This window comes from Shewanella indica (genome assembly GCF_033842865.1).
In the GTDB taxonomy this organism is placed as follows: Bacteria; Pseudomonadota; Gammaproteobacteria; order Enterobacterales; family Shewanellaceae; genus Shewanella; species Shewanella indica.
The window spans coordinates 3,181,257-3,296,599 of record NZ_JAWXXR010000001.1; the positions used below are offsets into that span (position 1 = coordinate 3,181,257).

98 protein-coding genes and 3 pseudogenes (2 of these 101 cut by a window edge) are annotated in these 115,343 nt (G+C 53.8%); 51 read left to right on the top strand and 50 right to left on the bottom strand.

Annotated features, from left to right (window positions below):
* Positions 1-847, bottom strand: the 5' portion of a protein-coding gene (gene cysK, locus SIL79_RS14225) for a cysteine synthase A (protein WP_039032811.1). Its footprint begins 122 nt before the window's first position; 847 of the gene's 969 nt are visible here — the first part of the coding sequence; it begins with the start codon at positions 845-847; its stop codon lies off the left edge, out of view.
* Positions 848-1,059: 212 nt separating this feature from the next.
* Here cysK and SIL79_RS14230 point away from each other — a divergent pair, with 212 nt between their 5' ends.
* Together SIL79_RS14230 and SIL79_RS14235 are read left to right on the top strand one after the other, a co-directional pair.
* Positions 1,060-2,232: an RDD family protein gene (locus SIL79_RS14230; RefSeq protein ID WP_319619395.1), complete on the top strand. Its 1,173-nt coding sequence runs from the start codon at positions 1,060-1,062 to the stop codon at positions 2,230-2,232.
* Positions 2,233-2,243: 11 nt separating this feature from the next.
* Entirely contained in the window at positions 2,244-3,368 is a 1,125-nt protein-coding gene (locus tag SIL79_RS14235; protein ID WP_039032812.1) for a beta-ketoacyl-ACP synthase III, read from the top strand.
* Between the two features lie 80 nt (positions 3,369-3,448).
* Here SIL79_RS14235 and cysZ read toward each other — a convergent pair whose 3' ends face one another.
* Positions 3,449-4,219, bottom strand: a complete 771-nt coding sequence (cysZ, locus tag SIL79_RS14240; protein ID WP_071475941.1) for a sulfate transporter CysZ — start codon at positions 4,217-4,219, stop codon at positions 3,449-3,451.
* Positions 4,220-4,461: 242 nt separating this feature from the next.
* On the opposite strand from cysZ, the gene SIL79_RS14245 reads away from it, so the two are divergent.
* From SIL79_RS14245 to SIL79_RS14295, 11 genes are all read left to right on the top strand, one after another.
* Positions 4,462-7,887: a chromosome segregation protein SMC gene (locus SIL79_RS14245; RefSeq protein WP_319619396.1), complete on the top strand. Its 3,426-nt coding sequence runs from the start codon at positions 4,462-4,464 to the stop codon at positions 7,885-7,887.
* Between the two features lie 21 nt (positions 7,888-7,908).
* Entirely contained in the window at positions 7,909-8,880 is a 972-nt protein-coding gene (gene zipA, locus SIL79_RS14250; RefSeq protein WP_071475939.1) for a cell division protein ZipA, read from the top strand.
* Between the two features lie 74 nt (positions 8,881-8,954).
* Complete coding sequence (gene ligA, locus SIL79_RS14255; RefSeq protein WP_319619398.1) at positions 8,955-10,961, top strand: NAD-dependent DNA ligase LigA; 2,007 nt, start codon at positions 8,955-8,957, stop codon at positions 10,959-10,961.
* A gap of 357 nt (positions 10,962-11,318) precedes the next feature.
* Positions 11,319-11,804: a DUF2919 domain-containing protein gene (locus SIL79_RS14260; RefSeq protein WP_101094802.1), complete on the top strand. Its 486-nt coding sequence runs from the start codon at positions 11,319-11,321 to the stop codon at positions 11,802-11,804.
* Between the two features lie 291 nt (positions 11,805-12,095).
* Positions 12,096-13,304 carry an HD-GYP domain-containing protein gene (locus tag SIL79_RS14265; RefSeq protein ID WP_071475937.1) on the top strand — a complete coding sequence of 403 codons (1,209 nt, stop codon included), beginning with the start codon at positions 12,096-12,098 and terminating at the stop codon, positions 13,302-13,304.
* Between the two features lie 117 nt (positions 13,305-13,421).
* Positions 13,422-14,243, top strand: coding sequence for an SDR family oxidoreductase (locus SIL79_RS14270; protein WP_319619399.1), 822 nt, complete (start codon positions 13,422-13,424; stop codon positions 14,241-14,243).
* 35 nt (positions 14,244-14,278) lie between these two features.
* Positions 14,279-14,899 (top strand): thiol:disulfide interchange protein DsbA/DsbL, encoded by a 621-nt coding sequence (locus tag SIL79_RS14275; RefSeq protein WP_039032819.1) that lies wholly within the window; start codon positions 14,279-14,281, stop codon positions 14,897-14,899.
* Positions 14,900-15,312: 413 nt separating this feature from the next.
* Complete coding sequence (locus SIL79_RS14280) at positions 15,313-15,579, top strand: DUF4212 domain-containing protein (RefSeq protein WP_071475935.1); 267 nt, start codon at positions 15,313-15,315, stop codon at positions 15,577-15,579.
* An 11-nt stretch (positions 15,580-15,590) separates the two neighbouring features.
* Positions 15,591-17,324 (top strand): sodium:solute symporter family protein, encoded by a 1,734-nt coding sequence (locus SIL79_RS14285; protein WP_039032821.1) that lies wholly within the window; start codon positions 15,591-15,593, stop codon positions 17,322-17,324.
* A 217-nt stretch (positions 17,325-17,541) separates the two neighbouring features.
* Positions 17,542-19,389 (top strand): DUF294 nucleotidyltransferase-like domain-containing protein, encoded by a 1,848-nt coding sequence (locus tag SIL79_RS14290; RefSeq protein WP_162206261.1) that lies wholly within the window; start codon positions 17,542-17,544, stop codon positions 19,387-19,389.
* A gap of 1 nt (position 19,390) precedes the next feature.
* Positions 19,391-20,062, top strand: a complete 672-nt coding sequence (locus SIL79_RS14295) for an exonuclease domain-containing protein (RefSeq protein WP_039032823.1) — start codon at positions 19,391-19,393, stop codon at positions 20,060-20,062.
* A 168-nt stretch (positions 20,063-20,230) separates the two neighbouring features.
* On the opposite strand, the gene SIL79_RS14300 is transcribed toward SIL79_RS14295, so the two are convergent.
* From SIL79_RS14300 to SIL79_RS14335, 8 genes are all read right to left on the bottom strand, one after another.
* Positions 20,231-20,935, bottom strand: a complete 705-nt coding sequence (locus tag SIL79_RS14300; RefSeq protein WP_039032824.1) for a DUF3379 domain-containing protein — start codon at positions 20,933-20,935, stop codon at positions 20,231-20,233.
* Complete coding sequence (locus tag SIL79_RS14305) at positions 20,928-21,491, bottom strand: sigma-70 family RNA polymerase sigma factor (protein ID WP_101094807.1); 564 nt, start codon at positions 21,489-21,491, stop codon at positions 20,928-20,930. The genes SIL79_RS14300 and SIL79_RS14305 overlap by 8 nt, the downstream gene beginning before the upstream one ends.
* 443 nt (positions 21,492-21,934) lie before the next feature.
* Complete coding sequence (locus SIL79_RS14310; protein ID WP_319619400.1) at positions 21,935-23,554, bottom strand: BatD family protein; 1,620 nt, start codon at positions 23,552-23,554, stop codon at positions 21,935-21,937.
* Positions 23,548-25,554 carry a vWA domain-containing protein gene (locus tag SIL79_RS14315; protein WP_319619401.1) on the bottom strand — a complete coding sequence of 669 codons (2,007 nt, stop codon included), beginning with the start codon at positions 25,552-25,554 and terminating at the stop codon, positions 23,548-23,550. The genes SIL79_RS14310 and SIL79_RS14315 overlap by 7 nt, the downstream gene beginning before the upstream one ends.
* Positions 25,551-26,540, bottom strand: coding sequence for a vWA domain-containing protein (locus tag SIL79_RS14320; RefSeq protein ID WP_039032828.1), 990 nt, complete (start codon positions 26,538-26,540; stop codon positions 25,551-25,553). The genes SIL79_RS14315 and SIL79_RS14320 overlap by 4 nt, the downstream gene beginning before the upstream one ends.
* The gene (locus tag SIL79_RS14325) at positions 26,534-27,037 is read right to left on the bottom strand and encodes a DUF4381 domain-containing protein (protein WP_052247899.1); all 504 of its coding nucleotides are present in this window, start codon (positions 27,035-27,037) and stop codon (positions 26,534-26,536) included. Before SIL79_RS14325 ends, SIL79_RS14320 begins: the two co-directional genes overlap by 7 nt.
* On the bottom strand, positions 27,034-27,978 hold the full coding sequence (locus tag SIL79_RS14330) for a DUF58 domain-containing protein (protein WP_144128719.1): 945 nt from the start codon (positions 27,976-27,978) through the stop codon (positions 27,034-27,036). Before SIL79_RS14330 ends, SIL79_RS14325 begins: the two co-directional genes overlap by 4 nt.
* Positions 27,978-28,934: an AAA family ATPase gene (locus SIL79_RS14335; RefSeq protein ID WP_028780795.1), complete on the bottom strand. Its 957-nt coding sequence runs from the start codon at positions 28,932-28,934 to the stop codon at positions 27,978-27,980. The genes SIL79_RS14330 and SIL79_RS14335 overlap by 1 nt, the downstream gene beginning before the upstream one ends.
* A gap of 243 nt (positions 28,935-29,177) precedes the next feature.
* Between SIL79_RS14335 and fadI the strand changes: the two genes are divergently transcribed.
* The 3 genes and pseudogenes from fadI to SIL79_RS14350 form a co-directional block, all read left to right on the top strand.
* Positions 29,178-30,488 (top strand): acetyl-CoA C-acyltransferase FadI, encoded by a 1,311-nt coding sequence (gene fadI / locus SIL79_RS14340; RefSeq protein WP_044734713.1) that lies wholly within the window; start codon positions 29,178-29,180, stop codon positions 30,486-30,488.
* A gap of 6 nt (positions 30,489-30,494) precedes the next feature.
* Positions 30,495-32,633: a fatty acid oxidation complex subunit alpha FadJ gene (gene fadJ, locus SIL79_RS14345; protein ID WP_319619402.1), complete on the top strand. Its 2,139-nt coding sequence runs from the start codon at positions 30,495-30,497 to the stop codon at positions 32,631-32,633.
* Between the two features lie 201 nt (positions 32,634-32,834).
* Positions 32,835-33,077, top strand: a pseudogene (locus SIL79_RS14350) (IS5/IS1182 family transposase); the annotation flags it as partial.
* A 60-nt stretch (positions 33,078-33,137) separates the two neighbouring features.
* Here the strand turns inward: SIL79_RS14350 and SIL79_RS14355 are convergent.
* The 11 genes from SIL79_RS14355 to SIL79_RS14405 all read right to left on the bottom strand — a co-directional run bounded on the left by SIL79_RS14355 (position 33,138) and on the right by SIL79_RS14405 (position 46,705).
* Positions 33,138-33,539: a hypothetical protein gene (locus SIL79_RS14355; RefSeq protein ID WP_234500824.1), complete on the bottom strand. Its 402-nt coding sequence runs from the start codon at positions 33,537-33,539 to the stop codon at positions 33,138-33,140.
* 532 nt (positions 33,540-34,071) lie between these two features.
* Positions 34,072-34,926 (bottom strand): siderophore-iron reductase FhuF, encoded by an 855-nt coding sequence (gene fhuF, locus SIL79_RS14360; protein ID WP_162206258.1) that lies wholly within the window; start codon positions 34,924-34,926, stop codon positions 34,072-34,074.
* Positions 34,917-35,792 (bottom strand): ABC transporter ATP-binding protein, encoded by an 876-nt coding sequence (locus SIL79_RS14365; RefSeq protein WP_162206257.1) that lies wholly within the window; start codon positions 35,790-35,792, stop codon positions 34,917-34,919. Before SIL79_RS14365 ends, fhuF begins: the two co-directional genes overlap by 10 nt.
* Positions 35,789-36,850, bottom strand: coding sequence for a FecCD family ABC transporter permease (locus SIL79_RS14370; RefSeq protein ID WP_071475922.1), 1,062 nt, complete (start codon positions 36,848-36,850; stop codon positions 35,789-35,791). Before SIL79_RS14370 ends, SIL79_RS14365 begins: the two co-directional genes overlap by 4 nt.
* Entirely contained in the window at positions 36,847-37,896 is a 1,050-nt protein-coding gene (locus SIL79_RS14375; RefSeq protein ID WP_162206256.1) for a FecCD family ABC transporter permease, read from the bottom strand. Before SIL79_RS14375 ends, SIL79_RS14370 begins: the two co-directional genes overlap by 4 nt.
* Positions 37,893-39,017, bottom strand: a complete 1,125-nt coding sequence (locus SIL79_RS14380) for an iron-siderophore ABC transporter substrate-binding protein (protein WP_319619403.1) — start codon at positions 39,015-39,017, stop codon at positions 37,893-37,895. The genes SIL79_RS14375 and SIL79_RS14380 overlap by 4 nt, the downstream gene beginning before the upstream one ends.
* Before the next feature lie 65 nt (positions 39,018-39,082).
* Positions 39,083-41,251, bottom strand: coding sequence for a TonB-dependent siderophore receptor (locus tag SIL79_RS14385; protein WP_319619404.1), 2,169 nt, complete (start codon positions 41,249-41,251; stop codon positions 39,083-39,085).
* 22 nt (positions 41,252-41,273) lie between these two features.
* Complete coding sequence (locus tag SIL79_RS14390) at positions 41,274-43,166, bottom strand: IucA/IucC family protein (protein ID WP_319619405.1); 1,893 nt, start codon at positions 43,164-43,166, stop codon at positions 41,274-41,276.
* Complete coding sequence (locus SIL79_RS14395; protein WP_144360773.1) at positions 43,163-43,780, bottom strand: GNAT family N-acetyltransferase; 618 nt, start codon at positions 43,778-43,780, stop codon at positions 43,163-43,165. The genes SIL79_RS14390 and SIL79_RS14395 overlap by 4 nt, the downstream gene beginning before the upstream one ends.
* The gene (locus tag SIL79_RS14400) at positions 43,780-45,126 is read right to left on the bottom strand and encodes a lysine N(6)-hydroxylase/L-ornithine N(5)-oxygenase family protein (RefSeq protein ID WP_319619406.1); all 1,347 of its coding nucleotides are present in this window, start codon (positions 45,124-45,126) and stop codon (positions 43,780-43,782) included. The genes SIL79_RS14395 and SIL79_RS14400 overlap by 1 nt, the downstream gene beginning before the upstream one ends.
* Positions 45,127-45,136: 10 nt before the next feature.
* Positions 45,137-46,705, bottom strand: a complete 1,569-nt coding sequence (locus SIL79_RS14405; RefSeq protein WP_319619407.1) for a pyridoxal phosphate-dependent decarboxylase family protein — start codon at positions 46,703-46,705, stop codon at positions 45,137-45,139.
* A gap of 596 nt (positions 46,706-47,301) precedes the next feature.
* Between SIL79_RS14405 and SIL79_RS14410 the strand changes: the two genes are divergently transcribed.
* The 4 genes from SIL79_RS14410 to SIL79_RS14425 are packed head-to-tail and all read left to right on the top strand — an operon-like array spanning position 47,302 to position 51,164.
* A complete protein-coding gene (locus SIL79_RS14410) occupies positions 47,302-48,111 on the top strand; it encodes a TetR/AcrR family transcriptional regulator (RefSeq protein WP_319619408.1) in 810 nt (269 codons plus the stop codon).
* Positions 48,108-49,052: an HlyD family secretion protein gene (locus SIL79_RS14415; protein ID WP_071475915.1), complete on the top strand. Its 945-nt coding sequence runs from the start codon at positions 48,108-48,110 to the stop codon at positions 49,050-49,052. The genes SIL79_RS14410 and SIL79_RS14415 overlap by 4 nt, the downstream gene beginning before the upstream one ends.
* The gene (locus tag SIL79_RS14420) at positions 49,049-50,044 is read left to right on the top strand and encodes an ABC transporter ATP-binding protein (protein ID WP_234500756.1); all 996 of its coding nucleotides are present in this window, start codon (positions 49,049-49,051) and stop codon (positions 50,042-50,044) included. Before SIL79_RS14415 ends, SIL79_RS14420 begins: the two co-directional genes overlap by 4 nt.
* Positions 50,034-51,164 carry an ABC transporter permease gene (locus SIL79_RS14425; protein ID WP_039032838.1) on the top strand — a complete coding sequence of 377 codons (1,131 nt, stop codon included), beginning with the start codon at positions 50,034-50,036 and terminating at the stop codon, positions 51,162-51,164. The genes SIL79_RS14420 and SIL79_RS14425 overlap by 11 nt, the downstream gene beginning before the upstream one ends.
* Before the next feature lie 10 nt (positions 51,165-51,174).
* On the opposite strand, the pseudogene SIL79_RS14430 reads toward SIL79_RS14425, so the two are convergent.
* From SIL79_RS14430 to SIL79_RS14480, 11 genes and pseudogenes are all read right to left on the bottom strand, one after another.
* A pseudogene (locus tag SIL79_RS14430) lies at positions 51,175-51,582 on the bottom strand (M24 family metallopeptidase); the annotation flags it as partial.
* 250 nt (positions 51,583-51,832) lie between these two features.
* Positions 51,833-52,684: a sulfurtransferase gene (locus SIL79_RS14435; RefSeq protein ID WP_319619409.1), complete on the bottom strand. Its 852-nt coding sequence runs from the start codon at positions 52,682-52,684 to the stop codon at positions 51,833-51,835.
* A gap of 149 nt (positions 52,685-52,833) precedes the next feature.
* Positions 52,834-53,292, bottom strand: coding sequence for a hypothetical protein (locus SIL79_RS14440; protein ID WP_039032841.1), 459 nt, complete (start codon positions 53,290-53,292; stop codon positions 52,834-52,836).
* A gap of 3 nt (positions 53,293-53,295) precedes the next feature.
* A complete protein-coding gene (locus tag SIL79_RS14445; RefSeq protein WP_039032842.1) occupies positions 53,296-54,087 on the bottom strand; it encodes a hypothetical protein in 792 nt (263 codons plus the stop codon).
* A 127-nt stretch (positions 54,088-54,214) separates the two neighbouring features.
* Positions 54,215-54,433 (bottom strand): DUF6500 family protein, encoded by a 219-nt coding sequence (locus SIL79_RS14450; RefSeq protein WP_039032896.1) that lies wholly within the window; start codon positions 54,431-54,433, stop codon positions 54,215-54,217.
* A gap of 32 nt (positions 54,434-54,465) precedes the next feature.
* On the bottom strand, positions 54,466-54,828 hold the full coding sequence (locus tag SIL79_RS14455) for an MmcQ/YjbR family DNA-binding protein (protein ID WP_039032897.1): 363 nt from the start codon (positions 54,826-54,828) through the stop codon (positions 54,466-54,468).
* A 91-nt stretch (positions 54,829-54,919) separates the two neighbouring features.
* Positions 54,920-55,336 (bottom strand): GNAT family N-acetyltransferase, encoded by a 417-nt coding sequence (locus SIL79_RS14460; protein WP_162206247.1) that lies wholly within the window; start codon positions 55,334-55,336, stop codon positions 54,920-54,922.
* A gap of 58 nt (positions 55,337-55,394) precedes the next feature.
* Complete coding sequence (locus SIL79_RS14465; RefSeq protein ID WP_319619410.1) at positions 55,395-55,934, bottom strand: hypothetical protein; 540 nt, start codon at positions 55,932-55,934, stop codon at positions 55,395-55,397.
* A gap of 320 nt (positions 55,935-56,254) precedes the next feature.
* The gene (locus tag SIL79_RS14470) at positions 56,255-56,764 is read right to left on the bottom strand and encodes a M48 metallopeptidase family protein (protein WP_162206245.1); all 510 of its coding nucleotides are present in this window, start codon (positions 56,762-56,764) and stop codon (positions 56,255-56,257) included.
* Between the two features lie 4 nt (positions 56,765-56,768).
* Positions 56,769-57,206 carry a DUF3010 family protein gene (locus tag SIL79_RS14475; RefSeq protein WP_039032846.1) on the bottom strand — a complete coding sequence of 146 codons (438 nt, stop codon included), beginning with the start codon at positions 57,204-57,206 and terminating at the stop codon, positions 56,769-56,771.
* A 47-nt stretch (positions 57,207-57,253) separates the two neighbouring features.
* Positions 57,254-58,609, bottom strand: a complete 1,356-nt coding sequence (locus SIL79_RS14480; protein ID WP_039032847.1) for a DEAD/DEAH box helicase — start codon at positions 58,607-58,609, stop codon at positions 57,254-57,256.
* A 231-nt stretch (positions 58,610-58,840) separates the two neighbouring features.
* Here SIL79_RS14480 and rssA point away from each other — a divergent pair, with 231 nt between their 5' ends.
* The 7 genes from rssA to SIL79_RS14515 all read left to right on the top strand — a co-directional run bounded on the left by rssA (position 58,841) and on the right by SIL79_RS14515 (position 65,769).
* The gene (gene rssA, locus SIL79_RS14485; protein ID WP_039032848.1) at positions 58,841-59,788 is read left to right on the top strand and encodes a patatin-like phospholipase RssA; all 948 of its coding nucleotides are present in this window, start codon (positions 58,841-58,843) and stop codon (positions 59,786-59,788) included.
* Positions 59,789-59,965: 177 nt separating this feature from the next.
* The gene (locus SIL79_RS14490; RefSeq protein ID WP_039032849.1) at positions 59,966-60,715 is read left to right on the top strand and encodes a hypothetical protein; all 750 of its coding nucleotides are present in this window, start codon (positions 59,966-59,968) and stop codon (positions 60,713-60,715) included.
* Between the two features lie 209 nt (positions 60,716-60,924).
* Positions 60,925-63,042, top strand: coding sequence for an anaerobic ribonucleoside-triphosphate reductase (nrdD, locus tag SIL79_RS14495; RefSeq protein WP_039032850.1), 2,118 nt, complete (start codon positions 60,925-60,927; stop codon positions 63,040-63,042).
* A 100-nt stretch (positions 63,043-63,142) separates the two neighbouring features.
* Positions 63,143-63,616 (top strand): anaerobic ribonucleoside-triphosphate reductase-activating protein, encoded by a 474-nt coding sequence (nrdG, locus tag SIL79_RS14500; protein WP_039032851.1) that lies wholly within the window; start codon positions 63,143-63,145, stop codon positions 63,614-63,616.
* Between the two features lie 151 nt (positions 63,617-63,767).
* A complete protein-coding gene (locus SIL79_RS14505) occupies positions 63,768-64,124 on the top strand; it encodes a YibL family ribosome-associated protein (RefSeq protein WP_039032852.1) in 357 nt (118 codons plus the stop codon).
* A gap of 168 nt (positions 64,125-64,292) precedes the next feature.
* Complete coding sequence (ribA, locus tag SIL79_RS14510) at positions 64,293-64,910, top strand: GTP cyclohydrolase II (protein ID WP_039032853.1); 618 nt, start codon at positions 64,293-64,295, stop codon at positions 64,908-64,910.
* A gap of 10 nt (positions 64,911-64,920) precedes the next feature.
* Positions 64,921-65,769 (top strand): hypothetical protein, encoded by an 849-nt coding sequence (locus SIL79_RS14515; RefSeq protein ID WP_039032854.1) that lies wholly within the window; start codon positions 64,921-64,923, stop codon positions 65,767-65,769.
* A 6-nt stretch (positions 65,770-65,775) separates the two neighbouring features.
* Here the strand turns inward: SIL79_RS14515 and SIL79_RS14520 are convergent, their stop codons facing one another.
* The 10 genes from SIL79_RS14520 to putP form a co-directional block, all read right to left on the bottom strand.
* Positions 65,776-66,237 carry a hypothetical protein gene (locus SIL79_RS14520; protein WP_143078358.1) on the bottom strand — a complete coding sequence of 154 codons (462 nt, stop codon included), beginning with the start codon at positions 66,235-66,237 and terminating at the stop codon, positions 65,776-65,778.
* Positions 66,238-66,369: 132 nt separating this feature from the next.
* Positions 66,370-66,720, bottom strand: a complete 351-nt coding sequence (locus tag SIL79_RS14525) for a VF530 family protein (protein ID WP_319619413.1) — start codon at positions 66,718-66,720, stop codon at positions 66,370-66,372.
* A 175-nt stretch (positions 66,721-66,895) separates the two neighbouring features.
* Positions 66,896-69,265, bottom strand: coding sequence for a S8 family serine peptidase (locus SIL79_RS14530; RefSeq protein WP_319619414.1), 2,370 nt, complete (start codon positions 69,263-69,265; stop codon positions 66,896-66,898).
* A 544-nt stretch (positions 69,266-69,809) separates the two neighbouring features.
* On the bottom strand, positions 69,810-70,199 hold the full coding sequence (locus tag SIL79_RS14535) for a rhodanese-like domain-containing protein (protein WP_039032858.1): 390 nt from the start codon (positions 70,197-70,199) through the stop codon (positions 69,810-69,812).
* A gap of 3 nt (positions 70,200-70,202) precedes the next feature.
* Complete coding sequence (locus tag SIL79_RS14540; RefSeq protein ID WP_039032859.1) at positions 70,203-70,418, bottom strand: YgaP family membrane protein; 216 nt, start codon at positions 70,416-70,418, stop codon at positions 70,203-70,205.
* A gap of 1 nt (position 70,419) precedes the next feature.
* On the bottom strand, positions 70,420-73,665 hold the full coding sequence (locus SIL79_RS14545) for an efflux RND transporter permease subunit (RefSeq protein ID WP_162206242.1): 3,246 nt from the start codon (positions 73,663-73,665) through the stop codon (positions 70,420-70,422).
* A gap of 9 nt (positions 73,666-73,674) precedes the next feature.
* Positions 73,675-74,700, bottom strand: coding sequence for an efflux RND transporter periplasmic adaptor subunit (locus SIL79_RS14550; protein WP_162206241.1), 1,026 nt, complete (start codon positions 74,698-74,700; stop codon positions 73,675-73,677).
* A 225-nt stretch (positions 74,701-74,925) separates the two neighbouring features.
* Positions 74,926-75,642 carry an SIMPL domain-containing protein gene (locus tag SIL79_RS14555; RefSeq protein WP_162206240.1) on the bottom strand — a complete coding sequence of 239 codons (717 nt, stop codon included), beginning with the start codon at positions 75,640-75,642 and terminating at the stop codon, positions 74,926-74,928.
* A gap of 220 nt (positions 75,643-75,862) precedes the next feature.
* Positions 75,863-77,149, bottom strand: coding sequence for an OmpP1/FadL family transporter (locus SIL79_RS14560; protein WP_039032863.1), 1,287 nt, complete (start codon positions 77,147-77,149; stop codon positions 75,863-75,865).
* A gap of 352 nt (positions 77,150-77,501) precedes the next feature.
* Complete coding sequence (gene putP / locus SIL79_RS14565; RefSeq protein ID WP_071475906.1) at positions 77,502-78,953, bottom strand: sodium/proline symporter PutP; 1,452 nt, start codon at positions 78,951-78,953, stop codon at positions 77,502-77,504.
* 166 nt (positions 78,954-79,119) lie between these two features.
* Here putP and SIL79_RS14570 point away from each other — a divergent pair, with 166 nt between their 5' ends.
* The 4 genes from SIL79_RS14570 to SIL79_RS14585 all read left to right on the top strand — a co-directional run bounded on the left by SIL79_RS14570 (position 79,120) and on the right by SIL79_RS14585 (position 81,759).
* Positions 79,120-79,317, top strand: coding sequence for a hypothetical protein (locus tag SIL79_RS14570; protein ID WP_226684043.1), 198 nt, complete (start codon positions 79,120-79,122; stop codon positions 79,315-79,317).
* 16 nt (positions 79,318-79,333) lie between these two features.
* Entirely contained in the window at positions 79,334-79,927 is a 594-nt protein-coding gene (locus tag SIL79_RS14575) for a C40 family peptidase (protein ID WP_101094845.1), read from the top strand.
* 65 nt (positions 79,928-79,992) lie between these two features.
* Complete coding sequence (locus SIL79_RS14580; RefSeq protein ID WP_071475903.1) at positions 79,993-80,622, top strand: class I SAM-dependent methyltransferase; 630 nt, start codon at positions 79,993-79,995, stop codon at positions 80,620-80,622.
* A gap of 198 nt (positions 80,623-80,820) precedes the next feature.
* Positions 80,821-81,759 carry a chemotaxis protein CheV gene (locus SIL79_RS14585; RefSeq protein ID WP_233962435.1) on the top strand — a complete coding sequence of 313 codons (939 nt, stop codon included), beginning with the start codon at positions 80,821-80,823 and terminating at the stop codon, positions 81,757-81,759.
* On the opposite strand, the gene SIL79_RS14590 is transcribed toward SIL79_RS14585, so the two are convergent.
* A complete protein-coding gene (locus tag SIL79_RS14590) occupies positions 81,760-82,398 on the bottom strand; it encodes a hypothetical protein (protein ID WP_233962434.1) in 639 nt (212 codons plus the stop codon).
* 71 nt (positions 82,399-82,469) lie between these two features.
* On the bottom strand, positions 82,470-82,829 hold the full coding sequence (locus SIL79_RS14595) for a DUF2750 domain-containing protein (protein WP_071475900.1): 360 nt from the start codon (positions 82,827-82,829) through the stop codon (positions 82,470-82,472).
* Positions 82,830-83,038: 209 nt separating this feature from the next.
* On the opposite strand from SIL79_RS14595, the gene SIL79_RS14600 reads away from it, so the two are divergent.
* From SIL79_RS14600 to SIL79_RS14615, 4 genes are all read left to right on the top strand, one after another.
* Positions 83,039-84,250 carry a lytic murein transglycosylase gene (locus SIL79_RS14600; RefSeq protein ID WP_405130418.1) on the top strand — a complete coding sequence of 404 codons (1,212 nt, stop codon included), beginning with the start codon at positions 83,039-83,041 and terminating at the stop codon, positions 84,248-84,250.
* Between the two features lie 136 nt (positions 84,251-84,386).
* Positions 84,387-85,271, top strand: coding sequence for a WYL domain-containing protein (locus SIL79_RS14605; protein ID WP_233962433.1), 885 nt, complete (start codon positions 84,387-84,389; stop codon positions 85,269-85,271).
* A gap of 70 nt (positions 85,272-85,341) precedes the next feature.
* The gene (locus tag SIL79_RS14610) at positions 85,342-85,824 is read left to right on the top strand and encodes an FKBP-type peptidyl-prolyl cis-trans isomerase (protein ID WP_039032870.1); all 483 of its coding nucleotides are present in this window, start codon (positions 85,342-85,344) and stop codon (positions 85,822-85,824) included.
* Between the two features lie 70 nt (positions 85,825-85,894).
* Positions 85,895-86,122 (top strand): DUF3389 family protein, encoded by a 228-nt coding sequence (locus SIL79_RS14615; protein WP_039036157.1) that lies wholly within the window; start codon positions 85,895-85,897, stop codon positions 86,120-86,122.
* Between the two features lie 4 nt (positions 86,123-86,126).
* Here SIL79_RS14615 and SIL79_RS14620 read toward each other — a convergent pair whose 3' ends face one another.
* Complete coding sequence (locus tag SIL79_RS14620; RefSeq protein ID WP_039036158.1) at positions 86,127-87,134, bottom strand: glutathione S-transferase family protein; 1,008 nt, start codon at positions 87,132-87,134, stop codon at positions 86,127-86,129.
* Between the two features lie 178 nt (positions 87,135-87,312).
* Between SIL79_RS14620 and SIL79_RS14625 the strand changes: the two are divergent.
* The 3 genes and pseudogenes from SIL79_RS14625 (at position 87,313) to SIL79_RS14635 (ending at position 90,934) form a co-directional block, all read left to right on the top strand.
* Positions 87,313-87,983 (top strand): annotated as a pseudogene (locus SIL79_RS14625) (alpha/beta hydrolase).
* Between the two features lie 538 nt (positions 87,984-88,521).
* The gene (gene ushA / locus SIL79_RS14630) at positions 88,522-90,216 is read left to right on the top strand and encodes a bifunctional UDP-sugar hydrolase/5'-nucleotidase UshA (protein ID WP_233962430.1); all 1,695 of its coding nucleotides are present in this window, start codon (positions 88,522-88,524) and stop codon (positions 90,214-90,216) included.
* 268 nt (positions 90,217-90,484) lie between these two features.
* Positions 90,485-90,934, top strand: coding sequence for an Hsp20 family protein (locus SIL79_RS14635; RefSeq protein ID WP_028779347.1), 450 nt, complete (start codon positions 90,485-90,487; stop codon positions 90,932-90,934).
* 113 nt (positions 90,935-91,047) lie between these two features.
* Here the strand turns inward: SIL79_RS14635 and SIL79_RS14640 are convergent, their stop codons facing one another.
* The gene (locus SIL79_RS14640) at positions 91,048-92,367 is read right to left on the bottom strand and encodes a Na+/H+ antiporter family protein (RefSeq protein WP_039033447.1); all 1,320 of its coding nucleotides are present in this window, start codon (positions 92,365-92,367) and stop codon (positions 91,048-91,050) included.
* A gap of 313 nt (positions 92,368-92,680) precedes the next feature.
* On the opposite strand from SIL79_RS14640, the gene SIL79_RS14645 reads away from it, so the two are divergent.
* Positions 92,681-93,286, top strand: coding sequence for a peroxiredoxin (locus tag SIL79_RS14645; RefSeq protein ID WP_025009505.1), 606 nt, complete (start codon positions 92,681-92,683; stop codon positions 93,284-93,286).
* 301 nt (positions 93,287-93,587) lie between these two features.
* On the opposite strand, the gene mnmC is transcribed toward SIL79_RS14645, so the two are convergent.
* Positions 93,588-95,573 carry an FAD-dependent 5-carboxymethylaminomethyl-2-thiouridine(34) oxidoreductase MnmC gene (mnmC, locus tag SIL79_RS14650; RefSeq protein ID WP_319619416.1) on the bottom strand — a complete coding sequence of 662 codons (1,986 nt, stop codon included), beginning with the start codon at positions 95,571-95,573 and terminating at the stop codon, positions 93,588-93,590.
* Between the two features lie 209 nt (positions 95,574-95,782).
* On the opposite strand from mnmC, the gene fabB reads away from it, so the two are divergent.
* From fabB to SIL79_RS14700, 10 genes are all read left to right on the top strand, one after another.
* Positions 95,783-96,994 (top strand): beta-ketoacyl-ACP synthase I, encoded by a 1,212-nt coding sequence (gene fabB / locus SIL79_RS14655; protein ID WP_071475898.1) that lies wholly within the window; start codon positions 95,783-95,785, stop codon positions 96,992-96,994.
* Positions 96,995-97,159: 165 nt separating this feature from the next.
* Positions 97,160-98,290 carry a 4-phosphoerythronate dehydrogenase gene (locus SIL79_RS14660; protein WP_215773026.1) on the top strand — a complete coding sequence of 377 codons (1,131 nt, stop codon included), beginning with the start codon at positions 97,160-97,162 and terminating at the stop codon, positions 98,288-98,290.
* Positions 98,291-99,307, top strand: coding sequence for an aspartate-semialdehyde dehydrogenase (locus tag SIL79_RS14665; protein ID WP_039033444.1), 1,017 nt, complete (start codon positions 98,291-98,293; stop codon positions 99,305-99,307).
* Between the two features lie 243 nt (positions 99,308-99,550).
* On the top strand, positions 99,551-102,703 hold the full coding sequence (locus SIL79_RS14670; RefSeq protein ID WP_319619417.1) for a FimV/HubP family polar landmark protein: 3,153 nt from the start codon (positions 99,551-99,553) through the stop codon (positions 102,701-102,703).
* A 132-nt stretch (positions 102,704-102,835) separates the two neighbouring features.
* The gene (gene truA / locus SIL79_RS14675; RefSeq protein ID WP_319619418.1) at positions 102,836-103,621 is read left to right on the top strand and encodes a tRNA pseudouridine(38-40) synthase TruA; all 786 of its coding nucleotides are present in this window, start codon (positions 102,836-102,838) and stop codon (positions 103,619-103,621) included.
* Between the two features lie 68 nt (positions 103,622-103,689).
* On the top strand, positions 103,690-104,961 hold the full coding sequence (folC, locus tag SIL79_RS14680; protein ID WP_319619419.1) for a bifunctional tetrahydrofolate synthase/dihydrofolate synthase: 1,272 nt from the start codon (positions 103,690-103,692) through the stop codon (positions 104,959-104,961).
* Between the two features lie 18 nt (positions 104,962-104,979).
* Positions 104,980-105,570 carry an SPOR domain-containing protein gene (locus tag SIL79_RS14685; protein WP_071475894.1) on the top strand — a complete coding sequence of 197 codons (591 nt, stop codon included), beginning with the start codon at positions 104,980-104,982 and terminating at the stop codon, positions 105,568-105,570.
* A gap of 108 nt (positions 105,571-105,678) precedes the next feature.
* Complete coding sequence (locus SIL79_RS14690; RefSeq protein ID WP_025010464.1) at positions 105,679-106,167, top strand: CvpA family protein; 489 nt, start codon at positions 105,679-105,681, stop codon at positions 106,165-106,167.
* A 43-nt stretch (positions 106,168-106,210) separates the two neighbouring features.
* Positions 106,211-107,725, top strand: a complete 1,515-nt coding sequence (gene purF / locus SIL79_RS14695; protein ID WP_039033440.1) for an amidophosphoribosyltransferase — start codon at positions 106,211-106,213, stop codon at positions 107,723-107,725.
* Between the two features lie 115 nt (positions 107,726-107,840).
* A complete protein-coding gene (locus SIL79_RS14700) occupies positions 107,841-108,623 on the top strand; it encodes a class I SAM-dependent methyltransferase (protein WP_071475893.1) in 783 nt (260 codons plus the stop codon).
* A gap of 79 nt (positions 108,624-108,702) precedes the next feature.
* Here SIL79_RS14700 and SIL79_RS14705 read toward each other — a convergent pair whose 3' ends face one another.
* Together SIL79_RS14705 and SIL79_RS14710 are read right to left on the bottom strand one after the other, a co-directional pair.
* Positions 108,703-109,323, bottom strand: a complete 621-nt coding sequence (locus SIL79_RS14705) for a DUF938 domain-containing protein (RefSeq protein ID WP_071475892.1) — start codon at positions 109,321-109,323, stop codon at positions 108,703-108,705.
* Between the two features lie 170 nt (positions 109,324-109,493).
* Entirely contained in the window at positions 109,494-111,545 is a 2,052-nt protein-coding gene (locus tag SIL79_RS14710; RefSeq protein WP_039033437.1) for a bifunctional 2',3'-cyclic-nucleotide 2'-phosphodiesterase/3'-nucleotidase, read from the bottom strand.
* A gap of 494 nt (positions 111,546-112,039) precedes the next feature.
* On the opposite strand from SIL79_RS14710, the gene SIL79_RS14715 reads away from it, so the two are divergent.
* Both SIL79_RS14715 and SIL79_RS14720 read left to right on the top strand, forming a co-directional pair.
* A complete protein-coding gene (locus SIL79_RS14715) occupies positions 112,040-114,205 on the top strand; it encodes a M3 family metallopeptidase (protein WP_039033436.1) in 2,166 nt (721 codons plus the stop codon).
* A gap of 59 nt (positions 114,206-114,264) precedes the next feature.
* Positions 114,265-114,681: a GFA family protein gene (locus tag SIL79_RS14720; RefSeq protein ID WP_039033435.1), complete on the top strand. Its 417-nt coding sequence runs from the start codon at positions 114,265-114,267 to the stop codon at positions 114,679-114,681.
* A 109-nt stretch (positions 114,682-114,790) separates the two neighbouring features.
* On the opposite strand, the gene SIL79_RS14725 is transcribed toward SIL79_RS14720, so the two are convergent.
* Positions 114,791-115,343, bottom strand: partial view of a M3 family metallopeptidase gene (locus SIL79_RS14725; protein ID WP_319619420.1) — the 3' portion only. Its footprint extends 1,658 nt past the window's final position; the window shows 553 of its 2,211 coding nt (coding positions 1,659-2,211); its start codon lies beyond the right edge, outside the window; the stop codon is at positions 114,791-114,793.

The window sequence follows — 115,343 nt, forward strand, 5'->3', positions numbered from 1 at the left end:
TGCGGTTGGCGGCAACGACGGCAGCACCGGAGGAGATACCCACTAAAATGCCTTCCTCTTTCATCAGCCTGTGAGCCATCTCTATCGCTTCGTCATTGGTGACCAGTTCTACCTTGTCAATCAGTTCCAGATCCAGGTTACCCGGAATAAAGCCAGCGCCTATGCCCTGGATCTTGTGCGGACCCGGCTGCACGGGTTGGCCCGCCAGAGTTTGGCTGATCACCGGCGAGTCGGTTGGTTCAACGGCCACAGCTGTGATTGCCTTGCCTTGGGTGTTTTTGATATAGCGGCTCACACCTGTGATGGTGCCGCCGGTACCGACACCGGCAACAAATACATCGATTTGACCATCGGTATCGTTCCAGATCTCTGGACCTGTGGTTTTTTCGTGGATTTCAGGGTTGGCCGGGTTGTCAAACTGCTGCAGCAGCAGATATTTATCCGGCGCCGATTGGCGGATTTCCTCGGCCTTTTCGATGGCCCCTTTCATGCCCTTGGCACCATCAGTCAGTACCAGGTTGGCGCCCAGAGCCTTGAGCAGCTTACGGCGCTCGAGACTCATGGTGTTGGGCATGGTTAAAGTCAATTTGTAACCTCTGGCCGCGGCAACATAGGCCAGCGCAATACCCGTATTTCCTGAGGTGGGTTCAATCAGCTCTATGTCTTTGGTCAACAGGCCTTTTTTCTCGGCGTCCCAAATCATATTGGCACCAATACGGCATTTGACACTGAAGCTTGGGTTACGGGCTTCTACCTTGGCCAGCACCTTGCCGTTGCTGACGCGGTTAAGACGAACCAGTGGGGTGTTACCAATGGTATAGGAATTGTCTTCGAAAATTTTGCTCATGGCTTGCTGGCCTCCTTTGATTGCATCCCTAAAGCATAATCCTCATGAGATCAAAGAGAAGTGAATCTTTGTTCTTCTTTATTCTTTTTAGTTATTACATGAATCTCTGTTATTCGTAACTTCGGAGTAAGCCAGTTTCGCTTTATGTTAATCTCAACGCCGAATTGATGTTAACCAAAAAACAACATTCTATTTCAAATAGGAGAATAGCCTTGGATTACAAGGGTAATGCCCAGGAGGCAAATCCGAATCGCACCGGGGAACAGGGCGGTCGTAAACGGTATCCGGGTAAAGATCCCCGCAGCATAGTGACGCCGGCCGCATTCAGCGTGGCGCCGGAGCTGCTCTACACCCCCTTGGCAAAACCTTGGAAACGGGCGCTGGCTATCATGATAGATGGTTTATTGGTGGCTATACTGGCAGAACAGGCCGGCCCCTTGTTTGTGCTTTTGGTGTGCCTGCTGGCTTACTATATACACAATCATGCCAACAGGATCTCCACTTGGGCCAAGGGGCTTTTGTATCTGTTTATGGCGGCGGTTTTGCTTTGGTCTGCGGTGCCACAGATGATTAAGGTCAACGGCCTGCAACAGAGTCGCGATAATGAGATTCAGGGGCAGACACTGCTGACCTTGACGCCGCAGCTGCTGCGTTTGAGTCTGTGTGAGAACAAGGCCTGCGCCCAACATGAAGCGGGTTTGCTGGTCAATGCCGCGGCTGAGGCAGGGCTGTCACGCACCCAGGCCGAGACTATGCTGCAAGGTGCATTGGATGAGTTGCCGCTTGCTTCAGCCGATATTGCGGCGATAAATGCAGACTTGATGCCGCAATTGGCTTCAATGAAGCACGAGTCTGTAGCGGCACTCAATGCACAGACTAACGCACAAACCGATGCAAAAAACGATGTAAAAACTGATGTAAAAAACAATGCAAAAATCGACACACAAACCAAGCCAGTATCTGCCGAAGACGACTCAAGACCGGAAGCTGAAGAGGACGAGCAGGAGGAAGAAACACAATACAGTCTGCTTGCTTGGGCCAAGGGGATGCTCAATGACCTCGGGTTTGGATTTGGCTGGGCGGCATTCTATTTTACCTTGTTCACTGCCTGGTTTGATGGTCAGACTTTAGGCAAAAAAATCATGCGGGTGCGGGTGATTGCCCTCGGAGGTGGTAAGCTTTCCCTATGGGACGCCTTTGGCCGTTACGGGGGATACGGCGCAGGCTTTGCCACTGGACTGCTGGGTTTCTTGCAGATTTTTTGGGATGCCAACAGGCAAGCCATCCAGGATAAGATCTCAGCAACAGTTGTCATTGATCTGAGTAAGCCACGCGTGAGTCCAACAGAGACGATGCTGCAGGCAGAACAGGTCACAAAACAATAAGAAGGTAGTTTATGAAGGATGCGATTGTCATTTCCGGTACCGGGCTGTTTACCCCACCGGAAGGAATAACCAATCAAGAATTGGTGGACAGCTTCAATCAGTATGTTGACCTATTCAATACCGAGAACCGCGCCCAGATAGATCTTGGCCATGTGGCGGCGCTGAATTACTCATCGAGTGAGTTTATCGAGAAGGCTTCAGGCATCAAACACAGATTTGTGATGGTCAAAGAGGGGATCTTGGATCCTGAAGTCATGATGCCGTTGATCCCTGAGCGTGCCAGCGACAACCTGTCACTGCAGGCTGAAATGGGCGTGCATGCGGCCAAGCAAGCGCTTGATAACGCCGGCCTCAAGGCGGATGACATTGACTTGGTGATAGTTGCCTGTGCCTACACCCAGCGGGCCTATCCGGCGATGGCGATTGAAATTCAGCAGGCTCTTGGTACCCGGGGTTATGGCTTTGATATGCAGGTCGCCTGTTCCTCGGCGACTTTTGCTCTGGTGACAGCGGCCAATGCCATTCGCAGTGGTAGTGCCAGGCGTGTGTTGGTCATCAATCCTGAGATATGTTCGGCTCAGGTCAATTATCGTGACCGCGACAGCCACTTTATTTTCGGTGATGTGGCTACGGCTTTGGTATTGGAGCCGGCTGCGACTTGCCGCGCCCAGCAAGCCTTTGAAATTCTGTCGAGCCGCTGTTTTACCCATTACTCAAACAATATCCGCAGCAACTTTGGTTTCCTTAACCGTTGTGATCCGGCCACGTCCGGCGAGGCCGATAAGCTGTTTCATCAACAGGGACGCAAGGTCTTTAAAGAGCTGCTGCCCATGATATACAAGCATTTGGATGTACAGCTCGAAGAAGCTGGTATCACGCCGGAACAGTTTAAGCGTCTGTGGCTGCATCAGGCCAATATCAATATGAATCAGTTTGTGGTGAAAAAGCTCCTGGGTGAAACGCCTGAGCCTTTGAAGGCGCCTGTGGTGCTGGATCAATACGCCAATACGGCATCGGCCGGTTCTGTAATCGCTTTCCATAAATATCACCAGGACTTCAAACCGGGGGACTTGGGCCTGTTGAGCTCCTTCGGCGCAGGTTACTCCATCGGCAGTTTAATTCTGCGAGCTTGTTAAGACCTGGCTTTCCTCTACCATGAAGCATAAAAAATGCCTGCAACAGCAGGCATTTTTGTGTCTCAATCGACCTACGGCGCTTAATCTGGCGCTATGGCCGGGTTGCGATAAGCTTCGCGATACTTGTCGACCCACATGGAAGTGGCACCGCAAATGGCAACCGGCATCACGATAAAGTTGACTATAGGGATCATGGAAAACAGGGTGACGGCGGCGCCGAAGCTCATACTGCTGCCCTTGGTATTTTTCAGGGCAAACTTCATCTCTTTGAACGCCACCTTGTGGTTATCGAAAGGATAGTCACAGTATTGGATACTCATCATCCAGGCACTGAAAATAAACCAGACCACAGGGAAAACGGTTTGGCCAATCACAGGGATAAAAAACAGCAGTAAGATCAATATGGCCCGCGGCAGGTAATACACCAGCTTTTGCCATTCGCGGCCGAGGATCCGCGGCAGATCCTTGATTAAATCCAAGGTGCCGCCGGTATTGAGCGGCTTGCCGGTCAGCAGTTGCTCTACCTTTTCGGCCAACAGACCGTTAAATGGCGCTGCCAGCCAGTTCATCACGGAACTGAAGATAAACGACAGCAGCACCAGCAAGGTGATAATCGCCAGTGGCCAGAGGATCACATTAAGCCAACTGAGATAGTCCGGCAGTTGGCCTTCGAGCCAGGCAAACACATTTCCCAGTTGGCCTATGGCAAAATAGATGACGCCGGCAAACAACAGCAGGTTGATCATCAGCGGAATAAACACAAAGCTGCGCAAGCCCGGTTGCTTGATCAGGCTAAAGCCTTGGAGAAAATAGTTGACGCCGCTCTTGGCGGGTCTTGAAGATGCGGACATGTACCACTTACTCTCAATAAAAGAATACTTAGGCCGATTTTGAGCAACCAAGGCCACGAAAACAAGGGAAAAACGCAGCCAAGGGAATAAAAAGCGTTACAAAATGCGGCCCGCTTTGCTAAAGTGACAGCGCTTATACAGCTTCTTGGGCCAGGACGGCGGCGTTTCAATCAGGCTATTGAATTTCCTTCAGGATTGGCCCGCAAAACAAAAACAATCGGCACTGACATCCAACGGCAAATATGAGACTCAAACAGATAAAACTCGCTGGCTTCAAGTCATTTGTCGATGCTACCAAAATCCCTTTTCTCAATCCGCTGACGGCCATTATCGGCCCCAATGGCTGCGGTAAATCCAATGTGATTGATGCCGTGCGCTGGGTGCTGGGTGAAAGCTCGGCCAAACATCTGCGCGGTGACTCCATGGCCGATGTTATCTTTAACGGCTCCAGTGCCCGTAAGCCTGTTTCTGTCGCCGGCGTTGAGCTGGTATTCGACAACGCCCTTGGGCGTATCGGCGGCCAGTATGCCAACTACGGTGAGATTTCCGTCAAGCGCCAGGTCTCCCGCGATGGCGAAGCCCTTTATTTTCTCAACGGTCAAAAATGCCGCCGCAAGGATATTACGGATATCTTTATGGGTACCGGCCTTGGGCCGCGCAGCTATGCCATCATAGGTCAAGGCACCATCTCCCGCTTGATAGAATGCAAACCCCAGGAACTCAGGGTCTTTATCGAAGAGGCCGCGGGTATCTCCCGTTATAAAGAGCGACGCAAGGACACGGAAAACCGGATTCGCCATACCCGTGAAAACCTTGAGCGCCTGGGGGATATTCGCTCCGAGCTGGGTAAGCAACTGGATAAGTTGACGATTCAGGCTCAGGCCGCCAAACGCTATCGGGAATACAAGCAAAGTGAGCGGCGCTTGCATGCCGAACTCTTGGTGATGCGTTTCCTGGAGCTCAATGAGCAGGCCGAGGCGCAAAACAGCGAGATAGAAAGGCTGGAGACTGAGCTGGCCCAGCAGCAGGCGCTGAAACAAGAGTTGGAGTTGAGTTTGACTCAGCAAAAGCTGGCTCTGGATGAACTCAGTGAAAAGGAGCAGCGCCAGGTTGCCGATTTTTATCATAACAACACTGAAATCGCCCGTATCGAGCAGCAACTCAAGTATCTCAAAGAGCGGGATAAACAGCAGGCATCTGAATTGGGTGCGCTGCAACAGCAAATCGCCACATTGAATGAACAGCTGGCTCAGGCCAAGCAGCAGGAGCAAACTCTGGATGACAGTTTGCAGCAACATTTGCCGCGCCAGGAGGTGCTGGAAGAGCAGCAGTTTGAACTGAGCCAACAGTATGAAGCGGCGCTCTGGCAAAGTGAAAGTCTTGCCGGTGAGTTGCAACAGGCGGTGACTGCAGTCAGAGATATCAAGCATCAGCAGGAGCTCGCCGCCACCCGGGAGCAGCATCTTAAACAGCAACATGCCCAGCGCAGCGAGCAGCTCGATAAGCTTAGTGCAAGATTGCAGCAACCTGAGGCCGATAACGGGGCAAACCCGGCTGAGCTTCAGCAGCAGGTCAGCTTGTGTGAGTCACAATTGGCGGCAGCTAAGGCCGATGTCGAACGCCATGGTGCAGAGTTGATTGAGGCCCAGGAAACGTGGGAGCGGGCAAGACAAGCGGAGCAACAGCTGGTGCAGCGCCGCTCGGGGCTAACTGGTCGCCTGGAGCTGATAAGTCAGTGGCTCGAAGGCGCCGCTCAAGCAACGCAAGAGACACAAACTGCCTTGATTCAGCTTTGGCAGGACATTCAGGTCGAGGCCGGTTGGGAGCAAGTGGTTGAGGCTTGGCTTGGCCCCTTGATGCGCGCCGCTGTCTATCCTGACTGCAAACCATTTGATGGCCAAGGTTTTGCTCAGACTCGTCGCCAAAGTTGGGGGCCGGTCAGCGCCGGCGTCAACTTAAGCCCCTGGCTTAACAGGGTGCGCTGGGCCGAGTCGGCGCAGCAGGCATCCAACTTGCTCGAGCAGGGGCTGGCAGAGGGGGAGCTGATCCTCTGCCGTGATGGCAACCTTTTTGCGCATGATGTAAAGCTGACGCTTGCCGAGGATGGTCAGTCACTGGTGAAGTTGACCGCCGAGCAGGGCGCCATTCAGGCTGAGCTCGATAAGCTTGCGAGCGAGAGCCGGCAGGCGCAGCAGCAAACTACAGCGGCCCAGGATAGGTTCAACGAATTAAGGCTGGCTCAGCAGCTCAAGTCCGAGGCGCTACAGCAACAGCAACTGGCATTGACCCGCGCAGTGATGGCTTGTGAGGCGGCCACCGAGCAGGCGGCACGCGAACTTAGACAAAAGCAACAGATAGAAGCGGAAATTACCGAGCTGAAAGAGCGCCTCGAGCAGGAGCAGTTTGAGCTGGAGACGCTGATTGAGAGTCAGTTCGCTGCCGATGATACTCTTTATGAGCGTCAGCGGCAGGAGCGATTGCTGAGTGAGCGTCACAACGAGGCCAATCAGCAAAAAAACAGCCTTAAAGTCAGCCTGAGTGAACTTGAGCGCCAGTTAAAAACCTTGAACGGAACTCTGGCGGAGCAGAAAACCGCCTTGGCGTTGGCCGTGCAGCGGCGCAAACAGTTGACCGAGCAATTGCAGCAGGCCGAGCACAAACGCAGTGAGTTGCTGGATAAACCGCAGCAGGGTGCAGATAGTGCCGAGCTGCAACCGCTTGAGCAACGCCTGGAGGGATTGCTTACGCAGCAACACAGGATGCAGACGGAGCTTGAGCGCACCCGGGCCAAACTTGCCGAGCAGCAACAGCAGTTGGATAGTACAGCTTTAAAGCAAAAACAACAGCTTGGACAACTGGAGCACTTGACTCAGACAATCAGCACGTTAAAGTTACGTCGCGAGGGATTGAAAGGTCAGGCCGACAGCCAATTGGCGCAGCTCAGTGAGCAGCAGATCAAGCTGCATGAAGTGGCGGCAAACCTGCCTGATGAAGCAAAAATCGCGCCCTGGCAGGACCAACTGGAATCGGTTCGGCGCAAGATAAGTCGCCTCGGCGCCATTAACCTGGCGGCCATTGAAGAGTATGAGCAGCAAAAAGAGCGTAAGGCTTATCTCGATGCCCAGGATGAAGACCTCAACAAGGCGCTGGCCAGTCTCGAAGAGGCGATCCGCAAGATAGACAGAGAGACCCGCAGTCGCTTCAAGGCGACTTTTGAGCAGGTCAATGCCGGACTGGGAGAGTTGTTTCCCAAGGTATTTGGTGGCGGCAGTGCCTATCTGGCGCTGACAGATGATGATTTACTCGATACCGGAGTGACCATCATGGCCCGGCCACCGGGCAAGAAGAACAGCACGATTCATCTACTTTCGGGTGGAGAAAAGGCGCTGACGGCTTTATCATTGGTGTTTGCGATTTTCAGACTCAACCCGGCGCCTTTTTGTATGCTGGATGAGGTCGATGCACCTTTGGATGACGCCAACGTCGACAGATTCTGCCGTCTTTTGCAGGAGATGTCGGACAGCGTACAGTTTATCTATATCAGCCACAATAAACTCACTATGGAGATGGCTGATCAACTGATAGGTGTCACTATGCATGAGCCGGGTGTCTCTCGCATAGTCGCAGTCGATATTGAAGAAGCGGTGGCTATGGCCGACGCCGGATAACCATAGGAAAACAGGTAACCAATGGAAGATTTGCAACTGGTATTGTCTGTGTTGGGCGCGATTGCCATTATTGCCGTGCTGGTTCACGGTTTCTGGTCTATCCGCAAACAACAGCCCAAGTCGCTGAAAGAAAATCCGCTGACAGGTTTCTACAAGGACCAGGCCCGGCGTGACAGTGAAGGTTTCGATGCCGATGGAATTGGAGAGGTGAGGGTGCGTAAAGTCTCACCGGATGAAAAGCCACCCAAGCTCAAGAGCAGCAAGTTGCGTAAACCTGGCTTTCAGTCGCCTCAAGCAGATGAGAGCGAAAGTGAACAGGCGTTTTCCCTCTCAGGGGCCAAACCCGAGCCCAGAGTGAACAGCAAGTCACAACGGCAGGAGCCTGTGTTGCATCTCGATGATGACCAAGATACCGCCGAAATGCAGATGGAGTTGGGGCTCGGTGCCGATGCACAGACAGACAATGCCCATTCCACAGTTGAAGCTGAACATCAGGAAAACAGCCAGCCAGAGCCACAACTTGCCACTGAGCAACAGACCCGCGAGCAGGCCAAGGAAGAGTCGCGCCACGATGAGTTGCCCGATCCCACAGATGTTTTGGTTCTGCATGTGGTTGCCAAAGAGGGCGAGAGCCTCAGCGGTGCTGAGCTGCTGCCTTGCCTGTTGGCACTGAACTTCAAGTTCGGTGATATGAATATTTTCCATCGCCATGAAGACAACGCCGGTACGGGGCGGGTGCTGTTTTCCCTGGCCAACATGGTTAAGCCCGGGGTGTTTGACCCGGACAATATGGAGCAGTTCAGCACTCAGGGGGTAGTCCTGTTTATGACCTTGCCTTGTCATGGCGAGCCGCTGATGAACTTTTCCATCATGCTCAACTCCGCCCATCAATTGGCGGATGACCTCGGTGCCGAACTGCTGGACGGCCAGCGTCAGCCATGGCATCAGGATACCAAACAAGCCTACCTGGGCCGTATTCGGGCTCAGGGCTGATATTCATCAGGGAGCCAGTGTGAGTCTCTCTATTCAAGGCCGCCTCTGCGGCCTTTGTTTTGTGCGGAATTTTTATGCAAGCCATTGAAAACGAAATTGATCAGCTGATAAGCGCCATTAATGAGCACAACATTCGCTACTATGTGGATGACAACCCCAGCATTCCCGATGCCGAATATGACCGCCTGATGCAGCGGCTCAAGGCGCTGGAGACCGAGCACCCTGAGTTGCAACGTAGCGACTCGCCAAGCCTCAGAGTCGGTGGGCTGGCGTTGGCCAAGTTTGAACAGGTAACTCACCTCAAACCTATGCTCAGTCTGGACAACGCCTTCAGCGAAGAAGATTTTGCCGCCTTCCATAAGCGGGTGACTGACAGAGTCGGCGAGTTCAGCTATTGCTGCGAGCCCAAGCTCGATGGGCTGGCTGTCAGTATCCTCTATCGCGATGGCGTGCTGGAGCGCGCCGCCACCCGTGGCGATGGCGCGGTCGGCGAAGATATTACCGAAAACGTTCGCACCATTCGGGCGGTGCCGCTGAAACTCAGGGGGGATGACTATCCGCCTCTGTTGGAAGTGCGTGGTGAAGTATTCATGCCCAAGGCGGCCTTCGAGGCACTCAATGAGCGCAACCGGGTCAAGGGAGACAAGCTGTTTGTCAATCCGCGTAATGCCGCCGCCGGCAGTTTGCGGCAGCTGGATTCCAGGATAACCGCCTCTCGGGCACTGGCGTTTTACGCTTATGCATTGGGCGTGGTTGAGCCGGAATCCTTCCCGCTGGCGGACACCCATCTTGGGCAACTGCAGCAGCTTAAAACCTGGGGATTGCCGATCAGCAGTGTAATCCGCCTTGCTAAAGACCTCAGCGAAGTGGATGACTACTACCGGGATATTATGGCGCGCCGCAGTGCTTTGGCCTATGAAATCGATGGTGTGGTATTTAAGGTCAACAGCATAGAAGCGCAGCAGACACTGGGATTTGTCTCCCGTGCACCGCGCTGGGCCATCGCCTATAAGTTTCCGGCCCAGGAAGAGATGACTCTGCTCGAAGGGGTCGACTTTCAGGTAGGCCGCACCGGCGCCGTGACACCGGTTGCCAGGCTTAAGCCTGTGTTTGTCGGTGGGGTGACAGTTTCCAACGCCACTTTGCACAACGCCGACGAAATCGCCCGCCTTGGGGTGAAAGTTGGCGATACCGTGATCATTCGCCGCGCCGGTGATGTAATTCCGCAAGTGGTTGCCGTGGTGCCGGAAAAAAGACCTGAGGATGCCACAGAGATCCGTTTCCCGGAGCAATGCCCGGTTTGTGGCTCTCAGGTGGAACGTCTTGAGGGGGAAGCCGTGGCCCGCTGCACCGGTGGCTTGTTCTGCGAAGCGCAGCGTAAGGAAGCCATCAAACACTTTGCTTCCCGCAAGGCGTTGGATATAGACGGCATGGGCGACAAGATAGTCGAGCAGCTGATCGATAAGGAGCTGGTGGAGAGCCCGGCGGATCTGTTCTCACTTACGGCTTCGGCCCTGACCATGCTGGAGCGGATGGGGCTTAAGTCGGCCACCAATCTGGTGCAGGCCATAGAGGCGGCCAAGCAAACAACCCTGGCCAAGTTTCTCTACGCCTTGGGGATCCGTGAGGTGGGTGAATCCACCGCCGCCAACCTGGCACGGCACTTCAAAGAGCTGGATGCCCTCAAGCAGGCGAGTGTCGAGCAGCTTATCGAAGTGGAAGATGTTGGTGCCATAGTGGCTCAGCATGTGGCGCACTTCTTTGCTCAGCCCCACAACCTTGAAGTTATTGATAAACTGCTGGCCGCCGGGGTGACTTGGCCGGCCATCGAAGCGCCGTCTGAAGACAAGCAACCGCTCAAGGGCCAGACCTGGGTATTGACCGGCACTTTGAGCCAGATGAGCCGCACTGACGCCAAGGCGCAGCTTGAGGCGCTTGGCGCCAAAGTGTCCGGCAGTGTCTCCAAGAAGACAGACTGCGTGGTGGCCGGCGAGGCCGCTGGCTCTAAATTGACCAAGGCCAATGAGCTTGGGGTCAAGGTGTTGGATGAAGCCGGCCTGCTGGCGTTGCTGCAATCCTGAGCTTAATCTATCTGCTTGAGCCCCGGCAGGCAGCGGGGCTTTTTTCTCTTCACTCAGTGGCAACCAATCCGGGGGATATGGGGCTCTTGAGATTGTAGAGTCAAAATAGCCAAACAGCTTGTACCTGGCTTCTATTTATTGCGCCACATAACTTGAATTGTGTTGCCACAGGACCCACCTCATTATTTCGTAAGATGGCTGGCCGAGACTCGCTCTCAGATCGCCTCATTGAGGCTGCTTATGGAAGAGGCGTATCCCGCTGCTTAAAAAAAGAGTCAGTCATACGGGTGAACGCGGTCGGTTATTTTTATCATGGCTATGCCAGGCCTTGCCGGGTGGAGTCACAATGATGGGATTATGTCCTTGCTTAAATTTGAACATGTGCGGTGGCTTGACAATGACGGCCATATTAAGCCGCCATTACTGCTTTACATCATAGTGCTGTTTCTGGCCCGCGGCTGGTGTGTGTTTGTTGCATCCCTGACCCAAGCCAGCGACAGGGCCGCTCTGGTGCGGTTGTTTTATCCGGAAAAGAGTGACTTTCTATCATCTCTGGCCGCCGGCGCCGGCGCCTTGTTGATCTATGGTTTGATCCTGGCCGAGCGAAAACGGGTATTTGAGGCATTGATCCCACTGTTTCGGCAAATTCGCGGGTGGTTGGTGTTGTTGCTGGGGATAGACGGCGTGCTGCTTATTCAGCGTCTTGGTCACAACGATTGGTTGTTTAGCTGGAATCTGGCGTTGGATGCTTTATTGCTGTTCTGGTCCTTGCTCTACCTCGTCAAGTCGGTTCATTTGCGCCATTATCTCAACGACTGGCAAAAACAGGAGAAATTGGAGTGAGATAAGGAGCGATCCAATAAGGCAAGGTCGACAAATTTTTACTATATAAAACAGAGAGTGGCTGGCAGATTTCGGCTTGAAAAGTTATCACTAGCGACTTTTGGGATGAAATCTGAACAGAAAATTGTATGTATGGTGGATTAACGACTAAAACACTGTCAAACAAGCGATTTTTGTCATAAATTTGTCATTTCATTCTTACGTTTGGTTTCCAATGGTCTATAGTTAAGATTCTTGGATTTCATTTTTTAAAACCTTGTTTTATCAAGTTGTTCTCTGGAGAAACTTTGAGTGGCCAAAGCTGAAAGGATCCATCTCCCTCTGTCACGCCTGCAAACCGGCATCACAGTCAAACTGCCGCTGTCCTGGACAGATCATCCTTTTTTGTTCAATCGCATTGAAATCAAAGATGCCGGTCAGATAGAAATGATCCGTAATCTTGGGGTGCCCTATGTCATTTTAATCTCTGACGAAGACCTACTTAATGATGTGATTGAAGAGGAAAACGAGGCGCAGCAAGCAACAGAGCGAACAAAGGACAACCAACCGGATCCCAAAGCCTCTGCCCGCAAGGCGATACGCAAGAGTCAGGGACGCTTTTTGAATGCCATTAATGACTGTCGTACCGTAGTCAGTAAGTTAGTGTCTGATCCTGAAGGCGCCATTCGTGAAGCCTCTGCTTTAGTTGAGCAAATGCTGGACCATCTATTGGAGTCTGGTAATCCCAAGTTGGCCTTGGTGTCCAGTGGTGAAGGGGCTCCCAGCGTGACACAGCACGGGATATCAGTTGCGGTACTGGCCTTGATGATCGGCCATTCACTTGAGTTGTCCAAGGACAAGCTGAGGGATATAGCATTGGGTGCGTTGCTGCATGATATCGGCAAACTCAAGGTGCCAGATGCCATCAGGCGTAAGCGCAATCCCTTGAGTCAGCATGAAAGCAACTTTCTCTCCATGCATCCCAATTTTGGTTATGACATGCTCAAACGCAGTGGCTTGTTTGGTAATGAGGTGTTGCATATTGTGAAGCATCACCATGAGTTTATCGATGGCTCAGGTTATCCCGATAGGCTTAAGCTGGCCAAGCTGCCATTGACCACTCAGATAGTCGCGCTGGCCAATGATTATGACAGTCAATTGGCTCGTCAAGAGATAGTCTCGCCGCAAATTGCTTTGGGATATCTGTTTAAGAATCGGGTTGGCAAGCATCAGGAGCAGCTGATTTCGGCGCTGGTGAAGGTCTTGGGGATTTACCCGCCAGGCACCTTGGTGAGCTTGTCTGATAATAATGTTGGCAAGGTGATGATGACCACATCGGAGGTGCGCCAACCTCAGGTATGGGCTTGTAAAAACGATGGCAGCGAGCCTAAGTTACGTTTTTTGATGGACGAAGAGGTTAGCGTGGAAGCCGTACTCAAGTCTGAAGAGCTGACTGAAGGTGCTTCAAGAACCCTGCAGGCCGGTGCTGGCATCAGTTTCTATTTCAGCGCGTTGGAGTAGCTTGCAACCCACGCTCTCTTGCCGTGAGCGGCCAAACTTTGGCCACTCATATAACCACCTCTGGTTTTTATTCTCATTTGTCTTATGCTTGAGCTCGGTATACAGCGGAGTAGGTCGATGAAACATGTTGCGGTTTGGGGCTGCGGTTGGTTCGGTTTGCCATTGGCAAGGGAACTGGTCACCAGAGGAGTTAAGGTATGCGGCAGTAAGCGTACCGAGGAGGGGGCGGAGCTGTTAAGAAAAGAAGGGATGGATGCCGTGACCCTCAACCTTGCTGAGCCCGCACCTTTACCTTCGTTGCCGGATGACTGTGATGCTCTGGTACTCAATATTCCCCCCGGTCTCAGGCGCGGCGACAATGATTATCTAGCTTCTCTCGAGCGTTTATTGCCAGTGATTGCAGTAAGCGGTATCAAACGTCTGTTGTTTATCAGTAGTTCAGGGGTTTACCCTCAATCCCAAGGTGTAGTCACTGAGGCGACACCTGTTGATGCATCGCCGGACAGTTATTCCGGCACCTTGGCGATGGCTGAGCGGAAGATACTGGCGCTTGCCAGTGAAGGTCTCAAAGTCACTGTCATTCGCTTTGCCGGTTTAGTCGGCCCAGGGCGCCACCCCGGGCGCTTCCTCGCAGGGAAGACCGGGTTGCCCGGCGCAAACGCCGTGGTGAATCTGGTGCATCTCGATGACTGCATAAATGCTTGCCTGCAGTTATTGACCGTCGCTAACCCCGGGGCTATCTATAACCTTTGCACGCCCTGTCATCCAACCAGGAAAGAGTTTTATCCGGCAGCTGCCAAAGCGATCGGTTTGGCGGTGCCCGAATTTGCTACTGATAATGGAACGGGTAAGTGGGTGGATGGTTCTCTCATCTGCCGCGAGCTTGAGTTTGAATACTGTTATCCCGAGGCAGAGAGTCTTATTGCTGCTTGCCAATAAAAAGCGTGACTAAAAAAAGAACATGAGGAAAACCTATGTCTTTGTTATCCAAAATGGTTAGAGTCTTACCTTTGATACTCCTGGCCCTCAGTAGTGTCAGTGTCAGTGCGGCCGATTTTCAGGAAGGGCGAGACTATATCAAGGTGCCTGGGATCCCTGAAGCAAAGAGCGGTATAGTCAGAGAGTTTTTCTCCTATAACTGCCCCCATTGCTACTACAAAGATCCCTTGATGCAGCAGACTGCTGAACTGCTCAAGGGTAAGCTGGATTTTGAGCGCACTCCGGTCGGTGCGGGGCGCCCTTCCTGGATCCTCAGTCAGGAAGCCTATTATCTGGCGCAAAAATTCAGGATTACCAATCAGGTGCACGGCAATATTTTTAACCGGATCCATGAGAAGCATCAGGCCTTCGAACGACCTCAGCAGTTGAAGGACTTCTTTTTGGCGCAGGGGGTCAATGAGCAAGAACTCAACCAGACTTTGGGCTCGGCCGACAGCAAGCTGGCACTGGCCAATTATGATACTCAAACTCAGCTCTCCGGGATCCGGGGAGTGCCTTCTCTCTTGGTCAATGGCAAATATTTGATCACCTCGAAAAGTTCAGACCCCAAGGAACTGGCGGCGCTTATCCTCTACCTGAACCAGGAAGCGCCATAGATACAACACTGTTTTAAATACAATCAAGAGGCCAAAAGGCCTCTTTTTTTATCTCGTTTCTAATGCTTAGAGTTAATTCTGTACGGGTTAGTGGCTGGGTTTGGTTAGCCGTAACTCCATCTTGACCACTTTTCATTAAGGAGATTGGACTCTTGCTTTATTCACTAAATGGGGAATAGAGCAGCTTTTTTATCAAAATATCCTGAAAATCACTTCGACATTGGTCTAATAATTCGTAGCAAATAAACGAGCGTTTAATTGATGATTTTTATCTTAACTTTATGATTGTATTTGCTTTACTTTGATTGTTAATAGTGTGTGAATTTTAGCTTAGACTAAGGTCTTGATTGTAGCGCTCCCGGCGGTTGCTAGATTAACTGTGACTTAATAATTATTACCACAGGGGAGTCGCTATGGGTTTTGAAAACAATGACAAGGCAAAGGGGTACTGGCGCGAAAATTTGCGCTTGGTACTGGGACTGCTGGCCATCTGGTTTGCTGTTTCCTACGGTTGTGGGATTTTACTGGTGGACGTTCTCAATGAAATTCATTTTATGGGATTCAAGCTTGGCTTCTGGTTCGCCCAGCAAGGTTCCATGTATGTGTTCGTAGTGCTGATTTTCATTTATGCGGCCAAAGCGAATGCCTTAGATAAAAAATATAACGTACACGAAGACTAAGGAGCGGGCCGATGGATGTTCAAACACTAACATTTTTAATTGTGGGGCTCTCGTTTGCCCTTTATATCGGGATTGCCATCTGGTCAAGAGCCGGTTCTACCAAAGATTTTTATGTTGCAGGTGGTGGGGTGCACCCTGTGATGAATGGGATGGCGACGGCGGCAGACTGGATGTCGGCAGCTTCCTTTATCTCGCTGGCAGGTATCGTCTCCTTCGTGGGGTTTGACGGCAGCGTGTACCTGATGGGCTGGACCGGCGGCTATGTGTTGCTGGCTTTGTGTATGGCACCTTACCTTCGTAAGTTCGGCAAGTTTACTGTGCCTGACTTTATTGGTGAGCGTTATTACTCCCAGGCGGCTCGAGTAGTGGCTGTGATCTGTGCCATTTTCATCTGTTTTACCTATATTGCCGGACAAATGCGTGGTGTTGGTGTGGTGTTCTCTCGCTTCCTGGAAGTGGATGTCGATACCGGGGTGTATATAGGTATGGCAGTAGTGTTCTTCTACGCGGTACTCGGAGGCATGAAGGGGATCACCTACACTCAGGTGGCGCAATACTGTGTGCTGATCTTCGCTTTTATGGTTCCGGCCATCTTTATCTCTGTGATGATGACAGGTCATGTCATTCCGCAAATCGGTTTTGGCGCTGAGCTGATAGATGCCGCCGGGAATGATACCGGGGTGTATCTGTTGCAAAAGCTCGACGGCCTGCAAACCCAGCTGGGGTTCTCTGAATATACCGAAGGCGCTAAAAGCACCATAGATGTATTTGCTATCACGGCAGCGCTTATGGTGGGGACTGCCGGTTTGCCCCACGTGATTGTGCGCTTTTTTACCGTACCCAAGGTAAAAGATGCCCGTATTAGCGCCGGTTGGGCACTGGTATTTATTTCCATCATGTATACCACTGTGCCGGCCTTGTCAGCATTCTCCCGGGTAAACATGATAGAAACCATCAATGGCCCTGAATCTACCGGTGTCGCCTATGAGTCTGCGCCGCAGTGGATTAAAAACTGGGAAAGTACCGGGCTTATCAAGTGGAACGATAAGAACGGCGACGGCAAGATGTACTATGCCAAGGGTAACCTCACCGACGACAGCAATAATGAAATGGATATCGACCGCGATATCATGGTGCTGGCGACCCCTGAAATCGCCGATCTGCCGGCTTGGGTGATTGCCTTGGTGGCGGCCGGTGGTCTGGCGGCAGCGCTGTCTACTTCTGCGGGCTTGTTGCTGGTGATCTCAACTTCGGTATCCCATGACTTATTGAAGAAAAACTTAATGCCGGACATTTCAGACAAGAAGGAGCTGTTCTATGCGCGAACCGCGGCGGCTGTAGGCGTTGTTATCGCAGGCTACTTCGGGATCAACCCACCCGGTTTTGTGGCGGCAGTGGTGGCTTTGGCATTCGGGTTGGCGGCATCGTCACTGTTCCCGGCAATTGTGATGGGGATTTTCTCCAAGTCGATGAACAAGGAAGGGGCCATTGCCGGTATGGTGATGGGGCTTGGTTTTACTGCGGGCTATATCATCTACTTCAAGTTTATCAATCCGGCTGGCAATAATGCCGATAACTGGTTGTTTGGTATTTCGCCGGAAGGTATCGGCATGGTTGGCATGATAATCAACTTTGTTGTAGCGATTATCGTTGCCAAGATGACAGCCGCTGTTCCTGAACATGTGCAGGAAATGGTTGAGTCTATTCGCTTCCCTAAAGGGGCAGGCACGGCGCAGGATCATTGATCTGCAGTCGCATAAATAGAAGATCCCCCGCTTAGCCGGGGGATTTTTTATCAATCTCGCTTGGGTTGGATGCTCACCTTGCTATTTTTCTTTGGTTTGGGCTTTCTGTTTCGGGCCTCCTGTTTCAGAGCCGGCGATATTCGACTAAAGCCAGATAGTCAGTACTCTTCAGAGTGGGCAATACTGTGATGAGTCAATTCAACTTTAAAGGCCGCCCATGGATGAGAGTGAACTGCTGCCCATTCGCAACTTTCTGCAACAGACGGTTCCTTTCGATGAACTGCCGCAACCCATGCTGGAGCAATGTTGCCGCGCCATCAGCATAGGGTATTACAGCAAGTCGATGAAAGCCGTGCCGCTGGATTCAGCCAATCCCATGCTCTATATCGTTCGCAGTGGCGCCTTTGAAGTACGTGATGCCGAGGACGAACTACTTGACCGCCTGGGAGAGGGCGATTATTTCGGCTTTCCCTCTCTGCTGTCGGGTGAAGAGAGTTGTAACAAGGTACTGATCCTTGAAGATGGCTTGGTCTATCATGTGCCGCCGGCGCTGTTTGATACTCTGCGTCTGGAATGCCGCAGCTTCGATCGTTTTTTTAACCGAGCCTATGCCAAGAGGTTGCGTCATCAAGGGCGTTTTCGGGCCAGGGATCTGACCACTACCAGCCGGATCAGCACTCTGATGACCCATGAGCCCATTGGCGTCGATCACCGCTTTTCCATCACAGACGCGGCCAAGCTGATGCGGAAGCACAGGGTGTCGTCTGTACTGGTACTGGATAATCACAAACTGGTGGGGATACTCACCGACAGGGACCTGCGTAATCGGGTGCTGGCCGAGGGGCTTACCGGCAATGAAGCCGTGTTTCAGGCCATGACAGGTCAGCCTGTGCATATAGAGGCTCAGGCTTTGGTATTTGAAGCCATGCTGCTGATGAGCGAGCACAACATTCACCATCTGCCTGTCATGGAGCAAGGGCAGCCGGTGGGGATGATCACCAGTACAGACATATTGCGCAGTCAGGCATCCCAACCTTTGCTGCTGATTGGCGAGATAGAACGGCAAAAAGATTTACAAAGCCTCATCAGTGTCAGTCGGCAGATCCCACTTTTGCTGCAAAATCTTATCAGCGCCGATGCCCGCGCCGAGGAGATTGGCCGGGTACTGACCTCAGTTACCGATGCGCTTACCCGCAGGCTTATCCAGCTCAATCAGGCGCTGCTTGGGGAGGCGCCGATGGCGTTTTGTTGGTTGGCATTTGGCTCACAGGGACGGCAGGATCAGGCCGCCTGCTCGGATCAGGACAATGGTTTATTGCTGGCCGAAGAGCCGGATGAGCATGCCAGAGGTTACTTTCAGGCCTTGGCAAAGGGGGTGTGCGCCGGGCTCAATGAATGCGGTTATGTATACTGCCCCGGGGATATCATGGCGCAAAACCCCAACTGGTGTTTGTCGCTGGCAAGCTGGCAGCAGAAGTTCGCCTCCTGGGTTAACACCCCTGAGCCCAAGGCCTTGATGCATGCCAGCATCTTTTTTGATATGCGCTCCGTATATGGGCCGGACAGCCTGTTTGCTGCGCTGCAGGACAAGGTGCTGGCGCAGACCAAAGATAACGATATCTTTCTGGCGGCCTTGACCGGCAACGCCTTAAGTGAGTCGCCGCCATTGGGGTTCTTCCGTAAATTCGTGCTTGACAGGGATGGCAGTGAGATCAAGGGGATGGACCTTAAACACAGGGGCAGCGCCCTTATCAATGATATCGCCCGGGTATATGCCCTGGCCGCCGGCGTTAAAGAGGTTAATACCGCCAAACGGATCCGCGCCTTGATGGAGAGCAAGCTGTTGAGCCGCAAAGATGCCCTCAATCTTGCCGATGCCCATGAATTTATTGCCCATATGCGGCTGGCCAATCAGGGGCGTCAGTTTGACCAGGGCCAGAAGATAAGCAATTTTCTGATGCCGCAGGCACTCTCTTCGCTGATGCGCCACCAACTCAGGGATGCCTTCAAAGTGGTGCATGATGCCCAGGCGGCGCTGAAACTCAAATTTACCCGGAGTTTCTAGGATGCATTTGCTGCATAGAACCCGTCTGGCCTGGCATTGCTGGCAGGCAAGAGAGCCACTCAAGTCTTTTTATCAGGCCTTGAGCCTTGTGTTATCCAAGCCTGTGGCAGAGGCACCCCTGATGGCGCTGGACCTGGAAATGACCGGCCTTAAGCCGGGTTGCGATCAGATCCTCTCCATAGGTGTGGTGCCGATCAACAAAGGCAGACTGGAGCTCAGCGGCGCGCGCCACAAATTGGTGAGTATTGACGGCAGTGTCGGTCAGAGCGCCACGATTCACGGCATTATGGATCGCCATCTTGAACAGGGGGCGCTGGCGCCCGAACAGCTCTTGCCTTGGCTGCTACGGCAAAGTCAGGGGCGCATTTTACTGATGCATCATGCTCCGTTGGACTGCGCTTTTCTCAGCAGGCTTTGTCAGCAGGCGTATGGTACTAAGCTGCATCTTCCTGTGATAGATACGCTATTGTTGGAAAAGACGCGCCTGCAGCGACAGCAGGAGGTGTTGTCAAGCGGTAGTCTGCGCCTCGGTGCCTGTCGCAGCCGCTATCATTTGCCGCCGTACTCGGCCCACAACGCGCTGACCGATGCGCTGGCTTGTGGCGAGCTGTTTCTGGCTCAAAGTAGTGATGCCGCCAAAGAGCCCGTGGCCGATTTCCTATCCTGGATATGACAAGGTACTGAAAAATTATATTAAAAAACTGCATTTAAGACCGAGGATTAAGTCGGTTTAATCCGATAAACTTTTCAAGGCCAACCTTCCCCAAGGCTTTTCATGCTTACCTATGAGTCAACTACTAGGCAATACTGCCTCATATTTGGTACTGCAAAGCCTGATTCTTCAAATAAAGCTCTGTTTTATTTCTTCTTTAACAGCGTCCAGGTCTTGAGGATATTCGGCTACCAACACCAGGTAAGCTGAGTCGGTTTTTATCGCCTCTCCCCGGTATTCGCTATCGGCAAAGGCTTCGGCCAGCATCACCCTGTGTTCAGGGGGCACAATAAACACTGTTACCTTGCCTTGTTCACCGGCCAATACCAGGTGAATACTCTCAATTCCCTGAAAATCGCAGAAAGTGCTGTAAAACACCCTTCCTGGTTGGCTGTTGAATCTGGCATTGCCCAATCCCTTAAGTGATGCCAGTTCGGCATTGATCGCTTGATAAGAGATATCGGCATTACTGGTCATGGCCATGGTTTCATGGCGCACATGGGCAAGTGCGTGTTGTCCTAAGTCCACCGGTCCCTGACGCCAGAGACTGAAACTGACTCCGGCAACAAATGCGATGGATGCGGCCATTGCCAGCATCCAGCCTGTACGTTTGCGTTGATGATGGTGCACGGCCAACTGTTGTTTCAGCAGCAGTTTTTCGCTCAGGTCTTCGGCCACAGGAATTCTGAGCGCCTGACTTATCTTGCCATCGAGTGCCTTGAGTTCGGCGACAAACGCCTGATTGTCTTCGTTTTGGCTTAAGGCCTCGAGAAACTCGGGATCCTGATTATTGGGGTCGCCATAGGCCTGGCGGCGAAACTTCAGCTCATCCATTGGATTGACCTCTGACCTTGGAGTGTTCCAGTGCTTCTTTTAACTGATTTCTGGCCCGAAACAAGCGGGTCATGACAGTATTTCGGTTTAGATCCAGTAATTGGGCAATTTCATCGCCACTGAATCCGGCTATCAGCTGTAATAACAAAGGCTCCCGATACTCGGGCTCCAATTGGGCTATTTGACGCCTGAGCAGGTAGTGATCGGCATGTTCTTCCTGGCTCTGGGAACCGGGATCCTGCCAATGCTCTTCGCCGATATCGGCATAATCAAACTGCTTACGCTCAAAGCGGCGGGCATTTTCCCGCCGTAAAATAGTGATTAACCACGCCTTGGCCGCCTTGTCATCTTTCAATGAATCCAGCGAGCGCCAGGCCCGGAGAAACGTTTCCTGGGTAATATCTTCGGCTATATGGCGATCGCCGCAAAGCCAGAAGGCGTAGCGGTAGATATCGGCATGCAGCGCCCTGACCAGGCTATCGTAACGTCTTTGTTTATTCAGCATGTCAGAAATGACCGCATCATCAGACTTTTTCTTTCGCCAGCTATCGAACATTTTCATGCTTGTTTTATTTTTGTCATCATTAAGCTTAATGGCGTTGCAGGTGTTCTGGCAAATGGCGGTGGCATAAAGTGTGTCTAAACCATGAATTGGACTGGGTTTTGCAATATTAACGGATAAAACTCTAAGGCTATTAACGATATTTTTTGTTCATCTCGCAACTTTTTGATGACAATCGCGAGGCCGATAGCATGACTATGGTGCTAGTTTATGTTGCAACTCCATTGTTATCTTTAACGAATGCTCAATAGCGGACGAATGAGCTGATATTAATGGATAAGCATCTCCTCCAATGGGTATGCCGCCTAACCATAACATTAGCCATAACTTTAGCTATAACCATGGCGCGGATTCGCGGCGGTGGATCAGACACTGAAGTTCATTGGGATTACCCCGGGCTTAACAAGCTAGTAGCTTGATGAGCCCGGGGCCTGCTGTTAAGGGTTTAGCTGCGCCAGCGCCGAGGCCGAATCAGCCGCCTTGGAGTATTGGCTCTGGAAGCGTTCAAAGGCTTGCAGCAGCGCCGGGAAATACTGAGCGGGATCGCTGCCTTGTCTGCCATAGCGACTGGCCTGAATTTTGGCGACCACGACGGCCAACTCAGGTGCCAGTTTAGGCAGTTCATCGAGTGTGACGCTATGGCCCGTGATATCACTGAGTTCCTGTAGCAATGCCTTGAATACCCGGCTCAAGTCCCCTTGCTGACAAGCCTGAGCCAACCCCGGCCTGGTTTCGCTTGTTTGAGCTTGCGCCACTGTTGCCGGAGCGGCTATCGCTTGTTGTTTGCGCGCCTTTAGCCACAACACACAGGTGGCCAGCCACAGCAACGCAAACAGAGCGGTCAACCAAGGCCAGAAGCCGGCACTGAGGTTTGATTCTTCCTGCGGCGGGTTGATGACGGGCTGCGGCATATCGGCGGCGGGGGCCACCTGGATAGTGCGCGCCGGCAGCAGGGCAAACTCCTGCTGCTTTAAATGCGGATTCCACCAAGGCACCTTGATCTCCGGCAGGGTATAACTCCCCGGTTTGGAGGGCACTATGGCAATGGTTTGGGTCAGTTGAGACACAAGTTGATTGTCGCGAATAAAGGTCTTGCGCTGCGCCTTTTCCGGATAGCTCTTGAGATTGTCCGGCAAGCTCAGTTTAAGCTCCGGCAGGCTGGTTTCATCGGCATTGGATGCCAGCAGTGTCAGGTTGCGGGTAATAGGGCGACCCACTTCAAAAGTCTGCTTGTCGTCCCATTCCTCTTTGAGCATCACCAGATCCGATACCAGCCAGTCGCCGTGATATTCGGCCGGGATCGGCTTGATGCTGACCAGCATGCTGTCACTCTGGGCCTGCATGGGGCGACTTTCCTGAAAGGCGAACATGCCGCGTCTTGGGGTATCGACCAGCACATCGCCAGAGAAGTTGGCACCGGAAATCGCCAGCTCGCCGGGTTCATCGGCTATGATGCCGTAGCTGCGCTCTATCACCCGAAAACGGCGGCCGTTGACTATTTCACTGCTTTCTTTATCCTCGCCGAGCTGTTTTATCTGGGCGCCGCTGATAGAGGGGGCCGACAACACTCCACGCTGCAGCTCAACGGCCAGAAAGAGTTTTACCTTGTAGGTGAGCAACTGGCCGACATAGGCCTCCTTGGCCGAGATACTGGTACGCAGGAACAGGTTTTTTTGCGCCTCCGGGCGGCTACCGGCCGGCATCACCTTCAATTCGATGGCATCGCTGCTGACGCCATCGATACTCAGGGCCGGAATAGTGACCTGACCTGTGGTTTTGGGGGCCAGCATCACTTGCCAGCGGGTTTCCTTGCGGGCATCAAAATTGATGATCTGGGTACTGCGACTGACGCTGGTGCGGCCGACGATAAAGTCTTTCAACAGGGCCGAGGTGTCCAGTGCCTGGGCTTCGAGTTCATCATCTGCCACCACGGACAGCATAAAGTACTCGCTCTCGGTCACGGGATTGCGATCGACCGAGGCCTGAAGCTGTGTCAGTGCCAGTGCCTTGAGCGGCAGCAGGCACAGAAGCAATAGAGGAATAAGTCTAGTTACCACTGTTCATTGTCCTTGGGTGTCTCGCCGCGCTGGCGGCGTTTTTGATACTCGAGTTGCATCTTGTTGCGCAGCAAAGTGGCCGGGTCATCCACCAATGCCTTCAGCGCCCGCTCCATTTCGGGGGGCAGGGGCTCGGTGTCATCGAGTGACGAGGCGGCAACTTGTGCCTTAACCTGATCATCGCTTTGCTCATCGTTTGGCCCCTGTTGTTGTTCGGCAAGACTCGCCGAGTTGGCCTTGTCGGCATCAGACTCAGAGCCATCCTGCTTAGCTGCACCGTTTTGACCTGCAGCTGTGCTTGACTCATTTTGCGGCTCTTGCTCTTGTGGCAATGAAGCCTGCATCTCAGGCTCAGAGCCTGCGCCGGTGTTATCCTCGGCATTTTGCTGCGAGTCGGCAGTGGAAGGAGCGCTATTCTCTTTGTTAGCGTCTTTATCTGAGCCCTGGTCCGAGTCCTTGCTTGAGCCTTGGTCGGCTTGGCTGTCTTGACCTTGCTCTTTGCTTGGATTTTGGCCCTGGCTGTTGTCACCCTGGGCGCTGTCCTGACTGCCCTGACTCTGATCCTTGCCGGACTGAGAACTCTGTTGTTGATCCTGCTGGCTTTGATCCTCTTGCTTATCCTGGCTCTGTTGATCTTGTTGCTGCTCTCGCTGCTTTAGCAAGGATTCCGCCAACGCCTTATTGTCAATGGCATCCTGCATATCGGGCACTTGTGTCAGGGCGTCACTGTAGCGCTTGATGGCTTCTTCATATTGGCCAAGCTGCATCAGGGCATTGCCTTGGTTGTATAAGCCTGTGGCACTGCCATCTTGCTCGAAGGCTTGCAGCGCACCCTGATAATCGCCGCTGCGGTAGCGGGCGCTGCCTTGCCAGGCGGGGTCAACAAACTTGTCGGCGGCAGTGGCAAAATCCTCTTGCTTGAATGCCTGCATACCCTGTTGATCCCGGGTTTGCCAAAGGTCATCCCAGCCGCTTGCCTGGCTAGATGGGCTGACAAGCAGGCCAAGGCTCAAGGGCAGCAATAGCACCGGCAGGCCGCTGCGAAAGCTTAAAAGCAGCGGCAACAACAGCAAGAATGCCAGATAGGGGCCAAGGTCGACCCAGGTATCGCCGGCAAGATCTGTTTCTGTGGCATCCGAGCTGGTGGCGAGCCACTGCACCAGCGTTTGCAGATCCTTGCCGTCGTTGCTGTAGGGCACCAAAATGCCGTTCCCGGCACTCGCCAGCTCGCTGAGCATGCCAAAGTCGGTGGCCGGTACTACCACTTCATTTCGGCTGTCCTTGAGCAGTTGCCCATCCGGCAGCCTTATCGGTGCACCCTGGGATGAACCTATCGCCAGAATGCCCAAGCGGTAGTGACTGCCCTCAATCGCCTGTCTGGCGGCGTTGAGCTGACGGCTGCCGACGCCATCTGTTATCAAGATGATATCGCCCTGCAGGTGGCCGCCCTGGCTGAGCAGCTCCTTGGCTTTCTCCAGCGCCGCGGTTAAATTGGAGCCGCGCACTGGCATGATGGCCGGGCTCAGGGTTGGCAACAGATTGAGCAGGGTGTTGCGATCCCGGGTCAAGGGGCTGATGATAAAGGCATCACCCGCGTAGGCCAGCAGCGCGGTTTCCCCCTCATTGAGTTGCCCCAGCAGATCCGTGGCGCGGAACCTGGCCTGGGTCAAACGGTTGGGGGCGGCGTCTGTGGCATACATGGACAAAGACATATCCATCACCAGCACCCTTCCTGTGCTGCTGGCAAATACCGGCAGGGGTTTCTTGTAGAGCGCCGGGCCGCTTAAGGCCAGTACCGCCACCAACCAGGCCAGACCAAGCCAGGGCAGGCGGTTTTGGCGACTTTTGCTGCCTTGGGTCAACAGCAGTGGCGCCAGATGCGGCGCAATATAACGATCCCAGTCAGATTGGCCCGTTTGACGGCGACTTTGCAGCACTAACAGCAATGCCAGTGGCACTAAGGCCCACAGCCATTCGGGACGGATAAAGTGCAAACTCATGATTTCCTCCCCCAAGGCCTTGGCCAGACGCTGAGCAACAGGCTTTGCAGCTGCAGCAGTACGCTCAGTGCCAGCGCAAGTCCCAGCGGCCAGTAAAACAGCTCGGATTGCGGCCGGTAACTGAGGGCGTCACGGCTGACGGGCTCCAGCTTGTCGATTTCCTGATAGATCTGTTCCAGTTCTTCGGTATTCCGGGCACGGAAATAGCGCCCCTTGGTGGCATCGCTTATCCGTTGCAGCTGGGCTTCATCCAGATCCATCGAGGGGTTGACCCGCTCACGGCCAAACAGGGTGCGACGTTCCATCACATCGGCGCCCACACCTATGGTGTAGATGGTGATGCCGCGCTTGGCGGCAATGGCGGCGGCCTGATCCGGCACTATGCTACCGGCATTGTTGGAGCCATCGGTCAAGAGCACCAACACCCGGTTGCTGTCTTTGACCTTATCGAAGCGTTTTACCGCCAGGGCAATGGCATCGCCAATGGCGGTCTGTTTGCCCACCAGGCCGATTTGGGCTTCCTTGAGATACTGAGCCACAGAGCGTCTGTCCTGAGTCAGTGGCGCCTGCAGGTAGGCGGCATCGGCAAACAATATCAGGCCGATACGATCGCCGGCGCGGCGCTCGATAAAGTCGCTGACCACTTTCTGGATCAGGGTGAATCTGTCTACCGCTTTGCCATCGAGCACCATGTCTTCAATCTGCATACTGCCGGAGAGATCCACCGCCAGCATCAGATCCCGCCCTTCGGTAGGCAGCTCTATGGGATCGCCAAGCCACTGTGGCCGGGCGATGGCCAAAAGCAACAGGCACCACAGCAGCCAGAGACTCAAGGGCGCTCTGCGTTTGCTTTGTTGCTGCTCGCGGGCATGGGCATCGACGCCGGGCAGTTGCAGTTGACCACCGCTGTTGACGGCGGGGCGATAGGCAAGCAGCAGCGGCAATGGAATAAGCAGCAGTAACCAGGGCCAATGGAGGGTCAGCATCTTGGTTTACCTCCCTTGGCAAAGTGTTTCGGTGCGCACTTGAGCCAGCAAACACAAAGCGCCCGCAACTCGGCAGGGGCTGCGCTCGGTTGACCACTGTATTGATTTTCGAGCAAAGAGGCGAAGCGCCCACGCAGCTTGGCTGGCAGTGCGTTATCCAGATACTCGGCCCAGGGTTTACCGCTGAGTCCGGCCACCTGGGCACGCTCACCATAGCTGATGGCGGTGCGTTTCAATAATGCACTCATCTTGGATAGCAGCTCCGGGTCCTGGTCCTGCAACTGCATCAGTTCAGTCATGGCGGCTTGAGCCACCGCCTTGTGAGCCTTGGCTGTCTGCAGGCGCCGATAGCCAAAGAATGCCGCGGCGCCAAGCAGTAACAAGGCCAGCAGCATCAGCAGCCAAATACCGGGAGCCGGAGGCCAAAAGGGCACCTCGGCCGGTAGTTGAATATCCTTGAGCGCACTCAGCGCCGGATTGGCTTGATTGGGATTCATCTTAACAGTGTCAATTGTTGATTGAGGCGCCGGCCGGCATCCAGAGTGCGAACCGGGACCTTGAGTTGTTGCATCAGGGTATCAAACTGCGCCAGGTTGGCGCGCTGACGACCGAGCCAGGCATCATAACCGCTGCGATCCAGGATCAGGCTGCGGCCCGACTCCCGTACCGGCAGGGCAAACTGCCGCGGCAGCTCGAGTGTGCCTTGGCGCATGGGATCTGTTACCACAAAGGCCGCCAGCTCGCAGTGGCGTTTGAGTTCCGACAGCGCCTGCTGACATTCGCTGCCAAAACCGTTGCCGTCTGTGATTATCCAGATAAGGGAGCCGGGTTTGGCCAGTCGTGCCAGACGCTGACAGGCCTGGAGCATTAACGCCTGACCATCTTCATGGGGGCTGTCCAGCGCTTCGAGCTGCGACTTGTGTACCGCCACCAGCGCCGATATCAGTGCCAGGATCCCCTGGTTGCGTGCTCTTGGCTTAAGCTCTCTGTGGGCGCTATCGCCCACCACCAGCGCGCCGAGACGGTCGCCCTGCATGATGGCATTCCAGCCCAAGGTCGCCGCCAGATGCGCCGCCTGTACCGACTGTAATAATAGCTGGGAGCCGAAATAGAGGCTGTGCTTCATATCCACCAACAGCAGAATAGGGCGCTCACGCTCCTCGACAAACAGCTTGGTATGCGCCTTGCCGGTGCGGGCTGTGACCCGCCAATCTATGGTGCGGACATCATCACCCTGTTGATAGTGGCGCACTTCGGCAAATTCCATGCCGCGGCCCTTGACCAGGCTGGCCCTGTGACCGGCCATGGCCGCGCGGGCTTTTCCCTGCCTGTCACCCAGAGCGCGGGCGATATTCTGGCAGGCAAGCAGCTCGGCCTCACACAGGTGGAGGCCGTCGGCAAACAGTGGCAGTGAAGAGTCTGTTGTTGCGGCTTTCATCAGGGAACGGCCACCTGATTGAGCACATGGTCAATCACCTGATCGCGGCTGACCCCTTCGGCCTGCGCCTGATAACTCAGCAGCAAGCGGTGGCGCAGTACATTGGGCACCACGGCTTGAATATCTTCAGGGGAGACAAAGTCACGTTCATATAACCAGGCGCGGGCGCGGGCGCAGCGCTCGATGGATTGGGTCGCCCGCGGGCTGACGCCGTATTCCAGCCACTTGGCCAACTGGTCGCTGTAGCGCTGAGGCTGACGGGTCGCCATCACCAAGTCAACAATATAACGCTCCAGCGGCTCGGCCAGATACAGCTCCAGCGCCTGCTCCCGGGCGAGGAATACTTCCTGCTGGCCTATGGGAGTGACTTTCTCCATGCCGTGGGTCTTGGCTTCGCTGCGGGACAAACGCAGGATCTCAAGCTCAGTGTCTGCTTCCGGGTAATCCAGGTTCAGGTGCATCAGGAAGCGGTCAAGCTGGGCTTCCGGTAGCGGGTAGGTGCCCTCGTTTTCCAGCGGGTTTTGGGTCGCCATCACTAAAAACAGCGGCGGTAACTTGTAGGAGTGCTTGCCCACTGTCACCTGGCCTTCGGCCATGGCTTCCAAAAGGGCCGACTGCACCTTGGCCGGGGCACGGTTGATTTCATCCGCCAGAATAAGGTTGTGAAATATCGGCCCCGCCTCAAATTCAAAGGTCGCGGTTTGGGCGCGATAGATGTCGGTGCCGGTCAAATCGGCCGGCAGCAGGTCCGGGGTAAACTGAATGCGATGAAAGTCGCCTTCAATGCCATCACACAGCGCTTTAACGGCCCGGGTCTTGGCCAGCCCCGGTGGTCCTTCCACTAACAGGTGGCCATCGGCTATCAGAGCGATAAGCAGGTTTTCGGTCAAAATTGGCTGACCTATGATCACTTGATCCAGATAGGTCCGCAGTGCATGAAATCGACTCAAAGGCATGATGCTACTCGTTTTATTTTAAGGCCCAACTATAGACAGCGGTTATGGTAAAGAATTCCCTGCGCCCTTGGCTAGTGTTAAAAAAACAAACAAGTGTTTAAAACCGGCCAACAAGAAGTTAGAATCAGATCACACTTTTAATGGTCAGACCTGTTTAGGGCAGTACGGGTCTCTTATGGAAAAACAATAAAGCGCAGTGTCAAGGCCATTTTCGGCGTGCGCTGCTTAATAAGAGGGTGACAAATGAGTGACAGACAACAGGTAACCAATGCCAGGGGCGAGCGGATTGCCATAGTGGCCGGTCTGCGTACCCCGTTTGCCAAACAGGCGACGGCGTTTCACGGCGTGTCGGCGCTGGATATGGGCAAGATGGTGGTCAATGAGCTGCTCAGTCGCAGTGAATTGGACCCCAAGCTGATTGAGCAGCTTGTCTACGGCCAGGTTGTACAGATGCCGGCAGCGCCCAATATTGCCCGTGAAATTGTCCTGGGTACCGGCATGAATTTGCACACAGATGCCTATAGTGTTACCCGTGCCTGTGCCACCAGTTTTCAGTCCACTGTCAATATTGCCGAGTCGATCATGACGGGCAATATCGAAATAGGCATAGCCGGGGGCTCGGATTCCTCCTCTGTGCTGCCTATCGGGGTGTCCCGCAAGTTGGCCCATGCCTTGGTCGATCTCAATAAGGCCCGTACCCTGGGACAGAAGTGGAACATAGTTCGCCGTCTGGGGTTTAAAGATCTCTTGCCTGTGCCGCCTGCTGTGGCCGAATATTCCACCGGCCTGTCCATGGGGCAAACCGCCGAGCAGATGGCCAAGAGCCACGGCATCAGCCGCGCCGATCAGGACGCGCTGGCCCACCGCTCTCATACCCTGGCGAGCCAGAGCTGGAACGAAGGCAAGCTCAAGGATGAAGTCATGGTGGCTCATGTGCCGCCCTACAAAAGTTTTATCGAGCGTGACAACAATATCCGCGACAACTCGTCCCTTGAGTCTTACGCCAAACTCAGACCCGTATTCGACCGCAAGCACGGCAGTGTCACCGCCGCCAACAGTACCCCGTTGACCGATGGCGCCTCGGCGGTGATCCTGATGAGTGAAGGCCGAGCCAAGGCACTGGGTTACACCCCCATTGGCTATATCAAGAGCTATGCTTTCAGCGCCATAGATGTCTGGCAAGACATGCTGATGGGGCCATCCTACGCCACGCCACTGGCGCTGAAACGCGCCGGTATGCAGCTCGAAGATCTGACCCTGATAGAGATGCACGAAGCCTTTGCCGCCCAGACTTTGGCCAATATGAAGATGTTTGCCTCGAAGAAGTTTGCCGAGGAAAAACTCGGTCAGAGCCGCGCCATTGGTGAAATCGATATGAGCAAGTTCAACGTGCTCGGCGGCTCGCTGGCCTATGGCCATCCGTTTGCGGCCACGGGCACTCGCTTGATCACCCAAGTGTGTAATGAACTGAAGCGCCGCGGTGGCGGTACGGGTCTGACAACCGCCTGTGCGGCCGGTGGTCTGGGTGTGGCAATGATAGTGGAAGTGGAGTAATTGCAGATGGAAAACAGCAACAAGAGTTTTAGCCTCAGCCGCCGCGACGACGGCATTGCCATTCTTTCCATGGATGTACCCGGCGAAAGCATGAATACCCTCAAGGCCGAATTCGGCCCTGAGATCAGCGCCTTGCTGAGCGAAATCAAAGCGGACAGCAGTATCAAGGGCTTGGTGATCATTTCAGGCAAGCCAGACTCCTTCGTGGCCGGCGCCGATATCTCCATGCTCGATGCCTGTCAAAGCGCCGCCGATGCCCGCGAGCTGTCGAGCTCAGGGCATAAGGTGTTTGCCGAACTGGAAGGGCTGAAAATTCCTGTAGTCGCAGCCATTCACGGCGCTTGTCTCGGTGGCGGCCTCGAGCTGGCACTGGCTTGCCATCTGCGGGTGTGCAGTGACGACAAGAAAACCATGTTGGGGGTGCCGGAAGTTCAGCTCGGTCTGCTGCCGGGCGGTGGTGGAACCCAGCGTCTGCCACGCCTGGTGGGGATCACCACAGCGCTGGATATGATGCTTACCGGTAAACGGGTTCGCCCCAAGCAGGCGCTGAAGATGGGGCTGGTGGACGATGTGGTGCCCAAGTCGATTCTGCTGGAGGCGGCGGTTGAACTGGCATTGGCCGGCAAAGCCAAGCGCGGTAAAGGCAAAAATAATAAACCTATGATGAACAAGCTGCTCGAAAGCAACGGCTTTGGGCAGAAAATCATCTTTGATCAGGCCCGTAAACAGGTTGCCAGAAAAACCCAGGGTAACTATCCGGCGCCGGACAAGATCATCGACTGTGTGCGAGTGGGGATGAGCCAGGGGATAGAGGCAGGTTTGGCCACAGAGGCGCGCCATTTCGGCGAGCTGGTGATGACACCCGAGTCGGCGGCGCTGCGCTCCATCTTCTTTGCCACCACAGAAATGAAAAAGGAAACCGGCGCCGAAGGTGCTGAGCCGAGTCCGGTTCACAAGGCCGTAGTGCTCGGCGGAGGCCTGATGGGCGGCGGTATCGCCTCAGTGACCACTACCAAGGCCAAAATCCCGGTGCGGGTCAAGGATATCAGTGAGCAGGGACTCAGCAATGCGCTGGGCTATGCCTATAAGTTGCTGGATAAGGGCGTCAAGCGTCGGCATATGACCCCGGCGGTGCGCGATAAGCAGATGGCCTTGATGACGACGACTACAGACTATGTTGGGGTCAAGGATGCCGACATAGTGGTCGAGGCGGTATTTGAGGATCTCAATCTCAAGCATCAAATGGTGCGGGATATCGAGCGCGAATGCGGTGAACACACTATTTTTGCTTCCAACACCTCGTCGCTGCCCATAGGTCAGATTGCCGAAGCCGCCGCCAGACCGGAAAACGTCATCGGCCTGCATTACTTCTCGCCGGTAGAGAAGATGCCGTTGGTGGAAGTGATTGCCCACGATAAAACCTCGCCCCAGACGATAGCCACCACAGTGGCCTTTGCCCGCAAACAGGGCAAGACACCGATAGTGGTGAAAGATGGCGCCGGTTTCTATGTTAACCGTATTCTGGCGCTCTATATGAATGAAGCGGCGCAGCTGCTGCTCGAGGGCAACAGTGTCGAGAGCCTGGATAAGGCGCTGGTGAAGTTTGGTTTCCCGGTCGGCCCTATCACTCTGCTCGATGAAGTGGGTATCGATGTGGGCGCCAAGATTTCGCCGATACTCGAAAAAGAGTTGGGTGAGCGTTTCGCTGCCCCCTCTGCCTTCGATAAGCTGCTCGCCGATGACCGCAAGGGGCGCAAGAATGCCAAGGGCTTCTATCTCTACGGTCCTAAAGCCGGCAAGAAGAAGGAAGTGGACAAGAGCGTTTATCAAGTGCTGGGGATAGCGCCGGGTGTTGGTGCCGAAAATGCCAACCTGGCAGAGCGCTGTGTGGTGCAGATGCTCAATGAAGCGGTGCGGTGTCTGGAAGAGGGCATCATAGCCTCTGCCCGCGATGGTGATATTGGCGCCATCTTCGGCATTGGTTTCCCGCCTTTCCTCGGTGGGCCTTTCCACTATATAGACACCATGGGCGCCGATCAGTTGCTGGCCAAGCTGGAACGCTTCCAGAGCCGCTTTGGTGACAGATTCGCCCCGAGCGAATTGCTCAAGACCATGGCCGTAGAAGGGCGACGCTTCTTCGACTGACACTGATTGGAATGGCTGTTCTTCAAATAGCCTTTGAGTAACAGCCTTTGAATAACAGTGCAGCTTTAGTGTAAAAGCGGCCTCAGGCCGCAAACCTCCAACCAAACGCCCCGGTAAGGCTGTAAATCACCGGGGCGTTTTTTTATATTTTTCGCAGTCTGGAGTGAGCTAAAAATGAGATCGGCACAGAGTAGACAAGGGGAACCAAGACATCCTCGAAATAAGACTGTGGATGCACTCAAGGCAGAAGAGTTGAAGCAATGGAAGTTGATGAATAACTGCCATCTGCGCTCCTTGTCCGAGAGCGCCATGTATCGCGATAAACAACTTATCAGTGCCAAATTAAGCCTGCGTGATTATAACGGACAGGTGGGTGAAGCATTGGCTGGCGTTAAGGCATTAAACAAAGTCATAAGACTTGGTAGGCCTGTTCGCCCGACAATCTTTTTCAGGAAGGGGAAAACAAGTAAGAAACTGGGCCTAGAACGGCCCAGAACTTGTTACTTAACGTTGGGTTTCATGTTTACCATTGCCATTACCAATATAGCGTTGCGAAAACAAAGTAGTCTGCCATCCACTACTGGTATAGAGCTGTTCCCAGGTATATACCCACCCTCCACGAGTTTGCACTATTGTCCTTTTATCTCCTTCAATAGGAGTGTTTGGAACCGGAACTGAGAGGGTATCCACTTCTTTTGGCGATGATGTGCAAACCTTCCCTGAATAAGTAACCTGGACCTCAATACTTGGGTCAAAGTTTGGGTCGTCTATGCCATCCTGCACGGAGTAACCACTGGCTACAAACTCTGTATCGTTGGTAAGGCAAAGTCTATTGTCGCTCGCTAACGTGGTTTGAGAGAACACAACAGCCGAAATCAATGCCATTGCCACACTTATATTTTTCATATCAACTCCTTATGATTAACTAAAGTGCAACATCATGCTATCCGCTGTATGCTTTTTGTCCATATCACTAAAGTATTATCTCAGTAACACTTTGTATCATCCTACTGATATTTAAGCCCTTTAGCGGATAGCTTTAGTGGCCAAATTAAGGTGATATTCTGATCGGAATAGGTACAAAAAAGAGTGCAACCTCAGAAAATCAAGGCGCGTAATGCTATGAATTAAAATGGTTTTTTTGTTTGAGCGGGCTGGTTTAAATGGCTTTGGTCGTCAAATCCTGAGTCCTGTGGGATCTGAACGGGTAAATCCCTAGGCGCCGCCGCTTCCGTGCCCGACCCAGTAAATGGGGGAGGACTGGTTTGCTTGTCCTCCCGAAACATAACAGCAGCCAAAAGTAGAATTTTCTCGTGTATTAGCCGCTTGAGTCTCGGCATGAAAAAATCGCAATGTTTCTAACGATATTTCTAACGATGTTTCTAACATAGGATTCGCTATTTCCCAGTAGTGGCGCCTTGTATCCTAGTCTGTCAATCTATGCCGAGCATACACAAGACTTGCTGGTATCTTTCCCGCAACTGCCACCCTTGCGGCGCCTGTTCTTATCCAGCGGGCAATCGGCGCACATTGGGGTGCAGGGAAGCTTGTGCCGCAGGCAACAGGCGATACGCGGGCTTTGCTGCTGCTTGAGCCTTAGCTTTCGCCAAAACGGATGGACAATCGGCGTAACATGGGTACGTGGCTGTAGCTCAGCTTGCTCGAACATCTCTCTTATCAATTGCTTCCGCCAACTGACGGGTAGTGACAACTCACCCAGATACCAATGCACAATATAGGCTTGATGGCTGAAGTGCAGCTTTGATGGCACTGGCCCCAGCGCTGCCAGACGCTCGACAATCGGAATAAGCAACCGCTCTAGTAAGCTTTCCCAACTGGCAAGTTGCCCGGCGGGAGCCGGATGGCTGACATCCGCATCAAGCAGCAGATAAAAAGTTTCTGCCCGGCCGTTATCAAAAGGTTCAAGGTACCAGTTGTCACTGCAAGCTGCTGATGTTATGGCGCGGTTAAGTGCGCTGCCGGGCTGACTGGCAAATAACCACAGCAGTAGGGGTGGCAGTTGCAGGCCGAAAAACCACTGACTCCACATGGAGTGCAGTGCCCGGGCGTCGATCTCGGGCTTTGTGGCACAAGTCGTGGACACCTTGGCTTGATAACTCAGGGCAAATTGCTGCAGCAGCGCCGGGTAATATGCCTGGCTCAAGACCGAGTTCAAGCTGATGGCTTCTTGGGGTAACTGCTCCAGACTCTCTATGGCCTTGAAATGCTCGCCATAGAAGGCGGCTTTTTGCGCCAGTAGTTGGTTGAGCTCGCTGGCAATACTCATTCCCATGACGGCAGTCCTCCGGTGGCAGTGTTGGTCGAATCCTCGCCGTCATGGTGTCCGGCAGATCTGGGGTGTGCTCTGGGCCTGGGGATAATCATCGGGCAGTTGGCCTCGGGATCTGTGATTATGCTGGCATTGATATCGAACACCTGTTCCAGCAGGGCCTCGGTCAACAGTGACTCGGGCGCGCCGCAGGCAATCAGCTTGCCATCACGCATCAACAGCAAGTGATCGCCGTAGCGCAGAGCCTGATTGATGTCGTGCAGCACCAATACCAAGGTGCGCCCCTGATCCACCAACGCTCGGCAAAAGTCGAGTACTGCCAGCTGGGCGCGGATATCGAGAAACGAGGTGGGTTCATCGAGCAGCAGCAAGTCGGTTTGCTGCGCCAGCACCATCGCCAGCCAGACTCGCTGTTGCTGGCCGCCCGAGAGCTCGGCCACCGCCCTTTGTGCCAGTGTCGTTAACCCTGTGGCAGCCAGGGCTTGGGCAACCGCCAGCTCATCTTGCTCTGACCATTGGTGCCACAGGCTCTGATGAGGGTAGCGGCCGCGACTGACCAGCTCCTGCACATCTATTCCTTCCGGCAATTCCGGCTTTTGCACCAGCAATGCCAGCTCCCTGGCTCTGGCCTTGTTGCTCATCTGCGCCAAGGGGGTGTGACCCAAGATGACCTGGCCGCGTGTGGGCGGCAGTACCTGGCTCAAACACTTGAGCAGGGTCGACTTGCCACAACCATTGGGGCCAAGGATCACCGTCAGCTTACCCTTGGGGATGGCCAGGTTCATGGCGCTTATGATGGGCCGCTGGCCGTACTCGAGATAAAGCTCATGCCCACTGAGGGCAATGTCATAGTCAGGGTATTGGGTCATGATTTTTCTCCTTTCAGTCCCTTGGCCAGTTGCGGTTGTCCCCAGATTTCGCGGCTCAACAACAGCGCCAGATAGACGCCGCCGATGAGGGCGGTCAATACGCCCACCGGCAGCCTTTGGTTGCCCGGCAGCAATAAGGTGAGGGTGTCGGCCCCTAGCAGCAACAGCGCGCCTATCAGCGCCGAGCGCAGCAGTGCCAGTTGACGATTGCCAAAGCGGGCCAGATGTGGCGCCACCAAGGCGACGAAGGCTACAGGGCCGGCGCAGAGTACGGCGCCCAGCGCCAGCAAGGTGGCAAACAGCAGCGCCAGTGTTTGGCTTTGGCGCACCGGGTTGCCAAGCGCCTGAGCCAGTTCCTGGCCCAAGCTCAGCAGTGACAGACGGCGGGAGAGCAGCAACAGAGCGGGCAGCGCCAGCAGTAACACTGAGGTTATCAGCAGCACATCACCCCAGGTGCGGTGTGCCAGACTGCCGGACAGATACCCCAGCATCTGCTGCGCCTGCTCTCTTTGCACCAGTGTCAGTACAAACTGCACCAGGGCGATGGCAAAGGCGTTGATAGCGATGCCCATCAGCACCAGATTGCGGGAAAACTGCCATTGGCGTCCGAGTCCTGCGAAAAACAGCAGGAGCACAACCCCAGTGCCCAAGAGGGCGCCGGGCAGCAATGGCAGTTCCGGCAGCCATAATAACCAGAGGACGGCGCCGGCACTGGCGCCGGCATTGACCCCGAGAATATCCGGGCTCCCCAGCGGGTTACGGCTCAGACTTTGAAACACGGCGCCGGAGAGTCCCAGCGCCATGCCGGCGCCGAGGGCGCACAGGGCCCTTGGCAGGCGTGATTGCCACAAAAGCCAGTTTTCATAGTCGGAAGCTTCGGCAAACAGGGCCTTGGCAAGGCTCACCGGCGCCAGGCCCTGATGTCCCAGCATCAGGCTAAGTAGCAGTGCACCGACAAGCAAAAGTACAGCCAGCAAGGCAGCCCTTATGGCGCCGGTGGAGGGGGCTCTTAAGGTTATCGGGCCCCATTGCCAGATGGGAAAACGGGTGTGTTTCATGACGCCTCCTTGAGGTTTTGGCCTCGGGCCATCAGGTACAGAAACGGCGCTCCCAGTAGGGCGACCATGATGCCGGTCAGCAGTTCGGCCGGCGGCATCAATACCCGCGCCAACAGATCTGCCAGTAACACCATGGCGCCGCCTATTAAAGCGGCTCCCGGTAATAGCAGGCGGAAATTGAGTGTCAGATAACGCCTGGCCAGATGGGTACTGGCCAAGCCGACAAAGGCCAGCGGGCCGACAATGGCGGTGGCTGCGGCGCACAGCAAGGTGGCACCCAGCCAGGCGAGCAGCCCCTGCCAGCCCTGTGAGGCACCGAGCGCCTTGGCGGTATGATTATCCAGCAGCATCAGATTCAGCGCCGGTGCCAGCAGCCACAAGAGTGCCGCGGCGGGCAGCAGATAGGGCCAGAGCGCATGAAACTCCGGCCAGCCCAGTCCGGATAGGGAGCCCGCCATCCAATACCTGAAACCATCAAATAGCTGCGGGTTCAGCAGCACTCTGGCCTGGACATAGGCCCCGAGCACGGCGCTGATGGCGGCGCCAGCCAGGATCAGCCTGACCGCAGCGGATTGCCCCTGGGATTGCTGCGCCCTGGACATCAGATACACCAAGGCGCTGGCCAGCAGTGCCCCGGGCAAGGCCTGCCAGAAGAGACTCAAACCCGCTGTTGCGCTCCACAGCCCCAGAGTGACCAGAGAGGCGCTGGCGCCGGCATTGACGCCGAGCAGGCCGGGATCCGCCAAGGGGTTGCGGCATAGCGCCTGGATAACGCAACCGGCCATTGCCAATGCCATGCCGGCCAACATGCCGCACAGCAATCTTGGCAGCCTTGCCTGTAACACCAGCGACAGATGATCGTCTGCGGCCGGTTGCCAGAGCTTGCCCAGCATAGTCAGCGGTAGCGTGCGGGCGCCAAACAGCAGGTTGGCCAATACCAGCAGCGCCAGCATCGTCAGCAGCCCAAGCAGGGCTAAGGTGTTACGTCCAAGACGGCTCGGGGACTGGGTAGCTCCATGTTGCAGAAAAGTTTTTGGGTGTGTCATCCCGGCCTCCCGTTTTTATTCGATGGCGCGCCTGTATCTGCACCTGAATGGGCGCCTGTATCTGCACCAGCCTGTGTGTCTGACGGTCTGTTTGGGCGAGGGTTTTCTTGTTGCTTTGCCAGGGTTTGTTGCAGTTGCGGCACCAGCTTGGGAATAGCCCATTTAACGCTTAGCAGCGAGCCGTAGGAGCTGGCCATCACCAACGCCGGGTCGGTTATTGCCAGATACCGACCGCGGCGCATGGCGGGCAGACGACGGATAACCGCCATGGCTTCCACCTCGGCTCTGGCCTTGTCCGAGCTGTACCAGCTGAGCAGCAGCTCGGCATCGTCCAGCATATCGGCGTGCTCCAGTCCTATGTGGGCGGCGAAGTGGCCTCGGCTGGCATTGAGCCCGGACAGTTGTGGCGGCAATACAAACCCCAGCGCCAACAGCAGATCCACTCTGGGATCGCCTGTGACATAAACCGAGAGATTGCCAACTCGACTGGCGGCATTGATATAGGCCAGGCGCACGCCATTGAACTCAGGATTTTCGGCGGCGACTCGGGCGATATAGGCCTGTTGCTGTTTCAAAAGCGCTTCGGCCTGCGCTTCTTTGCCGAGCGCCTTGGCTATCAGTTCCACCTGCTGCTTAACCGGTGTCAGCCAGGGTTTGTCCGGATAGGCGATGACGGGGGCCAGAGCGCTCAGCTGCAAAAAGCTTTCGCGGGTGATACCGGACTGGGGCGCCAGAATAAGATCCGGTTTCAACGCCAATAATCGCTCCACATCCAGTTCGGGGTAACTGCTGATGATGGCGGGCAGCGGCAGCTCTTGCGCTTCCAATGCCTGGCGAAACCAGGGCAGATAACCCTCTGCATCGCCGCCCCAGTAATGGGGTTCAATGGCGATGGGGACAACCCCTAAGGATAGGGTCCAGTCTTCGGCCCCGGCTCCCAGGGTCACTACGCGCTTGGGCGGCGACTCGATACAGCTGGTCCCGTGGGCCGTGGTAATGCAAACAGGATAACCGTTTTGCGGCGGTGTTTGGGCTTTGGTTTGCTGAGGGTCATAACAGCCCGTCAGCCCCAGGCTCAGAAACACGACAAGCGCCAACAGGCGCCTTGCTTCACACAACATATTTGTTATTCGCCCCGCAGTGCGGGGCGCTCCTTATGATGGATAGTTTCACGGCATAACGCGGCTCAGAAACGGTAGTCCAGGGTGACGCTGAAATTACGCGGCGCGCCATACTGGAATTGGTTATAGAAGCCGAGCTGGCTGTAATAGCTTTTGTCGAGGGCGTTATCCAGATTGGCTCTCAGGCTCAACTGTTCATTGAACTTGTATCTCGCCATCAACTTCACCAGGGCGTAGCTGCCTTGCTCCACTTCAACCTTTTTTCCGTCCGGTTTTGAGACTTGGCTATAGATGCGGCTCTGCCAGTTGACCCCGGCGCCCAGCTGCAATCCGTGAAGCCAGCCATCGAACTCATAAGTGGTAAAGAGCTTGAGTTGCCGCTCCGGGTTGGTGGTGTTGATCTTTTGGCCTTCGGGATTTTCGGTATCAAACTGGGTGTAGCCCAGGTAAAGATCCCAGTTGTCATTGATGGAGCCGTTGACCTCAAACTCGAAACCCCGGGTCTTGGTGCCGTCGACACTGAGATAAATAGGATTAGTGCTGTTGGGCAGGTTTTCGCCGGTTCGCTCACCAACATTGTCCTGACGGATCTCAAAGGCGGCCAGTGACAAGTCCAGCGCCTCATCGAACAGGCTGGCCTTGATCCCGGCCTCATAGTTGCTGCCCTTGATGGGGTCCAGGTAACGGCCATCAGCCTGAACCTTATTTTGCGGAGTAAAAATGTCCGTGTAGTTGGCATACAGGGCATATTCGTCGCTCAGGGCATAGGTCAGTCCCAGGTAGCCGGTGAACTCACCATCGACCTTATAGTCGTGTTTGGCACCAAAGTTATCCTGATCAGTCTCCCAGTTATCCAGGCGGCCACCGAGCACCATGGACAGGGCATCGGTCAGCTCAAGTTGGGAAGCGACATAGACAGATTGTTGCTTGGTTTCACCCCAGGAGCCGTAGAGCACCTTATCGCTCCATTGCGGCTTTGGGTAATCAAAGCCGGGTTGGCGGAAGTCTCCCAGAGGTGGCCTGGCGCCGAGTGCGCCATAGTAGGGGTTGGCAAAATCCTGTTTTTGTTGATTGGCGCCGGCCACCAGTTGATGGTTGCGGCCAAAGGCGTTGAAGTTGCCGGACAGCTTGAGATCAAAGGTGTGCTGAGTGCGACTGCCGTCGATAAAGGCCAAAGAGCCGGGGACCATGCCTTCATTGGTGACGGGATCCGGATTTTTCATGGGCCAGAGCACATCAAACTCCAGGCTGTTGTCGCCATAGATATAGCTGCCTTTAAGGGTCCAGTCTGAACTGAAATGATGCTCCAGAGTCACAAAGCTGTTGAGCGCATCTGTCTTGGCGGAGGCCCAACTGGGGGCGGTGGATACATGGCGGTCGTAATTGGTGCGGTTGCCATCACTGTCAAACAGCGGCAAGCCGCCGGACATGGTGCCTTCCGGCCTGGTATGCTGGAAATCACTGCCCAGGGTCAGCAGAGTATTGGCTCCTAAATCAGCCTCCAGGATGCCATACAGGGTTTGCCGCTGCTGCTCATATCTGTGTTGCCAGTTCTCCCTGTCCTGATAGGCCAGCACCACCCGGCCACGGATGCTGGCATCCTGATTGAGGCCGCCGGAGAGATCGACCACACCGCGCAGCATATCCCAGGAGCCGCTGCTCAGGCTGACGCTGCCTTGAAACTCGGCAGTGGGCCGTTTTCGCACCAAATTGATGGCGGCGGAAGGGCTACCGGCACCCAGCATTAAGCCGGTGGCACCGCGTACCACTTCGATGCGCTCGTAAAGGGCGCTGTCCATCAGGTTATCGCCATAGTTGAAACGGGTGTCATAGGTGGTTGCCACGCCATCATAGAGAATGCTGCTGACCGAGATCCCGCGGGCGCTGATGGAGTATCTGTCGTTGTCCGAAGGGCGGGCGTTGATCCCGGCGACACTGGTCATAACATCTATGACTGAGTTGAGCTGCTGATCTTCAATGGCCTTGGCGGTGACGGCTGTGACAGACTGCGGCGTTTCGAGAAACGACAGCTTCATGCCGGTGGCCGTGCTCATGTCGCTCGCCTTGTAGCTTGCGGTTTTGTCTTTGGCACCGACGATTGTCAGTACCTCCATCTCTTTCTCATGGGCCTCACTCTTGTCGGCGGCGAACGCCGGGGCGCTCAATAGCACAGAGCAGAGAAGGGCTATGGGAGTCGGTTTGAAGCCATTAAGGGTTTGCATATTAATATCCATTTCCTGTTACTTCCTGGAAGGGTTATAAGGCCGGGTCTGCAAGACGCTCGGTCTGGGTTGATGTAATTCCAAAGCTGTGGCTGGCGGCAAAGGGGTGCAGCGGATTGTCGATATCGCCGGCAAAGCGCAGGTTCTTCTCCCTGTCTTCGAGATCTATCATCTGCTGGTTGTTATTGAGTTGGATCCGGTTCAGGCAGGTACGGACAAAGGTCGGCTGGAACAGATCGTAGCGGCGATACTTATCGGCAAACTGGGGGTGGGAGGCCTGATAATCACGTACCTTTCCAGCCACCAGAGCCCAGAATCCCTGTTCTCTCAGGCTGGTGTGGCTATCGAGCAGCGGCGCCATAAAGCGGAAGATACAGTCGAAAATATCCAGCAGTATGTAGTTGAGTTTCATCTCCTCTTCGAGGGAGACCGCCAGTTGCGCCACCCGTCCCGGCAGCGGCGCATTGCCGTTGAGAATTGCGACTTCTTCGCCTATGTCCTTCATCAATATGGTGACAGGCACCTTGTCATCCAGCACCAGAATAAGGTTCTCGCCATGGGGCATAAACACCAGATCGTAGGCAAAGAAGGCGTGCAGCAAGGGGGTAAGGTAAAGATCCAGCAGTCGGCTCATCCAGTCGTGGGCACTCAGGGGGGAAGCCTCGATAAGCGCCGCCAGCAGACTCTGCTGCTGATTGTCCTGGTGCAGCAGGGCCGCCAGGGTCATCAGTTGCTGGCCGGGTTTTACCAAAGGCTCGCCCTGGAAGCTCAGAGCATAAGGGCTTTCACGCCACAGTGCCGAGAGCATCTTCTTGTAGGGGGTGTCTTTCTCCAGCGCCTGCTCATAATACCTGTGGTGATAGCCTATGGCAGCGATTTCCCTGAGCAGCACAAATCTTTGCTTGGCAAAGAAAGGGTCGCTGTCGATAAGCTCGGCGACAAAGGCGTTGATCTCCGGGGTGCGGCTCATGTAGTAGGGCGATAAACCCCGCATAAAGCCCATATTGAGAATCGACAGCGCCGTCTTCACGTAACAGCGCTTGGGTTGGCTGAGGTTGAAGAAGGTGCGGATGGATTGCTGCACCTGATATTTATCATGGCCTTGTTCCAGGTAAATGAGGCGATCGCGGGCCAGATCGGCGGCAAATATGCGGCTGATCTTTTCGCGCCACTGCCATGGATGAACGGGCATCAGAAAATAATCGTCCGGGTTTTTGCCCTGTTGCCGTATTTTCTGCTCAAATCTGAGCAGCAAGGCATCGCCCAACTCCTCTTGCAGCAGTTGGCGATAGTCGAGCCCAGCTATCAACGCCAGGCTGGTATGTTCACTGCTGACCGCCAGCCACTCGAGTTGCAGCGGTTGGCCGCTCTCCGGCGTAAAGACACGCCAGTCATCGACATCAAAACCTATGCGGCCATTGTTGGCGACAAACACAGGGTGGCCTTCGGTCATGGCCGCTTCTATCTGTTGATAGTCGCAATCCACCAGCTCCTGCACCGGCTTTGCCTGCCACAGGAGTTTGAAGGCCTTGCTGTAGAGGGTGCTGGTGATCTCTTCAAGATAGGTGGGCAGCAGTGTATCGCTTATGCCGAGCCTCTCCTTGAGGGCGATGATAAGCAGCATGGCGTCCGGCTGTTGCAGCTCGCCATCTTTGAAACACTCGATGGAGTCCGGCGCTATCTGCAGTTGATCCAGCTGATAACGGCGGCCGCTGAAGCGGTAGCAGAGCTGACCATCCCGGCTATCCAGCTTGAGCTGCCAACAGGCCTCTTGCTCTGCTTCTGCTGGCAACAACAGCTCTGGTGCTATTAGCTTTTCATGACTGAATTCACTGAGAATTTTCGCCAGCAGATGGCGGCTTGCCTGGTTCCAGATGGCAGGCGTCAGATGGCTGAGACGGGGCTGTTCGATAATGGATGCTGTCATTGTGTGGCTCCTGTTGCCAGTGCGGCACTGAACCCAGGCAGGGTGCAAAAACCCAGCATGGCTTGTTTGTTTTCCAGTTGAATGGCGTGGCTGTAGCAGATGCCTACCGCACGGTTCAGCGGGTGTATCTTGTGGTTGTTGATATCCGGCTCTACCACCAGGCGGGCAAAGCCCAGATGCTGCAGTATCAGAGACGCCACAGCTGTGATGGCCTGGCGGCTGAAACCGCGCTGCGGCTTAGTGGGAGGAGCCAGCAGCAAATGCATGCCGCAATCGCCGTGTTGGCAGTCAAAGTGTTGGCCCACTTCATCAAAGCGGGGATCGTACAGCTCGGTATAGAGCACAGGCTCAGCGCCGCGATAGGCCATCAGGCCAAACTTATCTGCAGCGGGGGCGAGCTCAACGCGGCGCTCGGTGGGCGTCAAGGATTGCATGCCCCAGAAGGCGGCATAGTCGCGGCCGAGCCAGTCGCTCAGGGTGTCAAAGTGCTCGCTTTCCTGATAGGCGCAAAAATCAAAGTCGTTGATCTTGAGGCGCTTGCCCGGCGCAAAGCCGTATCTGGCGCTGAAGCCGGCTGTGTCGGCAGCCGGATTGATTGCTGTTTGAGAGGTCATCAGCTGGCCTCCCGCTGCAATGCGTGATTGCTGCTGTGCCGGTGTTTGGGTGCACTGGCGTCTTGCTTGGGAATACCAAAGCTCTGGAAGGCAATTTGCTGCTCTATCTCGTACGGTGCTTGGCCCAGGATCTGCCGCAATATGGTGGCGTTGCGATAGCAGCCCATTCCCAGATCCGGCGAACACAGCCCGTGGGTGTGCAGCCCCAGGTTCTGAACAAAAATTCGCCCGGCCTTGTCTATGTGATAATGACGCTGGACATCGGGATCGCCCTTTTGATCGAACAGCAGCTGCGAGTGGAGCGGCTCGAGAAAGTCCGGCAGTCGGTAGCAGTAGCCGGTGGCCAGCACCAGTGCCGAACTGGTCAGTTCGAACTCCTGTTCAAGCTCCGTATGTTTGCAACCCAGCAGCAGTTGCTGTCCGTCGCTGTGAACGCTTTGCAGTGCCGTGTTGGTCAGCAGCTGTACATCAAAGTCACAGTGCAGGCGTTTTTGGTAAAGCAGATCATAGATGCTGTTGATCAGATCGGCGTTGATCCCCTTATAGAGGCTCTTCTGTGAGCCGATAAGCTCTCGGCGCTGCACCTCGGGCAGGGCGTGGAAATAGTCGATATATTCCGGCGAGGTCATCTCCAGTGTCAGCTTGGTGTACTCAAGCGGGAAGAATCTTGGTGAGCGGGTGAGCCAGCGCAGGCGATAACCGTATTTGTCGATATCCAGCAGCAGATCTTCGAAGATCTCTGCCGCGCTCTGGCCGCTACCGACTATGGTGATGTCATTTTGGCTCTGCAGCGCCTGTTTACGGTGCAGATAGTTGGCCGAGTGCAGTACCCGCTTGTCGGCGCCGGGGCAGAAGTGGGGCATCCAGGGTTGGGTACCGGTTCCCAGCACCAGGTGGCGGGCGCGCAGGCTCAGCTCTTGGCCACTGACTCTGTCCTGCCCCTTGACCAGATAGGTGTCGGTTTCGGCATCGAAACTGACCCGGGTGACCTTGAAATTGAATTTAAGGTTACTCAGCTCGGCGCAGACCCATTGGCAGTAGCGATTATATTCCTGCCGCGGCAGGAAGAAGCTTTCGCGAATATAAAAGCTGTAGAGTCGGCCTGTCTGTTTGGCGAAGTTCAAATAGCTGTAGCGGCTGGTGGGATCGGCCATGGTCACCAGGTCCGACATAACAGGGGTCTGCAATCTGGAGGATTCCAGCAACATGCCGGGATGCCAGTCGAAACCGGCGCCGGCATCGACAAACAGACACTCAAGACCGTCAAGCGGCTCGGTCAGGGCCGCTAGGCTCAGGTTAAAGGGGCCGATGCCTATACCCAGGATATCGTAAATTTTGGTTTGCATCAGTTCCTCCTCAGGCGCTGCAAAGCGCGCTGGTCTTGTAGTGACGGGCCTGCTCGCGACCGATTTTGCAGATGTCGGTCAATACGGCTTCGATATCCTCGAGTCGGGTGTGAGGGTTGAGCAGGGTAAACTTGAGATATTGGCTGCCGGCCACCTTGGTCGCTGCAATCATGGCGCGGCCTTCGCGGGCCAGACGAGCGCGGATATGGCGATTACATTCATCCAGTTCGGCGCTGCCCAGTGCCGGGTCGTTGAAGCGAAACACCAGGGTGGTCAGCGACGGGCGCTGCGCCGTCTGCAATTCGGGGAAACGGCTAAAGCTTTTATAAAGCTCGGCTGTGGTGGCAATCAGGGTATCGAACATCTCGCCTATGGCATCCGGCCCGGCGGCTCTCAGGCTCAGCCATAGCTTGAGGGCATCAAACCTGCGGGTGGTCTGCAGGCTCTTGTTGACCAGATCCGGTACTCCGGCCTGGGCCTGGGATTCAGGGTTGAGGTAATCGGCATGGTAGGTGAGGTAACCGAGCACGCCTTTGTCCTTGACCAACAGCGCCGAGCAGCACACGGGCTGGAAGAAGGACTTATGGAAATCCAGGCTGACAGAGTCGGCCAACTCTATGCCTTCGAGGCGTTGGCGTTGGGTAGGTGACAGCAACAAGGCGCCGCCGTAGGCTGCATCCACATGCAAATAACAGCTGAACTCGCGGCAAAGGGCAGCGATGGGCGCTATGGGATCTATGGCGCCAAAGTCAGTGGTCCCTGCGGTAGCGACCACGGCGATGGGGATCAGTCCTGCCGCTTTGAGCTGCCTGAGTTTGCCCGCCAGCGCCTTGGGATCCATGCGCCGATTGGCATCACAACCGACACTCACTACCGCCTCGTGTCCCAACCCTAAAAGTGCGGCCGCTTTTTGGATGCTGAAATGGCTGAATTCAGAGCACAGAATGCGGTAGCGGTGAGCATTGGTAGCCAGACCGGCCAGAACATTGCCTCTGTGACCCGGCTCAAGGCTGCCGGCTAACTCCCTGGCAAGCAGCAGCGCCATCAGGTTGGACTGGGTGCCGCCGGTAGTGAAGACACCGTCAGCAAATCCCTGATATCCCACGCGCTCGCAGGCCCAGTCGATAACCTTCTGTTCAATCAGAGTCCCGCCGGCGCTCTGATCCCAGGTTTCCACCGCAGTATTGATGGCTGAACTCAACAGCTCGGCCAACAAGGATGTGAGCATCACAGGGCAGTTGAGGTGGGCCAGATAATCCGGGTGTTGGAAATAGATGGCGTGGCTGAGATAGAGCTTGTCCAGTTCGGCCAGAACTTGCTTCATGTCCCTGAGGGGACGGTTGAGATTGATATCGGAAAATGCGCTTTGCAGCTCTTCGGGGCGAATGCCACTGCTGGGGCCATCCAGCCGTTCAAGGCGGTGTTTCAGGGTATCCATGCCCAGTTGCATCAAGCGGGAGTAGTGGTGTTCGGGTGCGATACCAAAGAGTTCAGTGTGGGGAGCGAACGGCAGATGGCCGGCGGCATCATAGCTCGGGTCATTGCTCGCCTGTTCAGGCTCCATGCTGGGGTGGGTCACTTTTGCCTCCTTTGCGACTGACATGAGGTCAGTCATCAATGACAAGTCACCCAGGGATAAGGAACTACTTCGGCCTTTCCCTGGGCCATTCCTTTTTTGCTGTCATCCTTTTCTTAACGACAGCGGCGACAAATTAGCACGCACTCAAATACAAATGCAAATGATTCTCACTTGATTTGTGTAAAGATGTAACCGCCTTGATTGGACCCCTGTATCAATCACAACAAATTGCTCAGATAAAGACTGAATAGAGAGTGGCGGAACTGACTGTGGTGGGATTGCCGGCGATTGAGTCAAGAGTGACGGAGTTGGCGCAATCGGCGGCGAGGCAAAGGGTGGAGTCCAAGGAAGGTGCGCACAAGTCCTATGTGTGCTCTATGTCGGCTTACAGACCGGAATGCAAGGCGTGGTTCGCAGCAAATGGCCTTAGTCCTTTGCAAGAATTCCCTAATACAGCGGAGCAAGCTTGCGCAAATATCCTTTGAACCGGGCCGACTAAATTCCCCAACATAGGCACGAATGGAGAATTAACTCACTGCCATATAAGCACTAAACTGAGTATATTCATCACAAGAAGAATTTTTGAGGAGCAGGGGATGAAAGCCACAGCCGGTCGTCCTAAAGGCCAGTCAGGGGCCAGGGATGCTTTGATAGAAGCCGCGCGCAGTTGCTTTACCCTGAAGGGGTATGAGCGGGTTTCCACTCGAGAGCTGGCACGCAAGGCGGGAGTGGATGCGGCGATGATCCGTTATTACTTCGGCTCCAAGGCAGGCCTGTTTGAGGCCATGGTCAGAGACACTATCGCCCCTGTACTGGAAGCCTTCAAACACTACAATGCCGCGCAAAGTCATCAATCTGCCAGTGAGGGCTCTGCAAACAGCCCTGAGCTTGGCAATAACAGCCCTGAGCTTGGTAACAATAGCCCTGAGCCGAGCAACAAAGGTTCTGAGCGGAGCAAGATGAGTCTTGATCCGAGCAAGAAAAGGCCTGAGCCAGGTTTTGGCGGGCCATTTGAGTTGATGCAGGTCTATTACCGCGCCATGGCTGCCAACCCGGCCTTGCCCGGGCTTATCATCCAGGTATTGAATCACAGAGAAGGCTGTGAAGCCTTTGATGCCCTTGCCAGCGTGTTCAGTGACATGCTCAGCCGCTCGAGGCTGTGGATCCGCCAGCTTGGGCAAGATCAAGGCCTAAATCCCAACCTGGACCCTAGCTTGGCACGGCTGAGTTTTGTCAGCCTGATGGTGTTTCCGCTGATCGCCCCGGCCCATCTGATGCGGGATTTCGGCGTCGAATTGAATGAAACCTGGCTCAAACAGCTGGCAGAGCACAATGCCAAAGTCCTGCATCAAGGCTTATTGCGCCAGGATATTGCCGCCAACCCGGGCAGTGAGGAACCCCAATGAACAAGATATCCCTGATACTGACAGCGACACTATTGCTGTTGCAAGCTTGTGGCGACAGCGGCGAAAGCCGCGCCATGGGCACACTGGAGCGGGATCGTATCCAGCTTTCAGCCCCCGTTGCCGAGCAGATAGCCGATATCCATGTGGCCGAGGGTGACAAGGTCGAGGCGGGGCAGTTGTTGCTGCAATTGGACAGCCGCAGCGCGGCAGCCAGAGTGGCACAGCGCCGCGCCGAATTGGCTGAGGCCGGCGCCAGGCTTGATGAGCTGCAACAAGGTGCCAGGGTAGAAGAGCGGCGGGCGGCCAGAGCCGCCATAGAGGCGGCAACGGCAGCCGCGACCGAAGCCAGACTCAGATATCAGCGCACCCGCGAGCTGTTTATCGCCAAAGTGGTGGGGCAGGCGGAGCTGGATGCGGCCATCGCCGAGCGGGATCACACCAAAGCCTTGGTCGAGCAGGCCAATGAACACTGGCTGCAACTGGAAAACGGTACCCGCAGCGAACAACTGGCCCAGGCCGAAGCCAGAGTGGCAGCCGTAGCGGCGGCGCTCAAGGCCGAGGAGAAAGCCTTGGACGACCTCAGTCTCAGGGCGCCGCTGGCATCAGAGGTGGACATATTGCCCTGGAAGAGGGGCGATCGAGTGGCTCAGGGCACTCAACTTGTCGCGCTTTTGGCACTGGATAAACCCTATGCCAGAGTCTATCTGCCGCAAACGGCCATCAGTAAGCTTTCCCGCGGCGACAAGCTGGAGGTCTGGGTCGATGGGGTGGCGCAGCCGCTCAAAGGCACAGTCAGAAATATCCGTTCCCAACCAGCCTTTACCCCGTTTTATGCCCTCAATGAGCGCGATCGTGCCAGATTGATGTATCTGACAGATATCGATGTCGAGGGCGCCGAGTTTCTGCCCTCAGGGCTGGCGCTGGAGGTACGACTGCCATGACTCAGTCAGCTGATGCCGGTGCTTCTTCGGCCACTCAAGCCACCTTGTCCATTGATTCTTCCAAGGCCATTGAAGCTCCCCTAGCCATTGAAGCTCATGGGCTGACCCGGCGCTTTGGTGAGTTGACCGCGGTGGATAATCTCAGTCTTGCCATCCCCCGTGGCAGTATTTACGGCTTTCTCGGCCCCAACGGTTGCGGCAAGTCCACTGCGATCCGGCTGCTTACCGGCCTGTTGTTGCCGGATGCCGGTGAGGTGACCGTATTGGGAGAGCCGCTTGCCGGTAACGAAGAGGCGCTCAAGCAACGTATAGGTTATATGACCCAGAAGTTCTCTCTCTACGATAATCTGTCTGTGCTGGAGAACCTTAGATTTGTCGCCAGTATTTATGGCCTGTTCGGCCGCCGCGGCAAGGCGCGCATTGAAGAGCTGCTGCATCTGTATAGCCTGGAGGGCAGGGAGTCTCAGTTGGCCGGCTCCATGAGTGGTGGTCAGAAGCAGCGTCTGGCTCTGGCCTGCGCCACGCTGCACTCCCCCGAGCTGTTGTTTCTCGATGAACCCACCTCGGCGGTCGATCCGGAAAACCGCCGCGAGTTTTGGGAGCGGCTGTTCGATCTCTGCGCCGCCGGGACCACTATTTTGGTGTCAACCCACTACATGGACGAGGCGGAGCGCTGCCATGCATTGGCAATCCTTGAGCGTGGCGCCAAGCGGGCCGATGGCTCCCCGGCCGAATTGATGCAGCAGATGGACGCCAGCGTGGTGGAAGTGAGCGGTGAGCAGCTAAGGGCGCTCAAACAACAGTTGGTGGCCTTGCCTGAGGTTGTTTCTGCCGCTCAGGTAGGCACCCGGCTCAGGGTGTTGGTGCGGCGTGATGCCACAGATCCCATCGCCTTTCTCAGCCCCTATTGCGATGGGCGCAAGCTCGCCATGGCGCGCCCCAGTCTCGAAGATGTGTTTGTATCCTGCACCGGAGGTCGACATGTGGGCTAGGATATTGGCGATCATGCTCAAGGAGCTCAGGCAGCTGTCGCGGGATAGGATGACCTTCGGCATGATAGTGATGATCCCTCTGGTGCAGCTGCTGCTGTTCGGCTACGCCATCAATACCGATGCCAGGCATCTGCCCGCCGGCTTGGTGGATATGTCCGCCAGCAGCTACAGCCGGGCCTTGGTGCAGGCGGTAAAGGCCACCCAGGTGGTGGACTTCAAGGCAAAATACGCCTCTATCGAACAGGCCGAGGCGGCCATCACCTCGGGGGAAGTGCGCGCCGTGCTCTATTTGCCGGCGGATCTCAATGCCCGTCTGGTGAATCATCCAGCCTTCGACCGTCGTCAAAGCGACAGCCAGCTTACCCGGCCCGTGGCCCAGTGGCTGGTGGATGGCTCGGATACGGTTATCGCCGCCGCGATCCGTAGCCTGAGAAGCATGCCGCTCGATGAAGTGGCCGATTTCAGCAGCCAAAACCGGGTGCCAAGCTTTGAGGTGGTGCAGTATTTCAACCCGGAGCAGCGCACTGTGGTTAACATAGTGCCCGGCTTGCTGGCGGTGATTTTGACCATGACAATGATCATGTTCACCTCTGCCGCCATTGTCAGGGAAAGAGAGCAGGGCAATATGGAGTTTCTGATCACCACCCCGGTCAAACCCATGGAGCTGATGGTGGGGAAAATCATCCCCTATGTGCTGGTGGGGCTTATTCAGGTGAGTATTATCCTCAGCGTGGGCCACTTCCTGTTCGGTGTGCCGGTGCGCGGCGGTCTGGACAGCTTGTTGCTGGCCTCTTTGCTGTTTATCTTTGCCAGTCTGAGCTTGGGCCTGGTGATCAGCACCATTGCCAAGACCCAATTGCAGGCGATGCAGCTGACGGTATTTATCCTGCTGCCCTCTATTTTGTTGTCAGGCTTTATGTTTCCTTACGAAGCTATGCCAATTGCGGCGCAGTGGATTGCCGAAGCGCTGCCGGCGACGCACTTTATGCGTATGGTGCGCGCCATAGTCCTGCGTGAGGCCGATATCCTGATGTTGGCTAAAGATGCCTTTTGGCTGGGGGCGTTCACCCTGGGAGGCGTGTTGCTCGCTTCATTGAGGTTCCGTAAGCGTTTGGGATGAGCGCTGTGGTTCAGCGCTCTTCATCTCGGAGGGGCAGCACTTCATAGCCGGTATCTGTCACCAGTATGCTGTGCTCCCACTGGGCCGAGAGTTTTTTATCCCGGGTCACTACTGTCCAGCCATCTTTCTTGGTCTTTATTTTGGCGCCGCCCTGGTTGATCATCGGCTCTATGGTAAACCACATACCGGCTCGCAGTTCCAGGCGTTTGGCCAAAGACGATGCCTGTGGCATCAGGTACATCTTGCTGGAGTCGGCAATAAAACCATCTTTTTCGAGGGTAATATCCAGATTGACAATATCGCTGGCCTTCAGCAACTGCTGCTCCGACTGAACCCCGTGACACACGACTTCATTGACCGAGCTGTTGAGCACATAGGCATAGCCGTATTGGCCCTTGCTGGCCGGGCGCGCCTTAAGGAAAGGGCTTAAGGCTTTCTTTAGACAAGCATAAGCAGCCTTGGCTCTCTTTGGGAGGGGGAAGCTGATGGGCGGGACAATGTTAACAAGCCTGCTTGGGGAAGCAGGCTTGAGATTGAGGGGGAAGGTGAAGCTAGAGAAGTGTTTGCTGCTCGCCTTCAGTTGGGCTGAAAGCGAGAGATGGTTTTTAACAGCCCTGATTTTTAACCGCCCTGATATTTAACCGCTTTGGTTTATAACGGCTTGGGTCTTAACTTGTTGCCAGCGGCAGATGGGCCTTGCTGCCCCAGTCGGCCCAGGAGCCATCGTAGAGTATCAGGGCATCGAGGCGTACCTGATAGGCCGCCAGGATCAAAATACAGGCGGTGATCCCTGAGCCGCAACTGAAGATCAAAGGCTTGCCGCTGCGTCTGGCGTCCATGGCACCCAGATGCAGAAAAATCTGCTCCAGTGCCGGCTGAGGTTTCAGGCTGTCGCCCTCCAGCACTTCGGCAAACGGCAGATTCACGGCGCCGGGAATATGGCCGCTGCGCACGCCTTCTCTGGGTTCGGGACTCTGGCCGAGAAAGCGTAAACTGGCCCTGGCATCCAGTATCATGGCCTGCTTGCCTGCCAAGGTATCCAATACCTGGGGGGCGTTACAGACCTTTTCCGCTTGATATTGCCCACAGGCGTTACCGCGCGGAAACCTGGTCGCCGGCTTGTCGGCACAGGGGCGCTGCTCTTTGAGCCATTTGGGCAGACCGCCGTCGAGAACAAACACCTGCTCAAACCCCATGACCTTGAAACACCACCAGCCGCGGGGTGATGAGTAGATACCCTGGTTGTCATAGATGACGACAGTGCTGTCCTGGTCGATGCCGAGCCGCTGCACCAGCTCGGTAAACTGGGCCTGACTCGGCAGGGCGTGTAACTCGCTGGACTGCAGATCTGTGCACTCCCGCTCCAGATCCAGCCGCCGGGCACCGGCAATAAAGCAGGGCTCATCGTAGACTATCGGCTCGCGGCCTATCACCTTGTCCATGCTGGCATCCAAAATGACCAACTTGGGATCAGAAAGATGAGCGGCCAACCACTCGCTGCTTACCAGTGCAGATTGCATCTCGACTCCTTAAAGCTCGGTAATGGCACCAAGCAATGAAACTTGGCCCAAATTACTGGAGCGCTACGGATTTCTCAAGCGGTTACTTTATCAATGGCTAGGTATCTGATGGTTTTATCGCCGTTATGCCGGCATAGACGGTTATGGATTCAGTCTCTGAACTCTTCGTCATAGGCCAGGCCGCTGACATCGGCCAGTTCTTTACCCAGCTCCTGCATGGCGGCCTTGCCCTTACGTCTCAGCAACGTCACTCTCTGACCATCCTTGAGCATCAAGATCAAGTCCCAGTATCTGGGCTCGCCGAAGTGAGGGCAGAGGCAAAATCCGCTGATTTCGGCCAGTGGCACCTTGAGTTGCCCTATGGGGTAGATACTGCGAATGCTGTGCTCCAGCACACAGGTATTTTTGTCTATCAAGATTTTATGGCGACAGAACAGCGCGTGCCAGCCGAGTGTTGCCCCCATGGCCCAACCGAGCAGCAATTCAGGGTTAAGCCCGAAATACACCTGTGCCAGAGTCAGCGCCGCCAGCGGCAGACCGATTAACCAGGTCCAGCGGCCAAACACCAACTCGGCCCTTTGTGAGGAATATTTGTTCCAGTGCGCCATGGCTCAGCTCCCTAAGCGTGTCATCAGCAGTCCGAGCAGGGCAAAAAGCGGCAGCGGCAGTGCCAGTTTCCACATCAGGTGTTGCTCCCAAATGGGCCGGTACTGACTGCTGGATTGGCCAGTTTGAGTCGCGGCTTTCAGAGGCTTGGTTTCGGTATGGGGGGATTTTGCGGTCTGGCTCTCGGCCTCCGGCGCCGAGTTGCTTGGAGCTGTGTCAAAGGGCACGGCTTTCAACTCGGGCCAGGCAGTGACTTTTTCATAGACTTCAAGTTCATAGACTTCAAGTTCATTGACTGCAAGCGGGCCGGCGCAGCCGCGCAAAAAGCCTATCAATGCCAGTGCTTCAGCCATATCTGTCAGGGTGTGGCGCTGTCCGAGCAGCACCAGCTGTACCCCATTTGGCGTTTGCGCCAGTGGGGTAATATGAATAGAGAGTTGACTGTAGGGCAGGGTTTTGCGGGGCTTGGCTTTTATACGCCACCAGCCGGTGTATTCTTGAATCTCAGCGCTTTTAGGGTCAAACAGCCAACGCCTTCTTACCCCCAAACAGCCAATTGCCAGGGTTAACAACAGCAAGGCCGAGACGGCATGAAATACCTGTGATTTACCTGTCAGCACCACAGCCATTAAACTTGAGGCCGACAGGGGAACCAGCATGATAAAGCCCCAGATTGTAGCCAGGGTTTGCTGTCTGCCAATAAAGTAGGCTCGCCCATCGGCATCCAGCTTTAAGTGCCAACGAGCGCCGCGGGGCAGAGCGCGATATTTTTTGTTTAACTCATCTTCCTTGGACATCAATCAGTTACCCTTTTGAGGTATCAAGCGACAGATGCAAAATAGGGAAGGGCTTACCCATGGCATCGAGTGCCGAGCGGGAGATCTGTTTAAAGCCTCTATGCCGGTAGGATCCTGTCACCATAGGTTATTGCCCGGCTTGCACCATTTGCAGAATTTTGCGGGCCTTCTCAAAGTGATCCAGTTTGTGGGTCTGGATCCACCAGCTAGCGGCCTCCATGAGCAACTCGGGATCATCATTCTTGTTGGCAAAGAAGGCATAGAAGGAGACGCCAACATTCTCGCCCTTCTGGGCGATTTTTTGCTGGCAGACATGGATAACTTTTTGTCGCAGGCTGGCACGCATCTTGATTGTTCCCTCAATCTGAAAAGTCATTTTTAGGTGTTTTGCTGTTGCAACTGGGCTTGTTGCGCCTGGGTCAGTTTACTGACAACCAGAGCGTAGGATGCCTCAATCAGGTCACGGAGCATATCCTCGCTGACCTCACCATTCAAGGTTAGCGTGAACCAATGCTGCTTATTCATGTAATAGCCGGGCACTATCGCCTCAAAGCTATCGATCAGTGCCTGTACGTCGGCAGGTTTGGCCTTGAGTGTCACCCTAGGGGGCGTTTCCTGCTCGGCCAGCAGGGCAAACATCTTACCCATGACTTTATAGACTCTGGCTTCAGGACCAAAAGGATAGTCGGCAGTGGCGTTGGGGCATTGCTGTAACAGTTTCTTGAGTTGTGTCAGTGTCATGGCGTTCTCAGTCATTTGGGGGGAGGAGCATGATAATACCGGCTTCAGTCGACGTTTTGTTGAAGGGGAAGGGCATGTCGCAGCCTGGCCTTCAGCCATTGAAGCGTTTACACATAAAATACCTGTCCGGGCTGCCGGGAATTCCACTGACCGAGCCGACAACTTCAAACCCTTGTTTGGCATAAAATGCCGGCGCCTGAAACGACAAAGTGTCGAGCTGCGCAGCCAGACACCCCCGTTTGATTGCCTCTTGCTCGCACAGAGCCATTAAGCGGCTGCCAAGACCTGAACCTCTATGCTCCTTCGCGACCCAAACCACCTCAATCAGCAACTGGCGATAGATGCTGCGGCCACTCACGCCACCAATGAGTTGCCCCTCGGAATCGCGGGCGATGGCGGCCAGGGGTTGACTGCTTTCGTTTATATAGCTGTGATTATAGGTTCTGAGTTTGTCGATAAGCTCATTTTGCAGGTCGTCATCAACTTGCTGTAAAAGGTCAATCTGCATACCGATTTCCTTGAGTTGTTATTGGTTGTTTTGGATTCAGTCTTAATTAAATCCGGGGTCAAGGCTGTTGCTCAAGGTTGAGTGTCGCGTTATCTATCAAAGTCAGATATCCCTGATCTTCGGTCAGTTTGATCAAAACCGACAAGGTAATTTCCTTCACTGGCTTGCTCATCTCATCAAGACCTGCATCAATAGAAAAGCTATATTGGGTAGGTGTCTCGGTATTTATCAATGTTTGTACTTGCTGGAAGCTGTTTATTGCCGTATCAGTGAGTGCCAATTGATAATGATTTTGTGCGGGACTGCTGCTGAAAAGGCCCTCATTTTGGGGGATAACTTGAATAGACTCCAATTTGAGTGGGAAACTATACCGGGATACTCCCTGGCTGGTATCCAGTTCCAGGGTCAGTTCAGTGGCATCAATCTTGAGTTTACCCGGTTCATCGATGAGGATCTGCGATCTGATAACTCGCGGGTTTAATTCGGCAAAATCCTGCTTATCGAAAGAACTCAGGCTGAGCATGGTGCCGAGTGGTATATTGGCACAAGCGTTAATAAAAAATATTACCCCAAGGACTGTTAAACTCCTTCTTATCATAATTATTATTCCCTTTAATACGATATTTATAATGATTTTTTGATGTTGGCACCGCGTCCATCTTTTATTAGTGCGTCGCTCAGTTAGCCATAAAAATGATAGCTTGCCAAGCTTCTTTATCAGCAGATAAGCCGGTTTTATAGACATCAAAATAAATAGTTAAATTCGAAGGAATTCGAAGCAGAGTAACCCTTGCTTCGTCAATCAGTGTGACTTTCCGCTATAGGTATTTGCTTTGTCATAGCGTCACTATCACTACCATAAACAAGGAACGACAGCTCTGGGAATTAACTGCTATTGTTTGAGGAGCAGGAGGGGATTCAAGCCGGATAAGGGTCTTGATTGGCGTCCAGAAGACTGAGGTAAAGTCTCAATTCAAATTCCAACTGATGATAGTCCGGCTCCATATAGGTGCACAGCTTGTAGAAGGCTTTGTTGTGCTCTTTTTCCTTCAGATGCGCCAGTTCATGTACCACCAATATCCGCAAGAAGGCTTCAGGTGCCCGTTTCAGCCGGGAGGAGATACGGATTTCATTCTTGGTCTTGAGTTTGTGCCCTTGCTTTCGGGCGGCGTAGGTATGCAGCCCCAGCGCCTGATGGCTGAGGCTGATTTTGTCGTCAAAACACACTTTGGCAAGCGGGTTTGATTGACGCAGATAAGTTTGCTTCAGCGCTTGGGTATAGTCCCAAAGCGCTTTATCACTGCGGATCTGGTGTAACTCAGGATGACGTTTTCGCAGGTATTCAGCCAGTTTGCCCACTTGGCTGAGCTGCTGAACCTGTTGCTTTATCTCGTCGCTGTAGTGGGCCAGATAATCAAAACCGCTCAAGGGCTCAGACCTTCTTGTAGATCCGCATCTGCTGGAAGGCATAAGCGGCTTCAAAGGCATTCTCCTGGAACTTTTTCAGTTCCAGGCCGCTGAAGTCCACTTGTGGTGGATTGCGTTTCAGCTGCTCTTTAATGCTTTGAGGTGTCAGCATTGTTACCGGTAACTTACCCAGTTGAATGGCCGCCTCGAACTTGAAGCTGACAGAGCTGCCGGCCAGCTTACCCTTGTATTCGCGCTCAATAATCACGACGTGTTCGACCTGATAGTCTTCCATCAGCTTATTGAAGGCGAATTGGAATTCTCTAATTGCTTCCTGGCTGGCAGGGTTGCTCAAGGTAAATGAGTGACGGCGGCAATCAGGAACGTTGAATACGTCCCCCTGGGCGCTCAGTAAACAGATGACGGCTTCGCCGCCTTTTAATTCAACCGCACAAACTTTCATGGTATTCCTTGTAGTTCATCATGCCGCACCGGCGGCTAATGTTAATCTTATGATTCGGAGTCGCTTTCATTGCCGTTATTTACTGGAGCGGGTTTACGCCTCATTGGGGCATCGCCCACATCCACCCCGGTAATAAAGCGCTTGTCTCTGCCTGACTTGGCCTTGCCCGGTTTAGCCGCTGTTTTGCTGCGGCCCTTGGGTTTGCTGGCTTTGGTATTCTTTGGTTTGCTGCTCTGGCGTTTGGGATCGGCCAGGCCACTGAATTTGGGTTCGAGCCCCTCCAGGGAACTGAACTCGAAGCGGCGACCGAGAAAGCTCTGCACCTTCTTGAAGTTGAACCAGTCCTTGGGGCCCACCAGAGACAGGGCGTCGCCCTTGGCGCCGGCGCGGCCGGTACGGCCGATACGGTGGACATATTCTTCGGCAAACTTGGGCATGTCGAAGTTGACCACCAAGGAGACGTTCACCAGATCCAGACCGCGGGAGGCCACGTCGGTTGTCACCAGAATTTGCTGCTGGCCGCGGCTGAACTGATCCATTATCTGGTTACGGGCACTTTGGCGCAGTTCACCACTGAGCGCCACCGCGCTGTAGCCTTGTTGCTTGAGCTTTTCGGCTAATCTGTCGGTATCCTGGCGGGTAGCGGTGAATATGATCACCTGACGCTGTTGTTCGCGCTTTAGCAGTTCAATCAGCAGCGTCTCTTTATGATCCAGATGGTCACAGAGGAAAATCCGCTGGTGTATGTCCTGATGCTCGGCATTGGCGGCGCCAATGGCCACATGTTGCGGGTCATTGAGCAAGGTGGCGGCGATATCATTGACCTCTTCATGTTCCAAAGTGGCCGAAAACATCAGGGTTTGCCGCCGTCTATGGTTGGCGGCGTCGTTGATTGCCTTGAGTTGTGGTGCAAAGCCGAGATCCAGCATGCGGTCGGCTTCGTCAAGAATAAGCAGTTCCAGCCCTTCCAGATACAGATGGCGTTGTGACAGGTGATCGGCAATCCGCCCCGGGGTGGCGACGATAAAATGCGGATCCCGCGCCAGCGCCTTGGCCTGATCGTTGAAATTTTCCCCGCCAAGCACACTGATGGCCCGGTACTGGGTATTGGCAACCAGTAGACGCAACTGAGCGTAGACCTGGTTGGCCAGCTCACGGGTCGGCAGGAGTATCAGTACCCTGGGATCGCGCTTGCTGAGCGCCTTGGTGGAGATCACCCTTTGCATCGCCGGCAGCAAAAAGGCCAAGGTTTTCCCCGAGCCCGTCTTGGATGAGGCCATCAGGTCTTTCCCGGCCAGCGCCACGGGAATCGCTTCACGCTGAATCTCTGTGGGCTCATCGATACCCATATGTTTAAGGGTTTGCAGCAGACGCTGATCCAGCGAAAAATCGGAAAAATGCAAAGGTGAAACTCCTCAATAAAAACGACCGCATATTATAACGGCTTTTACGCTGTGGGGCATGTATTTAGTCAATAGAGTGTCGAAATGGTTGCTGACTGGTTTTAAAATGTCTTGAGTTAACCACAACAGGCTCCAGGGATAAAATCTGGAGCAGCTCCGGCTTCGGGTGTATGCTGCTTTGGCTGATTGAGCTTAGGCTGCGTGATTGGTAGAAAATATTAAGGAGAGAGGATGGCGCAGAGTCATGAACCCTGTATCGGAGTTGCTCTTGGAAGCGGCGCCGCCAAAGGATGGGCCCATATAGGTGTACTCAAAGGCTTGGCAGCAATGGGAGTAAAGCCAGATAAGGTGGCCGGTTCATCTATAGGTGCCCTGGTCGGTGCGGCTTATGCCAATGAGCGCCTCGAAGAGCTGGAAGACTGGGTGCGCAGTTTTTCCAGCTGGGATGTGTTGGGGTTGATGGATATTAGTTGGGGTAAGGGCGGACTCATCAGTGGTGATAAGGTATTCAGTGCCATTCAAGATCGCATCGGTGATCTCCTGATTGAAGAACTTAAATATCCTTTTACTGCCGTGTCAACCGACCTCTACTCAGGGCAGGAGATCTGGTTCCGTCAGGGGGATTTACGCCAAGCCGTCAGAGCTTCCTGTTCCATGCCGGGGATCATGTCGCCAGTGCGTCAGGGGCATCGCTGGCTGGTGGATGGCGCTGTGGTGAATCCCATTCCTGTGTCTGTGGCCAGAGCTATGGGCGCGAGTTTGGTGATAGGCGTCGATTTGCATGGTCATAGGCGCGAGCAACTGCAAGTGTTGCCGGTGGCGCTTAATAGCGAAGAACCTTCATTGCAGAGTAAAGTGGCGGAACACTCCTCTGAGAGTGGTTTTATGGATCTGTTGGCCAAGGGCAAGGATTATATTTCCGGCCTGACCGACAAGTTCTCTCTTGGCAATAAGGCTGAACCCGGTATGTTGGCTGTGATGTCACAGTCGATGGATATTCTGGAGCAGCGCCACAAGCGCGCGCGTTTAATGGGAGATCCACCGGATATCTGTATTGTACCTAAGGTGTCGGATATAGGCACTATGGAGTTCCACCGTGCCAGTGAAGCCATTGCCGCCGGTGAGAAGGCGGTGCAGCAGGCCTCGCATCTGATTGATGCGGCGTTGGGGCGTCTCTGAAGCAGGCGCTTTTTATTAATGCTTGGTGTGGGCACATTTTCTGCGGTGTGGGCACACTTTCTGCATAGTTCAGCACATCATTAGCATCAAGGCGCTCAAAGGGCGTTTTTCTGACATTTCTCAAGCAATCTTGTCTTAAAAACAACCAATAGAACGTCGATATGACGGAAAACTGACATGCAGCCAATCCATTCTTCTGTTGATCCCAGATTGTCCGGGGTCGATGCCTATGGCGTCAACAATCGTTTGACCAGCGGCAGCGGCCTCTCGGTTGTCGACACTGAAACTGTCAGTGACAACAAAAGCAAGGGCTCAACCTCGGCAAATATAGGGCAGGACAGCATATCTATCTCCAACGATGGCAAAAGAGCCGCACGGGTGCAGGAGTTGGCCAAGGAGTTTTTCGGCTCAGGCCAGTTCAGCAGTGCCGATTTGCCCAAGCTGTTGGCGCGCCTCGGCGAGGAAGGGCTGTTGTCTGAAAGTCAGATGGTCAAATTGCAGGGCAATGGCCTGATGGGAGTTGATACCAAGGATAACGTCAGCCTCAAGGAGTTTATTCAAGGCCAGATTGGTTTGCTCAGACAACAGGCCAGCCAAAGCCCTTTGCTCAATGCACTTGAGGGAGCGGACAGTCTTATGGGCAATATGGGGATGATGTATACCCCATCGAGCTCTTTGGCGGCCAACAAGGTGGCGGCTCAGTTGGATGCCGTGCTCAAGGGCGAAAACCAAACTGCCAAGAGCGCAGAGAGCGGCAATGGCAGCAGCAAGCTAGCGGCCAAGGTCGACTCCGCACTGCAAGAGCCGCAACTGTTATCCCGGCTCAGTGGTGTCAGCGCGCTGATGCGCACCGCTGCAGCCATGGGCAGCCAGCAGCAGGGCAGTGGGCAAATCAACAGTTATCTGGCCTTGGTAAAGAGGTACTGACTAGCGGCCGTTTGGAGCCCGGTCAAGGGAAAAATCTCCACAAGTTGTGCTCGTCGGCACTAATCCCATAGTGTTGTTCATCCTCTTCAATACCATGATCCAGATCATGGTATTGAAGAGCGATTTGTCGCTTAATCTCCACATATAGTGCTTGGTTAATAAAACACCACTATATATGGTGTTAAATAAACAACATGGAGATTAAAGAAATGCCGGTAGTGATTAAGCGGGACGGGTGCCGTACTCAGTTCGACGAAACAAGGATAAGGGATGCGGTGCTGGCGGCCTCTAGCCACTGCGGTATAGAAGATGCGGACTATGCGGCCACAGTTGCAGCTTTGGTCACCCAGGCGGTAACCGACAAGGCCGAGGTCAATATCCAGGAGTTGCAGGACAGGGTAGAAAATCTATTGATGGAAGGGCCGTACAAGCAAGTGGCCCGTAGCTACATAGAATATCGTCATGACAGAGATATCTGCCGTGAATCCAGCAGCCGCCTGAATCTGGAGATCCGCGGCCTGGTCGAGCAGAGTAACGCGACCTTGCTCAACGAAAATGCCAATAAAGATTCCAAGGTGATCCCCACCCAGAGGGATCTCTTGGCCGGTATTGTCGCCAAACATTATGCTAAACATCATATCCTGCCCAAGGATGTGGTTGCCGCCCATGAGGCCGGTGAGATCCACTATCACGATCTCGACTATTCACCTTTCTTCCCTATGTTCAACTGTATGCTGATCGATCTCGGTGGCATGTTGACCCAAGGGTTCAAGATGGGCAATGCCGAGATTGAAACGCCAAAATCCATCTCGACTGCCACTGCAGTTACCGCGCAGATCATCGCCCAGGTCGCCAGCCATATTTATGGCGGCACCACCATCAACCGCATAGATGAAGTGTTGGCCCCCTTTGTGGCCAAGAGCTACGACAAGCATTATCAAACGGCGCTCAAGTGGGGGATTACCGATGCCAAGGCGTTTGCCACAGAGCAGACCAAGAAAGAGTGTCACGACGCCTTCCAGTCGCTGGAATATGAGGTCAATACCCTGCATACCGCTAATGGTCAGACGCCTTTTGTTACCTTCGGTTTTGGTTTGGGTACCAGCTGGGAGTCACGGCTGATCCAAGAGTCTATTTTGCGGATCCGTATGGAAGGCCTTGGCAAGAACCGTAAAACAGCGGTTTTCCCCAAGTTGGTGTTTGCCATTCGTGATGGTATTAACCACAAGGCCGGCGACTGCAACTACGATATCAAGCAGTTGGCGCTCGAATGTGCCAGCATCCGCATGTATCCGGATATTCTTAACTATGAGCAGGTGGTCAAGGTTACTGGCTCATTCAAGACTCCTATGGGTTGCCGCAGTTTCCTTGGCACCTATGAGGAAAACGGCGAGCTGCTGCATGAAGGTCGCAACAACTTAGGCGTCGTCAGCCTGAACCTGCCGAGGGTGGCGTTGGAGGCCAAGGGCGATGAAGCCGAGTTTTATCGCATTTTGGATCAAAGGCTGGAGATGGCCCGCAAGGCATTGGATACCCGCATCGAACGCCTGGCCAACGTCAAGGCCAGAGTGGCGCCCATTCTCTATATGGAAGGGGCTTGCGGCGTGCGCCTGCGCGGTGATGACAACATTGCCGAAATCTTCAAAAATGGCCGAGCTTCCATCTCTCTGGGCTACATTGGCCTGCATGAGACAATCAATGCGCTTTATGGCACAGACACTCATGTGTTTGACGATGAAGCATTGAGGCAGAAAGCGGTTGCCATAGTGGCTCACCTCAAGGCGGCCACTGTGCGTTGGAAAGAGGAAACCGGTTATGGTTTCAGTCTCTACAGCACACCGAGTGAGAGCCTGTGCAGCCGATTTGCCAAGCTGGATGTCAAGCGTTTTGGCCTGGTTGATGGTGTCACCGATAAGGGCTATTACACCAATAGTTTCCACCTGGATGTAGAGAAGAAGGTGAACCCTTACGACAAACTCGATTTTGAACAGCCGTATCCTGAGCTCGCCAATGGGGGGTTCATCTGCTATGGCGAATACCCGAATATGCAGCACAACCTGGAAGCGCTTGAGAATGTCTGGGATTACAGCTATAGCCGGGTGCCTTACTATGGAACCAACACACCGATAGATGAGTGTTACGACTGTGGCTTTACTGGTGAGTTTATCTGTACCAGCAAGGGCTTTACCTGCCCCAAATGCGGTAATCATGAGCCCAGTCGGGTGTCTGTGACCCGCAGGGTTTGTGGGTATCTTGGCAGCCCGGATGCCAGACCCTTTAATCACGGTAAGCAGGAAGAGGTCAAGCGTCGGGTTAAGCACCTCTAACGAAAGGAAGATGTAAAACAGTACTCTGTGTACTTACGCTTGCATTTTTGCCCCTTTCCCTAAATAAAGGCGCCCCAAGGGGCGCCTTGTGGATATAGCTATGAACTATCATCAGTATTACCCCGTGGATGTCGTCAATGGACCGGGCACCCGGGTAACCCTGTTTGTCTCCGGTTGTGAACATCAGTGCCGGGGTTGTTATAACCAGTCAACCTGGGATCCCCGCTCCGGGCATCCTTTTGACCAGGCGATGTCTGACAGGATCATTACCGATCTCAATGACAGCCGGATCCCGAGAAGGGGCCTGTCACTCTCCGGCGGTGACCCACTGTATCCGGGCAATCTTGACGCCATCAAGGCCTTGCTGTTGCGGGTGCGCGACGAATGCCCGGGAAAGGATGTCTGGCTCTGGACTGGTTATCGTCTCGATGAGCTCAGTCCTGCGCAGCGGGAATTGCTCGGGCTTATTCATGTGTTGGTGGATGGTAAATTTGTGCAGGAGCAAGCGGACCCCTCATTGAAGTTTCGCGGTTCGGCCAATCAGGTGATACACCTGCTCAAAGCCCCTCAATAAGTACAAAAGTGAAAACTGGTTAACACAATTGCTTTTCCCTGCTAAAAAACCCCGTCACCTGAGCTTGAGTTGCTGTTATACTTCTGTCCGGCACATTTACGGCAACCAGGCCGTCCATTCTCAGGGTGCCGGGATTTTGTAAGGTAACAGAATGAATTTGAAGCAGGAGCTGCAACAGCTCAACGATAAGCTGGATCAGTATCGCCGTAAATTGGCCGCCGCAGAGCAACGTGGCGATGGTCCTATCATTGCCCAGTTTCAGCGGGAAATCGCCGCCGTCAGTAAGCGGATTGCAGCCATCAAGGGGCAGCAGAGTCGTCAGCTTGGCAAACAGGGGCAGTCTATTCGCGATCTGCCGTTTAGCCGTGCACTCACCAAGGCCGAACAGGCCGATATGGGCAAGCTCAAAAAGTCGGTTCGGGGGTTGGTCGTTGTGCATCCCATGACAGCGCTGGGCAGAGAAATGGGCATTACTGCCGTTACCGGGTTTGCACCCAAGGCATTTTAACTGCCGCCGTGACAGCAAATAATAACCAATGAATTCACTTGGGTATTTCGGTCGGTGGTAAAAACGCATAAAATGACCGGCCTGAGTACTGAGCGCGCTTCACTATTATCTTGATTTTGAAGGATGTTAACCGTCTCAGGGAATGAGAGCAGTCGTTAAGGTTAATTCATGTCTATTAAATTTATCGCCACCGCCAAATTGCCAACCCCTTGGGGGGTGTTTGCCATGCATGGTTTCGAGGATACCGAAACCGGTAAAGAGCATGTGGCGCTGACTTTTGGTGAGCTCCAAGCCGATAAACCCATGCTGGGACGGATCCATTCGGAATGTCTCACCGGAGATGCCCTGTTCAGCCTGCGCTGTGACTGCGGCTTTCAACTGCAGACCGCGATGCAAAATGTCGCTGAAGCCGGTCAGGGCTTTATTCTCTACCTACGTCAGGAAGGTCGTGGCATTGGGCTGTTGAACAAAATTCGAGCCTACGAGTTGCAGGACGATGGCGCCAATACAGTGGAAGCCAACGAGCGCCTGGGCTTTCCGGCCGATATGCGCAAGTACGATATGATTGCGCCCATGCTGGAAAAAATCGGTGTTCACAAGGTTAGGTTGATGACCAATAATCCGCGCAAGGTGCAGGCGATGAAAGATATCGGCATTGAAGTCGTCGAGCGGGTACCGCTGCAGGTTGGCAAAAACCGTTACAACGAAGCCTACCTCAAGACCAAGTCTACTGAGCTTGGCCATATGATGTCTGAGTATCATTTCACCGAAGGTCATCAGGACTGAGTCGGCAAAGATGAAGTCACCGGGGAAAGCATCAACCCAAGTTGGTTTATTGAGTGTGTCTTCCCTGGGGCTTTTGCTGCTTGCAGCGCCAATCTATGCTCAAGAGTCTCCCGGCCACGCTCGGCCACCGGACAACTCCCATTATGCCTTTGGCAGCTATCTTGGCAGTGGGGTCTATCGCGCATCCGAGCAGGATGCCACAGTCATCAGCTTACCGCTGGACTTTACGTTGGAGCAGAGTGAGGACTCGGAGTTCTTATTGCGCCTGCCTATCTCTGTAGGCTTTTTCAACTACAGCCTTGAAGATGCCGGTGAATTTGAACTGCCATCCAGTGTTGGTACCTTGACCGTGACCCCCGGCTTTGAAAAGCGTTGGCGTCTGGATGAAAACTGGCGCATGGAGGCCTATGGCGATCTCGGTTTTGGCAGTAATTTCGACCAAGGCGGTAATGTCGCCATCATGGCTGCCGGCATCAGTGGCTTACGTCATTTTGAACTGTGGCAGGCAGATTCTTTGTGGGTGACCCGGTTGAAATTTGCCGCCTACAGTGAACGGGCGTTCAGCATTAGCCAGAGCTTTTCCGTATTGCAAACCGGGGTAGATATCGGCTTGCCTTATCACTGGTCCTGGCAGGGGTTACAGATGCAGCCCAGGGTGTTCGCTTTGGGTTATTGGTATTTTGACCAGTTACAGTTTGCCGGCGACCTCAATCAGGACACCTTGGTGTCCGGCAGTATTGAGCTGGGCGCCACCCTGGCCCTTGCCAAGCCCGTACTTGGCATAGACAGATTGGGGCTCAGTTACCGCAGTGGTGATGGGCTGGAGATCTGGCGCCTGCTGTTCAGCATGCCTATCTGAGCGGCATCAGCCCTCAGTGGCAGCATTCTTGTCCTGGTGGGTTTTCTCTTTGATTAAGGCGACCAGTTGACCACTGACGGCGGCTATCTGATCCTGCAGCAGTTTACGCTTTATCTCGGCGGCCTCTGAGTCATCACCATTCAACTGCTGCAACTCCTGCTGCAACTCTTTGAGCTTGTTCTGCAGTTCCTTAATCTTCTTGTCAATTTCAGACATACCCGAGGTATCTTCCTCGGCGGCTTCCTGCGCTTCTGAGGTTTGCGCCGAATTATTTCTGTGCAACTGACCGCCCACATCATCCGCCAGTGCTTTGTGACCGGCAGAAGAGATATTCACTTTATCTTGGCTGTCGGGACTTGTGGCAGCGCTTTCCTTAGCTGTGTCCTTGGCGACCACAGTGACTTCACTCAGGCTTCGGGGACCTGTTCCTTGAGTGGCGAGTTGACCTAAGCCTGCAATGTTCATCATTAACCTCCCTGGCGGCATCTATTCGTGCTGATAGTCGATAACTGCTTATCGGCTGCATTGAGAGAGACTTTAGCAATTTTGAGGCAAAATTGTTTAAAAATATAGCGGGTTGCGTGCTGTATCTGGGCCTGGTTAGTCGGTTTTTTTGCCCCAGATATGGGCATTGGTCTGAGGTTTGTCGGCACAGATTTGTTTGGCCGGCTTTTCCCGTGTTGCCGGGGTTGAACTGTCCAGCAGGTGAGGCGGAATGGGCAAGCCCTTGCTGGTCAGATAGAGGCGTTCCAGTTTTTCCCTGGCCCATTGGGTCTTTCGCAAAAAAGTCAGGCTCGATTTAATGCTGGGATCATGGCTGAAGCAGCGCACTTTTATCCTTTGTGCCAGGCCATCAAAACCGTACTGCTCCACCATTTCTGTGAGTATCGCCTTGAGGGTCAAGCCGTGCAGGGGATCTTTGTTGGTTTGAGGGGAGTTGGGAGCTGTCATCAATGGGCCTTGGTAGCTGGTGTTATAAAAGCGGCGCCAGTATAACCGAGAAGCTTTTTAAATGCCTTGCAAAAAGGTTGAAAAAGTTGCGTCAAACTGTCCGGCAGCTCTTCAGCCAAGGGGAAACCATAGAGAGAGAGGAAAAAGGGGCCGTAGCGACCCCTTGAAAGAGAGATTACTTAAAGTGCAGTGACCAGCTGTCGATGTAGCCTAGGTCACGGCGACCCGAGTCGACGGCCTTGAGCAACCAGGTACCACTGGACTCGACACCTGTCATATCGACCGAATAGCTCTGGTTGATATTGTCGGTGTCTTTGCCTGTGTTGTCGTGCAGCACGGCAATCCGGCCATTGGGGCTGTGCAGTTCAATCTGCAGATCACCAATGTAAGGATGCACTATGCTGACATCCACAGTGACTACGCCCGAATCACCGCTGCGGCTGACACTGATGGGGCTGGTAATGCCAGTGCTGTTGTTGTCGGGAATATCGATATTGTCACCATTGGTGTAACTCGCTGCGCCACCTGGATTTGTGCTGCTTGAGCCTGTGTAGCTAGTCACCAGGCTGGCACCGCCGAAGCTGCTGTAACCGCGAACCATCACATAGTAAGTACCGGCTTGAGGACTGTTGACCGAACAGCTTTCAGTGTTGCCGCTTTTCCAGGGGCGACAATCGAAGCTGCTGGTGGTTGGAGCCGCGCCGTACTGCATGTAAAGGTCGGCATCACCAGTGCCGCCACTCAGGTTGAAGCTGAGATTGGAGGCGCCGGCAGGCACATCGAGGAAGAAGTGCAGTTCATCGTCTTTGGCACCGCTTAGGTTATTGACTGCCACACCGTTTTCCAACTGACCATCGCTTGGTGTGCCGGGATCGCTCGGGCCATTACAGGAGGCATCCAGGTATTCCTTGGCGGCCACGGCATTGACCAGACCATAGCCGGTGCGATCGTCACGGCCGGGCACATCCAGATCTTCGGCGGTAGCTTTCAGTGCCTGACGCACCTGGGCGGCGCTACACTCAGTGTGATAGCTCCATACCAGAGTCGCGACGCCGGATACGTGTGGCGTCGCCATGGAAGTACCGTTGTAGTACTCATAATCTTCGCCAATGGTGTTGGATACGCTGGCCTGCTGACCGATTTGGTTACGCAGCGCCAGACCGGTTTCACGGTCTACCGACACAGATGCCTTGGTCAATTCAGTGTTTGAGTCCACCAAGAAGGGGTTTTGCAGTCCGGGCAGAGTGCTGTTGGAGTAGACAATAGTCGCTGCCGCACCGGCGTTGTTACAGGCGCGAACCGCATTGATCTCGGGATAACCGGCACCTTGGTTTTCCAGACGCTGCACCAAACAGACTTTGCCCGTCATGTTGCCGCAGTTGTAGTTGCTGCCGCTGGTGTCACACTCGGCCAGTTCGCCGCCGGCACTGGCGCTGATGGGCGAGGGCACATAGTTGCTGCCCGATGGTACAAGGCGGTTGTGAGGCACCACGCCTTCGGCAAACAGCGACTGACCGGCAATGACAATATCAGCCAGGCGTCCTTCACCGCGAGTCACGGTTGAGAGGATAGCTTCACCCGGGCCGGAGATTTCGACCTGATTGGTATACTGTGAAAAGGCCGAGTGGTCTTTATTGCTGTCGACCGAGGCCACAGACATTACCGCATCATAGGAAGCCGGGTAGCTGTGGGTATTGTTGCCGGCATTACCGGCTGCAGCAATCAAGAGCACGCCGTTGTTAAAGTGGTTGGTCATGGCATTGCGCTCAGTGGTGCTGGATCCTGAGCCACCCAGGCTCATGGTGACCACATTGGCGCCATTGTTGACACAGGTATCCACGGCAGATACCAATGAAGAGGAGTAACCCCAACCTGACTCGTTGAATACCTTGATAACATGGATATTGGCGTTCTGATTCGGCATCACCCCAACCACGCCTTCATTATTGGCGATGGCGGCTATGGTGCCGGCAACGTGGGTTCCGTGGGCATTGTTATTGCCCGGCTCGAACCAGTTTCCGGTGCCCGAGTTGTTGGTACCTGTGACATTGTTGCCACTGAGATCCTGGTGGGCACGATCATAGCCGGAGTCTATGATACATATGGTGCGATTACCGCTGAGGTTATCGGCCAACTGAGTCGAGCCGACATAGGTTTGCCCCCAGGGCGTGGTTTCACTCAACAAGCGGCGGGGCATATCTTCTTCGACATACTCCACATCGGTGCGGGCACGTAGCGCCTTGAGTCCGGGGTTATCCAACTTGACGCTGTAGCTGTGGCTGCGACCAATGCGCTTCATTTCGCGCGCCTTAACGCCGTTAAGCGCTCTGTGCTGGCCGAATACCTGATTCAGTTCGCTTTGACCATTCAGGGTTTGCAGGCCGTTGTTGTCCTTGAACTTAACGATATAGCGTTTGGGCAGGGGCGACTGCTGTGACAGATCATTGGCTTGAGGCTGGAAAGGTGCACCATGAACACCGGCAGAAACTGCCAGGGCCAGCATGGACAGACTCAGGACCAGCTGTTTATTTGTTATTTTTTTCATACTTGTCTTCCGTGTAACAGATCTTGGTTTATTGTCCTCGGGCACTTCAGCGTTCACTTAAATGACCCTTTTGCAATCTACCGTCACGGAAAAATCATGTAAAACAAATGTTAGCGGTATGGTGTTCTGATTTCGTTTTGCTGTATTTCATTTTTTGTGAATAAAAATTCAATCAAGCGTTTAGTGTTACCAAATGTATCATTGTCGGGTGCATGAAATTTTGCCGGTTTTGAATAAGCCTGGATGCGAGGTTGGATAGGGTTGTGAGCTGTGAGGTATGTGTAGTTTATTGATTTGTATGTTTAATTGTGCCAGATATTCCAATTTATCATAAGAAATTACTTTTAAGAATAATGTTTGCGAAAAGGATACTTTAGTATGAGGCAAAGGCGGTTTTTTGACTGGAGGTGCATTTTTTGACGCTTGTCCGTCATCTTTGGTTTCTGGCTTTTGTTAATTTTTTGTGTTGACTGTTTTGTAAAAAGGCCCACTTGAGTGGGCCTGGTTGCATGAGTGGCGCAGTAGTTAATGGCTATCTGGTCAGCTAGTTGCCGGCGCTGGCCTTGAGGCTATCATAGCCGCCACCATTGTAGACTTCCTGATAACCGGCTTTTTCCAGTGATTCTTTGGCAATGCCTGAGCGGCGACCGCTACGGCAGTAGACAACCACAGGGGTGTCCTTGGCAATGCCCTGTTTGGCAAAAGCTTCGGCTATCTGCTCAAAGGGGATATTAACCGCCTCTGGCAGATGTCCCTCCGCATATTCCTCCGGGGTTCTGACATCCACCAGCATGGCGCCTTGGGCGACCTTGGTCAGCGCCACCTCGGGAACCATCTGCTCGGCGCGAACACTGAGGCTCAGCAGTACAGCAAACAGCAGAGTTGTCAGCCACAGGAAATGGCGTTGGGTACGGGTTATTATCTTCACTTGCATTCCTTAATCAGTGGCCTTGGCCTGTTCAGCCTCTGTTTTCATACCGAATTTACGCATCAGCATGCTGGCAGGACAAAAGCCGGTAAAAGCACTTTGGAATAGGTTAGCGCCAACAAACAGAGTTAGCCATACAAAATTGTGATGGACAGTGGCGGTTAACAGTAATGACAACATCACCATAAATCCGGCAAAGGCCATAGTGGCACGTTCTACAGACATTTTAAGCTCCTTTGGCCACCTGGGCCTGGTTGATCACTGAGTCGATGCGCTTGCGCATCAGGGCATAGTAAAGTACCGGGATCACCACCAATGTCAGCAGGGTGGAGATCAGGATCCCGAAGATAAGACTGATGGCCAGACCGTTGAAGATAGGGTCATCCAGAATAAACATGGCGCCTATCATGGCCGCCAGGGCGGTGAGCATAATAGGTTTGGCCCGCACGGCGCCGGAGTGAATGACCGCCTGTTCAAATGGCACTCCTGCAGCGGTTTCCTGGTTGATAAAGTCCACCAGGAGTATGGAGTTACGCACTATGATCCCCGCCAGCGCTATCATGCCTATCATGGAGGTGGCGGTGAACTGGGCGCCGAGCAAGGCGTGCCCCGGCATGACCCCGATAATGGTCAAGGGGATAGGAGCCATAATGATCAGCGGTACCAGATAGGAACGGAAGTGAGCCACTACCAGGAGATAGATGGCAATCATGCCGACCCCATAGGCCAGGCCCATATCACGGAAGGTTTCATAGGTGATCTTCCACTCGCCATCCCAGAGTACGCTGATGGCATCCAGACCATCGGGTTGGCTGAAATAATGCTGGTTGAAGCCAAGGCCACCTTCTGAGTCGATATCCGCCGCCATTTCAAACATGCCGTACAGTGGGCTGTCGAGCGGCCCGGCCATGTCGGCAATCACCATGATCATCGGGATCATGTTTTTGTGAATGATGGGCGCGTCTATCTGCCCCTTGCGGATTGTCACCAATTCGGCCACGGGCACAGTGCCGCCATGGAGGCTGTCGAGGCGCAGGTTGAGTACTGAAGTCAAATCCAGTTTGTTGGCCTCCGGCAGTTCCAGGCGAATGGGCACCGGGCGTTTCTGCATCGGCTTATGCAGCACATTGATATCCTTGCCGCCGACAGCGGTGGCCACCAGATCCACTATGTTGGCGTAGGGCACGCCCAGCAGACTGGCCTTGCTGCGATCGATAAGCACCTGCCATTTCTGTTGTGCCGCCGGCAGGAAGATATCGATATCCACCACATCTTCGGTCGCCTGGAACAGGGACTGCAGCTCTCTGGCCGCCTGCTGGCGAATATCCTGGCTGGGGCCATAGACCTCGGCCACAATCGGCGACCACACAGGTGGGCCGGGGGGCACTTCCACCACTTTGACATTGGCGTTGAAGCCTTGGGCGATTTGCTGCAGCGGGCCGCGCACCGCCAGGGCTATGCTGTGGCTGTCTCTGTCCCTGTGTTTCTTGTCACTGAGATTGACCTGAATATCGCCAAGCTCCTGACTGTTGCGGACAAAGTAATGCCTGACCAGGCCGTTGAAGTTGATCGGGGCATGGGTGCCGGCATAGAGCTGCAGATGCTGCACTTCGGGTACAGTCACCAGATAATCGGACAAGGCCTTGAGGACTTTTTCCGTCTGCTCCACCGGCGTGCCTTCCGGCATATCCACCATCACCTGGAATTCGCTCTTGTTGTCGAAGGGCAACATCTTGAGCACCACCAACTGGCCGGCAGGCAGGGCAACAGCCATGCCTATCAGCACAAACACGCCAGCCGCCATGCCAACTCGGGCCTTGCGGCTCTCGAGGAATGGCTTGATAAGCCGGGTAAACAGCCTGAGCATCACAGGGCTGGCATTGTCGCTGTGCCCCTCGCCACCCTTGTGTCTGAGCAGTTTGTGGCTGAGCCAGGGAGTGACCACAAAGGCCACCGCCAGGGAGATCAACATGCCCATGCTGGCGTTGATGGGAATAGGGCTCATATAGGGGCCCATCAGCCCAGAGACAAAGGCCATCGGCAGCAATGCCGCAATAACGGTAAAGGTCGCCAGAATGGTGGGGCCACCCACTTCATCCACGGCAGCGGGAATGAGTTCACTCAGGCTGCGTTTGCCCATGGCCATATGGCGGTGGATGTTTTCCACCACGACTATGGCATCGTCCACCAAAATACCTATGGAGAAGATCAGTGCAAACAGGGATACCCGGTTGAGGGTAAAGCCCCAGGCCCAGGAGGCGAAAAGGGTAATCGCCAGGGTAATGACAATCGCCACACCCACCACCAGTGCCTCGCGCATTCCCATGGTGAACACCACCAGGATAACCACAGCGGCGGTTGCAAAGATCAACTTGAAGATCAGAGTGTTGGACTTGTCAGCCGCCGTCACGCCATAGTTGCGCGACACGGTGACATTGACATTGTCCGGAATAAGCAGGTTACGGCTCTTTTCCACCTTGGCAAGGATTGCATCGGCGACATCCACGGCGTTTTCACCCGGTTGTTTGCCTATGGCTATGGTCACTGCCGGAAAGACGCCTTTAGCTTCTGCTTCGGCGCTGTGACCGTTCTGATGCCAGGCGCCATAGAGGGGGATATCGGCCTTGAGGCTGATATCGGCAATATCACTGAGGAAGACAGGGGCGGCCTTGCCTTGGCTGTCATTGTGCACCGCGACCACCAGTTGCTGCACATCCTCCAGCGAACGCAGGAACTGGCCGGTCTGCACCTTGATCTCCTGGTTATCCTGCACCAGAGACACGGGCATGGAGACCGCATTGTTGGCGCCGAGCGCCCGGTTGATGGCATCGAAGCTGACACCATAAAAACTCATTTTGGCCGGATTGATGCGCACATTGAGCACCAACTCATGGGACCCCATGGACTCGACATCTCGGGTGCCGGGAATGCGTTTGAGTTCGGTTTCGAGCCCATGGGCCACATGAGTCAGTTGCTGAGCCGAGACACCGGGATCCTCTGACCAGAGAGTCAGGCTGACAATGGGCACATCGTCTATGCCCATGGGTTTTATCAAGGGATCGCCCACACCCGCGGCTCTGGGCAGCTTGTCCAGGTTGGAATAGATTTGATTGTAGAGTTTGACTATCGCCTCGTTGCGGGGCACACCCACCTCAAAGATGACGATGATCATCGCGCCATCGGGCTGCGAGAAGGAGTAGAGGGTATCTATGCCTTTTATCTGCGAGATCACTTCTTCTGCCGGCAGGGTCACCAGCTGCTCGACTTCGGTCGGTGTGGCGCCGGGGAAGGGGATAAACACATCGGCAAAGGTCACATCTATCTGAGGCTCTTCCTCCTTGGGAGTGACCATAATGGCAAACATCCCCAGCAACAAGCCCAGCAGGGCCAGGAGCGGCGTAATGGCACTGAGCTGGAAACTGGCGGCAATGCGGCCGGAGATGCCGGTGTTATTTTCGCTGTGATTAGCCATGAGTTCCCCTTACTTGGCCTGGCGCTGCTCGAGCAGCAACTGATAGGCGTTGGCGGCGACTATGTCTCCGGCTTCGAGTCCTGCCAGTATGGTCACGCCATCGTCACGCACATCTCCCAGACGTACCTGTTGCAGGACAAAGTTATCGCCGCGCTTGAGGTAGACGGCCGACAGCTCATTGACGCTGTAAAGCGCTTCTTTGGGCAGCACTATCTCCTGGCGTTTGTCTATGGCAAAGCGCACCTTAACGAAACTGCCGGGCAGCAGATCGCCTGTGTTGGCCGGCAGTGGCAGTCTCACCTGAAAGGCGCGGCTCTGCTCATCACTGAAACCAAAGACCTTGGGGGTGGTAACGTCAAAACTGCGGCCATCGGCTAGGATAACCGTCATCTTGTCTGTGGCTTTAGCGGCCTGAAGAAAACGCTGTGGCAGTTGCATCACCACCCGCATCTCATCGTCGGCAAAACCGGACAGGAGCGGCTGACCGGGAGCGACTGTCTCTCCCTCTTCCACATGCCTGGCCGTGACTATGCCAGCATATGGTGCGCTGACGACTGTGTATTTCAGTGATTCTTTTGCCTGAATGATCCTCGCCTTGGCCGCGCTGGCCGCTTGGGAGGCTGACTTGGCATTGGCTATGGCCTGATCCATTTGGCCGCGGGAAATCGCGCCCTTGGGAAACAGTTCCTGATAGCGCTTTAGCGTCAGCTGCGCTTCGGTATCCAAGGCTCTGGCTTTGGCGTATTCCGCCTCGGCCGCCGCCAGGGACGCGCCTTGTTCTTCACTGGTGATCTCAAGCAGCGCCGCCCCGGCGGGGACTCGGTCGTTGACATCAAAGTAAAGCTTTAGGATCCGTCCCGAGGTTTGGGCCGACACGGTTGCGGCCTTGACCGCCTCGAGCCTGCCGTCCAGAGTCAGCAACTGGGTGTGCTCTGTCTGGCGGACAGTCACTGTGGCCGGCTCGGCTGCCTTAACGGGTTGAATGAGCAGCAGCGCGGGCAGTAACAGGGTCAATATTGGCGTTATTCTGGGCATGGAACTGTTCTCAAAAAAGCATCTATGAGAAAATTCTAATGAATAAGGTGGTCGCCTGCAACTATTATTAGAAAAATATGATTAAATAAGGCGTGGCTTGAGTAACTGACTAGACCTTGAATACCCAGGCCAGAATATACACAGCCAGAATACAGATACGAAAACAGGCGGCCTTGGCCACCTGTTTATATTGAAAAATCCGTTTCAGGTTTGCGCTTCAAAAGTTCAGTCGTTGAGATAGTAGGTGAGGGTAGAGACGATTCGCACCTTCTTGATGTAAGGCGTATTACTGTCGCGATCGGAAATGGTGAAGGTGCCCTGGCTGGCTTGTTTGATCTTCCCAAGTACCGAGTCTGAATCTTTGGCAAACTTCTCGGCCACTTCACGGGCATTTTGGGTAGCTTCCTGCACCATGGACGGCTTGATGCTGTTGAGTTCGGTAAACAGGAATTCGGTGCGACTGTCATAGTCCTGACTGGCGATTGCAATGCCTTCTTTGGCCAGGGCCAGCAGCTTGTTACGGCTCTCAAGCAGCAGATCCACCTGGTGAGTATAAAGCGACACTGTCACCCGGGCTGCGTAGCGATACTTAACATTGGGATCGACATAACCCTGGGCTTGCCTGTCTTCTATGGAAGGCAGAGAGACAGAGATTTCATCCTTGTTGAAACCTTGCTGTTCAAGAAAAGCTACCACTTTGTCTGTCTTTTGCTGCACTGTCTGATACAAGGTGTTGAGATCGTTATCCACCTCATTGAAGCGAATCGGCCAGATGGCTATGTTGGCCTTGACCTCACGCTCAGCCAGACCTTTGACCGCCACGGTTCGCTCCATACCTTTCATTGCCAGCAGGCTATTTCCAATACTGGTGCCAAGCAGCAGTAAACCGGCACACATAAATCCCCCAAGCAACAGGGCCGCCAGAGAATAATTCTTACTCATTTCGAAATCCTTTTGTGACATAGGAAAGGTACGAAGTACGCCTTATATCCGGCCTTGTAAGTCAGCCGATGCAGCGCAGTTTACACCTTCCATAAGATAACCAAGTCTTGGCGAGAATGCATCTGTGAGCTTGAATGCTGCCTGAACAACTTGTTGTTAATCAACAAAAAAGCCGCCCTGGAGGGCGGCCTTGTCAGCTTAAATTCATTGGAGCTTTGGCTCAGAATTGATAGCTGTACTGCACTGAGTAGTACATGGCTTCTGATTTGGTAATGGCGTTAACCGGGCCAACTACTGCACTGTTTTCTACCAACTCAACCTCTTCACCTTTAACAAAGGCCATGCCGAAGTCGATGGTTTGATGCTGGTTGATGTGGTAGCTCAGGCCTGCAGTGAACCATTGACGGTCAGAGTCTGGAATGGAGATAGAGCTGATTTCATCGACAACACCATTGTCGAACATGTAACCGGCACGCACGGTGAACTGCTCATTGATGTCGTAAGTTCCGCCTACACTCATCAGCCAGGAGTTTTTCCACTGATACTGCTTCAGAGGAGCATTGACATTATTGGCAATCACAGTACCTGTACCATAAATGCTGCTGACACCATCTTTGGCAGTAATTTGATCAAAGTTACCCCAGCGGGTGTATTGAGCCGTGTAATGAACCGCAAAGTTTTCGGTTAACTGGTGGAAACCGGCCAACTGGAATATGTCAGCCAAAGGCACTTCCAGCTCATCAAACAGGGTTGAAGCAAAACTGTTTGTTTGGCCTGGTAAAGGTGTCAGTGTCGCAATATGACCACTCACATCGACATTGGGGCTGTAACGGTAGCTCAGGCCAAAACGGTTGTTCTCATTTAGCTCAAGTGTGGCACCAACAATACCGCCAATGCCCCAACCATCGGCATCCACATCGACCAAAGGCATTTGATTGTAATAGCGATCAAGGTTGCCTTCGCCATAAACCAAATCCAGTCCGACGCCCAAACTCAACATATCATTGATGCGGTAGGAAACACTGGTGTTGAAGTTGATGGTGGTTACTTCGGTATTACCTATCAGATCATAAGGAGCCGCAACTGTTTTGCTATTGACCAATGATGCGCTGTCTGTGCCGGTACCGAAGTTGGAAAAGGCCGCAAAACCGACAGCCCATTTATCGTTCAAAGGCTGGATGTAATAGATGTTGGGGATCCATTTGACGCTGCCTGCATCATCAATACCACCCAGATCCACCTGGCCGCCCATGAAGTTAACGTCTTTGATATCTACCTGGACGTCAACAGTGGTGACACCAACCGAAATAGCGGCTTTGTCAAACAGTGCCATGGCGGCTGGGTTACGGGATAACACGGATGCGTTGTCTGCAATCACGGCGTCACCGGCAAAGGCACGGCCGATACCTGTGGCTGATTGGCTGTTGAGCTGGAAACCGGCTGCCAGGGTCTGGCCACTGATCAGCGCGACAGAAACTGCGATAAGAGTCTTGTTGAAATACTTCATTATTATCTTCTCTTTTATGTTTGCAGGTTGGCTGTCAGTCTTTAATACCCCACAGGCACCCGCTTATTAGTCCAGTGCATCTTATGGATGCTCCAGTGTGTCAACAACTCCGACCAGATGTGAAAAATTGTAATATTTTGGTTAATTTCTGCAAATGTGCTGCGAACGTGTCACGAACTGAAAAGTAGGTAGTTGACAGGAAAAGCAGTGATAACTGTGTTTTCAGCGATTGAAAACAACCATTGACAGTGTTGCCAAGCTGTAAAAGTTAGAGACACAATAAATTACAAACTGCGAACGCGTTTGGCGTACAAGTGTACGCCAAACTATGGCGGCGGCATAAGTATCGTGGTTAGAGGCTCTGTTTGAAGCGACTGAATTGTGTCTGTGTAGCCTCGGATGGCGGCGACAAACGGCTAACTACAATCCCGGCCAGAGTTGCCAGAATGAATCCAGGCAATATTTCATAGAGGGCGAAGATACCGCTTTCCAATTGTTTCCAGATGATTACTGTCAAGCCGCCAACTAGGATGGTGGCAATGGCGCCGTTGCGGCTGTAGCCACGCCAAAACAGTGCCAGGATGACCACAGGGCCAAAGGCGGCACCGAAACCGGCCCAGGCATAGCTCACCAGGCCCAGTACACTGGCTTCCCGATCCAGGGCAACAACCACTGAGATAATGGCAATGGCCAACACGCCGATACGACCGACCAACATCAGCTCCTTGCTTGAAGCCTCGGGCCTGAGCCACTTGCGGTAGAAATCTTCGGTGATCACGCTGGAACATACCAGCAGTTGCGAGTCTATGGTGCTCATGATGGCCGACAAGATAGCGGCGATAAGCAGGCCTCCAATCCAGGGGTTAAAGGCGACCTGAGTCAGATGGATAAATACAGTTTCCGGATTCTTGAGCGGCTCATCGGCAAAGTAGAGCGCGCCGGCAATGCCGGTCGCCAGGGCGCCGATCAGGGAGACAAACATCCAGCTCATGGCGATGCGGCGTGAAACCGGCAGATCCTTAACACTGTTAATCGCCATAAAGCGTGACAGAATATGGGGCTGACCAAAGTAACCCAGCCCCCAGGCCAGAGCCGACAGCAGACCTATCAGGGTCAGCTTATCGCTCCATAACGACAGCATGGCTGGGTCCAGGGTATCCAGGCTTTGGTGGCTCTCTGGTTGGGTAAACATGCTGACCGGGACTATCAACAGGGCGATTAACATCAAGCAGCCCTGGAAGAAGTCTGTCCAACTGACTGCAAAAAAACCGCCGACAAAGGTATAGGCCACTATCACAGCGGAACCTATCAGCAGCGCCGTCAGGTACTCGAAGCCAAAGACATTGCTGAACAGCACAGCGCCGCCCACCATGCCGGAGGAGGCGTAAAAGGTGAAAAACAGTAATATGGTGACGGCAGATACCAGTTTCAGGAGGCCGCCCTCGTCGTTGAAACGCTTCTCAAAAAAGTCTGGCAGCGTGAGAGCATTGTCGGCCATCTGGGTATAGATCCGCAGGCGTTTGGCCACCAAAAGCCAGTTAAGCCAGGCGCCCAGTAACAGGCCTATTCCCATCCAGGCTTCGCCCAGACCGCCGAGATAGACGGCGCCGGGCAAACCCAGCAGTAGCCAACCGGACATGTCGGAGGCGCCGACACTGAGAGCGGTCACCGCCGGGCCCATCTTGCGACCGCCGAGAATATAGTCATCGACCGAATCGGTCGCCTTGTAGGCCCAAAGACCTATCCCCATCATCAGAGCCAAATAGCCCAGAAAAGTTATCATTACCGGGGTTTCAATATGCATGCTGGTTTACACTTTTGTGTTGTTGTTTGGCGCGGATACTAGCAAAAGTTTGCCAAAGCGCCCATTGTTGACGGACTATGTGAAGCAGATCTGACCAGTCCAGGAAAAGATGTTCCGAAAAGTTTGCAGTAGTGAGTGTTAATTTACTCAAAAAAGGTGGGCTTAATTGGCTGAATCTTCACTAGAATTTAAACTTGCGGCTCATATTGACTTGTTTAAGGGCAAAGAGGGACTCTTGGAGCGTGGATACCGGCGTCAGGCTTTTTATATTGCAATTGTTGTATCTGCAATTAGTGCTTTGGGAACCATGCTCTGCCGCCCCGGTACGGATCTGACAGAGATGCAAACCTTCGGCGAAGGATAATATAAGGAGTATGCCTATGGCGCTGCCTCTCCTATGGCTCGGTTCTGCAGCCCTCGGCACCATTTGGCTTGCCGATGAAGGACTGAAGCGTAAGAAGATCGCCCAGAATCGATTACTCAAGGATCTGCCGGTACAGCGCGTCAAGGGGCAGGCGCGGTTGACACCCAGTGAATGGTTTCACAGCCAGAGTGTCAAACGAGTGCAGCCCGGGATGCTGGTGTGCTGCCACGTATTCGGATTCATTGAACACACAGGTATTTGGCTCGGCGACGGTATGTTGGCCGAGCTCCACGGCAGTGGCCTTGTACGGCCTGTGTCGGTGAAGCGTTTTCTGGCAGGTCGCAGCGGCAGCAAGGTGTTTGTCGCCTGCGATCATCAAAGAATGCCTTTGGTCAGTGAACAAGCACTGGCCCGCGCCGGCGAGAGCCTGTTTCAATATCGGGATTATGACCTGTTTGATAATAACTGCCACAGGTACGTGTGGCACTGTATCAGCGGCAAGCCGCAAAGGGTGAGTAGTTTTTCGCGACTCAATCAACTGTTGGAAGATTTCTTTGGTCAGGGCATCTATTGGGATCAACTGCCGCTGGAACCCTTTGGGGACGAGTGAAGATGATTGTCGCCGCAAGGGCACTTAAAAGTTAACCATGAATTATTCTGCGTGGATCGCCATTTATGCAACTCAATCGCTTTGAAAAATCGATAGTCAGGCATCCGCTGCGTTTGTGGCTGCAAAGGCGGCTGGAGCGGCGGATGTTGCTGAAGCTGTTTGCCAAGCCTTTACCGGCTTTTAGTCGCGCCTTGGAGATAGGTTGCGGCTTTGGTGAGGGAATCGCTCTTGTGCGTCAGGAACTGGGGGCGCAAGAAGTATGGGCGCTCGATTTTGATTCCGACATGGTCAGCCACTGCGCCGGGCGGTATTCGGATCAAAACTGGTTGCATCTGTGCCAGGGTGATGGCAGCGGCTTGCCCTTTGCCGATAGCCAGTTTGATCTTGTGGTCGATTTTGCCGCCTTTCATCATATTCCGGACTGGCAACAGGCGGTGGTCGAAGTGTACAGAGTGTTGCGCCCTGGCGGCTATTTCGTCATGGAAGAGCTTTATCGCGCCGCCATCTGTAATCCTTTGAGTCGACGTCTGTTTGAGCATCCCCAGGAAAACCGTTTCAATCACGCTGAACTCTTGGCTGTTGTTGAAGATAGCGGCAACTTTGAGATTATTCGTCAACACCAGTTGTCGGGGCTGGCGGGCATCATCCTGGCCCGTAAAACCTTCGGCAAGCATGAGCGGGATAATGACGTGTAGTCAGGGAGCGTGCGTGGGCTTTTGCTGTAGCCCAGCTTAACTCTATGAAGGCAGATGTTTGTAACGGATATAACAGTAGCCAAGTGCATATCATTTAAGACAATTTAGCCTAAATTTGCCCTGAAGCATGGTTTGTTCCGCCGCTTTACCACTATAATCGACGTAATATTCAGCAGTAGAATTGGACAAGTAGTTGTTATGGCAAATGTATTGGAATCAGTAGATCAACGAACCCAACTCGTCGGAGAGAATCGGCTGGAGTTACTGCTGTTCAGGATCAGTTCGACTCAGCTGTTTGCCATCAATGTTTTTAAAGTTAAAGAGGTAGTGAAACTGCCGGAACTCTCGACCATGCCAGGCAGCCACCCAGCCATCAGTGGTGTCGCCAATATCCGTGGCGTTTCGATTCCCGTTATCAATCTGCGCAGCGCTATAGGTTTCTCACCCATGCCTGTGGGCGAAGACGCCAACCTTATCATCACAGAATACAACCGTAGTGTGCAGGGGTTTCTGGTGGGCAAGGTTGAGCATATAGTCAACATGACCTGGGGCGATATCATGCCACCGCCGAAAACCGCCGGCCGCAATCATTACCTTACAGCCATCACTCGGATGGAAACCCAGGGTAAAACTGAGTTGGTGTCGATTATCGATGTGGAAAAGGTACTGGCGGAGATCATTCATTATGACGTGCGTCTCTCAGAAGGTGTGTTGGATGAATCCTTGGTGGCCAAGATGCCGGGACACAAGATTTTAATTGTTGACGATTCGCCCACCGCCAGACGCCAGGTTCGCGATACTTTGGGGCAGCTGGGGCTTGAAGTGATTGAACGCAGTGATGGCCGCGAGGCGCTGACGCTGCTTAAGTCCTGGTGCGATCAGGGGCTCAAGGTGACAGAGCAGATTTTGATGATGATCACCGACGCTGAAATGCCCGAAATGGACGGTTACCGTCTGACCTATGAGGTGCGCAATGACAAGCGGATGGCCGAACTTTTTATTACCCTCAATACCTCCCTCAGCGGCAGTTTCAATAAGGCGATGGTAGAAAAGGTGGGCTGCGATCGTTTTATTTCCAAGTTCCAGCCGGATCTGTTGGTGGAGGCCGTGCAGGACAGAATTCGCCAGCTGGGCTGATTAACGGCTGTTTTCCTGCTCCAGTTCGCGGATAAGTTGCTTTTTGGTGCGTTTGTCTGCGGCGATGTTGAGCCTGGCCAGGCGCACGGCGAAGGCAAATCTGTCGCGGCCGCAGATCGCAGTCAAGGCCTGCAGAAAGTCTTTATCCAGTGCAAAGTTTTTGGCGTAGTGCTCTATGGCGGCAAACACTGAGCTGTAGTGCAAACCGTCGAAGGCAAACCCGGTATTTGGGGTTTCGTCGCTCAGCGGAACTCCCTCGATGCACAGGGGCCAGCCCTTGGCATTGATCCTGTCTCTGGCCACTTCATACATAAACCAGGCGCTGCGTTTAAAACCGCCAAGAATTTTGCAGGAAAACTCAGATTCTTCCAGCTCTTCACGGGTCCAATTCAGCCCTATGGCCAGATGTTTAGCGTAGCGCTTCATCAATGCATCTTTAACTGCGATACGGCACTCGTATATCGAGGTGAGAGTATGTTGGCGGGCCAGCGTCAGGCACTCCTTACAGGCGGGCACGCTCAGCGAGGCATGCTCTGCATGGGGGGAGGCTTCAAAGGCGAAAATGTGCTCGCAGGGCTCGGCACAAAACCAGCAGCTGTGACGGCAATTAAAGGGGATGTCGACCATGGGACAGGGCATAGGGTTGTGCAGATGCTGCTCTGAGTCTTAAAAGAAGTCGGGAGTCTTGGTGACTCCCGACCTGATAAAGCTTATTCGGCTTCCACGTCCACCAGGAACTTGGCCAGCTCTACCGGCTCAACTTCGGGACATTCCTGCTCGGCGCGCCAATCGATACCAATCAATACGCCATCTTCGTTGAGATCTTCTATCCAGAATTCCAGTAACTCCTCCAATGGAATTGCCACGGGTGCGAAGTTGACCCACTCCTCGGTGCAATGGCTTTGGGCCACTGCCTGATCAGACCATAAAGGCATGACATCTGTGTCTTCATATTCGCTGGAATCACACACCACCCAGCCTTCGCCGGAGTCGTCCTGCAAGCCCCACACCTGCTGGTGCGCTTTGACGTTATCGATAAATTGGCTCAGTGCCGGCGCTAAATCAGTCATGATCTCTCTCTTGAGCAAGGGTTAGTGGCGCCATTATACGGCATAAGCACTGGAGTCCAAGTGAATCTTAACCTCAGATGAACAAACAGGAATAAATGCTTAAAAATCGACTCAACGACAGGGAATTATGCCTGCGGGGCTTAAAAAACGCTGAGCGACTGGTTAGGATGGAACTCGATGGGGTGTTTAATTTTTTAAGGAGTCGGAAGGTGTTCAGAGTATTATCCTGGTTTCCCCTGCTGTTGGCCACGCAAACGCTGGCAGCCCCCCAGAATGAGGATCCTGTAGAAGCCCTGATAAAGGCCGGAGAAGCGGCTTTTCCTCAGTGTATTGTGGCGATGCAGGACAAGGCCCTGAAAGAGGGGATCAGTCAACAGACCATCGACTCACATCTTAAGCAACTCAAGTTTGTCCCCAGAGTGATAGAGCTGGATCGCAGTCAGCCCGAGTTTACCCAGACATTTGCCAACTATTTCGATAAGCGGGTAACAGATTGGCGGGTTTCCAAGGGCAGGGAACTGCTGGTTGAACACAAAGCGCTGCTGGATAAGCTCAAGCGCGAGTACGGTGTGCCGCCGCAATATCTCTTGTCTTTTTGGGGCATGGAGACTAATTACGGGGGGTACAAGGGCAAGATGCCGGTGTTGGATTCGCTGGCAACCCTGGCCTGCGACTCCCGCCGTTCGGGCTTTTTTACCCAGGAGTTGATGACAGCGTTGAAGCTGAGCCAGAAATATGGTTTTGCTGCGGCTGATATGCAAGGCTCCTGGGCCGGGGCCATGGGACACACCCAGTTTATGCCCAGTGCTTATGCCAGTTATGCCGTCGATGGTGACGGTGACGGCAAGGCGGATCTCTGGAACAGCATAGACGATGCCCTGACTTCGGCGGCAAACTTTCTTGCTCACCTGGGGTGGCAGCGCAACGAACGCTGGGGCAGGGAGGTTCGCTTACCTGAATCATTTGATTATCAGCATCTGGGGCAGAAAAAGTCTCTCGCTGACTGGCAGGCGCTGGGGTTGACCCAGAGCAATGGCAGGGTGCTGCCACAGGCCCAGATGGAAGCCAGACTCTATCTGCCCGCCGGGCACGAGGGACCTGCGTTTCTAGGCTACGATAACTTCCAGGTGATCCAGCGTTGGAACCGTTCTGAGTTTTATGCCATCTCAGTAGGCCATTTGGCCGACAGAATAAGTGGCGCCGGTCGGCTTGCCAAAGCACCGCCGCAGCAAACCCGCTTGAGCCGCGCCCAGATAAAGGCACTGCAGCAAAAGCTCAATGAGCAGGGGTTTGATGCCGGAAAGCCGGACGGTATTCTCGGGCGTAACTCCCGCGCCAGTTTACAGGCGTTTCAGCTCAGCAAAGGCTTGGTGGCCGACGGTTTCCCTTCTGCCGAAACCTTTAAAGCCCTGGGACTCTAGTTCTGCTAATCAAAATGATTGCCGGTAGCCAAGGGATTGGCTAATGTTAGTTTATAAAGGCGCCAAGAAACTGCCCGGATAATGCCGGCAGCAGAGTTTGGCGTTTTCCTGCACCGATTTGAACTCAGGGAATGATATGCGCAGCGAGATGAGCAACATAGACAAGTTGAGTCACGGCCAGCGTCAGCGTCTGGCCTTTATCGATTTCAGTTTGCAATATTTTGGTCAGGTCAGTCGTCAGGATCTGATTGCCAAGTTTGCCACCGGATTGGCGGCCGCCACCCGCGACTTCAGCCTCTATCGCGAGCTGGCGCCACAGAATCTTAAGCTGATGCATCCCAGCCGTCATTATCAGCGCCAGCATGAATTCAAGCCCTTGTTTCATCACGAGCCTGAAGCCATTCTCTCGGGTCTGGCCCGTGGCTTTGGAGATGGTTTGTCACAGCCTCTGGTGCCCAGCCAGGTCTGTTTCGATGCGGTGCGGCTTATTCATCCGGATACCGAGATTATCGCGGCGCTGATGCGCTCGATTCAACAAGGGCTGGCGCTGGCGCTGCAATATGTCTCCACCTCAAGCGGCGAAACTTTTCGAGAAATAGTGCCCCATGCCCTGGTCAACAACGGTCAGCGTTGGCATGTGCGGGCATTTGACAGACTGCATGGCAAGTTCAACGACTTTGTGGTGACCCGTATCAAGCAGGCCAGAGAACTTGAAGGCTCTCCCTTGCCCAAGGAGCAACCGGCAGCCGACAACAACTGGTTGACGCCGGTGGAACTGGTGTTGGTTCCCCATCCGAGCCTGAAACACCCGGAGGCGATTATGCTCGACTATCGTATGGAGGATGGCGAACTCAAGGTGGCCAGCAATGCGGCCTTGGCCGGATATCTGCTGCGCAGCTGGAGTGTGGATTGCTCTGTTAAGCATCAAATTGATGGTGGTGTTTGTCAGTTGGCATTGAAAAACCACCAGGTGCTGGAGCGACTCGAGCATCTGGCGATAGTGCCGGGCGCGGGGCGTTAATCCAAAGCAGTGGAGTGCAGGCGACAGTTTTGTTAAGCTGCGCCGGAATCATGAATACTGAGGACTCAGAATGAGCGTTAAAGAAGATATGGTGGTGCAGTTCAATTACACACTGCGCGATGAAAAGGGTGAGGTGCTGGAAACCAACGAGGGGCACGATCCCATCGCCTATCTGCACGGCCATGACAACATGATGCCCGGAGTCGAGAAAGCCATCGAAGGCAAAGAGATAGGTGCCAAGTTCAGTGTGACCTTGCCTGCCTCTGAAACTTACGGTGAGCGGGTTGAAGGCGCTGAGCAGCGCGTATCGGTAAAACACCTGATGGGCGCCAAAGTATGGAAGCCTGGCATGCGCGCGGTCGTCAATACAGATCAAGGTCAGCGTCAAGTGACTGTGGTCAAGGTGGGCAAGTTTATGGCCACTGTGGACATCAATCACCCATTGGCCGGTCGCGAGCTGACCTTTGATATTGAAGTGGTCTCAGCCCGTGAAGCCAGCCATGAAGAGATAGCTCATGGTCATGCCCATGGCGTCGGTGGTCATCAGCACTGAGTTTGGCCTTAACTGAAAACGCCCGCTTTAGCGGGCGTTTTTGATTGAGAAACCATTGGGAGGAGAGGGGATGAAAATTAACTGCGAGCAGGGGCGATTGCTGCTGAGTCCCAATGAGCTGCAAGTTCGTTTGCCGGCCATGCAGACAGTGTTGATGGCGCTGAGCGACGATATCCGTTTGCTCAAAGGCCCTTGCATTCTGCTGGCCGATGCCGGCGCCGTGCGTTGGCAGCTGCGGCTCGACTCAGATGAACAGCTCGAGCAACTGGCAGACTTTTACGGCCTGACGCCCGAGTGATTTACTATTCCAGTCTGTGGCGTTGATGGCTGCGCTGATAGTCTAACTCGGGGCCCTGGGGCACGATGCGACTGGGGTTTATCTGTCCATGGCTGTAGTAGTAGTGCTGCTTGATATGTTCAAAGTTGACCGTGGCGGCAATACCGGGGTACTGATACAGATCGCGCAGGTATTGGCTCAGCGCCGGGTAGTCTTCAATACGGCGTTTATTGGTCTTGAAGTGACCCACATAGACAGCATCGAAACGGATTAAGGTGGTAAACAAGCGCCAGTCGGCCTCAGTGAGTTGTGAGCCGGTGAGAAAGCGGCGCTCACTCAATTGCAACTCCAATCTGTCAAGGGCACTGAACAGCTGCTCAAAGGCCTCTTGATAGGCTTGTTGTGAGGTGGCAAAACCGGCCCGGTAAACCCCGTTATTGATATTGGGATAGATGAACTCGTTGAGCGTATCTATCTCCTCTCTCAGATGGGGCGGGTAAAAGTCCAGGTTATTGCCGGTCAGATGATCGAAGGCAGAGTTGAACATACGGATGATTTCCGACGATTCATTACTGACTATGGTCTGATGATGTTTGTCCCACAAGACAGGTACTGTCACCCGACCGCTATAATCGGCCGCGGCGAGCTGGTAAATTTGGTAGAGGAATGCTTTGCCAAACAAAGGGTCTTGCTCGGCGCCCTGGATAGGGTGGCCGCCCTTGGGGCCCGCCTCTGTGGCAAATTCCCAACCATTTTCCAACATATGGGGCTCGACCACAGTCATTGAGATAAGCGCCTCCAATCCCTTCAAGGCTCGAAATATCAAGGTTCTGTGGGCCCAGGGGCAAGCGAGTGAAACATAGAGATGGTAGCGGCCCGGTTCGGCCTTGAATCCACCTTGACCACTGGGGCCCGGGCTACCATCCGGGGTGATCCAGTTTCGCAGCTTGGCATCTTCACGGACGAACTTGCCGCCGCTTTTGTCTGTCTGATACCACTGGTCGACCCATTTGCCCTGCTGCAATAATCCCATTTTTCGCTCCTTTAACCGCTTTGCCCTATGGCTCGCATTTCAGTCTAGGTGGTGGTTATTTATGGGTAAAGCGCGAAATACACGTGTTTTTATTCGAATTTTTAGAATGGTGCTGGCAAGGAATTATTAGCCTGATATGATGTCGGTCACATTTTTGCCTATCAAGAAGGATGTTGTTATGTCGTCAACTACCCTGGACGCCGTTGTTATTGAACCCCGGGAGCCGGCCACCGCCTGCGTTATCTGGTTGCATGGTTTGGGTGACTCGGGTGACGGCTTTGCCCCTGTGGTGCCGGCATTGGGACTGCCGGCCGATCACTCAATACGCTTTGTGTTTCCACATGCGCCGGAGCAGGCTGTCACTGTCAATGGTGGCTATGTGATGCGCGCCTGGTATGACATCAAGAGCCTCAATCTCCATGACAGAGCCGATATGGCTGGGGTGCTGCAATCTGAGCGTTTGGTTCGGCAACTGATAGCGCAGCAAATTGAACAAGGCATTGCTGCCAACCGTATTGTGCTTGCCGGTTTCAGCCAAGGCGGGGTGATGAGCCTCTTTACCGCACTGCGCTACCCCGAAGCCTTGGCCGGTATTATGGCGTTGTCCTGTTATTTGCCGGGGGGGAGCAGCTGCCGGAAGACTTGAGCAGCGCCAACCGTGATACACCAATCTTGCAGTGTCATGGCGAGCAGGATGATGTGGTTGCTCTCAGTGCCGGACGTATGGCCAAAGAAGCGCTCGAGCAGGGAGGATATCGGCTCGAATGGCATACATTCCCAATGGCGCACGGCGTGGTGCCGCAAGAGCTGAATCTCATCAGTCAGTGGCTGCAGGCGCGTTTGAATTAGGGAAGGTACGAATAAGTTCTAGCGACGTCCTCATTGAGAGAGTGGCTGACACAGAATTGGCATTCAAAGCTACTGCCTGAAGGCATACCTGGGGTTTGACTGGGCCGGATAACGCAGAGTACAGGTGGAACTTGTTCACACTTTCCTAATATCCAGTTTTAATTTATTGAAAAATAAGTCGTCCCATAATGGAAACGGCCTTTCAGGGGGTGTTTCCATTATCAAACAATAGCCTGCCGCTGCTAATACTTTAGTTATTTTCATATATATCAGTGCGATAGGTTTTATTGTGTGCCAAGTGCACTTTAATATCAGCAGCAGAATACGCTAAAGTATGAGAGCTCCCTGGAAGCCTATTCTAAATTGTGAACAGTTTGTGTTATTTCCCGCCTTAAAATCATGCGTTTAACTCCTGTTTGTTAATAAAAGTGACATGTTTTTGACTTAATCTTGCTAGTATGTCGGGCGCGGGAAGTTCGCTTCTCCGCTTATTAATGATGATGGTAAAAATAAATAAAAACATGGGGTTGATTTAACAATGTCTAATAAACTGATGAAAGGACTTTTGGCGACAGCCATTCTGGCTGCTCTCGCCGGTTGTAACAGTGATGACAAGGATCCGGCAGCGGAAGTCTGCGGCGCCGATAACTGCACCAAGTTCACCATTTTACACACCAATGACAACCATGGCCGCTTCTGGGAAAACAGTGACGGTGAGTATGGTATGGCAGCCCGTAAGACGCTGGTTGATCGCTTACGCAACGAAGTGGAAAGCAACGGCGGCCAGGCTCTGTTGCTCTCAGGTGGTGATATCAACACAGGTGTGCCTGAGTCGGATCTGCAAAATGCCGAGCCTGACTTTATCGGCATGAACCTGATTGGCTATGACGCCATGGCCGTGGGTAACCACGAGTTTGATAACCCACTGAGTGTGTTGGATATGCAGCGCGAGCTCGCCGAGTTTCCTATGCTGGCTGCCAACATCTACAAAAAAGATGGCAGCCGCTACTTCGAGCCTTACAAGGTTTTCGATATTAAAGGTCTTAAAGTGGCTGTCATAGGTTTGACCACAGAAGATACCGCCAAGATAGGTAACCCTGAGTTTATCGGCGAGCTTGAGTTTACTGATCCCAAAGAAGAGATCAAAAAGGTCATCAAAGAGCTCAATGATAACAAAGCCGCCGATATCATAGTGGCAACCACTCACATGGGGCACTATGCCGATGGCCAAAACGGCAGCAATGCCCCGGGTGACGTGGCCATGGCTCGCGCCCTGGAAGAGGGACAGCTGCAGGTCATCATAGGTGGCCACTCACAGAATCCGGTTTGTATGGAACCCGGTAGTCAGAGCTATGCCGACTTCAAACCAGGTGATGATTGCCTTCCTGATCAGCACAAAGGCACCTGGATCATGCAGGCCCATGAGTGGGGTAAATATGTTGGCCGCGCCGATTTTGAATATTATGGTGGCAAACTGCACCTGGTCAGCTACAAGCTGATCCCGGTCAACCTGAGAAAACTGGATGCAGAAGGCAAGAAGACAGAGGAACTGGCCGGTGAGCCGATCCCTGCCGATACCACAGTGAAGGCTGTACTGCAGCAATATCAGGACAAGGGTAGTGAAAAACTGGGCGAAATCATCGCCACTACCGATGGCAAACTGGAAGGCGATCGCGGCGTGGTTCGTGGTCAGCAGACCAACCTGGGCCGTTTGCTCGCCATGGCGCAGGCCACCAAGGTAAATGCCGATATCGGCGTGATGAACTCGGGTGGTGTACGTGACTCTATCGCCGCCGGTGATATCAGCTACCGTGATGTCCTGACAGTGCAGCCTTTCGGTAACATGATAACCCTGAGCACTATGACAGGTGCCGAGCTCAGCGATTATCTGGGTGTAGTGGCTACCATGCAGCGCGGTTCAGGGGCTTATGCCCAGATAACGGGCGTGAAAATGACAGTTGACTGTCAGGCCAAGTCGGTCGCTATCAGCGAAGTCAGCGGCAAGGATTACAGCGCAACAGATAGCTACACCTTCACTGTACCCAGCTTCAACGCAGCGGGCGGTGACGGCTATCCCAAGCTGGATCCGGTACAAACTGGCTATGTTGATGCCGAAGTCTTCTACAGCTTCCTGAAAGAGAAACAAAGCATCAAGGCCGTTGATTACGAGCCGGTAGGCGATATCGTTTATGAAAACTCCAACAGCCCACTGGGTTGTGAAGTGCCTCAGTAAATAGCACTTTAAGTCACTTTACAGGCAGCCCTTCGGGGCTGCTTTTTTGTGGCAAAAGAGCAGGGCAGTCATGTGGCTTTGAGTGATTTTTAATCAATTAATTCTACCGACACTTGAAATACTTTTGCCCGACCTTATCTATTGAGTGTCGGCAGGGAAAGTGCCTTGACCGATAAATTAAAGGCCGTGCCATTGGGCGGCCAGTGAAACCTAGGGTGCGATGATTCGGCCCGACACTACATATTGCTTAATCTATGAGGATATGACTATGCGTAACTATGATTTGACTCCCCTTTACCGCAGCGCTATCGGTTTTGATCGTTTGGCCCGTTTGGCCGAACATGCCGCCGCCAACAATGGCAATGCCGGTTACCCTCCATACAATATCGAACTCCTGGGTGAGAACCGTTACCGGATCACCATGGCGGTTGCAGGCTTTGCCATGGATGAGCTGGAGATCACCAGCGAGGGTGAAAAGCTGTTGGTGAAAGGCACCAAGGGCGAACAGGCCCCGGAGCGTAAATACCTGTATCAGGGCATTGCCGAGCGCGGTTTTGAACGTACCTTCCAGTTGGCCGATTATGTGACCGTCGAAGGCGCCCATCTGGAACACGGTCTGCTCAATATAGATTTGGTGCGCGAGATCCCTGAAGCCATGAAACCGCGCAAAATTGAGATAGGCTCAGGTAACCGCTTGATAGAAGAAACTCAGGCCTGAAACAGCGCCGATAAGCTAAGTCCCGGCTTGTAAAGCCGGCCGCTAAAGCAAAAAAGCCAGTCTGATACAGACTGGCTTTTTGTATTCAGGGTTATCACTCCCCAAGGCAGTGCTTAGAGTACCATGGCGGCAATCCAGCCGAAGATCAGCAGCGGGATATTGTAGTGAATAAAGGTTGGGATCACGCTATCGCGGATATGGTCGTGCTGACCATCGGCATTCAGGCCGGCGGTGGGGCCGAGGGTTGAGTCCGATGCCGGTGAGCCGGCATCCCCAAGCGCCGCGGCGGTGCCGACCAGGGCGATAACCGCAGGCACAGAGAAACCAAAGTTCAGCGCCAGTGGCACATAGATGGTGGCAATAATGGGGATGGTCGAGAAAGATGAGCCAATACCCATGGTGATCAACAGGCCCACCACCAGCATCAATAGTGCGCCCAGGCCCTTGTTGTCACCAATCAACTCACCTATGGCACTCACCAGAGTTAGTACTTCACCTGTTTGTTTGACCACGGCGGCGAAACCGGCGGCGGCTATCATGATAAAGCCTATGTTGGCCATCATGCGCACACCTTGGTTAAAGATATCTTCATCGGCCACATGTTTGAGCGCGCCGCTGAATGAGAAGATCATAAAGCCGACCAGCGCGCCGAAGATCATCGAATCTGTCTGCAGCTGCACCAGCAGAGTCGCTAGAATAGCCAGCACGGCAATGAAGATGTTGCGCTTGCTGAGGCCGGTTTCCGGTTCGGCGGCGAGGATCTGCTCTTCCCGGTATTCTCTTGGCTTGCGATAGCTGATAAACACGGCCGTCAGCAGCCCGGTCAACATACCGGCGGCCGGGATGAGCATGGCTTGGGGAATGTCCCCGGATTGAGCCTCTAAGCCGTTGGACTGTAGGTTTGCCAGTAGTATGTCGTTTAGAAATATGCCGCCAAAGCCAACCGGTAACACCATATAAGTGGTGACCAGACCGAAAGTGATAACACAGGCAACCAAACGCCTGTCCAGCTTGAGTTTGGACATCAGATGCAAGAGGGGCGGCACCAGAATGGGGATAAAGGCGATATGGATAGGCAGAATATTTTGTGAGCTGATAGCCATGGCCAGCAGCGACAGCAGCAACAGGCTGCGAACCCACTTGAGGTTTTGACTATTGGGATCCTTGCCAAGAGCCTTGATCACTGTAGTGGAAATCAAAGTGGTCAGCCCGGAATGTGACAGGGCCACGGCAAAGGCGCCGAGCAGGGCATAACTCAGGGCTATCTGGGCACCACCGCCCAGGCCGGTATTGAATGCCTCTATGGTCTGGTGGATGTCCAGTCCTCCCATCAAGCCGGCGACCAGGGCGCTGATCGTCAAGGCGATCACCACATTGACCCGGGCCAGGCTGAGAGCGAGCATCAGACAGACGGCAATCACAACTGCGTTCATAGTAAAGTCTTATTCGCTAAACAAAGGGGCTATTTTTGACTGGGGGGGCTTGGATGTCCAGCTGCAATCAGTGTTTGCGGCAAAAAAACTGCCTTTGTGAACTGGATCCTGAGGTTATTGAATCGCTTTGTGAGCCAGGTTGTTGCCGTGACCGCACACTTGCCGATTTCTTATCCAGACAAGCCTTAATTTGGGGCAAAAGCGTGATATTGATCCTAAATAGGTTGTCAGGTGCATGGCACCTCTTATAATGGCCTGTAGTTAAAACGGATTCTGTTTTATTCACAGCTCAATCCATAGATGGAGGTATAAAATGAGCGTATTAGTAGGCCGTCCGGCTCCGGACTTTACTGCAGCAGCTGTTCTGGGTTCTGGCGAAATTGTTGACAGCTTCAACCTGACTGCAGCAATCAAAGGCAAGCCTGCGGTAGTGTTCTTCTACCCACTGGATTTCACCTTCGTGTGCCCATCTGAGCTGATCGCTTTCGATCACCGCATGGAAGAGTTCAAGAAGCGTGGCGTTGAAGTGATCGGTGTTTCTATCGATTCTCAGTTTACTCACAATGCATGGCGTAACACCCCAGTGGAAAAAGGCGGTATCGGCCAGGTTCAATACACTCTGGTAGCCGACGTTCGCCACGACATCTGCAAGGCTTACGACGTTGAACACCCAGAAGCCGGTGTGGCTTTCCGCGGTTCTTTCCTGATCGACAAAGAAGGTATGGTGCGTCACCAGGTCGTTAACGATCTGCCTCTTGGTCGTAACGTCGATGAAATGCTGCGTATGATCGACGCGCTGCAATTCCATGAAGAGCACGGTGAAGTTTGCCCGGCAGGTTGGGAAAAAGGCAAGAAAGGCATGAAAGACAGCCCAGACGGTGTTGCTGCCTATCTGTCTGAGAATGCTGAAGAACTGTAATATAGTTTAAGTCTGCATCTGCAAAAGCAGTCTTAAAGTACAATGCCGTTCAGTTATGCTGAGCGGCATTTTTTATCTCGATTGATTACCTGTGTTGGTTCATTTGGAATGTTATTCGTGGACGGGCGTTCCATTCAACTTAAACGGTTTGACGAGCTGTGGCCGATGCCAGAATGGCAATACTGTCGGCTAATGGATATAGATTATCCATGGATACGATAGTTTCTGAGTGAGGCTTTGATAACAGCTTCCTCTATTAAGCTCGGTTTGCCCATGCATGTCTTGGTTAATTCATTCAATATTAAAGCGCTTTACCCTTGATAAGTTTGCGCATCCACATCCGGTTGGGATTAAGGCGCTGCAGCAGCGTACTGCCTACCGGCAAGGGTTGATGACAAAGCTCTGATGCCAGAATTTCCGCCGCCAATGGACCTGTGCTGAGGCCGCGTGAGCCCAAACCACCAAGAATATAAAGACCGGGATGCACAGGCGCCAGTGTCTGTTGCCAGTAGCGGGCACTCTCGGGGGTGTGCTGATGTTGCTGATAAGCCTGCATTAGTGCACTGACATCCGGTGCTTGCCCCAACATGGGAAAGTGATCCCGGGTGACCATACGCACCCCTACTCTGGCATCTTGTCCCATCACCAGCCCCCGGTGCCAGTCGGCATCCGGATAACTCATGGCGATTTTTTGCAGGTTTTCTCTCTGCTCGGCGTCGCTGTAGGCCAACTGCTCGGGATCTTTGATATAACTGGCTCCCAGGCAATGAATCCCCTCCCAGGCCGGAGTGAGGTATCCCTTGGCGCACAGCACTGCCTTAAGCGCTCCCAACCCGCCTTGGGTTGCAACTTCACTGACCTGGCCGCGAAAAGGTGAGGCGGGTAGGGCCGAAGTTTGTGGCAGCGCCGTCAGCGAAGCGCCGCTTGCCAACACCAGCTTCTTGAATGGCCCAAAGCGGCGACCATCGGCAGCACTTAACCACCAGAGGTGATCCTCTCTTGAAATCGCCTTGATATGGGTTCGGGGTTGAAAGTCACAGTAACTCGAGTCGACGGCGTATTGGATGGCGGCGCGGCACAGTGCTCTGGGGCAGACCCAGCCACCCAGAGGGTAAAAAAGGCCATCTTCTTCTATATCCAATCCCGCAAGCTCAGTAGCTTCAAAGCTGTCGACCCGGCGCAGAATATCCGGGTGCCAGTTTTGGCCCTCGGCAATCTTATCCAGGCGGGCGCGGCTTCGCTCATCATAGCCAGTGTGTAACACACCGCAAAAGTCATGGGCGATATCGAACCCGGCGGCAGTCAGGGCGGTTATCCGCCGTCGACTGAAGAGAAAACCTTGTTGGAACAGGGTGTTGAGCTCTGATGTTTCCGGCGTCAACAGCGGGTATAGTGCACCTTGTCGGTTGCCGCTGGCACTTTCACCCGCGTTATCCTCGCTGCAAAATACCTGGCTGGCTTGTTGGCGCTCTGCCAATGACAATGCCAGCTGACTGCCGGCCACACCGGCGCCAATAATGGCAATAGATTCATCATCTGCAAGCATGGGCTCCCGGTAGAGCGGCCAGGGCGCCAGTCTGGCATTGCTTTGGCGCCGCAAGGCAAGGCGTTCTGCCTTGGCGATGGGCTCGAGCTCAGTTTGTTGAGTCAAAAGCAGTGCTGCCGGCCCGTTAAAATCTACTATATTGAGCCCGCTATTGACCATAATAGAGGCAAGAGCGCTTCTCTTACTTGGCAGGCACAGCAAGGAGGCGTAGTCTTTAGCCAAGCGCGCCATCTGCCAGACCGCTGCCTGAGAGGGTAAGGACTCTGCAAGCCAGAGCCAGTTGTCTATCCAGCCGTTATGGTTTACCCCTGGCAACTCTTTGAGCAAGGTGGCGTCAAATTCAAGGTAGAGATCCAGTGTCAACCTGCCACCATCGAGCACAAAACGTTGGCAGCCGGGGATTGCCAGAGGTTTACCTGCCTGCAGCTCGGCAAGAAGCGCCATTACTGCGCTTGTTTGATGTTCGGCGAATGCCGTAGCTTCGGTGGTCTGCCATAATGGCAGTTTGCTTTGCAGGACCTTGAGCGATTCTGCCCGGGAATCTTTATCGGCGGCAAACAGCAAGAGTTGTAACACAAGCTTGGGATAATTCTGTCGTAGTTGGCTCCAGAGTTGCAGCAGCGGCAACAGGGCTTCACTGCCTACCGCCGCCAGACAAATTTGCCGCCCGAAGGGCTTGTCACCGAAACGGATTTGTTGGTAGGGCGCAAGAGTCGCCGTCGGGGCTTGTGTTGTTTCCACAGATGTGGGATTTTGACTGCAAGTTTGCGTATTTTCACTGCCGGATGGCCGAAGTTGTTCCTGTTTCACGGGCAATTTTTTACTCTGGAGGCCTTGTTCGGCATTATTTTACCCAAGTTTACGGAAAGCTGACCACTTAAATGCTGTAAAACGGCTAACATGGCGTCAGCAAAAGTAGGTACTGAATTGTACGGAATGGATAGTAAAACATGAAAAGAGTCGTGATCACCGGAATTGGCGTTGTATCAAGTATCGGTAATAACAAACAAGAAGTGACAGAATCTCTCAAGGCTGGCCGCAGTGGTATCACCCACTCAGATCAGTTTGAGGAGATGCAGCTGCGCAGTCATGTCTGGGGCGACATCAAACTCAATCCCGCCGAGCATATCGATCGCAAGGCGTTGCGTTTTATGGGGGATGCCGCAGCCTACGCCTATTTGGCTATGCAGCAAGCTATTGAAGACAGCAGTCTGACCGAAGAGCAGTATTCAGATCCTCGTGTAGGTCTCATTGTTGGTACCGGTGGCGCTTCGTCTTCCAACCAGGTTCAGGCGGCTGACACCCTGCGTGCTAAAGGCGTCAAGCGCGTGGGTCCTTATATTGTGCCGCGGATAATGTCTTCTACTGCCAGTGCCTGTCTGGCGACGCCCTTCAAAATCAAAGGGATGAATTACTCCATCAGCTCAGCCTGTGCCACGAGTGCGCATTGTATCGGCCATGCGGTGGAACTGATCCAGATGGGTAAACAGGATATGGTCTTTGCCGGCGGCGCTGAAGAGATCGATTGGACCCTGACCATGGGCTTTGACGCTATGGGCGCCTTGTCGACCAAGTATAACGACACACCGGAAAAGGCTTCCCGCACCTATGATGCCGACCGTGATGGCTTTGTTATCTCTGGCGGCGGCGGCATAGTGATTGTCGAGGAGCTGGAGCACGCGCTGGCCCGCGGCGCCAAGATTTATGCTGAAGTCATAGGTTATGGCGCTTCATCTGACGGTTATGACATGGTAGCCCCAAGCGGCGAAGGTGCGGTGCGTTGCATGAAGATGGCGCTGGAGTCAGTAGATACACCTATCGATTACGTTAACACTCACGGCACTTCTACCCCTGTCGGTGATGTGCGAGAGCTGGAAGCCCTGCGTGAAGTCTTCGACGGCCAGATGCCGGCGATTGCCTCAACCAAGTCACTGACAGGCCACGCCCTGGGCGCAGCCGGTGTTCATGAGGCTATATACAGCTTGTTGATGCTCGAACAAGGTTTTATCGCGCCATCAATCAATATCGACAACCTGGACGAGGCCGCAGAAGGTATGCCAATTGTGCGTGAATACCGCGACGCCGAGCTCAACACTGTTATGAGCAATAGCTTCGGTTTCGGTGGCACCAACGCTACCCTGGTGATGCGTAAATACAAGTAAACGCCTTGTGTCACTGAATCAAGAAGGAAGCCAAATGGCTTCCTTCTTTGCTTATGAGCTGACGCAGAACTTGTTAGTAGCTTCCGCAAATGTGCGCCGGACTCAGACAAGCATCTAGCTCGCTGATAGAATAGCGGTTTAATCCACAACAGAGCAGGAAAGTCGATGAAGTTGGTGGTTGATGAAAACATGCCCTATGTGCAGCCCTTGTTTGCCGAGCTGGGGGAGATAGTAGCCGTCGATGGCCGTCATCTGGATGCGGCCACAGTAGCCGACGCCGATGTTTTGCTGGTGCGTTCGGTCACCAAGGTCAATGAGGCACTGCTGGCAGGCGCACATAAACTTAAGTTTGTCGGCAGTGCCACCATAGGGACAGATCATGTGGACAAGGCTTATCTGGCGTCCCGCAACATCCCCTTTTTCAATGCACCCGGATGCAATGCCATCGCGGTTGGCGAGTATGCTTTTATCGCCATGTTGGAGCTGGCCAACAGATTTGACACTCAGCTTAAGGGCAAAACCGTTGGCATAGTCGGTGCCGGTAACACAGGCTCGGCGCTGGCGCGCTGTCTGGAGGCATACGGAGTTAATACCTTGCTCTGCGATCCCTTACTGGCCGAGGCCGGCGACAGCCGCCGCTTTGTTGGCCTGGATGAACTGATTGCCGGTGCCGATATCATTAGTCTGCACGTACCTCTGACCCGGGATGGCGAGCATCCTACTTGGTATCTGTTTGACGAGCAGCGACTGGAAACGCTGAAACCCGGCTGCTGGTTGCTTAACTGTTGCCGCGGTGAAGTGATAGATAATCGCGCGCTGATCCGGGTCAAGGGCAAGCGACCGGATCTCAAGTTAGTGCTGGATGTTTGGCAAGGGGAGCCTAATCCCATGCTGGAGCTGGTGCCTCTGGTGGAGTTTGCTACACCGCATATTGCCGGTTACAGCCTGGAGGGCAAGGCCCGGGGCACTTTCATGTTATATCAGTCCTTGATGGCGATACTCAACCGCCCGGCGGACAAGTCACTTGGGGCGCTATTGCCAGAGCGTTGGAGCTCCCGGCTCGATATCAGTAGTTCGCCCGATGAAAAGGCATTATTGTCCTTGTGCCGATTTATTTATGATCTGCGTGATGACGATGAAAAATTCCGGAAAATGCTGAAAAACCCCACAGGTTTTGATGACATGAGAAAAAATCACCGCCATAGGCGAGAATTCAGTGCTTTGACTCTTTCAAATGTCGGCGGTTCTGGGGTAGATTGGTTGTCTCATTTAGGTTTTTCAGGAGTCGGTCTGTAAATGTCGCAGGAATTTAACGTTGTCGTATTGGGTGCTTCAGGAGCCGTGGGTCAAACCATGATAGAAATCCTCGAGGAGCGTAACTTCCCGGTGGCGAATCTGTTTCCACTGGCCAGTAGTCGCAGCGCCGGTGAAACCGTGAGTTTTCACGGTAAACAGGTGGAGATCCTCGATGTAGAAAGCTTCGACTGGACTCAGGCGCAGATAGGCTTCTTCTCTGCCGGCGGTGACGTCTCGGCGAAATGGGCGCCAATTGCGGCCGATGCCGGTTGTGTGGTGATAGATAACACCTCTCACTTCCGTTACGACCTGGATATTCCATTGGTTATTCCAGAGGTCAATCCGCAGGCGATTGCCGACTTCCGTAACCGTAATATTATTGCCAACCCCAACTGCTCGACGATTCAGATGTTGGTGGCGCTCAAGCCTATCTATGATGCCTTTGGGATCAGCCGTATCAATGTGGCCACGTATCAGTCGGTTTCCGGTACAGGTAAAAAGGCGATTGAAGAGCTGGCGGGTCAATCTGCAAAGTTGTTGCAAGGCTTGCCTTCAGAGCCCAAGGTTTATGATAAGCAGATAGCTTTCAACGTGTTGCCGCACATAGACAGGTTTATGGAAAATGGCTACACCAAAGAAGAGATGAAGATGGTTTGGGAGACCCATAAGATCCTCGGCGACAGCGAAGTTCTGGTGAACCCTACTGCGGTGCGGGTCCCTGTGTTCTATGGACACTCGGAAGCGATTCACATCGAGACGCTGCAGCCGGTTGATGCTGCCGAAGTCAAGGCAGTGTTGCGGGATGCCGAAGGCGTGGTGCTGTTTGAAGATGATGACGATTATCCGACAGCTGTTACTGAAGGCGCCGGTAGTGATCCTGTGTATGTCGGCCGGGTGCGCAAGGATATCTCCCACGATCTGGGTATAGATCTTTGGGTGGTCTCTGACAATATCCGTAAGGGTGCGGCGCTCAACAGTGTACAGATAGGTGAGATCCTGATCCGCGACTATCTCTAAAGAAGGTGCGAGTCAGTCCCACGAGGGCTCTGCCTGTGCTTTCAGACTTACATGCAAGGCTGGAAGCACTTTTCCTAAACGCTTTGTTTCTGTTGAAAAAGCCTGCAGTTTGCAGGCTTTTTTTGTTTTGCAAATGTGAACAGTAGCAGGGCGGACATTTCTGGTTTATAGTAATCTCAATAAATACAAATGCCTAAAGCCAGTCGTCAGCCGGCGAAACCAGCGCTTGAAAGGGAAGAATGGATGAACTTTCGCACTTCATATCTTGTTGGCCTGATGGCCGCTTTTTTTGCCCTGAACCCAAGTAGTCTTATAGAACCCGCCCATGCAGAAGGCCTGAAAATTACCGGTCCCGACGGTCAAGTGCGCCAGCAGGTGCGCCAGTATGGCCCGACGACAACATCGGACACCTTTTGGAGTATTGCCCAGAAAGTCAGACCGGATCCCAGTGTCAGTATCTATCAGGTCATGGCCGCGATTTTTGAAGCCAACCCGCACGCTTTCTCATCCAATAACTACAACAGCCTCGAACGGGGCATGATACTGCTTATCCCTTCCAAGGAGGTGATGCAGGCTATTCCTTTGAGTATGGCCAGAGCTCGCGCCGAACAGGATGATAAGCGCTGGTCTTCCGGTAAGCCGCTAAAAGCAGATAATGGCAAAACTGAAACCGCTAAAGCCCCAGAGCGTTCAAGCCAAGCCGTGAAAGAGCCAACGACGGCCACCCAACCTCAACCTGCGACGCAGCCATCCAAGGTGAGTACAAGTGTCAAGGATAACAGTGAGCAGCCCAAAGTCAGTGAGTCATCCACTGAACCCACTCAAGTGGCTTCTACTAAATCCTCAAATACAGTAACAGAAGCAACCCAAGAAACGGCAGACGATAACAGCATTGAAGCATTGCAGAGCCGCAACCTGAGTCTGACCGATGAGCTGGGGCGTGCTCAGGATCAACTCTTGGTGGCCAATACGGATAACCAAGGGCTGCAGGCGCAAATTGATGAGCTGAATCAGCGTCTATCGGTATTGGAAGAGTCACTACAGGCCAGTAAAAAACAGGAACAGCAACTCAAGGCCGAAAATGCTGATCTCAAACAGCAGCTTCAAGTCGCCAATGCTACGGCGAATGAGCCGGACGACCTCTGGCGCAGTTTGATGGATAACCCATTATTGTTGGTGCTGGCTGCCGCAGTACCCGCGGTATTGTTGTTGTTGCTGCTGTGGAGCATGTTGCGCCGCAAGCGTAAGCAGGCTAATGGTCAAGCGCCACAGACAGATGCTGCCCCAATGGCAGCCGCAGCTGTTGCCGGCGCGGCCACGGCCGAGATGGCAAACGCCAACGATGAACTGGCCGTGCGTCTGGACGATGATCCGGACGATTCCATTGATTCATTGCTGGATGTCGACAGCTCAGCGCTGCAGCCTGAGCCGGAAGTTGAGAGTGACAACGAGCAGATGGATATGGCGCAGGAGATGTTCATCGACTCAGGCGAAGGGGATACCAGCCAAGAGGCTGAAGATGAAGGTCAGTCGCTCGATGATCTCTGGGCTGAAGCTATGGGTGAACAAGAGGCCGGTGAGCAGGAAGATGCTGGCGAGGAAGACTTGGACTCATTGCTGGCTGGCTTGGACGATACCGATAAACAGGAAGTTATTCCTGAAGATTGGCAGGCCGAAAGTGTTCCAGCATCAGAGCCTGATCTGAGTGAAACCCTACCGGAAGATGTGACTGCTGCTTTTGAACAGGGTTTTAGCCAAGAACTCGATCAAGAGTTTGCTTTTGAACAAGACAAAGAGGTGATTTCAGAGAGAGAAGCGAAGGCAGAGCTGGATGAAGATCTCAGTGCCGCTATCGCCGCCGAATTGGCCGAAGATGAGCAGGCTGACGAGACTCTGGATGAGACACAGGAAGCCGATATCGATGCGCTGCTGGCCGGGTTTGACGTCAAAGAAGACACAGAACCTCAAATTGAAGCCAGTGCTCAAGTTGAAGACGATAGTAGGGCTGAAGCCGAGGAAGATCTCAGTGCTGCCATAGCCGCCGAGCTGGATGAGGATGACTCAACTGGTACCGAGCTGGGCGAAGAAGCGGACATAGATGCTTTGCTCGCAGGATTCGACTCGCCGGTAGAACTGAATTCTGAAGAGGAAGACTTAAGCGACGTTATCGCCGCCGAGCTTGAAGATGACAAGGTTGCCGTAGACTCCAGCGATACAGAGGCAGACATAGATGCCTTGCTGGCAGGTTTCGATGACTTGGACGAAGCTGTCGAGACTCAAGCAGCAGAGCCGGTTCAAGCTGAGGAAGAGAGTGAAGATCTGGACGCCTTGTTGGCAGGGCTTGCGGATGATGTAATTGCGATAGATAACGTTGATGAGGCAATCGCTGAGACAGACGAGGAAGATAGCTCAGAGGTTAAGTCTGATGATGCCACTGAGCGCAGCGATGCCGAATTGGATACCATGCTGGCAGGCTTGTCGCAGGCTGAGGACTTGGACGAGCCTAAGAAGCCTGATGAAACCGATATTTTGGCCGATGAGAGCAGGGATAGCGATAACGAGCTGCAAAGCGGTCAACGCAGCGACAAGGATTCCGGCTTCTTCGACGATCTCAAGGCCGGCGGCAAAAGCCATGATCCCCATATGCTTGAGTGGGAGCCCTCCGCACCCAAAGAGCCCTTGGTTGAGGAAGAGCCTTCAGCGAAAAAAGAGCCCTCGGCGCAAGAAGAGCAACAGCCTACAGCCATAGAAGAGCTCTTGACTCAAGAGGAGCTCTCAAGCCAGGAACAGGCTGTTGAAGTTGAAGACAGCCTAACAGATACCGAGCAGGCTCTGGATATCGGCCTGGCCCAGGATAGTGACGACAGTGATAAGAGTCTGAGCGACGATGATCTGTTGGCCGCTTTCTCTGAAAACGTTGTCAACGAAGCCGAGGTGGATGAAGAATTCAGTCTTGAACTGGATGATGATGACTCGCTGGATCTCGAAGATCATAAACTGACAGTGGATGAAGCGCTGGCAGCCCTCGATGCCAAAGAAAAAGGCAAGGTCGCTTCCAGCATGGTGCCGGAGCACGATCTCAGCGCCTTCCAGAAGGAAAACGGATTTATCGATATTGAGCGCCTGCTCAGTGAAGCCGATGAAGGCAACAGTGATACCGACCCCTACAAGGAACTGGACGTGGATATGGGCGAACTCGATTCCCTCGTTGGCGCCGCCGCTATGGTCGACGTCGATGATGAGGAAAACTCTGTCAACGCCAAGCTGGACTTGGCGCGGGCCTATATCGAAATCGATGACAAAGACAGCGCCAAGGCATTGCTTAAAGAGGTGGAGCTGGACGGCAACGCCCGCCAGCAAGAGGAAGCTGCAGCCCTGATCAAAACCTTGGGCTAGAGCTCAGTCAATACTCAAACGGCGCCCCAGGCGCCGTTTTTTATGCAGTCCGTTTATTGTCCGGGCTTTTTCTTGGAGGCGAATGCCTGCTCTGTGGTAGAATTCGCCGCCTTGAGATCAGGGGAGAAACAGATGCGTATTGCGTTGGGTATCGAATATGACGGCAGCGGCTATTATGGTTGGCAGCGCCAGGCCGAAGTGGATTCAGTTCAGGGGCAGTTGGAGCGGGCTTTGTCTCTGGTCGCCAATGAGCCGATAGCACTGCAATGCGCCGGTCGCACCGATGCCGGGGTACACGCCACCGGGCAAGTGGTGCATTTTGATACTTCTGCCATTCGTAAAGAAGGCGCCTGGACCCTGGGCGTCAATGCCAATCTGCCGGACAATATTGCGGTGCGCTGGGCCAAAGAGGTAGACGACAGTTTTCATGCCCGCTTTTCGGCAACTGCTCGTCGCTACCGATATATCATCTACAACCACAATTTCCGTCCCGGCATTTTGCGTGGTGGCGTCAGCCATTATCACGGTGACCTAAACGAGCAGAAGATGCATCAGGCGGCTCAGTATCTGCTGGGTGAGCGCGACTTCACCAGTTTCAGGGCGATCCAATGCCAGTCGCGCACCCCGTTTCGCAATGTGCACAGGGTCAGTGTGACCCGCCAGGGCATGTATGTGATAGTGGATATCGAAGCCAATGCCTTTTTGCATCACATGGTGCGCAATATTGTCGGCTCGCTGCTGGAAGTGGGGTTTGGCAATCAGCCGCTGGATTGGCTGGGTCAGTTGCTGGAGCTTAAAGACAGAACCAAGGCGGCTCCCACCGCCAAACCCAATGGCCTCTATCTGGTGCATGTCAGCTATCCTGAGCAATATCAACTGCCCAAGTTGGCCATGGGCCCACTGTTTATGCCGGACTGAAACCGTTAGCATGCTGTTGCCGCTACGCTTTTGCTTGCGGCAACATCAAGATTTAAGGGAAGAATCAAATGTCGCAATCATCCGCTCATCCGCATCAGCTACCGGGAGCCAACGCTCCTTTGTCTGTTTGGCTGGACTACCTGCTGGCTATTCATCCGACTGAAATCGACATGGGGCTCGAGCGGGTCACCCAAGTTGCCACCAGGCTCGGCGTGCAGTCACTGGGCAGCACCAAGGTGATCACAGTTGCCGGTACCAATGGCAAGGGCAGCACCTGCCGTATGCTGGAGCAGATCATGCGCGCGGCGGGTTATCGGGTCGGAGTTTACAGCTCGCCCCATATCCTCAATTACAATGAGCGGGTGCGGATAGACGGTGTCGATGCGCCGGATAGCGACTTTATCTCGGCCTTTGAAATCATAGAGGCGGCCAGAGGCGACACCTCGCTGACCTTCTTTGAATATGCCACCCTGGCTGGATTACTGCTGTTCAAGCAGGCCAAGCTGGATCTGGTTATTCTGGAAGTGGGCCTGGGAGGCCGGCTGGATGCTACCAATATCATAGATGCCGATGTCAGTGTGGTAACCGCCATAGATCTTGATCATCAGGCGTATCTTGGTGACACCCGGGAACTGGTTGGCCGTGAGAAGGCCGGCATCTTCCGTCACAACCGCCCGGCGATAGTAGGCGATGCCGAGATGCCTGCCAGCGTGGTTGAGGTTGCCAATGAAAAGGGCGCCTTACTCAAGGCGGTGGGGCAGGCGTTTTGCTACAAGCAAACCAGCACTGGCTGGGATTTTTGCGGTGAGCACTGGCAGTTTGAGGGCTTACCCAGGCCGCAATTACCTCTGCCCAATGCCGCCACCAGCTTGGCGGCGCTGGAACAACTCTGGCCTGAGCTTTCCGAAGCGGCGATTTGCTCAGGGCTCGCCAGTGCCAGGCTCAGCGGCAGAATGGAGCATATCTGCGAGGCGCCGCTGATTATTTTGGATGTGGCGCACAATCCCCACGCGGCCCGCTATCTGGCGCAAAGGCTGGATGAACTGCAGGCCAAGGGGCGAGTCTATGGCGTTTGCGGTATGCTCAAGGACAAGGATATCGAAGGCGTAATGCAAGCGCTGGCGCCTAGCATAGACAGCTGGTTGTTGGTGACGCTGCATAATGAGCGTGGTGCCGATGCCGGCCGTTTGCGAAAAGCCCTGCCGGATGGCTCTGACGCCCGGGAATTTGAACAGATGCAAGATTGCTGGCAATACCTCAAACCCAAACTCGGCGCCGAAGATGTGGTAATTGTCTTTGGCTCCTTTTACACTGTTTCGGGCTTTAAAGCGCTTATCTAAGACTGGAAGGAAGATATTTTGTCGACTCAGTTTCATAACCGTCTGGTAGGTACCGTAGTATTGGTCGCCTTGGGGGTGATCTTTTTACCTGACATTCTCGATGGCAAGAAAGAGCGCCAGCAAGAGCAGTTCACTGAAATTCCGCTGCGGCCGGATACCGAATCGCAATTGGCGGAGCCGGGGGAGTTTCAAACCCTGGATGTCGCCGAGACTCTGGACTTGGCGCAGGAGACAGACGAGCCTCAGGTTGAAGTCGAACCCGCTCCCGAGGTGAAGGCTACCGAAAACAGTGTTTCCAACACCGCCCAATCCAAGCCGCAGGAGGCCAAAAAGACTCCCGAACCCAAGGCCAAACCCAGTGATGCGGCCTGGACTTTACAGCTCGGCGCCTTCAGTAATGCGGCCAATGTCAAAGCCCTGGTGGCCAAATTGCGCAAGGCCGGATTCAGCGCCTATACCTTGCCGGATAAGCCTGTGGACGGCAAATTGACCCGGGTGTTTGTCGGTCCGGATGTCTCCAGCGAACGCATCAAACAGCAACAGCAGAAAGTGGAACAGCTGACCAAACTCAAGGGTAAAGTAGTTCGCTATAACCCACAGGAAAGATGACAGTTTGCCCCGAGTCGGCAAGCAATTATTTACGCCCCCGGGGGTGAGAATGCTTGCCTTCTCTGGTAGAATCCCGCCGACTTAAATCTTCACCGGATACTTCTACCCATGGTTTGGATAGATTACGCCATCATCATAGTTATCGGATTATCGACTCTTATCAGTCTGATCCGTGGTTTTGCCAAAGAAGCCATGTCGCTGGTGGTTTGGTTCGCCGCTTTTTTCATCGCCAGCCAGTTTTATCAAGACCTTGCCGTTCATATCACCCAAATCAATGATGAGGTGCTGCGAAACGGGGTTGCTATCGCCATCCTGTTTGTTGTCACCCTGATAGTGGGGGCCTTGGTGAACTATTTGATAGGCCAGTTGGTCTCCAAGACAGGGCTCTCGGGAACGGACAGAATTCTTGGCCTGTGTTTCGGTGCGCTGCGCGGCGCATTGATAGTCAGTGCCATACTCTTTTTTATGGATGCCTTTACCGGCGCGCCCAAAACCGATTGGTGGCAGGGTTCGCAACTGGTGCCCGAATTCGGGGTGGTTATCCAGTGGTTTTTTGACTACTTGGAAAATACCTCAAGCTTTGTACCCAAAATATAAAAAATACAATTATCAGAACATCTTACAATGAGGAAGCTTACCCATGTGTGGTATCGTCGGAATCGTTGGCCGCTCGGCGGTCAATCAGACCATCTATGATGCACTGACAGTGCTTCAACACCGTGGCCAGGATGCTGCAGGCATAGTGACTATCGATCAGAATGCCTTTCGCCTGCGTAAGGCCAATGGTCTGGTCAAGGACGTATTTGAACCCAAGCATATGCAGCGGCTGCAGGGCAACGCCGGCATCGGCCATGTGCGTTATCCCACCGCCGGCAGCTCCAGTGCCTCTGAAGCCCAACCGTTTTATGTGAACTCTCCTTTCGGGATCTCTCTGGCGCACAACGGCAACCTGACCAACACACTGCAACTGGCCGAAGGGCTGCGCAACAAGCGCCGCCATGTGAACACCACGTCCGACTCTGAAGTGTTGCTCAACCTGTTGGCCGATGAGCTGGACAAAACCGACAGCCTGACCTTGAGCCCGGATGAAGTGTTCGATGCAGTTTCCCGGGTGCACGCCGATACCCGCGGTGCCTACGCCGTGGTGGCTATGATTATTGGTCAGGGCCTGGTGGCATTTCGCGATCCTTTCGGTATTCGTCCTCTGGTGCTTGGTAAGCATGAGACAGCCTCTGGGACCGAGTATATGGTGGCTTCAGAGAGTGTGGCACTGGACGCCGTTGGTTTCGAAGTGATGCGCGATGTGGCTCCCGGCGAAGCCGTGTATATCACCACGGAAGGTGAGTTGTTTACCCGTCAGTGCGCCGAAGCGCCAAGTTATGCCCCTTGTATCTTCGAATTCGTTTACTTTGCCCGTCCGGACTCCACCATAGACAAGGTGTCAGTCTATGCCAGCCGGGTCAACATGGGTGCCAAGCTGGGTGAGAAGATCCGTAAGGAATGGTATGACCATGATATCGATGTGGTGATCCCTATTCCGGAAACCTCCTGTGATATCGCCCTGGAAATTGCCCGTGGCATGGATCTGCCTTACCGTCAGGGATTCGTGAAGAACCGCTATATCGGCCGTACCTTCATTATGCCTGGGCAGCAGGAGCGCAAGAAGTCGGTCAGACGCAAGCTCAATGCCATCAGCGCTGAGTTCAAGGATAAGAACGTGCTGCTGGTGGACGACTCCATAGTGCGTGGTACCACCTCAGAGCAGATCATCGAGATGGCCCGTGAAGCCGGCGCCAAGAAGGTGTATTTCGCCTCGGCTGCGCCTGAGATCCGCTTCCCCAACGTTTACGGCATAGACATGCCAACCTCCAATGAGCTGATTGCTCATGGCCGTGATGCCGATGAAATCGCCCGTATCATTGGCGCAGATGGCATCATCTTCCAGGATCTGAGCGATCTGGTGGAAGCGGTGCGAATGGAAAACCCGGATATCAAGCGCTTTGAAACCTCAGTGTTTGATGGTCACTACATCACCAAGGATGTGGATCAGGCCTATCTGGATCATCTGACCCAGCTGCGTAACGACGATGCCAAGGCCAACCGCAACAAGGATATAGGTACCAACCTGGAGCTGCATAACGTCTGCCATCCTTGATAAGGGAAGGTGCGAATAAGTCCTCTCTGATAAAGCCAACCCTTGAGGTTGGCTTTTTTTTGTGCCAGTCAGTATGCTGAGCCTCGACTCTTGATGGTGCAGGGAGAGAAGCACAATGGATAAGTACCGGGAAACCGTGGCAACCTTTGACAAAATGGCGCTTTCCTATCGGGATAAGTTTGCCGGCAACGATTGTTATGACTCGGCCCATAACCGATTCGCCTCTTTGCTGAAGCAGTATCAGGCCTGTGCCGGGCGGCGCCTGCGGTTACTGGATATAGGCTGTGGCCCAGGGCATGTCAGCGGCACGTTGGTAGACAGGGTGCCTGAGCTCGAGATAGTGGGTATAGATGCGGCGCCGGCCATGGTGGCGCTTGCCGGTGAACTGTTGCCCGAGGGACGTTTTTATCGGCTGGATAGCCGCAAGCTTGGTTGTCTGACGTCGCTGCTTGAAACTGATGCCGTGCAGGCTATCGCCCCCCTTGATGTGTCTGAAAACACTGCTGCGCCCGTAAGTATTGGGGTTTCTGATGGCTCTAATACCCTTGATGACCTAGAAGACTTAGACACGCCAGAGGGTTTTGATGCAATACTTCTGCTCTTCGTCACGCCTTATCTTGAACGTCAGGACGTGATGGCCTTACTGCAAGACTGCCGTGCGCTACTGAATGACGGCGGGCTCCTGTATCTGGCCTCGATGGAGGATGACTATCAAGCGTCCGGCTATCAAAGCTCCAGTTCCGGAGACAGGGTCTTTATCCACTATTATCCCGAAGTGTTTTTCGTCAGTGAGTTGGCCGCGGCCGGGTTTGAGCTTATTGATAGTCTGCGTAAACCCTATCTGGAGCAGGGCGAAGTCAAGGCCACAGATCTGTTTCTCTACGCCAAAGCCGTGTAAAAACCAAAGGCGTTTCAGAGGCAGATAGCGCCTGGACTTTTCAGGCAAAACATTTGTTTTGCCCATCACTTTGCCTCCGTTAGCGAACCGTTTTACGAATAAACTCCAGCAGGCGGTTGTTGGCGGGCATGGCATGATCCTGACAAAGCTCAAGCCCCTGGGCTGCGGCCAGCATCAGGATCCACTCCTGATCGCGAATGCCGCTTTGCGGATCGCGCTGCCTTAACATGGCATCGAACACCCGGTTGGAGTCGCTGCTGTAATCGCCTCGGTAGTTGAAGGGGCCATAGAGGCAGAAACGGCCGCCGCTTTGCAATACTCTGCCTATGCCGGCAAACATCGCCTCTACCATGGGTTGACTCATGATATGCGCAGTATTGGCGCTATAGATGGCATCCGGTGCCGGCTCAGTTGCCGCCTGCGGCCAGGGGGAACACACCTCCAGAGTGATCACCTCGGCCAGATTACTCGCCGGGAGTTTGCTATGCCAGGCGCGGATCCCATCAAGATACTGGGGTTGATCGCTGCATTGCCACACCAGGTGCGGTAACTCTGGGGCAAAGTAGACCGAGTGCTGACCGGTACCACTGCCTATCTCCAATACCCTGCGGCAGCCTGAGAATGCCTGTTTGAGAATCCTGAGTATCGGTTCGCGGTTGTTTTCACAGGCTTGGGAGAAGGGCGCGGGTATCGAAGACATAAAAGATTTCCTGCAATCTTGCCGTCGTGACGGCTGAGTGAGTCTGGTGTTTTACTGTACTTACTTTATAACATTGTCAAAGGCTTAAATCATGGCAAGTTTAATCTGTGAAGAAACATAAAAAGCGCCCCTGAGGGCGCTTGGTTCGTTTTATGTCTCAGCTGACAGCCTTATTGGGCAGGCTTGAGATCTATGCGGTAGACGGCAAAGCCCAGTTCATCGGTACTCAGCTTGGTCATGGTCCTTTGCTGGTTGGCCTGGATGAAGTTGGCGGCCTTGTCACTGTCCTGGGTGACAAAGCGGATGTCCAGAGCAACATTCGTATCTATATTCCTGAAGTCCCAGTTATAGTCGGCCGTGGGGTTAACCATGGCGTCATACTTGTCGGTTTCAGGATTGTACTTGGATTGCTCTGTGATGTAAGCCGCCAGAGCTTCACGGTTGGTGTCCGGCAGTTCCAGTACCACGTGCTCGCTGCCGGTGCCGGCAAACTTTCCGCCAAAGGCGCGGTAGTTGTTGGAGGCGACGATAAACTCCTTGGCCGCCAGGGTTTCACCTGTATAAACAGTGCCTTCGTTGTCGGTGAAAGCCAGATCTATAATCCGCGAAGCATCGGCATTGACCAGAGCACAATCGGCGTCGAATTTGCTCGGTTGAGTCACGTCTATCTTGTAGGTCACGCCATCAATAACATCAAAGTTATAGGTGGGGTGGTTATAGTTCACCAGCTCTTGCGGCTCAGTGCTGGCTGGATCTATTTGGTTAAACTGGTTGGCCGAACACTCGAGCCAGTCTTTCAGCTCAGCGCCGTTTAGCTTAACCGCCACCATAGTGTTGGGGTAGAGATAGAGATCGGCGGCGTTCTTGAAGGTCAGCGGCCCTTTGTCCACCATCACATACTGATCGGCATCACTGGTGGTGCTGTGACGGCCACCGGCCTTGAACGGCGCGGCTGCAGAGAGCACCGGCAATGACTTGAGTGCTTCCGGCAGTTTGGCCTTGACGTTGGCTATCTGGGCGTCGGAGACAATTTGCACAGTCGGGTCGTCCTGCACCAGCGTCAGGAAACTGAACATGTCGGCGGCGGCGACCCCGATTGGCTGCTCGACAAAGTCCATAGTGCCCTGGTGTTCCAGCTCAACCGCGTCGTGAATGTCCTTATCGGCTTCCACCAGCGGTGTCTTGTTGGTGCCGTCATAGATGGGGCGTGCCTCGGTGCGGGCCGAGAGCACTGTCCATTTGCCGTCTTTAAGCTGCAGTTTGAAGTCGACCAGGCCCATGTTGTCGCCCCAGCGACCCGGCATCACGGCGGGGACACCGTTAAGCAGGCCTTTTTCCACATCTGTGTTGGGCAAGTCGCCATAGCGGGCATCGGGGAAGATGGAGTGGCTGTGGCCGAACATGATGGCATCAATGCCGTCGACATAGGTGAGGGCATAGGTGGCGTTTTCGGCAGCAGGATCGCCTGGGTTTTCGGTGGAGCCAATGCCTGAGTGCGGAATGGCGATAATGATATCGGCGCCTTCAGCCTTCATTTGCGGCACAAATTTCTTGGCGCTCTCCACTATGCTCTCGGCACGTACCTTGCCGGTGAGGTTCTGCTTGTCCCACAGCATAATTTGCGGAGGCACAAAACCTATATAACCAATCTTGAGCTTGTGGCTGTTGCCGTCAGTGTCCTTAACCTCGGTTTCCTTGATAAGGTATGGGGTAAACAGGTTGTCACCTTTTTTGATCCCGTTCCAGCAATCATCGGCATCACAATAAACGTTGGCGTTGATATAGGGGAACTGCGCGCCGGCGAGGGATTTTTCCAGAAAATCCAGGCCGTAGTTGAATTCGTGGTTGCCTATGTTACCCACGGCATAATCAAGCAGGTTCATCGCCTTGTAGGCGGGGTGCACTTCACCATCGGCGATACCCACTTTGGCCATATAGTCGCCCATAGGGCTGCCCTGCAGCAGATCGCCGTTATCGACCAATACAGTGTTGGTGACTTCTTTGCGGGCGGCATGGATCAGGCTGGCGGTACGGGCCAGACCTATAGTGGGGTCTTCCTTGCCGCTGTAATAGTTGTAATCCATGATGTTGGTGTGCAGATCTGTGGTTTCCAATACCCGCAGATTTACGCTGACCGTTGGTTCATCATTGTCGTCGCTGTTACAGGCACTGAGTCCCAGTGCGGCGGCAATCGCCAGTGTGATTAATGTCTTGGTTTGCATTGTTTACTACTCTTGGTTTTTATTATTGACCCCGGGAGACTTTCCCGCCATCACCTTGTCAACCTGTTGTTAATCATATGATTAACCTGGTTAGGCGAGGCGCAGTATAGCGAAAGGCGAAGACATTTATGTGACATTGGACGGTAAAAGCCAGTGACAATTTGTGACATTGGGCAGGTTGGTGCCACCCGATGCTGTGGCAGGCGCACACTTTTCTTGTCTAGACAGATAAGCCTGAGTTATCGGCGGGACGCATGCGCATTCATATCGAATTGACGGTAAGTGAGCAGAATTTCTTACAGTTAAGTCATTGTCCAAAGAGCGGAAGAGTTGTTAAGGTAGGGGCGGGAATCAACAGGGCTGTTGCCCCGCCGAGACAGGTGTCCCGGGTAGCAAATTATAACAATGGAAGGTGCGAACAAGTCCTATGCAGAATGCCATGAGGACTGATTCGTACCCTCCCTAAGCAATAGCCTGCCGTTAATGGAGTCAAGATGCGTAAGACATTAATCGCCACCGCCATAGGCGCTGCACTGGTGCTGAGCGCCTGTGCCGAACAGCAAACCAAAGAAACTGTCAGCAATACCCAGGTAAAACAAGTGAGTCAAAGTATGCCAGAGGCAAAAAGTGCTGAGCAAACCGCAAGCAATGTGCTGCTCAGCCCAAGTCCGCTGCAATATCATGCGCCGCAGTTCGACAAGATAAAGACAGCAGACTATCTGCCGGCCTTTGAAGCCGGGCTCAAGGAACACAAGCAGCAGATCGCCAGTATAATCAACAACAGCGAAGCCGCTTCGTTTGATAACACTATAGTGGCTATGGAAAAGAGCGGTGCTCTTCTCAACCGCACAACAAGAGTGTTTTTCAGTATGGTGAGCTTGCTTTCCAATGATGAGCTTCAAGCCATTCAAGGGGAAATCGTTCCCAAGCTTACCGAGCACAGCGACAATATTTTCCTCAATCCCAAGTTGTTTGCCCGGGTTGAAGCCGTCTACCACCATAAAGATAGCCTGAGCACGCAAGATCAACGCCTGGTGGACTTCTATTACAATCAATTCGTTCGTGCCGGCGCCAAATTGAGCGAAGCCGACAAGACCCAAATGCGTGAGCTCAACGGTGAGCTGGCTACATTGTCGACCGAGTTTTCGCAAAACATTCTCAAGTCGTTCAAGGATGATGTGATCCTGGTGACCGATAAGGCGCAGCTCAAAGGCTTGAGCGAGGATGAGATAGGCGCCCTGGCCAATGCCGCCAAGGAAGCGGGTAAAGAGGGCTACCTGATAAGCCTGGTGAATACTACCCGCCAGCCACTGCTGTCGAGCCTGGAGGACAGAGGCCTGAGAGAGAAAATTTGGCAGACTTCGGCCAATCGTGCCATGGCCAGCAATGGTCCTATCGTACTCAAGCAGGCACAGTTGCGCGCCGAAAAGGCCAAACTGCTGGGTTATGAAACCTGGGCTGACTATGTACTGGCCGATCAGATGGCTGCTAATCCGGATGCGGTATTTGCCATTTTGGATGACCTGGCACCCAAGGCCGTTGCCAAGGCTAAGGCTGAAGGCAAGGATATCCAGGCGCAAATCAAGGCTAGTGGTGCCGACTTTGAGCTGCAGCCATGGGATTGGGCCTTCTATGCCGAGCAGGTTCGCAAGGCCAAATACGATCTGGATGAGAGCCAGATCAAGCCCTACTTCGAATTCAATACAGTGCTGAATGACGGCATGTTCTACGCCATGCAGAAGTTCTACGGCATCACGATGAAAGAGCGTAAGGATCTGCCGGTATGGCAGGAGGATGTCCGCGCCTGGGAAGTATTCAACGAAGACGGCAGCTCCATCGGGCTTTTCTATCTGGACCCTTACGCCAGAGTGGGCAAGAGCGGTGGCGCCTGGATGGATGAGTTGGTGACCCAGAGTTTCCTTTTGGATAACAAACCTGTGGTCTATAACGCGCTCAATATTCCCAAACCAGCCGAAGGTCAGCCTACGCTGATGACCTTTGATGAAGTGACCACCATGTTCCATGAGTTTGGCCACGGCATTCACGGTTTGTTCTCGCAGGTGAAATACCCAAGCCTGGCTGGTACTGCTACCCCGAGGGACTTTGTTGAGTTCCCCTCCCAGGCCAACGAGGATTGGGCCACAGATCCGGATGTTTTGGCTCACTATGCCAAGCACTACAAAACCGGCGAGCCGATTCCGCAAGCCTTGCTGGAAAAAGTGCGAGCAGCGGCCAGCTTCAACCAGGGCTATGACACGGTAGAGTATCTGGCCGCAGCGCTGCTTGATATGGAGTGGCACTCCCTCAAGGCCGGTGAACAAGTGGCGGACGTTAAATCCTTCGAAGCCAAGGCCCGCGCCAAGCACGGCCTGGATTATGCGCCTGTGTTGCCGCGTTACCAGTCGACTTATTTCAGTCATGTATTCGGCGGCGGTTACTCGGCTGGATATTACGCTTACCTGTGGACCGAAGTGTTCGCAGCCGACGCCTTTGCCCATACCATGGCAGAAGGCGGCCTCAAACGAGCCAATGGTGACAAGTATCGTCAGGCAATTCTCTCCAAAGGGAACAGTGAGGATCTGATGCAGGACTACATCCAGTTCCGCGGCCAGAAACCCACAGTGGATGCGCTGCTCAAGCGCCGAGGCCTGGTAGACTGAACCCTTTGATAACACCCGCCAAATGGCGGGTGTTTTTCTAAGATAAGATGATAAAAGCTATGGAAGCTATTCGTTATCCCATCAAGGGCAGTTGCCAGTGCGGCGCTGTCAGTTATCGCTTGTTGGCGCCGCCGCAGATGGTGGTGGCCTGCCACTGCAAGGAATGCCAGAAGCTGTCCACCAGTGCCTTCAGCATTACGGCGATTGTCAGAGCCGAAGATATAGAATTCAGTGGCGAACTGAGCCATTGGCAGCGTGGTTCGGCCAGCGGCAATATCAGCGCCGCCAAGTTTTGTGGTCGTTGCGGCAATCGTATCTATCACTATAACCCGGCGGAGCCGCAGAGCATCAAGCTCAAGCCCAGTAACCTGGAAGATACCCGTATCATTGAGCCGAGCGCCCATGCCTGGGTCAGTGAAAAGCAGGACTGGTTTGTTATCCCGCCCGGAGTCAAGCAATACACCAGTCAGCCTTGAGAAAGCCCAGCCCTGAAAAAGTCCAGCCCTGAGAAAGAACAAAAAAGCCGTTCACTCAGTGAACGGCTTTTTTGTTTGCGTGGCTGGGCATTACCAATCCGGCAAGCGTTTATTCCGCCAGCAGGCCGCGGCTGCGCAGTAGTGGCTCAATGGCGGCTTCCTGACCACGGAACGCCCTGTAAAGCGCCATAGGATCTTCACTGCCACCTCGCTCAAGGATGTTACTGCGAAAAGCCTTGGCGGTAGCCGGGTCAAAAATACCGTTTTCCTTGAAAGCCTCAAAGGCATCGGCGCCAAGAATGTCAGACCAGATATAGGAGTAATAACCGGCCGAATATCCTCCGGAGAAGATGTGGCTGAAGTAGGTGGAGCGATAGCGCGGCGCTATCTCAGAGAGCAGCCCCATTTTGCTCAGCGATTGTTGCTCGAAGGCGGCCGCATCCTGAGGTTCGGTGACGTTGCTGCTGTGCCAGTCCAGATCCAGCTTGGTGGCTGCCATGTATTCCACTGTGGCGAAACCCTGGTTGAACTTACTGGCGGCGCGGATCTTGTCTACCAAACTCTGGGGGATCACCTCGCCGGTTTGATAGTGCTTGGCAAAATGCGCCAGCACATCCGGTTGAGTCATCCAATTTTCCATCACCTGTGACGGGAACTCCACG

Bases quoted from the DNA above. Each gene is read 5' to 3' on its own strand.
- SIL79_RS14235 (WP_039032812.1), top strand. From the start codon at position 2,244: ATGAAGGATGCGATTGTCATTTCCGGTACCGGGCTGTTTACCCCACCG.
- cysZ (WP_071475941.1), bottom strand. From the start codon at position 4,219: ATGTCCGCATCTTCAAGACCCGCCAAGAGCGGCGTCAACTATTTTCTC.
- SIL79_RS14245 (WP_319619396.1), top strand. From the start codon at position 4,462: ATGAGACTCAAACAGATAAAACTCGCTGGCTTCAAGTCATTTGTCGAT.
- zipA (WP_071475939.1), top strand. From the start codon at position 7,909: ATGGAAGATTTGCAACTGGTATTGTCTGTGTTGGGCGCGATTGCCATT.
- ligA (WP_319619398.1), top strand. From the start codon at position 8,955: ATGCAAGCCATTGAAAACGAAATTGATCAGCTGATAAGCGCCATTAAT.
- SIL79_RS14260 (WP_101094802.1), top strand. From the start codon at position 11,319: ATGTCCTTGCTTAAATTTGAACATGTGCGGTGGCTTGACAATGACGGC.
- SIL79_RS14270 (WP_319619399.1), top strand. From the start codon at position 13,422: ATGAAACATGTTGCGGTTTGGGGCTGCGGTTGGTTCGGTTTGCCATTG.
- SIL79_RS14275 (WP_039032819.1), top strand. From the start codon at position 14,279: ATGTCTTTGTTATCCAAAATGGTTAGAGTCTTACCTTTGATACTCCTG.
- SIL79_RS14280 (WP_071475935.1), top strand. From the start codon at position 15,313: ATGGGTTTTGAAAACAATGACAAGGCAAAGGGGTACTGGCGCGAAAAT.
- SIL79_RS14285 (WP_039032821.1), top strand. From the start codon at position 15,591: ATGGATGTTCAAACACTAACATTTTTAATTGTGGGGCTCTCGTTTGCC.
- SIL79_RS14290 (WP_162206261.1), top strand. From the start codon at position 17,542: ATGGATGAGAGTGAACTGCTGCCCATTCGCAACTTTCTGCAACAGACG.
- SIL79_RS14295 (WP_039032823.1), top strand. From the start codon at position 19,391: ATGCATTTGCTGCATAGAACCCGTCTGGCCTGGCATTGCTGGCAGGCA.
- SIL79_RS14300 (WP_039032824.1), bottom strand. From the start codon at position 20,935: ATGGATGAGCTGAAGTTTCGCCGCCAGGCCTATGGCGACCCCAATAAT.
- SIL79_RS14305 (WP_101094807.1), bottom strand. From the start codon at position 21,491: ATGTTCGATAGCTGGCGAAAGAAAAAGTCTGATGATGCGGTCATTTCT.
- SIL79_RS14315 (WP_319619401.1), bottom strand. From the start codon at position 25,554: ATGAGTTTGCACTTTATCCGTCCCGAATGGCTGTGGGCCTTAGTGCCA.
- SIL79_RS14320 (WP_039032828.1), bottom strand. From the start codon at position 26,540: ATGCTGACCCTCCATTGGCCCTGGTTACTGCTGCTTATTCCATTGCCG.
- SIL79_RS14325 (WP_052247899.1), bottom strand. From the start codon at position 27,037: ATGAATCCCAATCAAGCCAATCCGGCGCTGAGTGCGCTCAAGGATATT.
- SIL79_RS14330 (WP_144128719.1), bottom strand. From the start codon at position 27,978: ATGAAAGCCGCAACAACAGACTCTTCACTGCCACTGTTTGCCGACGGC.
- SIL79_RS14335 (WP_028780795.1), bottom strand. From the start codon at position 28,934: ATGCCTTTGAGTCGATTTCATGCACTGCGGACCTATCTGGATCAAGTG.
- fadI (WP_044734713.1), top strand. From the start codon at position 29,178: ATGAGTGACAGACAACAGGTAACCAATGCCAGGGGCGAGCGGATTGCC.
- fadJ (WP_319619402.1), top strand. From the start codon at position 30,495: ATGGAAAACAGCAACAAGAGTTTTAGCCTCAGCCGCCGCGACGACGGC.
- SIL79_RS14355 (WP_234500824.1), bottom strand. From the start codon at position 33,539: ATGAAAAATATAAGTGTGGCAATGGCATTGATTTCGGCTGTTGTGTTC.
- fhuF (WP_162206258.1), bottom strand. From the start codon at position 34,926: ATGGGAATGAGTATTGCCAGCGAGCTCAACCAACTACTGGCGCAAAAA.
- SIL79_RS14365 (WP_162206257.1), bottom strand. From the start codon at position 35,792: ATGACCCAATACCCTGACTATGACATTGCCCTCAGTGGGCATGAGCTT.
- SIL79_RS14370 (WP_071475922.1), bottom strand. From the start codon at position 36,850: ATGAAACACACCCGTTTTCCCATCTGGCAATGGGGCCCGATAACCTTA.
- SIL79_RS14375 (WP_162206256.1), bottom strand. From the start codon at position 37,896: ATGACACACCCAAAAACTTTTCTGCAACATGGAGCTACCCAGTCCCCG.
- SIL79_RS14380 (WP_319619403.1), bottom strand. From the start codon at position 39,017: ATGTTGTGTGAAGCAAGGCGCCTGTTGGCGCTTGTCGTGTTTCTGAGC.
- SIL79_RS14385 (WP_319619404.1), bottom strand. From the start codon at position 41,251: ATGGATATTAATATGCAAACCCTTAATGGCTTCAAACCGACTCCCATA.
- SIL79_RS14390 (WP_319619405.1), bottom strand. From the start codon at position 43,166: ATGACAGCATCCATTATCGAACAGCCCCGTCTCAGCCATCTGACGCCT.
- SIL79_RS14395 (WP_144360773.1), bottom strand. From the start codon at position 43,780: ATGACCTCTCAAACAGCAATCAATCCGGCTGCCGACACAGCCGGCTTC.
- SIL79_RS14400 (WP_319619406.1), bottom strand. From the start codon at position 45,126: ATGCAAACCAAAATTTACGATATCCTGGGTATAGGCATCGGCCCCTTT.
- SIL79_RS14410 (WP_319619408.1), top strand. From the start codon at position 47,302: ATGAAAGCCACAGCCGGTCGTCCTAAAGGCCAGTCAGGGGCCAGGGAT.
- SIL79_RS14415 (WP_071475915.1), top strand. From the start codon at position 48,108: ATGAACAAGATATCCCTGATACTGACAGCGACACTATTGCTGTTGCAA.
- SIL79_RS14420 (WP_234500756.1), top strand. From the start codon at position 49,049: ATGACTCAGTCAGCTGATGCCGGTGCTTCTTCGGCCACTCAAGCCACC.
- SIL79_RS14425 (WP_039032838.1), top strand. From the start codon at position 50,034: ATGTGGGCTAGGATATTGGCGATCATGCTCAAGGAGCTCAGGCAGCTG.
- SIL79_RS14435 (WP_319619409.1), bottom strand. From the start codon at position 52,684: ATGCAATCTGCACTGGTAAGCAGCGAGTGGTTGGCCGCTCATCTTTCT.
- SIL79_RS14440 (WP_039032841.1), bottom strand. From the start codon at position 53,292: ATGGCGCACTGGAACAAATATTCCTCACAAAGGGCCGAGTTGGTGTTT.
- SIL79_RS14445 (WP_039032842.1), bottom strand. From the start codon at position 54,087: ATGTCCAAGGAAGATGAGTTAAACAAAAAATATCGCGCTCTGCCCCGC.
- SIL79_RS14450 (WP_039032896.1), bottom strand. From the start codon at position 54,433: ATGCGTGCCAGCCTGCGACAAAAAGTTATCCATGTCTGCCAGCAAAAA.
- SIL79_RS14455 (WP_039032897.1), bottom strand. From the start codon at position 54,828: ATGACACTGACACAACTCAAGAAACTGTTACAGCAATGCCCCAACGCC.
- SIL79_RS14460 (WP_162206247.1), bottom strand. From the start codon at position 55,336: ATGCAGATTGACCTTTTACAGCAAGTTGATGACGACCTGCAAAATGAG.
- SIL79_RS14465 (WP_319619410.1), bottom strand. From the start codon at position 55,934: ATGATAAGAAGGAGTTTAACAGTCCTTGGGGTAATATTTTTTATTAAC.
- SIL79_RS14475 (WP_039032846.1), bottom strand. From the start codon at position 57,206: ATGAAAGTTTGTGCGGTTGAATTAAAAGGCGGCGAAGCCGTCATCTGT.
- rssA (WP_039032848.1), top strand. From the start codon at position 58,841: ATGGCGCAGAGTCATGAACCCTGTATCGGAGTTGCTCTTGGAAGCGGC.
- SIL79_RS14490 (WP_039032849.1), top strand. From the start codon at position 59,966: ATGCAGCCAATCCATTCTTCTGTTGATCCCAGATTGTCCGGGGTCGAT.
- nrdD (WP_039032850.1), top strand. From the start codon at position 60,925: ATGCCGGTAGTGATTAAGCGGGACGGGTGCCGTACTCAGTTCGACGAA.
- nrdG (WP_039032851.1), top strand. From the start codon at position 63,143: ATGAACTATCATCAGTATTACCCCGTGGATGTCGTCAATGGACCGGGC.
- SIL79_RS14505 (WP_039032852.1), top strand. From the start codon at position 63,768: ATGAATTTGAAGCAGGAGCTGCAACAGCTCAACGATAAGCTGGATCAG.
- ribA (WP_039032853.1), top strand. From the start codon at position 64,293: ATGTCTATTAAATTTATCGCCACCGCCAAATTGCCAACCCCTTGGGGG.
- SIL79_RS14515 (WP_039032854.1), top strand. From the start codon at position 64,921: ATGAAGTCACCGGGGAAAGCATCAACCCAAGTTGGTTTATTGAGTGTG.
- SIL79_RS14520 (WP_143078358.1), bottom strand. From the start codon at position 66,237: ATGATGAACATTGCAGGCTTAGGTCAACTCGCCACTCAAGGAACAGGT.
- SIL79_RS14525 (WP_319619413.1), bottom strand. From the start codon at position 66,720: ATGACAGCTCCCAACTCCCCTCAAACCAACAAAGATCCCCTGCACGGC.
- SIL79_RS14530 (WP_319619414.1), bottom strand. From the start codon at position 69,265: ATGAAAAAAATAACAAATAAACAGCTGGTCCTGAGTCTGTCCATGCTG.
- SIL79_RS14535 (WP_039032858.1), bottom strand. From the start codon at position 70,199: ATGCAAGTGAAGATAATAACCCGTACCCAACGCCATTTCCTGTGGCTG.
- SIL79_RS14540 (WP_039032859.1), bottom strand. From the start codon at position 70,418: ATGTCTGTAGAACGTGCCACTATGGCCTTTGCCGGATTTATGGTGATG.
- SIL79_RS14545 (WP_162206242.1), bottom strand. From the start codon at position 73,665: ATGGCTAATCACAGCGAAAATAACACCGGCATCTCCGGCCGCATTGCC.
- SIL79_RS14550 (WP_162206241.1), bottom strand. From the start codon at position 74,700: ATGCCCAGAATAACGCCAATATTGACCCTGTTACTGCCCGCGCTGCTG.
- SIL79_RS14555 (WP_162206240.1), bottom strand. From the start codon at position 75,642: ATGAGTAAGAATTATTCTCTGGCGGCCCTGTTGCTTGGGGGATTTATG.
- SIL79_RS14560 (WP_039032863.1), bottom strand. From the start codon at position 77,149: ATGAAGTATTTCAACAAGACTCTTATCGCAGTTTCTGTCGCGCTGATC.
- putP (WP_071475906.1), bottom strand. From the start codon at position 78,953: ATGCATATTGAAACCCCGGTAATGATAACTTTTCTGGGCTATTTGGCT.
- SIL79_RS14575 (WP_101094845.1), top strand. From the start codon at position 79,334: ATGGCGCTGCCTCTCCTATGGCTCGGTTCTGCAGCCCTCGGCACCATT.
- SIL79_RS14580 (WP_071475903.1), top strand. From the start codon at position 79,993: ATGCAACTCAATCGCTTTGAAAAATCGATAGTCAGGCATCCGCTGCGT.
- SIL79_RS14585 (WP_233962435.1), top strand. From the start codon at position 80,821: ATGGCAAATGTATTGGAATCAGTAGATCAACGAACCCAACTCGTCGGA.
- SIL79_RS14590 (WP_233962434.1), bottom strand. From the start codon at position 82,398: ATGCCCTGTCCCATGGTCGACATCCCCTTTAATTGCCGTCACAGCTGC.
- SIL79_RS14595 (WP_071475900.1), bottom strand. From the start codon at position 82,829: ATGACTGATTTAGCGCCGGCACTGAGCCAATTTATCGATAACGTCAAA.
- SIL79_RS14605 (WP_233962433.1), top strand. From the start codon at position 84,387: ATGCGCAGCGAGATGAGCAACATAGACAAGTTGAGTCACGGCCAGCGT.
- SIL79_RS14610 (WP_039032870.1), top strand. From the start codon at position 85,342: ATGAGCGTTAAAGAAGATATGGTGGTGCAGTTCAATTACACACTGCGC.
- SIL79_RS14615 (WP_039036157.1), top strand. From the start codon at position 85,895: ATGAAAATTAACTGCGAGCAGGGGCGATTGCTGCTGAGTCCCAATGAG.
- SIL79_RS14620 (WP_039036158.1), bottom strand. From the start codon at position 87,134: ATGGGATTATTGCAGCAGGGCAAATGGGTCGACCAGTGGTATCAGACA.
- ushA (WP_233962430.1), top strand. From the start codon at position 88,522: ATGTCTAATAAACTGATGAAAGGACTTTTGGCGACAGCCATTCTGGCT.
- SIL79_RS14635 (WP_028779347.1), top strand. From the start codon at position 90,485: ATGCGTAACTATGATTTGACTCCCCTTTACCGCAGCGCTATCGGTTTT.
- SIL79_RS14640 (WP_039033447.1), bottom strand. From the start codon at position 92,367: ATGAACGCAGTTGTGATTGCCGTCTGTCTGATGCTCGCTCTCAGCCTG.
- SIL79_RS14645 (WP_025009505.1), top strand. From the start codon at position 92,681: ATGAGCGTATTAGTAGGCCGTCCGGCTCCGGACTTTACTGCAGCAGCT.
- fabB (WP_071475898.1), top strand. From the start codon at position 95,783: ATGAAAAGAGTCGTGATCACCGGAATTGGCGTTGTATCAAGTATCGGT.
- SIL79_RS14660 (WP_215773026.1), top strand. From the start codon at position 97,160: ATGAAGTTGGTGGTTGATGAAAACATGCCCTATGTGCAGCCCTTGTTT.
- SIL79_RS14665 (WP_039033444.1), top strand. From the start codon at position 98,291: ATGTCGCAGGAATTTAACGTTGTCGTATTGGGTGCTTCAGGAGCCGTG.
- SIL79_RS14670 (WP_319619417.1), top strand. From the start codon at position 99,551: ATGAACTTTCGCACTTCATATCTTGTTGGCCTGATGGCCGCTTTTTTT.
- truA (WP_319619418.1), top strand. From the start codon at position 102,836: ATGCGTATTGCGTTGGGTATCGAATATGACGGCAGCGGCTATTATGGT.
- folC (WP_319619419.1), top strand. From the start codon at position 103,690: ATGTCGCAATCATCCGCTCATCCGCATCAGCTACCGGGAGCCAACGCT.
- SIL79_RS14690 (WP_025010464.1), top strand. From the start codon at position 105,679: ATGGTTTGGATAGATTACGCCATCATCATAGTTATCGGATTATCGACT.
- purF (WP_039033440.1), top strand. From the start codon at position 106,211: ATGTGTGGTATCGTCGGAATCGTTGGCCGCTCGGCGGTCAATCAGACC.
- SIL79_RS14700 (WP_071475893.1), top strand. From the start codon at position 107,841: ATGGATAAGTACCGGGAAACCGTGGCAACCTTTGACAAAATGGCGCTT.
- SIL79_RS14705 (WP_071475892.1), bottom strand. From the start codon at position 109,323: ATGTCTTCGATACCCGCGCCCTTCTCCCAAGCCTGTGAAAACAACCGC.
- SIL79_RS14710 (WP_039033437.1), bottom strand. From the start codon at position 111,545: ATGCAAACCAAGACATTAATCACACTGGCGATTGCCGCCGCACTGGGA.
- SIL79_RS14715 (WP_039033436.1), top strand. From the start codon at position 112,040: ATGCGTAAGACATTAATCGCCACCGCCATAGGCGCTGCACTGGTGCTG.
- SIL79_RS14720 (WP_039033435.1), top strand. From the start codon at position 114,265: ATGGAAGCTATTCGTTATCCCATCAAGGGCAGTTGCCAGTGCGGCGCT.